At 54.6% G+C, this 115,343-nt stretch carries 92 protein-coding genes, 1 tRNA gene, 4 pseudogenes and 1 riboswitch (1 of these 98 running past the window's edge); of the genes and pseudogenes, 38 read left to right on the plus strand and 59 right to left on the minus strand.

Translation table 11 applies throughout. From position 1 onward, the window contains the following. Nucleotides 1-203: 203 nt before the first annotated feature. Nucleotides 204-503, plus strand: a pseudogene (locus DL239_RS09650) (integrase core domain-containing protein); the annotation flags it as partial. A gap of 336 nt (nucleotides 504-839) precedes the next feature. Here the strand turns inward: DL239_RS09650 and DL239_RS09655 are convergent. The 4 genes from DL239_RS09655 to DL239_RS09670 all read right to left on the minus strand — a co-directional run bounded on the left by DL239_RS09655 (nucleotide 840) and on the right by DL239_RS09670 (nucleotide 8,114). Continuing rightward, nucleotides 840-1,922, minus strand: a complete 1,083-nt coding sequence (locus tag DL239_RS09655; RefSeq protein ID WP_167683807.1) for an extracellular solute-binding protein — start codon at nucleotides 1,920-1,922, stop codon at nucleotides 840-842. Further along, nucleotides 1,913-3,694, minus strand: coding sequence for an ATP-binding protein (locus tag DL239_RS09660; protein WP_167683808.1), 1,782 nt, complete (start codon nucleotides 3,692-3,694; stop codon nucleotides 1,913-1,915). Before DL239_RS09660 ends, DL239_RS09655 begins: the two co-directional genes overlap by 10 nt. A gap of 819 nt (nucleotides 3,695-4,513) precedes the next feature. After that, nucleotides 4,514-5,389 carry an ABC transporter substrate binding protein gene (locus tag DL239_RS09665; protein ID WP_167683809.1) on the minus strand — a complete coding sequence of 292 codons (876 nt, stop codon included), beginning with the start codon at nucleotides 5,387-5,389 and terminating at the stop codon, nucleotides 4,514-4,516. A 127-nt stretch (nucleotides 5,390-5,516) separates the two neighbouring features. Then, a complete protein-coding gene (locus tag DL239_RS09670; protein WP_206188416.1) occupies nucleotides 5,517-8,114 on the minus strand; it encodes an MFS transporter in 2,598 nt (865 codons plus the stop codon). Between the two features lie 161 nt (nucleotides 8,115-8,275). Here DL239_RS09670 and DL239_RS09675 point away from each other — a divergent pair, with 161 nt between their 5' ends. Further along, nucleotides 8,276-8,950 (plus strand): class I SAM-dependent methyltransferase, encoded by a 675-nt coding sequence (locus DL239_RS09675; protein WP_167683811.1) that lies wholly within the window; start codon nucleotides 8,276-8,278, stop codon nucleotides 8,948-8,950. Between the two features lie 43 nt (nucleotides 8,951-8,993). Here the strand turns inward: DL239_RS09675 and DL239_RS09680 are convergent, their stop codons facing one another. The 3 genes from DL239_RS09680 to DL239_RS09690 all read right to left on the minus strand — a co-directional run bounded on the left by DL239_RS09680 (nucleotide 8,994) and on the right by DL239_RS09690 (nucleotide 17,441). Further along, entirely contained in the window at nucleotides 8,994-13,118 is a 4,125-nt protein-coding gene (locus DL239_RS09680) for a hypothetical protein (RefSeq protein WP_167683812.1), read from the minus strand. 801 nt (nucleotides 13,119-13,919) lie between these two features. Beyond that, nucleotides 13,920-16,160 (minus strand): phosphoenolpyruvate--protein phosphotransferase, encoded by a 2,241-nt coding sequence (ptsP, locus tag DL239_RS09685; RefSeq protein ID WP_167683813.1) that lies wholly within the window; start codon nucleotides 16,158-16,160, stop codon nucleotides 13,920-13,922. Nucleotides 16,161-16,202: 42 nt separating this feature from the next. Further along, entirely contained in the window at nucleotides 16,203-17,441 is a 1,239-nt protein-coding gene (locus DL239_RS09690) for an aspartate kinase (protein WP_167683814.1), read from the minus strand. 187 nt (nucleotides 17,442-17,628) lie between these two features. Between DL239_RS09690 and DL239_RS09695 the strand changes: the two genes are divergently transcribed. Next, nucleotides 17,629-17,991, plus strand: coding sequence for a hypothetical protein (locus DL239_RS09695; RefSeq protein ID WP_167683815.1), 363 nt, complete (start codon nucleotides 17,629-17,631; stop codon nucleotides 17,989-17,991). Between the two features lie 46 nt (nucleotides 17,992-18,037). Here DL239_RS09695 and DL239_RS09700 read toward each other — a convergent pair whose 3' ends face one another. The 5 genes from DL239_RS09700 to DL239_RS21800 all read right to left on the minus strand — a co-directional run bounded on the left by DL239_RS09700 (nucleotide 18,038) and on the right by DL239_RS21800 (nucleotide 24,127). Next, nucleotides 18,038-19,483, minus strand: coding sequence for a TrkH family potassium uptake protein (locus DL239_RS09700; RefSeq protein WP_167683816.1), 1,446 nt, complete (start codon nucleotides 19,481-19,483; stop codon nucleotides 18,038-18,040). 301 nt (nucleotides 19,484-19,784) lie between these two features. Further along, the gene (folE2, locus tag DL239_RS09705; RefSeq protein ID WP_167683817.1) at nucleotides 19,785-20,888 is read right to left on the minus strand and encodes a GTP cyclohydrolase FolE2; all 1,104 of its coding nucleotides are present in this window, start codon (nucleotides 20,886-20,888) and stop codon (nucleotides 19,785-19,787) included. A 238-nt stretch (nucleotides 20,889-21,126) separates the two neighbouring features. After that, nucleotides 21,127-22,317 carry an O-succinylhomoserine sulfhydrylase gene (gene metZ, locus DL239_RS09710; RefSeq protein WP_167683818.1) on the minus strand — a complete coding sequence of 397 codons (1,191 nt, stop codon included), beginning with the start codon at nucleotides 22,315-22,317 and terminating at the stop codon, nucleotides 21,127-21,129. A 62-nt stretch (nucleotides 22,318-22,379) separates the two neighbouring features. Further along, a riboswitch (SAM riboswitch) is annotated at nucleotides 22,380-22,459 on the minus strand. A 303-nt stretch (nucleotides 22,460-22,762) separates the two neighbouring features. After that, entirely contained in the window at nucleotides 22,763-23,926 is a 1,164-nt protein-coding gene (locus DL239_RS09715) for a M20 aminoacylase family protein (RefSeq protein ID WP_167683819.1), read from the minus strand. Nucleotides 23,927-23,995: 69 nt separating this feature from the next. Then, nucleotides 23,996-24,127, minus strand: a complete 132-nt coding sequence (locus DL239_RS21800) for a hypothetical protein (RefSeq protein ID WP_255456248.1) — start codon at nucleotides 24,125-24,127, stop codon at nucleotides 23,996-23,998. 71 nt (nucleotides 24,128-24,198) lie between these two features. Here DL239_RS21800 and DL239_RS09720 point away from each other — a divergent pair. Further along, nucleotides 24,199-25,324 (plus strand): annotated as a pseudogene (locus tag DL239_RS09720) (IS3 family transposase). Between the two features lie 128 nt (nucleotides 25,325-25,452). On the opposite strand, the gene DL239_RS09725 reads toward DL239_RS09720, so the two are convergent. Beyond that, nucleotides 25,453-25,962 carry a hypothetical protein gene (locus DL239_RS09725; protein WP_167683820.1) on the minus strand — a complete coding sequence of 170 codons (510 nt, stop codon included), beginning with the start codon at nucleotides 25,960-25,962 and terminating at the stop codon, nucleotides 25,453-25,455. A gap of 327 nt (nucleotides 25,963-26,289) precedes the next feature. Between DL239_RS09725 and DL239_RS09730 the strand changes: the two genes are divergently transcribed. Both DL239_RS09730 and DL239_RS09735 read left to right on the plus strand, forming a co-directional pair. Then, nucleotides 26,290-27,159: a hypothetical protein gene (locus tag DL239_RS09730; protein ID WP_167683821.1), complete on the plus strand. Its 870-nt coding sequence runs from the start codon at nucleotides 26,290-26,292 to the stop codon at nucleotides 27,157-27,159. A 3,029-nt stretch (nucleotides 27,160-30,188) separates the two neighbouring features. Further along, nucleotides 30,189-30,323 (plus strand): annotated as a pseudogene (locus DL239_RS09735) (IS3 family transposase); the annotation flags it as partial. 121 nt (nucleotides 30,324-30,444) lie between these two features. Here DL239_RS09735 and DL239_RS09740 read toward each other — a convergent pair. The 4 genes and pseudogenes from DL239_RS09740 to DL239_RS09755 all read right to left on the minus strand — a co-directional run bounded on the left by DL239_RS09740 (nucleotide 30,445) and on the right by DL239_RS09755 (nucleotide 34,553). Continuing rightward, nucleotides 30,445-31,521, minus strand: coding sequence for a calcium-binding protein (locus tag DL239_RS09740; RefSeq protein WP_167683822.1), 1,077 nt, complete (start codon nucleotides 31,519-31,521; stop codon nucleotides 30,445-30,447). Between the two features lie 144 nt (nucleotides 31,522-31,665). Next, on the minus strand, nucleotides 31,666-33,390 hold the full coding sequence (locus tag DL239_RS09745; protein WP_167683823.1) for a type I secretion protein: 1,725 nt from the start codon (nucleotides 33,388-33,390) through the stop codon (nucleotides 31,666-31,668). Between the two features lie 463 nt (nucleotides 33,391-33,853). Then, nucleotides 33,854-33,940: pseudogene (locus tag DL239_RS09750) on the minus strand (IS5/IS1182 family transposase); the annotation flags it as partial. Between the two features lie 528 nt (nucleotides 33,941-34,468). Continuing rightward, nucleotides 34,469-34,553, minus strand: a tRNA-Leu gene (locus tag DL239_RS09755). Between the two features lie 319 nt (nucleotides 34,554-34,872). On the opposite strand from DL239_RS09755, the gene DL239_RS09760 reads away from it, so the two are divergent. Beyond that, nucleotides 34,873-35,301: a Hint domain-containing protein gene (locus DL239_RS09760; protein WP_240931829.1), complete on the plus strand. Its 429-nt coding sequence runs from the start codon at nucleotides 34,873-34,875 to the stop codon at nucleotides 35,299-35,301. On the opposite strand, the gene DL239_RS09765 is transcribed toward DL239_RS09760, so the two are convergent. After that, on the minus strand, nucleotides 35,298-36,872 hold the full coding sequence (locus DL239_RS09765; protein WP_167683825.1) for an NAD(P)H-hydrate dehydratase: 1,575 nt from the start codon (nucleotides 36,870-36,872) through the stop codon (nucleotides 35,298-35,300). The genes DL239_RS09760 and DL239_RS09765 overlap by 4 nt on opposite strands. A 169-nt stretch (nucleotides 36,873-37,041) precedes the next feature. Here DL239_RS09765 and DL239_RS09770 point away from each other — a divergent pair, with 169 nt between their 5' ends. From DL239_RS09770 to DL239_RS09795, 6 genes are all read left to right on the plus strand, one after another. Next, nucleotides 37,042-37,380 carry a P-II family nitrogen regulator gene (locus tag DL239_RS09770; RefSeq protein WP_167683826.1) on the plus strand — a complete coding sequence of 113 codons (339 nt, stop codon included), beginning with the start codon at nucleotides 37,042-37,044 and terminating at the stop codon, nucleotides 37,378-37,380. A 48-nt stretch (nucleotides 37,381-37,428) separates the two neighbouring features. Further along, complete coding sequence (gene glnA, locus DL239_RS09775) at nucleotides 37,429-38,835, plus strand: type I glutamate--ammonia ligase (RefSeq protein ID WP_167683827.1); 1,407 nt, start codon at nucleotides 37,429-37,431, stop codon at nucleotides 38,833-38,835. 133 nt (nucleotides 38,836-38,968) lie between these two features. After that, nucleotides 38,969-40,711: a tetratricopeptide repeat-containing sulfotransferase family protein gene (locus tag DL239_RS09780; protein WP_167683828.1), complete on the plus strand. Its 1,743-nt coding sequence runs from the start codon at nucleotides 38,969-38,971 to the stop codon at nucleotides 40,709-40,711. Nucleotides 40,712-40,806: 95 nt separating this feature from the next. Then, complete coding sequence (locus DL239_RS09785; protein WP_167683829.1) at nucleotides 40,807-42,057, plus strand: Hsp70 family protein; 1,251 nt, start codon at nucleotides 40,807-40,809, stop codon at nucleotides 42,055-42,057. A gap of 92 nt (nucleotides 42,058-42,149) precedes the next feature. After that, entirely contained in the window at nucleotides 42,150-42,944 is a 795-nt protein-coding gene (locus DL239_RS09790; protein WP_167683830.1) for a lytic murein transglycosylase, read from the plus strand. A 338-nt stretch (nucleotides 42,945-43,282) separates the two neighbouring features. Next, entirely contained in the window at nucleotides 43,283-43,969 is a 687-nt protein-coding gene (locus DL239_RS09795; RefSeq protein WP_167683831.1) for a hypothetical protein, read from the plus strand. 37 nt (nucleotides 43,970-44,006) lie between these two features. On the opposite strand, the gene DL239_RS09800 is transcribed toward DL239_RS09795, so the two are convergent. Together DL239_RS09800 and DL239_RS09805 are read right to left on the minus strand one after the other, a co-directional pair. Continuing rightward, a complete protein-coding gene (locus tag DL239_RS09800) occupies nucleotides 44,007-44,744 on the minus strand; it encodes a heme-dependent oxidative N-demethylase family protein (RefSeq protein ID WP_167683832.1) in 738 nt (245 codons plus the stop codon). 108 nt (nucleotides 44,745-44,852) lie between these two features. After that, the gene (locus DL239_RS09805; protein ID WP_167683833.1) at nucleotides 44,853-45,527 is read right to left on the minus strand and encodes an ureidoglycolate lyase; all 675 of its coding nucleotides are present in this window, start codon (nucleotides 45,525-45,527) and stop codon (nucleotides 44,853-44,855) included. A gap of 136 nt (nucleotides 45,528-45,663) precedes the next feature. Between DL239_RS09805 and DL239_RS09810 the strand changes: the two genes are divergently transcribed. The 3 genes from DL239_RS09810 to DL239_RS09820 all read left to right on the plus strand — a co-directional run bounded on the left by DL239_RS09810 (nucleotide 45,664) and on the right by DL239_RS09820 (nucleotide 49,565). Next, nucleotides 45,664-46,524 carry a LysR substrate-binding domain-containing protein gene (locus tag DL239_RS09810; RefSeq protein ID WP_167683834.1) on the plus strand — a complete coding sequence of 287 codons (861 nt, stop codon included), beginning with the start codon at nucleotides 45,664-45,666 and terminating at the stop codon, nucleotides 46,522-46,524. Between the two features lie 256 nt (nucleotides 46,525-46,780). Further along, the gene (gene dddP / locus DL239_RS09815; RefSeq protein ID WP_167683835.1) at nucleotides 46,781-48,124 is read left to right on the plus strand and encodes a dimethylsulfonioproprionate lyase DddP; all 1,344 of its coding nucleotides are present in this window, start codon (nucleotides 46,781-46,783) and stop codon (nucleotides 48,122-48,124) included. A 211-nt stretch (nucleotides 48,125-48,335) separates the two neighbouring features. Next, nucleotides 48,336-49,565: a bifunctional alpha/beta hydrolase/OsmC family protein gene (locus tag DL239_RS09820; RefSeq protein WP_167683836.1), complete on the plus strand. Its 1,230-nt coding sequence runs from the start codon at nucleotides 48,336-48,338 to the stop codon at nucleotides 49,563-49,565. A 531-nt stretch (nucleotides 49,566-50,096) separates the two neighbouring features. Here the strand turns inward: DL239_RS09820 and DL239_RS09825 are convergent. Further along, nucleotides 50,097-50,663, minus strand: coding sequence for a hypothetical protein (locus DL239_RS09825; RefSeq protein WP_167683837.1), 567 nt, complete (start codon nucleotides 50,661-50,663; stop codon nucleotides 50,097-50,099). Nucleotides 50,664-50,895: 232 nt separating this feature from the next. Here DL239_RS09825 and DL239_RS09830 point away from each other — a divergent pair, with 232 nt between their 5' ends. The 6 genes from DL239_RS09830 to DL239_RS09855 all read left to right on the plus strand — a co-directional run bounded on the left by DL239_RS09830 (nucleotide 50,896) and on the right by DL239_RS09855 (nucleotide 56,013). Next, nucleotides 50,896-51,444 (plus strand): pyridoxamine 5'-phosphate oxidase family protein, encoded by a 549-nt coding sequence (locus DL239_RS09830; RefSeq protein WP_167683838.1) that lies wholly within the window; start codon nucleotides 50,896-50,898, stop codon nucleotides 51,442-51,444. Between the two features lie 128 nt (nucleotides 51,445-51,572). Next, on the plus strand, nucleotides 51,573-52,877 hold the full coding sequence (purB, locus tag DL239_RS09835; RefSeq protein ID WP_167683839.1) for an adenylosuccinate lyase: 1,305 nt from the start codon (nucleotides 51,573-51,575) through the stop codon (nucleotides 52,875-52,877). A gap of 156 nt (nucleotides 52,878-53,033) precedes the next feature. Next, nucleotides 53,034-53,189: a chitin-binding domain-containing protein gene (locus DL239_RS09840; RefSeq protein WP_167683840.1), complete on the plus strand. Its 156-nt coding sequence runs from the start codon at nucleotides 53,034-53,036 to the stop codon at nucleotides 53,187-53,189. Between the two features lie 107 nt (nucleotides 53,190-53,296). Further along, nucleotides 53,297-53,827: a tetratricopeptide repeat protein gene (locus DL239_RS09845; protein WP_167683841.1), complete on the plus strand. Its 531-nt coding sequence runs from the start codon at nucleotides 53,297-53,299 to the stop codon at nucleotides 53,825-53,827. A gap of 78 nt (nucleotides 53,828-53,905) precedes the next feature. Further along, complete coding sequence (locus DL239_RS09850) at nucleotides 53,906-55,015, plus strand: flagellar motor switch protein FliG (RefSeq protein ID WP_167683842.1); 1,110 nt, start codon at nucleotides 53,906-53,908, stop codon at nucleotides 55,013-55,015. A gap of 113 nt (nucleotides 55,016-55,128) precedes the next feature. Beyond that, nucleotides 55,129-56,013 carry a lysophospholipid acyltransferase family protein gene (locus tag DL239_RS09855; protein WP_167683843.1) on the plus strand — a complete coding sequence of 295 codons (885 nt, stop codon included), beginning with the start codon at nucleotides 55,129-55,131 and terminating at the stop codon, nucleotides 56,011-56,013. Nucleotides 56,014-56,083: 70 nt separating this feature from the next. Here DL239_RS09855 and DL239_RS09860 read toward each other — a convergent pair whose 3' ends face one another. Then, nucleotides 56,084-56,785, minus strand: coding sequence for a DUF1223 domain-containing protein (locus DL239_RS09860; protein ID WP_167683844.1), 702 nt, complete (start codon nucleotides 56,783-56,785; stop codon nucleotides 56,084-56,086). 409 nt (nucleotides 56,786-57,194) lie between these two features. On the opposite strand from DL239_RS09860, the gene DL239_RS09865 reads away from it, so the two are divergent. Then, entirely contained in the window at nucleotides 57,195-58,694 is a 1,500-nt protein-coding gene (locus tag DL239_RS09865; protein WP_167683845.1) for a BCCT family transporter, read from the plus strand. 151 nt (nucleotides 58,695-58,845) lie between these two features. On the opposite strand, the gene DL239_RS09870 is transcribed toward DL239_RS09865, so the two are convergent. From DL239_RS09870 to yajC, 11 genes are all read right to left on the minus strand, one after another. After that, nucleotides 58,846-59,220 (minus strand): PilZ domain-containing protein, encoded by a 375-nt coding sequence (locus DL239_RS09870; RefSeq protein WP_167683846.1) that lies wholly within the window; start codon nucleotides 59,218-59,220, stop codon nucleotides 58,846-58,848. A gap of 221 nt (nucleotides 59,221-59,441) precedes the next feature. Next, complete coding sequence (locus DL239_RS09875) at nucleotides 59,442-59,981, minus strand: DsbE family thiol:disulfide interchange protein (protein ID WP_167683847.1); 540 nt, start codon at nucleotides 59,979-59,981, stop codon at nucleotides 59,442-59,444. After that, nucleotides 59,974-60,132: a heme exporter protein CcmD gene (gene ccmD, locus DL239_RS09880; protein ID WP_206188417.1), complete on the minus strand. Its 159-nt coding sequence runs from the start codon at nucleotides 60,130-60,132 to the stop codon at nucleotides 59,974-59,976. Before ccmD ends, DL239_RS09875 begins: the two co-directional genes overlap by 8 nt. Then, nucleotides 60,129-60,881 carry a heme ABC transporter permease CcmC gene (gene ccmC / locus DL239_RS09885; RefSeq protein WP_167683848.1) on the minus strand — a complete coding sequence of 251 codons (753 nt, stop codon included), beginning with the start codon at nucleotides 60,879-60,881 and terminating at the stop codon, nucleotides 60,129-60,131. Before ccmC ends, ccmD begins: the two co-directional genes overlap by 4 nt. A 47-nt stretch (nucleotides 60,882-60,928) precedes the next feature. Next, entirely contained in the window at nucleotides 60,929-61,585 is a 657-nt protein-coding gene (gene ccmB / locus DL239_RS09890) for a heme exporter protein CcmB (protein ID WP_167683849.1), read from the minus strand. Then, the gene (gene ccmA, locus DL239_RS09895; protein ID WP_167683850.1) at nucleotides 61,582-62,196 is read right to left on the minus strand and encodes a heme ABC exporter ATP-binding protein CcmA; all 615 of its coding nucleotides are present in this window, start codon (nucleotides 62,194-62,196) and stop codon (nucleotides 61,582-61,584) included. Before ccmA ends, ccmB begins: the two co-directional genes overlap by 4 nt. Nucleotides 62,197-62,264: 68 nt before the next feature. Then, the gene (locus DL239_RS09900; protein WP_167683851.1) at nucleotides 62,265-62,621 is read right to left on the minus strand and encodes an Mth938-like domain-containing protein; all 357 of its coding nucleotides are present in this window, start codon (nucleotides 62,619-62,621) and stop codon (nucleotides 62,265-62,267) included. Between the two features lie 12 nt (nucleotides 62,622-62,633). Further along, the gene (locus DL239_RS09905) at nucleotides 62,634-63,386 is read right to left on the minus strand and encodes a sulfite exporter TauE/SafE family protein (RefSeq protein ID WP_167683852.1); all 753 of its coding nucleotides are present in this window, start codon (nucleotides 63,384-63,386) and stop codon (nucleotides 62,634-62,636) included. Continuing rightward, nucleotides 63,379-64,347 carry a protein translocase subunit SecF gene (secF, locus tag DL239_RS09910; protein ID WP_167683853.1) on the minus strand — a complete coding sequence of 323 codons (969 nt, stop codon included), beginning with the start codon at nucleotides 64,345-64,347 and terminating at the stop codon, nucleotides 63,379-63,381. Before secF ends, DL239_RS09905 begins: the two co-directional genes overlap by 8 nt. Before the next feature lies 1 nt (nucleotide 64,348). Continuing rightward, nucleotides 64,349-66,010: a protein translocase subunit SecD gene (secD, locus tag DL239_RS09915; RefSeq protein WP_167683854.1), complete on the minus strand. Its 1,662-nt coding sequence runs from the start codon at nucleotides 66,008-66,010 to the stop codon at nucleotides 64,349-64,351. Nucleotides 66,011-66,043: 33 nt separating this feature from the next. Further along, nucleotides 66,044-66,328 (minus strand): preprotein translocase subunit YajC, encoded by a 285-nt coding sequence (yajC, locus tag DL239_RS09920; RefSeq protein WP_167683855.1) that lies wholly within the window; start codon nucleotides 66,326-66,328, stop codon nucleotides 66,044-66,046. Nucleotides 66,329-66,518: 190 nt separating this feature from the next. On the opposite strand from yajC, the gene DL239_RS09925 reads away from it, so the two are divergent. Together DL239_RS09925 and serS are read left to right on the plus strand one after the other, a co-directional pair. Beyond that, nucleotides 66,519-68,162, plus strand: a complete 1,644-nt coding sequence (locus DL239_RS09925) for a mechanosensitive ion channel family protein (RefSeq protein WP_167683856.1) — start codon at nucleotides 66,519-66,521, stop codon at nucleotides 68,160-68,162. 309 nt (nucleotides 68,163-68,471) lie between these two features. Continuing rightward, a complete protein-coding gene (serS, locus tag DL239_RS09930; RefSeq protein ID WP_167683857.1) occupies nucleotides 68,472-69,764 on the plus strand; it encodes a serine--tRNA ligase in 1,293 nt (430 codons plus the stop codon). A gap of 82 nt (nucleotides 69,765-69,846) precedes the next feature. Here the strand turns inward: serS and DL239_RS09935 are convergent, their stop codons facing one another. From DL239_RS09935 to DL239_RS09950, 4 genes are all read right to left on the minus strand, one after another. Next, nucleotides 69,847-70,800 (minus strand): fatty acid desaturase, encoded by a 954-nt coding sequence (locus DL239_RS09935; protein ID WP_167683858.1) that lies wholly within the window; start codon nucleotides 70,798-70,800, stop codon nucleotides 69,847-69,849. Nucleotides 70,801-71,007: 207 nt separating this feature from the next. Beyond that, on the minus strand, nucleotides 71,008-72,474 hold the full coding sequence (gene der, locus DL239_RS09940) for a ribosome biogenesis GTPase Der (protein ID WP_167683859.1): 1,467 nt from the start codon (nucleotides 72,472-72,474) through the stop codon (nucleotides 71,008-71,010). A gap of 48 nt (nucleotides 72,475-72,522) precedes the next feature. Continuing rightward, nucleotides 72,523-73,839, minus strand: a complete 1,317-nt coding sequence (locus DL239_RS09945) for a PQQ-like beta-propeller repeat protein (RefSeq protein ID WP_167683860.1) — start codon at nucleotides 73,837-73,839, stop codon at nucleotides 72,523-72,525. Between the two features lie 55 nt (nucleotides 73,840-73,894). After that, the gene (locus tag DL239_RS09950; RefSeq protein WP_167683861.1) at nucleotides 73,895-74,566 is read right to left on the minus strand and encodes a hypothetical protein; all 672 of its coding nucleotides are present in this window, start codon (nucleotides 74,564-74,566) and stop codon (nucleotides 73,895-73,897) included. Between the two features lie 284 nt (nucleotides 74,567-74,850). Between DL239_RS09950 and DL239_RS09955 the strand changes: the two genes are divergently transcribed. Continuing rightward, nucleotides 74,851-76,098 carry an efflux RND transporter periplasmic adaptor subunit gene (locus DL239_RS09955; RefSeq protein WP_167683995.1) on the plus strand — a complete coding sequence of 416 codons (1,248 nt, stop codon included), beginning with the start codon at nucleotides 74,851-74,853 and terminating at the stop codon, nucleotides 76,096-76,098. Next, nucleotides 76,095-79,889: an efflux RND transporter permease subunit gene (locus DL239_RS09960; RefSeq protein ID WP_167683862.1), complete on the plus strand. Its 3,795-nt coding sequence runs from the start codon at nucleotides 76,095-76,097 to the stop codon at nucleotides 79,887-79,889. The genes DL239_RS09955 and DL239_RS09960 overlap by 4 nt, the downstream gene beginning before the upstream one ends. Nucleotides 79,890-79,968: 79 nt before the next feature. On the opposite strand, the gene DL239_RS09965 is transcribed toward DL239_RS09960, so the two are convergent. From DL239_RS09965 to DL239_RS09990, 6 genes are all read right to left on the minus strand, one after another. Next, the gene (locus tag DL239_RS09965) at nucleotides 79,969-81,537 is read right to left on the minus strand and encodes a phospholipase D family protein (RefSeq protein ID WP_167683863.1); all 1,569 of its coding nucleotides are present in this window, start codon (nucleotides 81,535-81,537) and stop codon (nucleotides 79,969-79,971) included. A gap of 143 nt (nucleotides 81,538-81,680) precedes the next feature. Continuing rightward, nucleotides 81,681-83,489: an ABCB family ABC transporter ATP-binding protein/permease gene (locus DL239_RS09970; protein WP_167683864.1), complete on the minus strand. Its 1,809-nt coding sequence runs from the start codon at nucleotides 83,487-83,489 to the stop codon at nucleotides 81,681-81,683. A 109-nt stretch (nucleotides 83,490-83,598) separates the two neighbouring features. Next, on the minus strand, nucleotides 83,599-85,581 hold the full coding sequence (locus tag DL239_RS21665) for a LysM peptidoglycan-binding domain-containing protein (RefSeq protein ID WP_240931830.1): 1,983 nt from the start codon (nucleotides 85,579-85,581) through the stop codon (nucleotides 83,599-83,601). Nucleotides 85,582-85,922: 341 nt separating this feature from the next. Further along, nucleotides 85,923-86,417: a pantetheine-phosphate adenylyltransferase gene (coaD, locus tag DL239_RS09980; RefSeq protein ID WP_167683865.1), complete on the minus strand. Its 495-nt coding sequence runs from the start codon at nucleotides 86,415-86,417 to the stop codon at nucleotides 85,923-85,925. 118 nt (nucleotides 86,418-86,535) lie between these two features. Next, nucleotides 86,536-86,970 carry a CBS domain-containing protein gene (locus tag DL239_RS09985; protein WP_167683866.1) on the minus strand — a complete coding sequence of 145 codons (435 nt, stop codon included), beginning with the start codon at nucleotides 86,968-86,970 and terminating at the stop codon, nucleotides 86,536-86,538. A gap of 60 nt (nucleotides 86,971-87,030) precedes the next feature. Continuing rightward, nucleotides 87,031-87,927, minus strand: a complete 897-nt coding sequence (locus DL239_RS09990) for a LysR family transcriptional regulator (protein WP_167683999.1) — start codon at nucleotides 87,925-87,927, stop codon at nucleotides 87,031-87,033. 134 nt (nucleotides 87,928-88,061) lie between these two features. On the opposite strand from DL239_RS09990, the gene DL239_RS09995 reads away from it, so the two are divergent. After that, nucleotides 88,062-89,561, plus strand: a complete 1,500-nt coding sequence (locus DL239_RS09995; RefSeq protein ID WP_167683867.1) for a CoA-acylating methylmalonate-semialdehyde dehydrogenase — start codon at nucleotides 88,062-88,064, stop codon at nucleotides 89,559-89,561. A 63-nt stretch (nucleotides 89,562-89,624) separates the two neighbouring features. Here DL239_RS09995 and DL239_RS10000 read toward each other — a convergent pair whose 3' ends face one another. Continuing rightward, nucleotides 89,625-90,224: a L,D-transpeptidase gene (locus DL239_RS10000; RefSeq protein WP_167683868.1), complete on the minus strand. Its 600-nt coding sequence runs from the start codon at nucleotides 90,222-90,224 to the stop codon at nucleotides 89,625-89,627. 250 nt (nucleotides 90,225-90,474) lie between these two features. On the opposite strand from DL239_RS10000, the gene DL239_RS10005 reads away from it, so the two are divergent. Beyond that, nucleotides 90,475-91,173 carry a glutathione S-transferase N-terminal domain-containing protein gene (locus tag DL239_RS10005; protein WP_167683869.1) on the plus strand — a complete coding sequence of 233 codons (699 nt, stop codon included), beginning with the start codon at nucleotides 90,475-90,477 and terminating at the stop codon, nucleotides 91,171-91,173. A 170-nt stretch (nucleotides 91,174-91,343) separates the two neighbouring features. Here DL239_RS10005 and DL239_RS10010 read toward each other — a convergent pair whose 3' ends face one another. The 4 genes from DL239_RS10010 to DL239_RS10025 all read right to left on the minus strand — a co-directional run bounded on the left by DL239_RS10010 (nucleotide 91,344) and on the right by DL239_RS10025 (nucleotide 94,798). Further along, nucleotides 91,344-91,961, minus strand: a complete 618-nt coding sequence (locus tag DL239_RS10010) for an inner membrane-spanning protein YciB (protein WP_167683870.1) — start codon at nucleotides 91,959-91,961, stop codon at nucleotides 91,344-91,346. Nucleotides 91,962-92,010: 49 nt separating this feature from the next. After that, nucleotides 92,011-92,913, minus strand: a complete 903-nt coding sequence (locus DL239_RS10015; RefSeq protein WP_167683871.1) for an EamA family transporter — start codon at nucleotides 92,911-92,913, stop codon at nucleotides 92,011-92,013. 83 nt (nucleotides 92,914-92,996) lie between these two features. Then, a complete protein-coding gene (gene ftsY, locus DL239_RS10020) occupies nucleotides 92,997-94,073 on the minus strand; it encodes a signal recognition particle-docking protein FtsY (protein ID WP_167683872.1) in 1,077 nt (358 codons plus the stop codon). 74 nt (nucleotides 94,074-94,147) lie between these two features. Continuing rightward, the gene (locus tag DL239_RS10025; RefSeq protein ID WP_167683873.1) at nucleotides 94,148-94,798 is read right to left on the minus strand and encodes a lysoplasmalogenase; all 651 of its coding nucleotides are present in this window, start codon (nucleotides 94,796-94,798) and stop codon (nucleotides 94,148-94,150) included. A 134-nt stretch (nucleotides 94,799-94,932) separates the two neighbouring features. Here DL239_RS10025 and DL239_RS10030 point away from each other — a divergent pair, with 134 nt between their 5' ends. Next, nucleotides 94,933-95,337 carry a hypothetical protein gene (locus DL239_RS10030; protein ID WP_167683874.1) on the plus strand — a complete coding sequence of 135 codons (405 nt, stop codon included), beginning with the start codon at nucleotides 94,933-94,935 and terminating at the stop codon, nucleotides 95,335-95,337. Nucleotides 95,338-95,392: 55 nt separating this feature from the next. On the opposite strand, the gene xseA is transcribed toward DL239_RS10030, so the two are convergent. Beyond that, nucleotides 95,393-96,826 carry an exodeoxyribonuclease VII large subunit gene (xseA, locus tag DL239_RS10035; RefSeq protein WP_167683875.1) on the minus strand — a complete coding sequence of 478 codons (1,434 nt, stop codon included), beginning with the start codon at nucleotides 96,824-96,826 and terminating at the stop codon, nucleotides 95,393-95,395. Between the two features lie 97 nt (nucleotides 96,827-96,923). On the opposite strand from xseA, the gene purD reads away from it, so the two are divergent. Then, nucleotides 96,924-98,189, plus strand: a complete 1,266-nt coding sequence (gene purD, locus DL239_RS10040; protein WP_167683876.1) for a phosphoribosylamine--glycine ligase — start codon at nucleotides 96,924-96,926, stop codon at nucleotides 98,187-98,189. Between the two features lie 89 nt (nucleotides 98,190-98,278). Here the strand turns inward: purD and DL239_RS10045 are convergent, their stop codons facing one another. The 3 genes from DL239_RS10045 to DL239_RS10055 form a co-directional block, all read right to left on the minus strand. Further along, nucleotides 98,279-99,151, minus strand: coding sequence for an endonuclease/exonuclease/phosphatase family protein (locus DL239_RS10045; RefSeq protein ID WP_167683877.1), 873 nt, complete (start codon nucleotides 99,149-99,151; stop codon nucleotides 98,279-98,281). A 374-nt stretch (nucleotides 99,152-99,525) separates the two neighbouring features. Beyond that, complete coding sequence (locus DL239_RS10050) at nucleotides 99,526-100,323, minus strand: VCBS repeat-containing protein (RefSeq protein ID WP_167683878.1); 798 nt, start codon at nucleotides 100,321-100,323, stop codon at nucleotides 99,526-99,528. Then, on the minus strand, nucleotides 100,323-100,646 hold the full coding sequence (locus tag DL239_RS10055) for a 2Fe-2S iron-sulfur cluster-binding protein (protein ID WP_167683879.1): 324 nt from the start codon (nucleotides 100,644-100,646) through the stop codon (nucleotides 100,323-100,325). The genes DL239_RS10050 and DL239_RS10055 overlap by 1 nt, the downstream gene beginning before the upstream one ends. Nucleotides 100,647-100,833: 187 nt before the next feature. Here DL239_RS10055 and DL239_RS10060 point away from each other — a divergent pair, with 187 nt between their 5' ends. The 3 genes from DL239_RS10060 (at nucleotide 100,834) to DL239_RS10070 (ending at nucleotide 102,536) form a co-directional block, all read left to right on the plus strand. After that, nucleotides 100,834-101,238, plus strand: coding sequence for an OB-fold nucleic acid binding domain-containing protein (locus DL239_RS10060; protein WP_167684001.1), 405 nt, complete (start codon nucleotides 100,834-100,836; stop codon nucleotides 101,236-101,238). Nucleotides 101,239-101,283: 45 nt separating this feature from the next. After that, entirely contained in the window at nucleotides 101,284-101,796 is a 513-nt protein-coding gene (locus DL239_RS10065) for a peptidoglycan-binding domain-containing protein (RefSeq protein WP_167683880.1), read from the plus strand. 71 nt (nucleotides 101,797-101,867) lie between these two features. Next, nucleotides 101,868-102,536 carry a Crp/Fnr family transcriptional regulator gene (locus DL239_RS10070; RefSeq protein ID WP_167683881.1) on the plus strand — a complete coding sequence of 223 codons (669 nt, stop codon included), beginning with the start codon at nucleotides 101,868-101,870 and terminating at the stop codon, nucleotides 102,534-102,536. A 277-nt stretch (nucleotides 102,537-102,813) separates the two neighbouring features. Here the strand turns inward: DL239_RS10070 and DL239_RS10075 are convergent, their stop codons facing one another. The 6 genes from DL239_RS10075 to rpiA all read right to left on the minus strand — a co-directional run bounded on the left by DL239_RS10075 (nucleotide 102,814) and on the right by rpiA (nucleotide 109,588). After that, nucleotides 102,814-104,349: a Do family serine endopeptidase gene (locus DL239_RS10075; RefSeq protein ID WP_167683882.1), complete on the minus strand. Its 1,536-nt coding sequence runs from the start codon at nucleotides 104,347-104,349 to the stop codon at nucleotides 102,814-102,816. Nucleotides 104,350-104,558: 209 nt separating this feature from the next. Beyond that, the gene (locus DL239_RS10080; RefSeq protein WP_167683883.1) at nucleotides 104,559-104,753 is read right to left on the minus strand and encodes a DUF2065 domain-containing protein; all 195 of its coding nucleotides are present in this window, start codon (nucleotides 104,751-104,753) and stop codon (nucleotides 104,559-104,561) included. After that, the gene (hflC, locus tag DL239_RS10085) at nucleotides 104,753-105,631 is read right to left on the minus strand and encodes a protease modulator HflC (protein WP_167683884.1); all 879 of its coding nucleotides are present in this window, start codon (nucleotides 105,629-105,631) and stop codon (nucleotides 104,753-104,755) included. Before hflC ends, DL239_RS10080 begins: the two co-directional genes overlap by 1 nt. Continuing rightward, on the minus strand, nucleotides 105,631-106,785 hold the full coding sequence (gene hflK / locus DL239_RS10090; RefSeq protein WP_167683885.1) for an FtsH protease activity modulator HflK: 1,155 nt from the start codon (nucleotides 106,783-106,785) through the stop codon (nucleotides 105,631-105,633). Before hflK ends, hflC begins: the two co-directional genes overlap by 1 nt. A 68-nt stretch (nucleotides 106,786-106,853) precedes the next feature. Continuing rightward, entirely contained in the window at nucleotides 106,854-108,212 is a 1,359-nt protein-coding gene (gene gor / locus DL239_RS10095; RefSeq protein ID WP_167683886.1) for a glutathione-disulfide reductase, read from the minus strand. 587 nt (nucleotides 108,213-108,799) lie between these two features. After that, entirely contained in the window at nucleotides 108,800-109,588 is a 789-nt protein-coding gene (rpiA, locus tag DL239_RS10100) for a ribose-5-phosphate isomerase RpiA (protein WP_167683887.1), read from the minus strand. 311 nt (nucleotides 109,589-109,899) lie between these two features. Between rpiA and DL239_RS10105 the strand changes: the two genes are divergently transcribed. From DL239_RS10105 to DL239_RS10115, 3 genes are all read left to right on the plus strand, one after another. Next, on the plus strand, nucleotides 109,900-110,607 hold the full coding sequence (locus tag DL239_RS10105) for a glutathione S-transferase family protein (RefSeq protein ID WP_167683888.1): 708 nt from the start codon (nucleotides 109,900-109,902) through the stop codon (nucleotides 110,605-110,607). Beyond that, complete coding sequence (locus DL239_RS10110) at nucleotides 110,607-111,980, plus strand: L-serine ammonia-lyase (RefSeq protein ID WP_167683889.1); 1,374 nt, start codon at nucleotides 110,607-110,609, stop codon at nucleotides 111,978-111,980. The genes DL239_RS10105 and DL239_RS10110 overlap by 1 nt, the downstream gene beginning before the upstream one ends. Before the next feature lie 61 nt (nucleotides 111,981-112,041). Continuing rightward, a complete protein-coding gene (locus tag DL239_RS10115; protein ID WP_167683890.1) occupies nucleotides 112,042-112,974 on the plus strand; it encodes a DMT family transporter in 933 nt (310 codons plus the stop codon). Here the strand turns inward: DL239_RS10115 and DL239_RS10120 are convergent. Next, a complete protein-coding gene (locus tag DL239_RS10120) occupies nucleotides 112,940-113,602 on the minus strand; it encodes a thiamine diphosphokinase (protein ID WP_167683891.1) in 663 nt (220 codons plus the stop codon). The two genes, DL239_RS10115 and DL239_RS10120, sit on opposite strands and share 35 nt — an antisense overlap. A 147-nt stretch (nucleotides 113,603-113,749) precedes the next feature. Here DL239_RS10120 and DL239_RS10125 point away from each other — a divergent pair, with 147 nt between their 5' ends. Continuing rightward, nucleotides 113,750-115,343 carry the 5' portion of a chemotaxis protein CheA gene (locus DL239_RS10125; protein WP_167683892.1) on the plus strand. 728 nt of this gene lie beyond the right edge of the window, so 1,594 of the gene's 2,322 nt are visible here — the first part of the coding sequence; it begins with the start codon at nucleotides 113,750-113,752; its stop codon lies beyond the right edge, outside the window.

Here is a 115,343-nt window from a genome sequence, read left to right on the forward strand (position 1 = left end):
AATCCAGGCCAAAGCCGCAGCGTGAAACAGAGGCGGGAACACATTGTCCCGTTATACGGACACGCGAAAACTTCGAGTTTTTCAACAACATTAGCCCTTTTACGACATTCGTGTTAGGTGCAGAATCCGAGATGACGTGTAGCACCCACCATTCGCTGCGCGTCGCACCAACGACTGCTAAGCGGTGCGATTTCAAGAACATTGTGTCTACGTACATTCGGTCGGGCAATGGCCCTGAGTTCATAACGGAGGCCTTCAGGGATTGGATCAAAGCCGTCGGGGCCAAGACAACTTACATCGAGCTAGGATCCCCTTGGGAGAACGGGTACTGCGAGAGCTTTAACGGACGAATACGGGACGAGCTGCTGATCGGTGAAATCTTCTTCTCGCTCCGTGAAGCTCAGATCATCATCGAAAGCTGAAGGAAACACTACAACACTGGCGGCGTCCATCAAATAACAGTCCAATCTCAACCTAGACCGTTACGACAGCCCCCCAAATGACAAAAGAGGTGAAAGGGAGTGGTTTGAAAGTTGGACATTGCTGCCTAGAGCGCTCCTCTCGGAAGATCGCATTGCACGCTACATTTGGGCAACGGATGTGCCAGAATGACGTCATTGTGCCGATGAGTGGCAAAGGCATTTATTATGCTAATGCCGACGTCGAGACCTTTTCAAAACCATCAAGGCCGAATTGATTTGGCGGAGGTCAGAAAAACACGACGGTAGGCTAAGATGGCGGTTTTCAAACACCTCAATGGGTTCTACAATCAGCGCCGTCGATGCTCAGTCTTGAGCGAGGAAGCCCTAAGTTGACCTCTTGGGCATTAATACTCTCCCCTAAAGACCGACCTGAAGCCTTCTCCAACGCCGGTCGAGTTGTCGTTTCTCCTGGCCGTTGCGCGGTTTAACGAAATAGAGAGGGACGGGAATATCTTGAGGTAGCGCCAAAGCCGGAAGGTCAAAATTTGGGTCGTCGATTTCAGCACGAGAGGATGATACACTGTTGTTGGCGAATGTGCTTAGTGTTGCCAATGCCATCATGTCGGGCCGCAGAATGTAGTCCATGAGCAGGTTCGACTGTTCTACATTCGCTGCATCACTGGGAATGACAAAAACGTCGGCCCACAGATTTGTTCCTTCTTGGGGAAGAATGAATTGATACTGTTCGCTTCCCTCTTCCAATAATGGCGCAAGGGCATCTGTGCTCCATGCAACGGCTAGGCAGATCTCCCCACCAAGCAAGTCATCATATTGATCGTTATCAAATGAGCGGACGTACGGCGCTATGGCAGAAACAACCTCAAAAGCGGCGTCAAGATCCTGATCGGACTGTGTATGCGGATCAAGACCAAGGTAGACGAGTGCCGCTGCAATAACTTCTTCCACTGAGTCAACAATAGTGATGCCACAGGCGGCCAACCTTTCCGCATTTTCCGGGTCAAATACCAATGACCAACTGTCAAGAGAGGCACCTGGAAGGCGTTCCGATACAGCTTCGACATCAAACACAACACCAGTTGTGCCCCAAAGGTAGGGCAAAACATGTCCTTCCGCACTCGGCATGGACTGGAGAAAAAGTTCCTGCAGTTCTGAATTCACACCGGTAGAATTCGGAATGGCATCCACCTCGATCTCCTGGATGGCTCCGGATTCAACCAAGCGTCCTACACTCTCCATAGGAACGACCGCTAGGTCGTAGCCTGTACCACGAGCAATCAAGCGCGCCTCAGCTTCATCTGACTCTCCATATGTGTCCATCGAGAATTGGGTCCCGACGTCTTCCGTGAAGCCGTCGATAGCCTCTTGAGCGATGTACCCGCTCCAATTATAAAACGAGACATGCTCAGTTTCCGCTGAAGCCGGAGCGAACAGTACCGCTCCAGTTAATAGAGCTAAGGCAGTTGTTGTCGTCAGGCGCATTGCGTGTTCGGCTCCTTGTGTTTACTGCTTTCGTCGGGCCAATGGCGTATCAGTTCCTCGGTTAAATCCGACTTTCTGATGGGTTTTGCGAGATAGCCGTCCATACCAGCGGCCAAACCTGCGTCCCGATGCTCATTCATTGCATTGGCAGACAACCCGATGATTGGAATCGGTTCCTTGTTCAGTTCTCGCTCTTTCGCCCGGATTGCGCGGGTTGCATTCAGCCCGTCCATTTCCGGCATTCGAACATCCATTAAGATCAGGTCAGGTAACCACGATTCTTCCAGTTCGATTGCCTCGACACCATTAGAAGCGGTTTTGACCTCGCATTCCATGCGCTCCAACATCTTGCTAACAACTAACCGATTGACGCGATTGTCATCCGCAACAAGGATTTTCTTGTTGAACGTCAGTGCTTGTTTGGCAGGGTTGGCCATCACAGTTACCCTCGGCGCATCTTCTACAGGAAATTCAACGACAAATTCCGATCCTTTGCCTAACTCACTTTCCATTGAAATCGTACCGTTCATGGCATCGATAAGTTTTTTTACGATGGCCAACCCCAACCCGGTCCCTCCAAACCGTGAAGTTGTGGACGCATCGGCCTGTGCAAATTGTTCAAATATCAGACTTTGGGATTCTGGTGCTACACCTATACCACTGTCCCTGAAAACAATGCTAAGTATTCGCGTGCCCTCATTCTCTGACACTCGTTCTTCTACCTCGATTTCGACGGCCCCGGCCTCAGTGAATTTGATGGCATTGCTGGCAAGATTGAGAACGATCTGCCGGACGGCCTTGCCATATCCCACCACATGCCAATTGGCTGTTTCAGGACGTGCAGACAGGTGCAGGTCAATTTTCTTGTTCTGAACTTGAGCTGAAAACAAGTCGACAACCTCTTGGCAAAGGGAAAGTACGTCGAAGACCTCGGTCTCCATTTCAAACTTGCCAGACTCGATTTTCGACAAATCCAATACATCATTGATGACACGTAAAAGAGAATTCCCGCTCACAAGCATCATGTGGACCATATGAATTTGTTCGTCGTCCAGATCAGTACCTTGTAACAACTCAGCCAACCCCAGAACTCCATTCAGTGGCGTTCGTATTTCGTGGCTCATCGTTGCGAGAAAATTGGATTTGGCCTCGGAAGCAGCCTCAGCACTTCGACGGCTAGCTTCAATTTCGGACTGCGCGCTGATAATAAAGCGCTCCATTGGTAAATGTACAAAACGTGCGGCGACAAGAACTCCAAGAGCTCCAATGGCGACGGCTATCAGTGCAAAGGCCAATTGTGCTTCCGTGGCGGCGCGGCCGGTCCGAACTTCGGCGTATTTGATCTGCATGATAACCGGAATCAACTGCCGCGATAAATCAGAAGCAAGTGCAGCTGCTTTTGAGATTTCTGAATTGGTTGTTTCAGCATTTGCGATCACGTTGGCAAAAAACAGAATTTCACCAAGCTCGGCCAATGGGTCTAACGAAGGTTGGTTCATTATTTCCTGCGCATCTGCAGAATAGGCAAATCTCGTATGAGCATTTCTAACCTGCTCAAGAGCGGAATTTGCGCTTATGGCGCTTCGACGAATTCGGCCAACAGCTATCAACGCTTTTTGCTTGGATGGATCGTTTTTTAGTTCGTCAAATGCCAAAGAAAGCTCAGCGAGAGAGACCAAAATCAAATCGAGAGATTGTGTATTTTCAGCGCGTCGAGCGACACCGTCGCGCCCGGAAAGGGTAATGAGGAAGGCGCCGATAGCAGCAGACAACAAGATAGCCAACGCAATGCCACTGCGTAGGCGTAAATAACTTTTGGTGATGCGCTGCCTTGGCATTAGTTACACGAAACCTCATATTTCCTAAGGTGGTTTCGCAGCATCTGATTTCGATTAGATTAATCTAAAGCGCTGCCCATGTGATCATTCACAACCACATATTTAACTAGAAGGCGCAGTCCCAAGCTGTGTAACATTGCCTCGATACCGAGACTTAAACGTGGCTAGCACCAACGGAAGTGACCAATCGCCTTTGGAAAACTATTCCTGTACGCCCAGTCATTTCCTGGGAACAAGTGATTGGTTCCAGCACTTTAAGTGCATTGCATTTCGCTTATTGGTGCCAACTGCTTACAATGAGCAGAGGTGATTTTTCTCCTTCGAGAATGCATGCTTCTATCAGATGTGCAACTGACTGACATCAGCACTTATGGGTCAAAATGAGCAACAGCAACTGTAATACCGAGCAGATGTTTCAAAACATTCTCAATTTAGTGCGGATTGCGCGTTTCCTTGATCGTGCGTTACCCTGATCTAGCAAAGCCAGATCAGCGGACCGTTTGTTTCTCATATGCGTGAGGCATCACGCCAACACTGTTCGCGGTGCTAACACTCCGACCAGCTATGAACGAGCAGGCTCCACGCAGTGCCTCAGAGGCGCCATAAGTCAGTCAATCAGCTACGAGAATAACCTGAGAGACCACTGCCACGAGTTCAGTTTGTGTACTCACCTCCAGTTTTTTTCAATACAGATTGAATCTAGAATGCCTTCAGGCTGAGCACAGATCGGCGTTGCACCATTTATCTGGACGCCTATTGTCGCCCCTCAGTGACCTCAAAGAGCTGCATCATATCAAGGGGGGGATAGAGCGACAGCTTTTTCGCCACGCTTCCATTTAGAACGAACGCAAACTCTTCCATCGCAAGTACAGGGTAACTCCCTGCTTGCGCATCGGAATTCAATATACGCATCGCTTGTTGGGCTGCAAGTTTGCCGACATCGTAATCCCTCGCCGCGATTGACAAATAGGCTTGGCTTTCGTGGACCAGCTTTTCATATGGGGAAAGTACAGGCAAACCGTGCGAAAGAGCCGTTTCGGTGAAGGTATCAGCGTGTGTCTCCAGAAAGGTGGAGGATCCCAGATAGATAAACTGCACGCCAGCCGCCTTCATTTGGGCGATCCCCGTGGCCATGTGTTGAAGCTTGGCGGGGTCGCCTCCGCGCACAGGCACTGCGGTTAGATGAAACCCCTCCTGCTTCGACAAGGCGTTGATTTCCTCGAATTTTCTTAGTGAGTTGTCTGCCTCAGGTTCATAGATCAACCCCAAGTGGTTGAAGTCTGGCATCACCCGTCGAAGACCATTGATGTTGACTGCTTCCGGCACCCGATTGCGGGTACCGGTTATTTGAGTCCGGCCTGTTTCAGTATAGCTGTCCACAATATCTGAGGCCACGGGATCAGAGACCACGGTAAAGACCACGGGCATGTCTCCCATGCGTGATCCTTCGTTAAACTCAGCTTTTGTACCAACCATCTGGCGCGTGACACGCGTGCCCCAAGTGACTAAAAGGTCCAGCTTTGCGTCTTTGACGAGATCAGGCATCCGGGCCAGAACGTTTTCGTCCCGGGCAGCGTCAAACTGGAGAAATTCGATCCCTGGATCCATGGCCCTCAGTTGATCCGCCACGCCGCGGCATACATCTTCGCAGCCGGCCCAAAGCACCATCCCTACCCTGTTTGATGTATCTGCCGCAACTTGTGCGACCAACGAAGCAAACAGAATGAATCCAAGCAACCCATTGCGATATTTCATCTTATTCCTTCCGTGACGTGGCAACCCGATCCGCAGGCCGTGTTGCTATGGTAACCACAACAAAGCCCGCTGCCGCAAAGCAGGCGTAAATCCCGATCATGGACGTTGTTCGCTCAAACCCAAAAGATGCGGCAAATGCGCCGGCGCTCACCATTGCAGCAGCTGCACCGGCGCGTTCAAGAACACGCACCATTCCAAGAACATTGGTAAGCCCCAGATGAGAAAGGCTGGTTTGGGATAAATGCACCACGATAGCCGTGATAGGCCCCGCCGACAATCCCAGCGCTGCTCCTGACACTACAGCAACAAAGAGCAGACCTTCAAAGGACGGCGCAGCACCGATGTGCCAGATTACAGCCCCCGCTGCCAAAGTGCCAAGCCCGGCGCAAGCCTGTGGAGCAGTACTGACAAACTTGATATGGCCTGCCGCCTGCCCTGCCAGCGTCAGCGCAAGGAAAAACAGCATCATGACCTGAGCAATCATTCTGATTGAGGCCCCGGCATCATCCATCAAAAGCGCCAAGAGATACGAAATAAACACGTGATCAATGATCGCCTGAGGCGCGATAACCCCCAGAGCAAACAACACGAAACGCCAATCTCCAAAACACTTTAGAAACCCAAGGCTGAGGCGCTGATCCTCGTCAACGCTCCCGAACACTTCGCCCAATGGTGCCATTTGCATCCAGATCAGGACGGCCGCAATCGTTGCAAGCCCGGCACAGAACGCAAAGACCGCTGGCTCTCCTATTCTGTCGGCAAGGATACCACCAATCGCGGTGCCCGCAAAAACACCTGAGAATAGTACGGCACGAAAGATCGCCATTGACCGCACGCGTTCTTTCGAAGGCAAAAGATCCAGCAAGTAGTCCTGACAGGCCAGCATCGCCAAGACAAACAAGGCACCGTTTAAACTCTGCCACAGGGTCGCCACTAGGATGCTTGGCGCGCTCAACAGGCCGATCTTGGCAACTGCGGTCAACAGAGCGGCAGTAATGAACAGTTGGCGATAGCCGATCTTTTGACCCAGCGGGCGCGCCAAGGGGGCGCAGATTAGGGCGCTTATTAGGTACCCTGCAAAAGGCAGGCTGATTGCCAGCTCCGAAGGCACAAAGGCAAGATCGTTTGGAAGATCCTGCATAAACAAAACAAAGAAAGACAGGGGCGCCTCGTCAGCCACCGCAAACAAAAACAAGCCCAAACGAACATCCGCCAGCGAAGCCAGACGCAAGCGATGCACACTTGCTGCTCCATTAGGAGCAGATGCAAGAATGGCTGTATTCAGGCGTTGGGCGCGAAGACGGAGCTCAGCTGGCCATTTGGGTGAAAAAACCAAATTCCTACGCCCGTCCAAAACTGACCGCGCCACTACAGCCAAACCGGAAATCGGACCGATCAGGGATTTCGACAACAGGATCGTCGCAATTTCCACAGCCAGCAAAGCTGTGAACACAACGATCACTGACAAGTCGAGAAAAAGTGCCCTAAATTGCCGCGTCAACATCCGGGGATCGGAGCTGACCGAAACGACCCCTGTGTCATAGGGAGAGAACTGAACTACTTCCCTGTAGGTCCGTCCAGTCGGCGACCCGACAGAGGTCTCAATGCCTGACAATGAAATGCTGATAGATCGAACTTCAGGGAACCGTGCTTGCATGTCCTGCAGGGCAGCTTTCAAACCAACCAGTTGATCAGCCGGGATCCCTGCCTCAATTGCTGTCTTCACATTTTCGGTCAACGTGTGCGCTACCAATGCAGCGCGCCTGTCGAGTTCTGGCACAAGGCTCTTGCTTAGAACAGCGTGTGAAACCCATGCCAACCCCACTAAGGTTACTAACGTTAAGGACGCAAAGACGGCTGAAGTCCTGCGGTTCAAGTGTCGATTGAAGTCGCTATTGTGGAGCGCCTGCAACTGGACCGGCAATGAGTTGGTGACATTTAGGTCGGCCGAAGCCCCGACAAGCGCTTCCTCAGCCCCGCTGATATCAGCCTCAGCCGCTAACAGAGTTTCACTCTCGCTCGGCCGAAGTAGAGCTTTGAACGCCAACCACGACAAGAAACCACCGAGAATACAGGCCAACGCTGAAAATTTCAGCATGGTCCAACGGAAATTCCAGCTCAGCTTGGTTAACTCAGTCAACGGATAACTAGCATAGATCGCGCCGACGACTTGCCCCGAGGTCGTATAAATCGAGTGTCCTGCGATCAGATGAGACTCGGTCTGAGTAGACCAATCAGGGTACTCGCTTCGCCTGAGTGCCTTCAAGACACTCTCGGAGACAGCGTTTTGCGACGAGGTAACAGCCTGCTCAACAATAATCCCGGAAGGGTTGAACAGAACCACATTGTAAATCGAAGGATCAATTTGTATCGCCCGAGCCAAGACTTCGGCGCGATTTCGCAACATGCTGACCGGCAAACCAAGAGATATGACCGTCTCAAAAGGACGTGACGCACCTTTTACCGAGATTGCCAGTCGATCGCGTATCAATTGCGAATGCGTTTTGCTCTGCTGAAGCGAAGCTACAGAAGAAAACACCAAAGTTGCCAGCCCAAGATATAGGCAAGCCAGTATTGTAAGCCATCGGTGAATTTTCATCCGTTAAGCAAACACCCCCTGTAACAGACCTTTGCAGCAAGGAGCCACGCAAGCAAGCGTTGTATTAGCTACATGGCGTCGCTTACACTGAACTGGAAACCCGGCGGTTGCAGCCTTGAGCGTCGCGGTTAAAGTAGGTCAAAATTACTGGGGGCGAATGGTTGAGCAACACAGACATTTCCAAACTGGCTCTGCAAACTCAGTCAGTTTACCAGCGCAACGCTCGTCGGTTTGCAAGTAAACGACCAAAGACACTGGTTGAGCAGCTTTGGCTTGATCGTTTTATAAAACTGGTGCCCAAACATGGGAGTATTTTGGATTTGGGCTGCGGGGCTGGCGACCCCATTGGCTCGTATTTTATCAAGCAAGGGCATCGTGTTGTTGGGCTGGATGCATCATCAAACATGATAGAAATGGCGCGTGAAATTAACCCACACGGTGATTGGAGACATGGAGACATGCGCCACCTCGACCTTCCCGAGCGGTTTCACGGCATCATCGGTTGGAACAGCTTTTTCCACTTAACGCGTGACGAACAACGAAAAGCACTCCCGGAAATTGCCCGTCACCTTCACCCAGAAGGCGCACTGCTGCTAACGGTCGGCCCAAATGAAGGAGAAGTGACGGGATGTGTTGGTGATGACCCTATTTATCATGCCAGCCTATCGCCAAACGAGTACGGTGATATTCTCGCAAGCCATGGCATCAGAATACGGCAATTCGTACCCGAAGACCCCGATTGTTATGGAATGACTATTCTGCTCGCCCAAAAGGCTGTTTTTCTTGAAGCTGAAAACAGCCGAGTAGAAATTTCAGATAGCCCACATTTGAAGTGAAGGGGATTATCCCCCGAGCGACCAAAACAGTTTGAAACATGGTCTACTCTGACGCAGTATCTTTAGCCTTTTTCAACGCATCTTTTCCTGCTTTTACTAATTCAGCTTCCAGCTTCTTATTAAACTCAACCCATTTGAGATCTGCTGCCCGAGCTTTTTTTAACGACTTTGGGACTTCTGCCCCGAACTTCGTGTAAATCTCAGATACGTAACCTTCGAGAGTGTCAAAATACCGAATTTCATCTACCCACTTCCCAACACCATCGGCTGGCGGGAACTTACCGGCCACCGCAAATAACCTAACCTCTGGATCATAACTGTACATGATACGAGCTGGCCCAGCTTCTGTGGTAAAGCTAGCAATGCCCACTTTGGTTCGGTTCGCCACGATGGCATCAGTGCGCACAATTTCAAGATCATCCCAACTTGGCGCTCTGGAAGCGATGTCAGATACCCCCTTTGCAGTTTCCTTTGGATGACTGTGAAAGGGAAGCTCCCAATTCTCTGTTTCCCAGTTGTTATTCTTATGAATTTTGTGATCCGCACCAAACGTATCGACCAGATCCTGTGCCTGTTTACTGGGCCATGGAACACTCCCTTCCCCCCCCTGAACAAGGACATAGGTATCCGCCTTGAAATTATAATACAGCCCAATCTCTTTCGTGGGCGTATTTTCACATGCCGCGTAGTAATACCGGAGAACCTCGGCGGGATCTTCCGACGGCAACATGGCCATGGTGCCTTCCGGTGAGTTGAGAGGTAAGATGTCAGCGGCACGTTTTTGGTATTCACTTGCTTTCAGCAGGTCGAGCTTCAGATCAGAGGTGGATTTCGGATCAAGGGATTTCGGCGATGCAGGTGCATCCTGCGTCTTTGACCCATCCACCTTCGACCCGGTCTTTGTCGCCGCACCAACGGCTTCGTCAGCTTCCCGGCGCGCAGCTTCCAGCAGTGTATCGAGAAGTTTAGCAGTCTTGCGATCCACGCCTTTGTCAACAATCCCAGAAACCCAGCGCTCAAGTTGGATCAAGGCTTCTAGCTTGTCTATTGACTTATTGAATGTCGTGGTTGCGTCTATCAATTCATCTGCCCAGGCCGGTGGTACAGCTTCGCCGACGGCGGCTTTCCCAACCTCAGTTGCCTTATCGCCTTTTATGAGCGCTTTGGCCAGTTTTCCGATTGCTGCCACATCCAGTCCCAAACCGACAATCGTAAGAACAATTCCCAAAACGCTGGGTTCGTCGACAATCGCACCGGCGCTGTGTGCTTTCGACTCCAGCACGTAATCATTGACTTGAATATCCAGTTCAACAAATCCAGCGGTCACTGAAACACCCGCAGCGATCATAGCCACCGCGCCGGTGCCACCAGACAGAATTCCGGCAGCAAGGCCAACTAAGAGCAAAGCGATGCCAATGCCATCTTCATCCTCTTCGCTAATACGCTGGCTGATCACACCTTCAAAAAGCGGGTCCTCGGCGACACCGCTTTCTAGTTTCGTAAGCTCTTGTATGCCATCGAATTTCCAAACCAATGACGAGTTTTTCTTCATTGATTTCTGGGTGCTCTCTATGTGTTCAATTTTGGTCTTAACAACACTTTGCATAAGGTACTTTCGGTGCTCCTTCGGAGCATCATGGAATTTTTCCAGATCAAAACTGGGGTCTTTGGTGATCGGGAAAAGTCGGCCCAGCTTTTCCGTGGCCTTGGCCATTGTCTTTTCGTACTCTATTGTCTTTTTTAAGTGTTCTTCGTAGCTGGAACTGGCAGTGTATGCTTCTGCGGCGATGTCCTTTTTCAGGAGAATTTCAAGGGCTCTCTCCCTTTCGTCGAACCATTGATCGACGGCTGCATATATCTCGTCTGAGGCAGCTGGATCTTGGTATTTCTTCTGGAGGTCCCGCAACTTATGCAATGAGCGGTCGAACATATCGTTAGCGACATGAACAGCTTCTTCTTCGAACGAGTCTTCGTAGGCTTTAACTTTTTTGTCATAGGCCGCAATGTCGCCATACCCAGCCGCAGCAATCTTGGCTTCCAAGGCCTGACGCTGCTGGAACGCATCAACGATCTCAGCGTTCAAGGTATTATCAAGAAACTGATCAAGAAGGTTTCGGTCATCCGGATTCCTCTGAAGCTCGTGTAGTCGGGCTATGACCTCAGCCTGGCGTTTGAGTTGGGCTGCTGTAAGCCTCGCTTCTGCCGCCTCTAACTTGGACAGATCAGCAAACAACTCTTGGGTGCCTGTAATACCTTCCTTGGTTTCCTCGCGGGTGCGGACGGCATCCTCGTGAGCTGCCATTTCAGAGTTGAACTTATTCAGCGCATCACGGAACTCGCGTGCGCCTGTCCGCCCAGCCGAGCGAGCTATGAATGCTGCTCGGTCCTCAGACGACATCAATTCCAAAATTTCCGCGGCCTTCAAAGCCATGTCGTAATCTTCAGGGCGCAATTGAAATTTGCTGTCCTCGTCAAACATGAACTTTTTGGTTTCCTCGGACAGTTCCGAAACCCGCTGGCCTTTTTCGACGATATCAGCGCGAAGGTTTAACCAAAGATCGATCCAGTTTTTATGCTGTGGATTTTTCGGGTCTAGGTCTCCCAGGAACCCGGTTTTTTCCCTGAACAGCTTGTCCGTCAGTTGGTTAATCATTTTCTTTTGTTGATGGCGCATTTTACGGAACTGATCACTTGCCTCTCCCAGCGCCTGGCCGTCGCGGCTTGTGAGTGAATAATCCGTCAACGTGTACCAGAAGTATTTGTTTGCAAGTTCCTTTTCTGTAGTCCCCACAAACTTACTTTGAGGGGTCCAGAACCCAGACTTTATTTTGCTGACTGCTTGGCCTTCGGTGTCCACTTCGTCGTCATAGTCGATGACAATCGCGACCAGTTTTTGGTGGGCGGACATGGGCTTACTGAACTCTATTTTCCGTCTGAACGTGACACCCTTGTTGTCGGTTTCGCCTGGAATGTTGCGGAAAGCACCAGCATCTTTCTCATCGTCCCAATCGCTTTCGGGTACAAATTCACCCGTCACGACAGATAACTTCCCTTTGGAAGGAACAGAGCTTGAATCGCCTATCCCAAGAAACCCACCGTCATTCAGAGTTTTCTTCGTCAGAACGATAATTTTCTTGGCCTGTACCAAGTCCCCCTTTTCAACTGCAGACCAGAACCCGGCTTCCAAGCCGCTAAGCTTCTTCCCCCTCTTTTTGGGGTCAGCCGATTGCGCCAGGGCTATGTCAGGCCTCAATTTCTCAAATTCTTCAACGGTAGAATTATCGGGCAAGGAAGGGACGTCCACCGCCGCCTCGGCTTCCGTATCGCTGTCCTCGATCAGATCGCCACTCCCATTTAAGACAACGACCCTGCACGGGACGCCCTTATCGGCAAAGTAAGTTCGGGCAATGCGCGCGATCGAGCGTACTGGCGGTTCTTCACAGCGCATCAGAACTTTCTTTCCCTCAACGGCCATGACTCCCCATGCACCACGAGCACTCGCGCCCTTGGATTTTGCCCGTTTGATAAGAATGGACGTCGATTTGCGCAGGTGTGCTTCTAGAACGTGGGCTTCCCTGCCAATCATAAACGCGAAATTCAGGGGCCTTTTACGTGCACGCACGAAGAGAGCGACCAGATCATCCCCACTAAGGCTAATATCTTCATCCGCACTATCCACACCGCCCACTTGAGTACCGGATACCATTTTGGTTTCGGGGTCAGGCTCGCCATTTCCAGGCTCCGTATCGGGTTTTGGCAATGGAGAGGTATTAGCCACATTTGTTTGAGCAGCAGTATCCTTGACCAAGGGAGTCTCCGGCTTGATACTTTTTTGCTGATCCTCATCCTTCGCCATTACAAGGTCGACAGAAAGGCGATGGCCATTATCAGCAAAATGTTGTTTCGCTGCCTTAGCCAACGCACTTGGGGGGCTGTCCTCGCAGGTAAAGACTGCATTGGTACTGTTCACTGACATTGTGCCCCAAACGCCTCTGGTGCCGTTGCATTTTTTCTTGGCCTCTTTACGCAAGACATCCGTTTTAGTGCGACGGTCGGCGCTCAATGCAACACCATCTTTGCCAGTAAATAGCGCGAAATTCAGCGCATTTTTTTTTGCGTCCGAGAAAATCTTCGCTAGTACTTTTTTTTCATCATCTTTGGGGGCCATTGTAATTTCCTTTTGCCCGTCATTCCGCAGGTAGGGTACTAAATGGCAATGTCACGCATCTGGTCGCTTTTATTCCAACCTAGATCCTTCAATGTCGAAGGTGTTGGGCCCTCTGCGCTCTGAGGTGCCTCTAGATTTGTAAACGCATTGCTTGATAACTTTTATAGCAAAGGAAAATGCAAATCTTAGGGCAAATTCGTTACCCGTATGAGTTCAAGATTGAGGCTGTGGCTCGGTACACTTCCTGCGCAAAATCAGATTAAGACTCGTAAACGGCAAAGTGAAGCGTAGAACAGGCAGCCAGGCCTATCGTGGACGGAACTTGCCACCGCCATAAGGCATGATATTAACCGTTTACTAACCAATTCAAAGGGATACAGCACAAACCGAAACTACCACCACACTTCTTTCGATCACCAAGTGTGTGAACATCAACCTCTGAACAAGACGATTAACCACTTGTTTACAATTAATTATGGCTTGTATCTAATGTGCACATCCCTTGAATAACTGCAAGCCTGCCTCATTTTGGCGCTTAGCAATGACTATCACCACCAAAAACGCTTCAAGCAAGTTCAAATGTCAAATATCTCCGGATTTCGTGCAATTACTGAAAAAGATCAACAAAACCGCGATATCACTCCCGATGCTTCACCATCATGACAGATAATCACAATTTTAACCTGCAGATTTTCGCGCTTCCAACCCGAAAAAAGCGAGGACAATGAAAATTTCTACAGGATTTACCAGCCAAATCCCTGTGTGAAATTTCCGTCTTGGCTTAGCTCGGTCTCCAGCAGATCAAAGATCGCGAAGGTAGTCCATCACCGCAGGACGAACAGACTGCTCACCCCGATGGCGGGCATCTGCGATAATTTTACGCAAAGCGTCCAAGTCTACACGAAGCAACAGTGACTTTACCGGCCCGATTGAGGCTGGGCGCATAGACAGAGTGCGAATTCCAATAGCAGCCAGACAAACCGCTTCTATCGGACGGCCCGCATCTTCACCACAAAAGCTGAGCGGGGTGTTAGTGGATTCGCAGCGTTCAACAATGCGCTCTATCAGGCTGAGAAAGCTGACATTCAGCGTATCATACCGTTTACGCACTCGCTCATTTTCGCGGTCGGCTGCAAAAAAGAACTGCTTTAGATCGTTGCCGCCGATTGACAGAAAACCGACTTCTTCAAAAAACTTTTGCGGTGCAAAAGCCAGAGACGGCGTTTCCAACATCGCCCCTACGTCCAGCACTTCGGGCAGAGGGTGGCCCAAGCGGCGCTCCCGCTCCAATGTCTTCTCCACTTCGGCGCGCGCTGCACGATATTCTTCGAACTGTGCGACAAAGGGGAACATTATGGTCAATGGGCGGCCATCAGCGGCGCGCATCAGCGCCTGTAGCTGCATCCTCATAACGCCGGGCTTATCCAAGCCCACTCGGATCGCACGCCAGCCCAGAGCCGGGTTTGGCTCATCTGTGGGCTTCATATAGGGCAGCACCTTATCCGAACCGATGTCCAAAGTTCGGAACACAACCCGCTTGCCATGACCTGCGTCCAAAACCCGCTTGTACAGCACTGCCAATTCCGTGCGTTTGGGCATTTTGTTGCGCACTAGGAATTGTAGTTCAGTCCTAAACAATCCTACACCTTCGGCGCCCGAACTCTCTAATGACGGCAGATCTGCCATCAACCCAGCGTTCATCATCAGGTTGACCGTTTTACCATCTTTAGTCACCGCTGGTCGGTCGCGAATAGAGGAATAACGTTCCTGCGCTTTTGCCTGCATCGCCATTTTGTCGCGGAATGCCGTTGTTACCATATCCTCGGGGCGCAGGTGCACCACACCTTGCTCGCCGTCGACCATTATGTGATCGCCATTCAGAGCCTCGGTGGTGATGCGCTTGGCGTTTACGACCAATGGAATGGCCAAAGCACGGGCTACAATCGCCGCGTGACTACCAACCGACCCTTCTTCTAAAACAACTCCGCGCAAGCTACGCCCGTACTCCAGCAGATCGCCGGGGCCAATGTTCCGGGCGATCAAAATCGGGTCAACCGGTAGATCAGCGCTAGATGTTGCCCCCTGCCCCGTTAGAATTCGCAGCAGACGGTTTGACAGATCATCCAGATCGCTCAACCGTTCACGCAAATAGGAATCCTGCACCTGGCTCATGCGGGCACGTGCCTGAGATTGCTCTTTCTCAACAGCTGCTTCGGCGCTCAGCCCGCGCGATATGTCCTCTTCCATACGCCGCATCCATCCCTTGGAGTTGGCAAACATGCGGTAGGCCTCAAGCACCTGCATCTGTTCCTTGTCGCCATCCAGCGACACTTCCAGCATCTTATCGACGCCCACCCGCAGTTCGTCTACTGCCTCGATTAGACGCTCCATTTCACGATGTGGATCATCGGCAATTGGATTGGTAATGACCACGCGCGGCTCGTGCAGCCAAACGTGCCCTTCGGCGGATCCTTCCTGTGCCGAGGTGCCACGCAAGAGAACAGATTGCTGGTGCAGAGGCGACAGTGCCGCACCTTCGCCCACAAAAGCCCCAAGCTCGGTCATCTCAGCGATGACCATGGCCACCACTTCTAGGCCATACACCTCATCTGCACTGAACATGCGTTCTTCACGCGACTGAACCACCAGAACGCCCAGTTTTTCGCCAAGCCGCTGGACTGGTACACCTAGAAACGAAGAAAACCGCTCCTCACCTGTTTCCGGCATATACCGGAATCCCTTGGCTCCGGGTGCATCTGGCGTGTTCACGACCTTGCCATACTTTGCCACTCGACCAACCAGACCTTCCCCCATACGCATACGCGTTTGGTGAACGGATTCGGTATTCAAACCCTCGGTCGCACAGAGCTCCAGTGTCTCGTCATCGCGGAACAGATAGACTGAACACACCTCTGTGCCCATGCTATCGGCAATCAGATGGGTGATTTTGTCCAGGCGGGCCTGGCCAGCTTCATCGCCGGCCATTGCCTCGCGCAGCCGCACTAACAGCTTGCGGCTTTCAGATTCAGTGCTGTCCGCCATAGGCCCTGTTCACGAATACGGGTGTCAGGTTGCCTTGTTGATTCAGGCAACCTTGTCCAGATCAAAGGCATCATGCAGTGCTTGGACCGCAAGTTCCATGTATTTCCGGTCAACCAACACGGAAATTTTGATCTCGGATGTGGTGATCACCTTGATATTGATGCCTTCGTCGGACAGCACCTTGAACATCTTGGCCGCTACACCTGACTGCGAACGCATACCAATGCCTACAACGGATACCTTGGCGACGTCTTTGTCGGCTACCAGTTCGGCATAGTTCAGCTCACCTGCACCTTTGGTGGCGAGCAGTGCTTGTTCGGCGCGGGCCACCTGATCGGTTGGGCAGCTAAAGGTCATGTCAGTGCGGCCATCTTCCGAGATGTTCTGCACAATCATGTCAACGTTCACACCGCCCTCGGACAGTGAATTAAAGATGATGGCCGCAATGCCAGGACGGTCAGCGACCGACAACAGGGTCAGCTTGGCTTCGTCGCGGGAATAGGCCACACCGGCCACTGCATTGGATTCCATGATTTCCTCCTCGGCACAGACCAGCGTGCCGGCCTCATCAGATTGTTCTTCAAAGCTGCTTAGAACACGTAGTTTAACCTTATACCGCATCGCCAGCTCGACAGATCGGGTTTGCAGGACCTTGGCGCCCAAGGACGCCAGTTCCAACATCTCTTCGAATGAGATTTTGTCCAGTTTGCGGGCCTTTTCGCAGATACGGGGGTCTGTCGTATAGATGCCGTCTACATCAGTGTAGATATCACACCGCTCAGCATCAAAAGCAGCAGCAAAAGCCACCGCGGTTGTATCCGACCCACCACGGCCCAGCGTGGTGATACGGCCCTCGGGGCTCACCCCTTGGAAACCCGCAACCACCGCGACCTTCATGCCTTCGCCGAATTTCTGATTGATATTGTCAGTACCGATCTCTTCGATACGGGCCTGGCTATGGGCGCTGGTGGTCTGAAGCGGCACCTGCCATCCCTGCCAGCTGCGTGCCGGAACATCCATTTCCTGCAACGTCAGCGCCATCAGGCCAGCAGTAACCGCCTCGCCCGATGACACAACAGCGTCATACTCGCGGGCGTCAAACAGTGGCGAAGTCTCTTCGACCCAACCGACCATTTCATTGGTCTTACCGGACATCGCCGAAACGATGACAATGACGTCATAGCCTTTGGCGACTTCGACACCAACACGTTTGGCTGCTCGCTTGATGCGATCCAGGTTGGCGACCGAGGTGCCGCCGAATTTCATAACAAGTACCGGCATGGGGGTGCTCTCCGTGCGCTGGCGTATTTCGATCTCCCGCGTCTTAAGCGAGCGTTGATGCAAGAGCAAGAGCAGCTGCGTCACACCTGCCAATCGGCCTGAAAAAACAATGCTGAATTCGACGGGTTTACAGCCCGAGAACCCGGTGCGAAACTCAGCTTAAATAATATCTTTGAAAGGATTTTTCATGCGGTTTGTAGCCTTGTTCGCCTGTGCGGCGTTGCTGCCTCTGTCGGGGTATGCACAAAGTGCCAATATAGCCGGCACAGATGGAACACGGTCCGTAGGACACATTGATTGCGCAGTCAAAGACGGTCAGTTGAATTCTAGCTGCCCTGTCGAGATCCTGCCCAAAGAGGACGGTTCAGTCACTCTGCGGGTGATGCTTCCTGGTGGGCAAGTGCGGTACCTATATGCAACCGACGGCAAAGTCACATCAACAGACAGCACCGGCTCGATGGCGTCAAAGACCCTTGCCAATTCCACTGTCGTACACATCACGCCTGCAGAACGTTTTGAGATCCCCAATAGCCTGCTAGTCGGCAAGTAACAGCGTAGGGTGCGTGCACATGCGCGCACCACAATCACCGCCGCTCTTAGGCCCTCCAAAAACGGATGGTGAAGAGCACGTAGACAGCCATCAACTCCAGTCGACCGATCAACATTGCTGAAATCAAAATCCATTTTGCCGCGTCGTTCAGGCTCGCGAAGTTTCCAGCGGGTCCGATAATACTGCCCAGCCCCGGCCCAATGTTGGCAACGGCAGTGGCTGCGCCTGACACAGATGTGGTGAAGTCCAAACCTGTCAGGGCCAGCCCCCAAGCCACAATACCAATCGTGACAATGAAGAAAACGAAGAATGATATAACCGAGCTTAGAACATCCGGACCAACAGCCCGCCCTGCATACCGCGGCGTGAACACACCATTTGGCGAGCGAATGCGCTGAATTTGGGCTTTGATCGAGGCAAACAGCAATTGGTACCGGAAGATCTTGATCGAACAGGCGGTCGATCCAGCACAGCCGCCAATTAACCCAGTAAAGAACAGCACGGTGACCGGAAACCCTCCCCATGTCATGTAGTCAACACTGGCATACCCAGTGCCCGTCAATAGCGAGACCGTGTTAAACAAGGTATCGCGAAACCCGACGTCTGACTGGCTGATGTGGGTCAAATTCCAAACGGTTAGCGCGAGAACCAGTAAAAAAGCAGTCGCAAAAAAGGCGCGGATCTGACTGTCTCGCAACAGCGGCTGTGTATGACCTGCGGTCAGCTGCACAAAGCGCACAAATGGCAAGGCGGCCAGTAACATGAACACCACGGCGACATATTTGGTCTGGCCGGAAAAGGCTCCGAAAGAAGAATCGTAGTTGGCAAAACCGCCAGTTGCCACAGTGGTCATCGCGTGCACCACTGCATCAAATGCGTTCATCCCGGTCACAACGTAGGCCAGTGCACATATACTTGTCAGGGATATATAAATCACCGAAATCCTTGACGAAATTTCAGTCGCACGGGGTAGGATTTTTCCAAAAGTGTCAAAGCCTTCCGAACGGAAGATCTGCATCCCTCCGACTCGCAGTTCCGGCAGAAAAACCATGGCGACAACAATGATACCGATGCCCCCCAGCCACTGTAGGATACCGCGCCACAAGAGGATGCCGCGTGGCAAACTGTCCAGCCCACCAACAACTGTCGATCCGGTGGTAGTCAGGCCGGACATCGCCTCAAAAAATGCATCGACGAACCGCAACTCGGTCGCGCCCAATACAAAGGGCAACGCTCCAAACAACGGTAGAGCCAGCCAAACCCCAGTGGTCAGCAAAAAGGTTTGCTGAATGGTCAGCCCTTCGCGCACCCCGTTGGCACAGCTCAGCGATATTAGACCGCCAGCCAATACCGTAAACACCGCGCTTTCCAAGAAAACTGGCCACTGTCCCTGCCCGTCGATCAGGTCGATTAGCAAAGGAAACAGCATGGTTGCGCCCAAAATGGCGACCAGCAGGCCGATGACATATCCAACAGGGCGAAGATCCAACATGACCCGCAGGCTTGGCGTGCAGAGTGTCAACTGTCAAGCCAAAGGGGGTAAACATAAGTGATGTGATAGCAGACTGGTGCGAGTAGACACATCTAGAAACAGGGTGGTACTCCCGTCCCAGCGCCGATCACCGGCCAAGGCCGATCCCCTTGCTGGGTTGGGCGTAGCGCCGCGCCTTGCGCGGCGCTACGCCCAACGGAAACCGGGCCTCTGGCAGGAGACCGGTGACGGGCGGGAGCCGTTGATTTCAAGTGTTTATTTGGAGCTCTGGCGTTCCGACCTATGATCAGATGACCTGCGCCTATCCCCGGTGGATTAGAGTCGAGAACAACTGTGGATCAAGGCTTCTGGCCACAAAAGTGTCCCCGCAGGTCAACACACTTACGGCGTCGTGGCTGTGCAGACTTTCCTGATGGCTGGCCAGTACTCGGAAGTCGCCAATGCGCTGATCATTCTGCAGTGCTTCGCAGAACAGCCGTGCAGCATCCTCAACAAAAATTGGGTTAGCGGCGTTGAGCTCGGCAAAAGCCTGTTCATCCTCACGTTTAACCATCACCTGCGTTTCGGTAGGCACGGCTTTGCGGCAGTGATCAATCAGGTCCTCAAACCACAGGCAATCAGCCCCCTGCTTGACCTGCACGGAAATGCGCGCCACCGAGCGTTGCGAATGTGGAGTTGCCAACTGTCCTCGCGTTGAGCGGGCGTGCTCGCTCAACTCTAGCGAACAGGGACAGGTTGACGAATAAACATAATCCAGATGGATGATCTCTTCTCGGATCCCATCATGATCAACCAGTTCCAATGCAATATCGTAATACTGATACCCTGACAGGCCCGAACGCAGGCTTTCTACCCTTGCCGGGAAAGAAAACCGCATCTGAATGCGGGCATCCGGGCTGTCCAGATCGCTAAGATAGTTATCAACAGCCGCCGCCATCACCTCAAAACTAAAGGTCCGCTCGGCATGCTTATAAAAGGATCGCATAATCCGGGACATATTGATGCCCTTTTTCTCGCCCTCCAGACTTACAGTTCCTGTGATCGACGTTTCTAAGGTCAAATCGCCACCATCGCGGGTGTGGAAGCGAATAGGCAATCGAAAGTTGGAAATACCAACATGTTGGATGTTCTGACGCGCACCACGGATCAGGCTAGACGGTCCATTTTGCAAATCAGGCAGGGTTGCCCGATAGGCCTCGTCGGATTTAAAATTCTCAGGGTAGTGACGAGACAAGTCTGGATAATTACGGATCTCGCCATCAGGCAACAATCGCGCCACTGCTGGGTCCAATTGAGCAATTTCGGTCGCACTTGCACCTGCAGCCCAGTTTCGCAACAGTTCAAGCGCCGCTGCGGCCTCTTCACGGTCTGCTGTTGAATTCGTTTCACCCGAGTGGATATTCATCAGCACATATTCCTTCGTGGTCTTAGGTGCAGGTGCGCAACAGAGTGTTGTGTACCCCTTTATCGAGGTAAACACAAAAGGGATGCACCAATTGCGGCGAAATCGGCATCAATTCTGCCGCAAATAGTGCTGCAGGAGCTGAAAGGGGGCTGTCTGCCCCCTCTTGTCCTGCTGGACAATTCACCCCCGAGGATATTTTTGGCCAGATGAAGGTTGGACCATTTTGGCCCTTTTTGCTTCAGCCTTGTGCAGCTTCCAATGCCTGTTTCAGGTCGGCGATCAGGTCATCCGAATCTTCTAGTCCTACTGAGAACCGAACCAATCCCGGGGAAATACCAAGTTCGGCCTTCAGTTCCTCCGGCAGGCGCTGGTGAGTGGTGGTGGCCGGATGGGTGGCGATGGATTTGGCATCGCCTAAGTTATTAGAGATCACTGGAATAGTCAGCGCATTCAAAAACTTGAACGCAGCCTCTTTGCCGCCCTTCAGGTCCAGCGACAGCACAGTACCACCCTTGCCGCCCAGCTGGCGTTGCACCAGGGCGTTTTGCGCATGACCTGGCAGTCCAGGATAGATGGTGCGTTCCAGCGCGGCGTGACCGTTCAGCGCAGAGGCAATTTTCAGTGCTGTTTCCGCCTGCGCATTCACTCGCAGTGATATGGTCTCTAGCCCCTTCAACATCACCCAGGCGTTAAACGGGCTCAGCGAGCCGCCAGTGTGTTTCATGTAGGTTTCAAGCGGGCCGCGGATGAATTCTTTGGTGCCCAGTACCACACCGCCCAACGCACGCCCCTGCCCATCGATGTGTTTGGTCGCTGAATAGACCACCACATCGGCGCCTTGCGCGATCGCGTTCGAGAAAACAGGGGTTGAGAACACATTGTCCACCACAACAGTCGCACCCACACCATGGGCAATCTCGGCCACTGCTGCGACGTCGATCACCTCGAGCGTTGGATTGGACATGGATTCAAAGAACACCGCCTTGGTGTTGGGGCGCACGGCCGCACGCCACTGGTCCAGGTCGGTTCCATCAACAAACGTGACGTCCACACCAAAACCGCCCAGCACGGTTTCAAGGATATGCAAGCACGACCCAAACAGCGCCTTTGCCGAGACCACATGGTCGCCCGCCTTGAGCATCGAGGTCAGCGCACCGTTGACAGCCGCCATGCCGGATGCAGTAGCAAAGGCATCTTCAGCACCTTCCAGCGCCGCAATACGCTCTTCGAACATGGCCACGGTTGGGTTGCCATAACGGGCATAGATGAACTCGTCTGGGCCGGTTTCGATAAACCGGGCCTCGGCCTGTTCGGCGCTGTCATAGACAAAGCCCTGCGTAAGGAAAATCGCCTCGCTGACTTCGTTGTACTGGCTACGGCGGGTACCGCCATGCACCATCTTGGTGGCCTTGTTCCAAGTGTCACTCATCACATGTCCTCCTGCGCCCATCGCGCAATAAAAAAACCCCAATTCGGCCAAGCGAAAAGGGGCTCCTTCACATCCTGACCTCTTTAGCGGGAGTGTTTTACGTGGCCCGCAATCCGGTAACAAATCGCGCACGGTCAGAAATAGTTCCTGACGATATTCTATTTGGAAACGACGCGAAGTATGCGCATTTTCCAAAGGTATTCCAGAGCATCTATTTAGCCCCGCAACTGCCCGGCAATTTCAGGCAGATCTCTGCAAATTGCAAGAGGCCGCCCGAAAAAGAAAAGTGATCCACGCCAGTGACTTGGGAGGATTAGGGGGCAACGCTTACCAAATATTATTGTCGAAACGCCGGGATTTTGCCTATCTGAGTCGTAGCTGACCTGCGATATTGTGGTGAAAGCTACCTGATCCGTCTAGTTCCGTATTGGTGTCTTTCGCGCCATTACATTACTCCACGCGATTGCATTAGGTTCACCCAAAACGACATACCTGTCAGAAGAACGTCGTCGTTAAAGTCAAAGGCAGGGTGGTGAAGTTCCGGGCCTAGGCCCTGATCCATGAAGATCATCGCGCCGGGACGCTCTTGAAGCATAAAGGCAAAATCCTCTCCGCCCATGCTGGAGGGGAAGTTCCGATTGACGTTGGCTTCGCCGACCATGCCAGCGGCAACATCAGCCGCAATCGTCGCCTGCGCGGCATGGTTGCTCATCACTGGGTAGTCCCGTTGATACGCGATCTCAGCTACAGCCCCGTGTGCGGCAGCTGTACCCGATACAATCCGGGTCAATTGTACCTCTGCTGCCTCCCGGACTTTAGAACAAAGAGAGCGCACAGTCCCGGTCAGAACGGCCTTTTGCGGTATGACATTTGTGGCCTGACCAGCGTTGAATGTTGTCACAGAGACCACGAGCGCCTCTTTGGGGTCGACGCCTCGCGATGTAATTGTCTGCAACGACTGAACAATACTTGACGCGGTGACTATCGGGTCGATCGAGGCCTGCGGTTTGGCTGCATGTGCGCCCTTGCCGGATACTTGGATTTCAAATGTATCCACCGAGGCCAGAACAGGGCCAGGTCTGATCGCAAAAGCCCCAGAATGTTGGTGTGGAAATGTGTGCAACCCGTAGACTTCTTGTATGTCGAAACGGTCCATCAACCCGCCCTCTACCATCTCTCGGCCGCCACCGCCGCCCTCTTCGGCTGGTTGAAAGATGACAACTGCGGTTCCTGCAAAATCGCGTGTCTCCGACAGGTATTTGGCGGCGCCTAACAGCATTGATGTATGGCCGTCGTGGCCACAAGCATGCATCAATGCTGTTAGGCGGGTGGACGCGTAACTCAATCCGGTTTCTTCGGGAATTGGTAACGCGTCCATATCGGCCCGCAGGCCAATTGTGCGTCCCGGCGCTGCACCCTTGATTACGCCGACAACACCGGTCCGACCGATACCGGTTACAACCTCATCGACGCCAAAATCACGCAGTTTTTGCGCAACTAATGCAGCGGTTTCGTGAACGTCGAACAACAGCTCTGGGTTTGCATGTATCTGGCGCCGAAGCGCTGTGAACTCATCCTTGTACCTCAAAAGGTTTTTGTTGATCGGCATGGGTCACCTGCTTGAGGGAGGAGCGGAAAGAGGGCCAAGACTGGCCCTCTCTCTTAACTGTTTATGTTCTTAGTCTGGGAAATGCAGTCGGCTATCCGCATCCCAGGTAAAGCCAGCGTCGGCCAGGATTTTACGTGCTTTGTCTAGGTCATAGGCCGGAACTTCCAGCTCTGGATTACTCCAATACGCGTTGGTCGGCACAATCGATGATGGCTTGAGCCTCCCCCAATGAAATGTTCCCCCCCTATAATTAGGAAAGCGGAGGACCGTAGATGGCCATTAAGGGACTTAAACCAGAAGAGATTGTCGGAAGTTACGGCAGGTTGAAGTGTTGATGGGGCAAGGTATGCCCCGGATGTCTGCGGTCAGATAGATCAGCGTGACTGAACAAACCTATTATCGCTGGAAGAAGAAGTACGGCGGAATGGGCATGGAACACCTCAAGGAACTGAAGTGGCTTCAGAAAGAAAACGAGCTACTTCGGCAAGCCGTTTCTGACCTGACATTGGACAAACTGATCTTGAAGGAAGCCGCAACGGGAAACTTCTGGCCCCTTTGCATTGCCGTGCCTGCATTGATCATGTGCGTAATCAGATGAGTGTTTCTGAGCGTTGTGAGTGCCGCGTCCTGGGCCAACACCGATTCACACGACGCCGATTGCCACTGGGACGTGCTGGCGAAGAACCTTTGGTCGAGGAAATCATCGAGCTGACGCGCCAGTTTGGTCGATATGGTTACCGTCGAGTTGCTGCCTTACTGAGGGACGTAGGCTGGCAGGTGATTGACAAGCGTGTTGAACGCCTATGGCGGCGCGAGGGGCTGAAGGTTCCAATGAAGCAACCCAAGAAGGGAAGGCTCAGGATGAACGACGGATCATGTGTCCGGCTGCGCCCCTAGCATCGTCATAATGTCTGGTCGTACGACTTCGTGCATCACCGAACCGATGATGGCAGGGCGTTCAGGGCATTGAACATCTTGGACGAACACAGCCGGAAATGTCTGGCGATCCGCGTGAAGCGAAAGCTGAACTCGACCGAGGTCATCGACGCACTGACGGACCTGTTCATTCTTCGCGGTGTGCCTGCATACATTCGATCAGACAACGGCCCCGAGTTTATTGCGGAAGCGGTTAGAAACTGGATCAAAGCCGTTGGGGCCAAGATGGCCTATATTGAGCCTGGATCGCCCTGGGAAAACCGATGCTGCGAGAGCTTCAACGGGCGAATGCGAGACAAATTGCTGAACGGTAAAATCTTCTACTCGCTTCGTGAAGCCCAAATCATCATCGAAAGCTGGAGGAACCACTACAACACCAAACGACCACATAGTGCTCGGGGAGACCATCCACCTGCGCCAGAGGCCATCGTCCCGATGGACCAAAGGCCGACAATGCACTAACTTTCAAAGTTGACCTCTTAAGTGGGGCTAATCAGCTCAAACGTTTGGTTTTTGGCTACAACAGCAATGTGCCAATTTCCTAGCGGCCAACCCCGTGGGGCAATAGCCAAACGCCTCCATTGCCACGTTTACCAGTCTTGTTCCGTATAGGAAAAACTCTTGGACATGCGGGCCGACACAGCATTGTAAACCGATTTCTGGTCCTGGTCGTATTCGATTACAAATTCCTGGATCAAAAGTTGATCCTTTGAAAATACGTACTTTTCATAATAGATCTTGTTCCCACGATACCCGGACAGGACGAACCAACCATCCCCTTTCGGCTTGTATGTCACTCTTGCGTTGCGTTTCTGTGCCAATTGATCGGCACGAAAACTATCCAGATCATCGAACATATTCAGCGATCTACTGACAACCAACATGGCCGCCCCATCGGCGCTACGAAAACCCCTGCTGATTTTACTGTCAGCCTCAGGCATAGGTGTCAGCAATCCAGCTGGGAATTCTATCTGCCACCCGGCCATGCTATTCTTATACACCTGCCAATTCTGATCGGCTTCAGGATATGCAACTGTCGCACCACACAGAACCAGGGCAAGCGCTCCCGAAAGCAACTTAGTGTTTACAAAGCGTATCATATTTTCCCTATTTCGTCCTGCCGACTGCCCTCTGCGAGAGCCTCACCGAGTTTTCCGCACCGCGTGGCTAGGCTTAGGTCGCCCCCAAATCTTCATGTGCGCCCTTGGAGAGGTATATAAATAAGCAAACTTCGCAACAGTAGTATATACTAAACTGCAATTGAGAAACGATCCTACAATATTAGAGATCGCAATAACCCCCGACGCTTCTGTCGCGCTCTTGCGCCAATCACACTGCCGAGGCTTGCCACAATTCAAACGCATTCCTATCCTAAACCTTAACGCGATCTATATAAGGATCAATTGAATAACACGAAGGGACCTGGGATGAGACTTATCAATGTGCTGACTGTTGCCTCTATTGCTGTAATGGGGCCAACCTTGGCGATAACCACCGATGCGACAGGATCTCAAAGCTCTGGTGCGGCTTGGGCTGCCGGTAAAGGCAATGGGAATAGCGGCGGCAACGGTGGCGGTAACAGTGGCGGCGGTAACAACGGCGGCGGGAATAGCGGCGGTGGCGGCGGCAAGTCGAGCGAACGCGGCAATAGTCAGGCCAATGGTAATGGTAATGCCCTGGCCAAGGCTTCCGGACGCGCACCCAATGGCAACCTTCGATCCGAACTCAAAAGTCTAAATTCGCTAAAGCGCAACATCAATGGATTGATGAACAGCTCCGATCCAAAGATGGCCGCGTTCCGCGACTTCATCTCTGCCAGCGCGGATCTGGAACTGGCAAAAGAAGCACTGGCAGACATGCAAGATGCATATAACAAGACGTCAGCTGACTTTCTGAAAATGACCTCGGACATGGAAATCTCTGATGATCCATCTACAGCACAGGGCGAGCTTAGTAGCATGATGACAGAGCTGCTGGCCAACGAGCCAGCGGCCGATGATCCAGCCTATGATCAATGGGAAGCAGACGTTGCTGCTGTGACTGACGCGCAATCCGTGATGACGCAGCTGAATGAAGATTGGGCAACGCTGCAGGACGCGCAACGCGAAGTGGACGGAGCATCCGCCGGAGCGAACGAAACTGCCATGATGGACGCAATTGTTGCCGCAATTAATTCGACTGGTGCCGGCCCCGTAACCGAAGCTGATGTTACTCCAGAAATGACTGAATGGGTGGCCAAGCAGCTAGGCGTAGGTGACAGCCGCGGAGCCATTGACGCCTACATGGCAAGCCTTTGAGATAAGCGCCCTGGAGATTACTCTGTTGCAATAGGATTTCTTGATGTCAACTGTCTCAGTTTAAGAACAGCATAGCTATTAGAAAGATCAATGAGCCGAGCTCTGAGCTCGGCTCATTATTGTTTTGCGCCAATGTTTCCCTTGCCCTTATCCAATGCAGCGCTCGAGGTTGTTGCCAGGGCTGAAGAATGGCATCGCTGCTTCTGCATATTCCCTAGGGGCGGGCCGGTGGGATCTCAGATGTAGTGGTTGCCAATATGCTTTGTAGGATAGTCCGGGGCAGCACCTCACATGGGATGCGGACTTGCTTCAGGACACGGGTCCAAGACACAGATGCTGCGTATTTTGATATAGCTGAAACCGCTCTTGCCACCGTATTAGCAGCAAAGTGGAGCGGTCTTATGCGCATTCTAATTTTTCGACCGCCGCCGAATTCTGCTGCAGTCGCGGGCGGACATTGTGACAGGTATAGAGGCCAAGGTAGTTTGGTTGCGCGGTCAAGTTGTTTAGAAACCAGTGATGCGGCAACTACCCTTGCTTTGCAGCGTTGGCGACACGACGAAGTTAGGTGAACGAAACTTGGACCAAGTGTCTTCGTAACCTTCTTAGAAGACGCAGAGCTTGAGCCCTCGACTAGCACAAGTATTGAGCTACAAGATATTTCGGGCAAAGAACTTCACGTCATTGGCAACAAAGGCGACAGCGTACAACCTTAGGGAGTATCTGATGGAATCGCGGTGGGCGACTTAATCTTACCATTGGATTAAGCATGAACCGTCAGGCCTTGGTTTCCTTAACCACAAGGTACCGAAAGGTCAGGCGGAGTATACTTTAGATAATTTGGCTCCCAAAAGGGAGAGCAGTGCGCCTTTTAGACCGGTGGGCGAGAAGGGAAACTATACCTACGCTAGACCTACATGCTGCCGGGTGTGAAACAACTCGTAGCTAACCATGACTGCAAAAACAGAACCGTTTTTGGGATATGTTTAGTGTAACACGATTGCTGCTAGTCCAAGATCCGAAAAGACATCGATCTTGCACAGGGATTAGCTAAGTAGAAATTGTTTCACCTTTGGCAAAACACATGTTTTAGCCGGTGATCTCTGCGAACAGTGGCGAAAACAAAAAAACAAGAAGGTAAGTCTGCCACATTCGTTGATGGAGCTGCTGCGGCTGCCGTAGCCAGTTTTCTTTGGAACACCCATGAGGGGCATCCGTTCCATAAGTCAATAGACCAGTGAATGGAGCAAACAAAAAAGGGAAAAGTCACGTGACTACATTTATGTTTTCGACCCTAGAAAAAAAAATCGGCATTTGCGCAGATGCAACAGGAAACTCTCTTCCTGAAAGCATGGGTCCTTGGCACTCTTACGACCTAAAAAAGGCAAGATTCAAATCGTCTCGAACACAAGAACATCCTAAGGGAACAGGGGATTGCGATATCCTAGAGGAAATACTGGACTCGATAGACAACCAGTTATTCTCCGAACTCGTCAATTTTTTGGACAAACAAGACGGCATCGAAATTCTTAAGTACCCTCAAATACCCTAAGGTTGCATTTGGATTCCACAACACTTTAAACCGGTCGCAGTTAGTTAATGCTAGCCTCTAGATACCAAAAGCGCCGCCGTGTTAAAAGGGCTGCGCCTTTAGTTTGTAGGTTGTTGACCAAGCGCAGAGCTATTCCCGCAGTCTATGCTGTTGTTTTTCAGCTTCGCACTCGCCAGACTGCGCAAAACTACCCTTACCAGATTCAGACCGCCAATCCCAACTGGCACCCATTGGTGTGAACTGCCAATCCCATCGTCGACCGATGCATCACGAGCGCTCCGGCCGCGCGATTGCCGCTTCTGCGCTACTCATCAGAGCAGAGTGAAACGCCTCGCAGTGTAAGCCTCAATACCTAGACCATGTCTGGTCTCTGCCTTGGTCGCAGCCAATCCAATGACAATGGCAGAAAGATGCCAAGTGCGCTAAAAAACACGGGCTGCAGTACCTTCTTCCACTCGTCTAGTAGCTGGGAGGATCATCACTCCAGTTCATCCATTGGCGCGGTGTCATATCGAGGATTGGACATAGGGTGCCGATTGTCATTGCTCGCAATTTGGAGGCTTGAAACTGCTTGGCCTCCCCTTGGAATCTTACCGTCTCAATCATCATGAGTGGGTTCTCATGTGCTCAGTCGAAATACTCCGTGCAGTCGATCTCTAGCGCTTCAAGAGTCTCTGAGTTGTTTTTTTAACAGCTAAACTTCTTGCCTCCCAAAACTTTTTACCGGGCAGGAAGCGTCTCGCTTCATCCCGTTTGCAGAATTCAAACATTATTCGATCAAGTGTCCCTCTATGACCAGCGTGGGCACAGTTCCTCCCCTATCTCTTTAGTATAGGAGGTTGCTCTTTCATTCTTACGCTTGTTTGCCATGTATAAGTGTCTCCACAGGTCTAGTTAAACGGCACTTTGGTGGTTGTTTTAACTATATTATGCGGGTCCTTAGACGGGAACAGAGGTCCAAGAAGTGCCGTTTGAAACATTGTTATGCACAGATCGGTTTTCGATACACAAAGAGAATACTTAACCGTTCAGAACCATGGTGGTTGCTACATTGGTTAAAACGGCCTCACGTCAATCTATTCAGGATATAGAGCTTTTACTGTAACGCTTAAAAAACAGGCAAATCGCATTATGGTCATAGCTCATAGTGATTTAGCTAATCCCGAGGCCAACTATCCTCAGCTTTATCCACAGTTTTTGTGGGTACCTTATAGGTTGACCTAGTGAATAGAAAGTGGTGGCAGTCAGCCAACGATTCGCCCACTCCGTTCGTCTAGATTTCACTTAAACAGCAGACAATTTTGTTAACTCAAAAGGATAGGTGCCCGGAGCACCTTGCAGCCGATATAGCTGGCTTGGCTTGTATTGTAAGAGAACCTTCCTGAACACTTTGTCTGACGTCAGCGCTTAGGGAGCCAAATAGCCGCATTTGATAAAAGAGAGTTCTTGGCTCGTCGCAACCACTGAGGAGTGGGTGTTGAGAAAGACAACAGGAACACGCAAAAGCCTTGGCGAGAAGATCGTCAAAGATATCAAACGGGCAACCCGCAAACACTATTCATCTGAAGGGAAGATCAGGATCGCCCTGGATGGCTTGCGCGTCGAAGACAATGGGACCTTGTCCGCTATTGGTCCGAGGACAATGGTGGAATGCTGAACTCGCCGCTTAGAGAAAGAGCCGGTCAAACCCAGAACAGGAGGTCGGCCAAGGGCGGCTAGCAAGGCTTATTGATCTACGATTCGACCGTCGGGTAGTACATAAAGACAATATCTGCTCCATCGAAGGCACTATCCCCTTGTAAGATAAAGGTTAGACTTTCTAGGTTACTGTGGTTGGAAAACGCAACATTGAGTTCCCCATCGCTTGGAACGGAGAGAATATTTTCTCCATCGTACTGAATTTGAAGCACAGTGCCGTCTTCAAACAATTCAAACAGCTCATTTTGAATCGGAATCGATGACCCACCCTCACTTTGTTCACTCGGAAGGAAAGAGATTATCCTGTCACATCCAACTTCAAAATCCTGAACTGAATTGTGATATCCGAAGAGGAATATTTCATCTGAACCGGTTCCCGAGTTAACAATGTCACCGCTCGACGCGACGATTACATCATTGCCCGCTCCACCCGAAACTGTGTCTATACTGGAATCAGTGTAGTCTTCAAATCGACTGGTCGCCGAGGGGGGCACCCAGTCGCTGTTGCAAGCATAAATTGTATCGTTTCCATCCCCGCCATCAAGATGCGCAGCACCACTATCAGACACTAAGAGATCGTCCCCTGCACCAGCTTGCAATACCCCCCCATCGTTTAGTGCAATAAATACCCCATCTCCATCTCCCCCCAAGACAACAGATCCTCCGCTAGAGATCACGGCAAACTGCTCACCCTCAGGGTGATCTTCTCCTCCAATCACAGTATCGCCTTCACCAGAGTAAACTATAGCATGTGACCATTCGGATACATCGACATTCTCAGCAAGTCCCGTGTCGGCAACATAAACTGCTCGATCTGTGTCAATGGACATATCTGTGAGTTGATCTGGTGACAAAGATTGGAAGTTCTCAGTGTCCCAATGAGCTGCATCTAGGTCCGAAAAAACGATATCAGGACGGATCGTTTCAGATCCACCATCCACAGCGTTTTCCTGTTCTTCTTCGTCGCCTTCACCAATTATTTTGGCTATTGAACCCGGCTCATTGTTGCCTTCTTCATCAACTAGATCCTCGGTAGTTTCACCGTCCTCGAACAAGCCACCAATTGCAAAGGAGGCAAACAATGCCACTCCCATAAACATTAAAATTCCCATAGCATTACCTCCGACTATACAAGGAAACGGTCTTTTGGGAGAAAACTGCGTGCGCTCGGTCCTGGGAACTAGAAAACCGAGCCAATATGAAAGCGTTTGAAAAAGGCGGAATTAAGCCATCCAAGACCGTAAAATCAGTCATACTCAACCCAATCCAAACAGGGCTAACAAAGGCAACAAAGCGACGAGAATCCCGGAGAAACCCGAGCCATCATCGCCGCCTTCATCGGATACTTCAACTTGGTCATATTTTTGGGCGTCGTCGTCGTTTGGCGGGTCAGTTTCTGGAATTACTGGTTCGTCGACTGGTTCTGAGCTGTCACCGCCAATGTTGGACCAATAGTTTTCCATATCATCGCTCCAAGTCGGGGAATTGATCACGACTTGCATAATTTCATGGGCATCGAGATCGACTTTGACAATTCCATTAACAAAGATCTCCTGCTGAACTTCTCTAGCCGAGGGTTCCTCGATAAAGGCGTCCGACGTGATACCTCCCGGGTCATCGCCCGGTTGAACTCCGAGGTATGTTACGTAGGCTGAATCGTCTTCACTCAGCAGGTTGCTCAGGTCGACCGTAGTGTTGGTCACTTCGTCAGAGGTGGAAGCCAAATACATGACGTATTTCTCGGGGCTAGCGAAGGCATGCACATCAATGTTCGAGACTGAAATTTCGGTTTCTCCTCCATCCGACCCGATAAGATCTAGTGGCCTTGTTCCAGTTAGCTCCTCTTCCATGAGGCGAAACATCTCACCTGGGGCGGAAAGCTTTTCAAACTCAAATCCACGGCTAAGCGCATTACTTGTATTTTGAGACAGGGGCCAGACGTGGGCTGCGTCGACGCCATGGTCTGAGAATGCCTCTATGATATTCAGCATTTCATGGGCCTGCTTTAGCCCATAATCGCTACTGCCTAACGCTCCGACACCTGATTTAAGATTCCACTCTGTTATATAGGTCTCTAAATCAGGGAATTTCTCAAGCCAGGAATTATCTATCTGTTTTAGGAAGAAGTCTCGAGTACCCGGGACTTCTGGCTCACGTGAGTATACGTGAGCTGCGACCGCATCTAAGCCACCGATCTCTTCCGGTGTGTCGAACTCCCTCGTTATCATTTCATCGTTAATGGAAGTCCAATTTAGAGCGCCAGAACTAAACTTGAAGTCTCCCTCTGGGTCCAAACCATAATCAGCTTGAAGAGCCTCCAAGATTTCATCTGGATCGGAAGTGTAGGAATACTGGTCGTCCAGTTGAGAATGTGAAAAATTCGTCCCCGATTGAACGACAAGATCAATGTCATCGGAGGGAAAGTCTGCATTAGATACTGAATCCAATGCCGCGTCCAATATCTCCACCATCCTGCTTGAGACACGTCCGTATTCCACGGATGACATCTCACCCGATCCCCAATACTCATTACCAATTTCGAATGCGTCAATTTTGGCGTTTCCGTAAACACCGGATGCAACGTCTATTGCAAATTGGGAGAGAGCTTGTTCATCAATTTCCACGAAACGGTTGTCATTTATGTCTGTTTCTTCAGACAAAAATGACCTTGTGGGCAGCACAACAGTTACTGTGAGACCTTCTTGTTCTGCAAACGCCAGAAATTCGGAAATTGGAACAATCTCGACAAATTTTTCGGCTTCGTAGTCGAAGGCAATACTTCGATCCGGATCAGTAATATCAAACAACCGTTCTGTGATTGAGCCTCCGGGGTATCTAATATTTTCGGTACCCAAGGCCGCCGAGACTTCGTCGTATGTTCCTTCGTCGCCTAGTCGGTCACGAGTGAACAGAAAGTTCCCTCCAAACAAGTTTTGTGAAATCGGGTTTCCGATCTCTGAGCCGATTTCTAGCGCAACCATTTTCAAACCTCACATTTTGCAAGGCGGACTGTTGGACTGCGACTGATAACAAAACGGAAACAATAAAATTGTACACGTCTTACTTTCGCCCAATTTTGAGCGTTGCCGCCTCAAAAAAACACACAATTATTGATCCAAGAGAGTTTTATGACGCATTTGAAAACAATATTGTTTCGCCATTACTTCAGAATGCAGTTCAAGAAATAAATCCAGCGGTCGTGCTACTCTTCCCCTTATTTTCAATACCTTGGAAAGGTTCTTCGCACCTCAGCTGCCTACTAGTATTGCCTATAGGATCATTTCGTGTTCTCGCCGCCAGAAGGCGGAATTTATCCAAATTCAATTTTAGACAATTCATTTAAAAATTTTAGGCATTTAAGCGGACAAGAGAAAATGTAACGTCCACTTTATATCACTTGAGGTGAATGATACCGATTCATCAACCCGCTTCTAGGTTCAGGATTCATAACCGAAATATGACGGTTGCAAAGAGGGCGATTGCAGCCAACAGAACTTTCGGGCAACGGTCGTAACGAGTTGATACACGTCGCTCATGACCTTGCCTCGATGACCTAAAAAGACAAGCTACACTGAAAGGAAGGTCTCTTATCCGAAGATTGTGGAAGCTTTAAACCCAGAACACCGACAGTCAGCCAACCAATCCTACACCAAAGCGTCAAGCGTCCTAACGTGTCTCAGATGATTGACCCCAGCACCGCCTAAGACATCGTCCACATTGATCAGTTCCACCCCAGCTGAATCGGAGCACATCTCATTTAAACTCACAGCGAAACCGTGGAACATTGGTAGGCCACAAGCAAATTCTAAGCCCCTCAATTGGGCAATGGCTAGATCACTTATCTTTGTCGAAACGCCTAGCTTAGGTCCGTACATCTCTCGCAGTTAGAATGGGACTAGGACTCGTATTAACCAAGTGCCTTTCTTCCCTCTAGTGATCAGGAATTTTGTGTCGTTTGCATCAGTCGTCTTACTTGTATCAGCAGACGTCATATTTGCACCTACAAAGGCTACAGATTACACTATAAGTTACACTATAAGCACTTGAAACAACTGAAAATGGTGCGGGTGAAGGGACTCGAACCCCCACGCCTCGCGGCGCCAGAACCTAAATCTGGTGCGTCTACCAATTCCGCCACACCCGCACGTTACGCTTTGGCTATTCACCTTGCGTGAGGGGCTGATAGCAAAGCTTTCTCCGGGATGCGAGAGGAAATCGGCACTTCTTGCAAAAACAATTATGGCAGGACGGCAACAATTTCTCGTCTATTCATACATTGTTTACCTCTGGCAACAAAAGGCCGCGACAACTGCATGGTTTTGCCACAATTTGGCGGAAAAAAATACTGAGGCAGACAGAGCGAGAACGCCATGACAACGCAGAGCAAAAAGCCTGTGCGGAGCACGATTCCGCCTATACAACAAGGCCACCACTCACCGGAGGCGACACCTTCGGCGGGTTTATTGCGCGACACCATTGTGCTGACGCGCAAGGGTGAAATGGCGGTTCAGGACATCCAAGTCGGCGACCATGTCATCACACGCGGCGCCGGTATGGTTCAGGTTCAGAACATTTCCCGACAAAGGCTCCTTCGACGGGCGATCTCCATTGCGGCCGGATCACTGGGCGACACCCGCCCCGAAAGCGACATTATCTTACCGGCCGACCAACAGGTTTTCGTCCGCGACTGGCGTGCGCAGGCTCTATTTGGTCAGGACCAAGCACTGGTACCGGCGGCGTCACTGGTCGACGGCGAATTCATCATCGACCAAGGACTGCAGGTGCTGGAATTGTATTCTTTGCAATTGGAACAGACACATGTGATCTATGCCGGAGGACTGGAAGTCGCCGGCGCCCTTCATGCCAACATGCGCCTAAGGCCAGCAGCCTAAAGCCCTAGTTCACGAAACACCGTCGGCAGTTGCTCTGCCAGATCCTCGGCTATCAGGCCTGGGCCAAATTTTCGGGCACATTCCACATGCAACCACGCCCCGGTTTCAGCTGCCTGCATCGGCGCAAATCCACGCGCCAATAACCCCGCGATAAAGCCTGCCAGTACGTCTCCCGACCCAGCAGTTGCCAGCCAAGGGGCTGCACGGTCGTATAGAGCAGAGTTAATCGAACAGCGCCCATCCGGGTTGGCGATGACAGTATCCGCCCCCTTGAACAACACTACACATCCCGCACGTTCTGCTGCTTCGCGGGTGGCGTCAACTTTGGAATAGGCTGGGCCAGTGGTCGCAGGGGCGTCCAGCTTCTCGGCCAAGTCCGGGAACAGCCGCGCAAATTCGCCCCCATGCGGGGTGAGCACACAGTCTTTATGCAGTGCGTCGAACAGAGCCTCAGGCTTGGTTCTGAACCGGCTCAGCGCGTCAGCGTCCAGTACGGTGGGTCGCTCCGCCTTGAGAGCCGTAAAAACCATGGCCTGCGTGTCCGCGCGGATCCCTAGCCCCGGCCCCAGACAAATGGCGTTGAACCGGGAATCTTCGAGCAGCTCCGTCAGCCCCAGCGCGCCGTCGATCTGCCGCAGCATCACGGCGGTCAGGTTACAGGCATTTTCCAACATGGCCGAGCGAGGAGATCCCAGTGTGACCAGCCCTGCCCCTATGCGCAACGCCCCCCGTGCTGCCAACCGCGCCGCTCCGGTATTGCCGTGGCTACCAGAGAGAACCAGCGCGTGACCGTGGCCGTATTTGTGGTTCACTCCACGCTTCCCGCGTATGATTGGCGACGCAAGTTTCACGACTCCCTTTCCCTTGGGGCCAATATTGTTGCGCCTTGGAAGCCCAATGCCCTTAACAATAACCTTACCGCAACTTGCCTCCCCTTCAGAAAGGTAGTGGCCAATTTTCGGACTATGGAAAGCCACCGTTAGCTGTGCCTCAAACACGAGATTTGGCAGCGGTGCGGGAAGACGTTCTTTGCTCCCGTCACGCAGCGCGAACCCACTATCGGAACACATTCCCGAAGGCGTATCTACCGCGACCAACCGCGGCAGGCCCGCATCAGCATCAAAAGTCTCCCAAAGCTCATTGTGGAGATCTCCAAGTGGACGGCTCAACCCTGTTCCAAACACTGCATCTATATAAATGGACGCGGTCCATCCTATTGGACGCTGAAAGTCCTCGATGGGGCGCACGTCCCCCAATGTTTTCCACCGCTCGCAGTTCGCCTTAGCATCCTGTGGCAGCTTGTCGGCGTCCCCGTACAAGAACACGCTCACATCCCAGCCGCGCTCTTTCAGCAACCGCGCTACCACAAAACCATCACCACCGTTGTTCCCGGGTCCGCATAAAACGACGGCCCTGCGATCCCCATCGGCTAGCTCTGGCCATTCCTCAAAAATCGCCTCAACAACCCCTTGCCCGGCCCGCTCCATCAGCTCCAGTCCGGTCACTTCACCAGACTCGATTGCGGCCTGTTCAATGGCGCGCATCTGGGCGGCGGTTAGCAGTTCAGTCATCTTCAAGCCTCATCGATTCAATTTCGCACATAAATTAGGCACGGCGCTTTCAAATTAAGCAAGGCACTGCCGAGCAATTGCTGATTTCCCGCCTTCGCCACGGTATACATTGCTGTTCCTAATAAGAAGTGTTCTGACCGTCCTCGACAAGCTGTGAGGAGCCCGAGACATGAAAAAGATCGAAGCCATCATCAAACCGTTCAAACTGGACGAGGTGAAGGAAGCGTTGCAAGACGTCGGTGTTCAGGGGCTCTCGGTCATCGAGGTCAAAGGATTTGGCCGCCAGAAAGGCCACACAGAACTATATCGCGGCGCCGAATACGTGGTGGATTTCCTACCCAAGGTGAAAGTCGAGATTGTACTGGACGACGATCAGGTCGACGCTGCAATCGAAGCCATCGTTGACGCAGCCAAGACGGACAAGATCGGCGACGGCAAGATATTTGTCTCGTCCATCGAACAAGCTATTCGCATTCGGACCGGCGAGACCGGCTCGGACGCGCTGTAAATTACAGCATTCAATACACTGACTATCCATATCAGAAGGACCCAGGGGATGAGCGTAGACGCAGTTCTCAAGACACTCAAAGACGATGATATCGCTTATGTTGATATCCGTTTCACCGACGTTCGCGGCAAATTGCAGCACGTCACAGTTGACGTGGATCTGGTTGACCAAGACTTCCTCGAAGAAGGCTTTATGTTCGACGGCTCGTCGATCGAAGGCTGGAAGTCGATCGAAAACTCCGACATGAAACTGATCCCAGACACAACAAGTGCCTATGTTGATCCGTTTTACGCCGAGAAAACACTGTGCATTCACTGTTCGGTTGTGGAGCCTGATACAGGCGAAGCCTATCAGCGTGACCCACGCGGCACCGCTCAAAAGGCCGAAGCTTACCTGAAATCCTCGGGCATCGGCGACGTTGCTTACATGGGTCCAGAAGCTGAATTCTTCCTGTTTGACGACGTTCGCTTCTCGAACTCGATCAACAAAGTGTCCTACGAAGTTGACGCATCCGATGCGTCCTGGAACACAGACACCGAGTATGAAATGGGCAACATGGGTCACCGCCCTGGCGTTAAGGGTGGCTACTTCCCAGTCAACCCAATCGACGAAGCCCAGGACCTGCGTTCGGAAATGCTGTCGACCATGAAGCGTCTGGGCATGAAAGTGGACAAGCACCACCACGAGGTTGCGTCCTGTCAGCACGAACTGGGCCTGATCTTTGACAGCCTGACCAAACAGGCCGACGAGCTGCAGAAGTACAAGTACGTGATCCACAACGTGGCACATGCTTATGGCAAGTCCGCTACCTTTATGCCCAAGCCGATCTATGGCGACAACGGCACCGGCATGCACGTGAACATGTCGATCTGGAAAGACGGCAAGCCACTGTTCGCTGGCGACAAATACGCTGATCTGTCGGACGAAGCCCTGTACTTCATCGGTGGTATCCTGAAGCACGCCAAGACACTGAACGCTTTCACAAACCCAGCGACAAACAGCTACAAGCGTTTAATCCCAGGTTTCGAAGCCCCAGTTCTGCGCGCCTATTCGGCTCGTAACCGTTCGGGTTGTGTTCGTATCCCATGGACTGAATCGCCAAAGGCCAAGCGCGTCGAAGCTCGTTTCCCTGATCCGGCTGCCAACCCATACCTGTGCTTTGCTGCACTGCTGATGGCTGGCCTAGACGGCATCAAGAACAAAATCAACCCTGGCGAAGCCATGGACAAAAACCTGTACGACCTGCCAGCAGAAGAGTTGGAAGGGATCCCAACAGTATGTGGTTCCCTGCGTGAAGCTTTGGACAGCCTGGCTGCTGACCACGACTTCCTGCTGCAGGGCGACGTGTTCACCAAAGACCAAATCGACGGCTACATTGCTCTTAAGATGGGTGAAGTCGAACTGTTCGAGCACACACCGCACCCAGTTGAGTTTGGCATGTACTACAGCTGCTAAGCTACCCAATAGAGATCTTGTAAGGGCGTCCTTCGGGGCGCCCTTCTTGTGATCTGAAGCAGAATTCGTCTCGAGGCACGGCCCAGAGATTTCCCAACTTGCATTTTTCCATCGCATGGCTCAGGGATGACGCATGACCTTATTTACAGATTTGCAGTCGACACTAAACTTAGCCCAGCAAGGACGGTACAAAGCCGCCCTCAAATCCGCGCGCGCCGGAATGCGAAGGCACAAGAAACACCCTGCTTTTCCAAACATTGCAGCTGTATGCCTGTGCTCGATGGACAAAAAGCGTGAGGCAGTTCCCCTGTATCAAAAAGCCCTGTCTCTGGATCCCAACTTCCACGATGCGCGACGCAATCTTGGCATGGCACTCGTTTCACTCCACCAAAATGAGAACGCTATAAAAGTACTCTCTAAGGCAATTCGAAATAACCCCCGAGATGGCCAGGCATGGCGCCATATAGCCCTCGCTAGGCGCAATCTCGGAGATGATAGAAATGCTCTGGCGGCCGCAGAGAAAGCACTTGAGATAGAACCCGAGAACGAAGACACTCTAAAGCTCCATGCTGATGCTTTGGAAAAAATAGGCCACATATCCGCCGCCTTAGAGGCGTGTCGTAGCGCTCTCAAGATCGCACCCTCCAACATCAACTTGTTGGAACTAACTGCTAGCCTTCTGTCATACCAATGCATAACTGACGAAGCTCTGTCCCTACGTCAGAAAGCTGCAACTTTGGCACCACAAGACATTGAGACCTTGGCTCCCCTAGCAACTCAGCTTTTGACCATGGGACAACAGGCAGAAGCCCGTTCCCTTTGCTTAGGCCTCTTGAAACTATCTCCCGTCAGTTACAGTACAATGGAAGAATTGTCTCTATTCCAAACCAAGGAACAGAATGTCGAACTTCGGAACACGGCGCTCAAGGCATTGGACAACTCATCTCTCCAAGCTTCAAACCGAGCATATCTCTACTTTACATTGGCCCACATCGACCGCCAGGCTGGTGATGTTTCGTCCGCAGAGAATTACTATGTGCGTGCTAACCGTGAAGTAGCAAAAAAAACTCCCTATGACGCTGCTAGGGAAACGAATGTACATAAGAATATCATTTCACGCTATTCGGGACCGGATTTGGTTGGGAACCAAGATCCCCCTGACCCTAGGCCAATTTACGTTGTTGGTCTCCCCCGTTCGGGAACGACGCTAACCGAAACCACTCTAGGGGCGCACCCAAATGTGGCTCCATTGGGTGAGCGCAGGCTATCGAAAATACTGCTATCAACTTTCCAAGATGACCTTCCATTTGGCGCGGACGAGCAGAAGAAACTTGCCGAGTTACAGCAAGAGAATTTACCGCCCTTGCCTTCCGATACCTTCGCCTACGTTGACAAAATGCCCGAAAACCATCGCTATATCGGTCCTCTTAAATCAGCATTTGGAAATGCCCGCTTCATCAATCTACGCCGCGACCCACGCGATGTAGCCTTGTCTCAGTGGCACAGTCATTTCACTTCTGGGTCTATTACCTATTCATACGACCTAAAAGCGATAGCCCACAAATTTAATCTGTACGCGGAAATCATGGCACATTGGCACAAAGTTATGCCGGGAGAAATTCTCGATATGCCATATGAAGACCTTGTCAGCGACATCGATACCTCCACCAAGAAAATAGCCGAACACTGTGGGCTCGACTGGACACCATCAATGGCCCAGCCTCACAAACATGCGGGTCAGGTTCGAACCATGAGCCTTCACCAAGTCCGCCAACCGGTACACAAAAAATCGGTCAATAAATGGATCCAGCATGAGGAAATGCTCGCTCCTTTTGTTGCCGAATTGGACCCAGGACTCTGGCCTGAAATCCGCTAAATAGGTGTTTTTCTAAACGGATGCTCATCTGGGTATTTTGGTTTTCCAATTGGCGTGATAACGACCCCGGCTCAGCCCAAAGATAGGAGCCCGTGATGAGCGCCCCAAATACCCTTGGCATTGATTTTGGAACCTCAAATTCCGCCGCCGGAATTTCGGTAAATGGACAGCCCTGGCTGGTTGAACTGGAACCCGGAGAGAAGACCCTGCCAACAGCTGTGTTTTTTGAAGAACTGCCGCGGCGGATGCGGATTGGTGGTAGCGCAACACAGGCCCTAATTTCGGGTGAGGAAGGCCGGTTTATGCGTGCCCTCAAAAGCTTGCTGGGAACCCCCCTCTTGCGCGAGGAACGGCGGCTTAACGGCGAACGTATTGATTTCATCGAAATCATCGCCCGGTTTCTGCGTGAAATAAAAACGCGGGCCGAGGCCGCAACCTATCAGGAATTCACCCATGCCCTGTCTGGCCGCCCAGTGCGGTTTCACAGCAAAGACGACGCTAGAAACGCCCAGGCCGAAATTGATCTGCGTGATTGCTACCTCGCGGCGGGGTTTCGGGATGTTCAGTTCATGTATGAGCCTGAAGCCGCCGCGCGAGCGACTGCTCCAGATAACGGACTTGGGCTGATTGTTGACATTGGCGGCGGTACATCTGATTTCTCGGTGTTTCGCCAGCAGGACACCGGAGAGACTGAAATTCTGGCCAGCTATGGGTTGCGCATAGGTGGCACTGATTTTGATCGCCGCCTGAGCATTGATCATGTGATGCCTCTATTAGGTCGTGGCAGTTCAATCCGGAATGCCTTTGGTCCAGGGACTCTGCCAGCCCCCGCCAAGATATTCAACGATCTGGCCACCTGGCAGATGATCCCGTTCCTTTACGCTGCGGATACCCGCCGTAAAGCAAGTGATTTAGCCAGCAATGCCGCCGAGCCAGAAAAACTGGCGCGGCTGGTCGCAGTGCTGGAGGACGAGCTGGGCCACGACATCGCCTTTGCGGTTGAGAAAGGGAAAATCCAAAGCAATCAACCCGACCACCCTGCCCCGCGCATTGACCTAAAGGAGCTGGAACGCGGCCTAATTGTGCCATTGGCAGGGGAAATGGTAAAAAGTTCTCTGGAAACTCAGGTGGATGAAATCGCCGCAGGCGCGGCTGAAACGCTGGTGCTGGCTGGGGTGCGGGCTGAACAGATCGACCGAATTGTTCTGGTTGGTGGCTCATCCCTGATGAAAGTGATCGAGCAAAAGATGCGTCAACTGTGCCCTGACGCCCAAATCCACAAAGACAATGCAATGACCGCCGTTGCTGATGGTCTGGCAATTTCAGCCACAACAGCGTTCGCCTAACCCTAACGGAGAGAACCTGCACATAATTCCCATGGTTTTTCAGGTCCACGGCACTACGCTAAACTAGGTCCATTTTAGAGAAAGCCAGTTTTATGCGTTTACCTCTGTTGTCGTCCCTGTTCTGCCTCTGCCTTGCAGGCCCAGCTCTTGCTGCCCCATGCGGCAATACATCCGCTGGGTTCGCAGCATGGAAGACTGATTTCGCCCGCCAAGCCAGACAGGCGGGTGTAAAAAAGCCAGGACTCCATGCACTACAGACGGCCCAATACGCCAGCCGGACGATATCGGCCGACCGTAACCAAAAGAGTTTCCGCTACACGCTGGAAAAATTCATGGAAATTCGCGGCTCAAATACAATCATAGCACAGGGGCGCAAACGCAAAGCGCGCAACAGCGAATTCTATGCCTCACTGGAAAAGAAGTACGGGGTGCCCGCCGGAGTGTTAATCGCCATTCACGGAATGGAAACTGCCTTTGGCCACTTTATGGGCGACAGCCAGATTGTCCCCGCCATTACCACATTGGCCTATGACTGCCGACGGTCTGACTTCTTTTTGCCCCATGCCATCGGCGCATTAAAACTGGTGGATCAAGGGGCCATAACCCCGGCCACCCGAGGCGCAAAACATGGCGAATTAGGCCATACCCAGTTTCTGCCGGGCAATGCGCTGCAATACGGTGTCGATTGGGGCGGTGACGGACGGGTTGATTTCTACGACATGGCTGACGCATTGGCCTCGACCGCGAATTATCTACGTAAGAAGGGCTGGAAAAAGGGCAAAGGTTATCAGCCCGGCGAGCCGAACTACGCGGTGCTGAAACAGTGGAACGCTGCCACTGTATACCAACAGTCACTGGCCATTATGGGAGCTGCCATTGATAGGTAAGGCACTGAGTTTCTGCCCGAATTTCACCGACTAATTCCAAGCAAGGTTTGGGCTGGGCGCAGCCATTATGCGCCCGTCCGAAAACAATCCGTGCCGCAGGCTCTGATTGTAACACCTTTGGCAGCAATGTGGCCGGAACCCGCCACGGTTCAGCCGCATTATTTTCAAAAAAGCCACAACCGGAGACACAACCAACTGAAAACAAACTAACTTTCTAATCTGCGGAGAGTTCGTCAATTAGAAACAGTTTCTTAGCAATTCCGCGGATCTCGCCTAACTTTGCACGTTTTCGGCTTCTATTGTTCCCTTAGAAGCAACCTGAGCGGAGGATCCTGACGGTGGCCCAGAAAACTCAATTTTACGGTGGGTTAGTCTATTACGGAATACCCAGCAGTGCACTTGCCAAGTGTAGCTGCATCATTGCCGATACGCTGGAAGAATACGGCCATTCGGTAGATCAGTTTAGTGCTCGTGCAAATGATGTTATTGCGCTTGCCTGTGACCAATATCGCTTGGTGCTTAGGATGGGCGACCAGCCAGAGGCATCAGACAACAACACAGCCAAACTGGGTCTTCAGCGTGTGGAAATTTCCATGCATCCGAATTTCCCCACTCATTGCGACACGGAACTCAGCGAGATGCTGATGGCTATTATCCTGTATCGATTGGTTCCTGTACTGGCTGCAGAACATATTGAATGGATGGCCCCTAGCGCAACGCTGACACGGGCGCAGTTTCTGAGCGTTTTTGCCAATGTAAAATCAATGCAGCCACTACCGCAGCCCTGCGCCCGTGATCGGTTTGCCCCGATCGACGAGACAGCAGCTGAGTTGGAGCTTCACTGCGCTCAATTGCAGGCCACGCCCCATCAATCCCCGGCTCCGATGACCAGACCACCAGCGTCGTATCAACGGTTTACAGCTTGGGCTGGTGGCCTGATGCGCAACAGCGAGCCTCGCCTTGTCAGCGTTGCATCCCCGTTGGCAATTTGCGCGGCGCTGGCCAAGAGTTCCGGCGCTCTTTGACAGAGGCCGGACCCAGCCTACGACGGTGCAGGGTGGCCTACCCCCACTGCGCCAGCACATCTCTTTTTGCCAGCACGTAGGTATGAATGCAAAAGACCACTGCCCGGGTCTCGGGCAGTCTAAGGATCATCTGCTTCTCGCTTCGCATGTATTCAGCGGCAGCATCGTGCACCTCGTTGCGCGCTTCGTAATGACTGCGCGGTTGATGCAGCGCCGGATCCTGATACCACAGCCCGTTGTACCGCCACAAAGGTCGGCCCGGCTGCACCCCATCGAATAATCGCTGAACACGCTTTGCAATGCCTGTGTCATAACTGGGAACCGGCGTATGGATGCCTGTTAGGGGCGCCATAAACTTCTCGGACAGTTTCCAGCTGGCCGGAAAGCACAGCACCGCGCCGGTCATGACATGCTCGTCCCCCCGTTTTTCCAGAATGCAAAAATCCTGTTGGGTAATGCGCCCCAGTGTTCCCAGCGGGTCCTCCCAATCAATCGTGACTGACTGGCCACCACCGGGCTGAACCTCTTGATCCTCAGGCGAATATCGCTGCGCCAAAACCATGCGTAGCAACTCTTGCGCCGCAGGCATCGCCTCTGGATCCAGCATCAACACATCATCGCGCCGGTCATCCAACAACTGCCGCCGCACCGCGATCTGTGCTGTGCTAGCCTCATCCGGACGCAGCCAGTCCTGCGGGGGCAGCGGTTGAATGCCCGGCAGTTTCTGTGCCTGCAGCGGGTTAAAGGGAATTTGTTTTTGTAAGATGACGTCCATCAAGCTGGCTTAGCATCTCCGCCAACCAATGCCAGCCCCGTTTGTTCCTTGCCACGTCAACCACAATTGCCCCTTCAGTCAGTTGAAGCCGACTTCAATAATACCGCCTTAGCCCTCTTGCATCTTTTTCAAATCCAACGGCACTGACAACAGCACGCCAAATTCCTTTGGAAAGTCTGCGCTAACCCGGGCGTGGACTGCCCCCTGCTTGTCAAAGAACCGCGCTTTCGGCACCAGCGGAACGATGGCTTCGTGCCAAATACCCGCATCGATGCAGATCCCAAAACTACCGTCACAATAGAACGCCACCCAGTCTTCTGGCTTCATATCATCGTCGGTTTTCGCCAGCGCTGCTATAAAGGGCTGATTGTCCATCGGGTAGAACAACTGACCGCCGTCCGGATGGTGGTTGGCGTGCCAAATCAACAATTTAGAGCGATCAGGCTCCTCAGCGTCCCAGCGCGCATCTTCCGGATTTACGCTCCAACCCAAGATGTATTTATCCTGAACCGCCAAATTTTGCCCCAGTAGAACCTCACCTTCCCACCAGAAGTCAAAATCCCCCTGAAGATACCCACCTTCGTCACCAGTTCCCGGATCAACAGGACGCCAGCCATTGTGTGGCCATTTTGTAATCGGCACCTGATGGGTCGTGTGGTCCGAGACAATCGTACCATACCCAGCAAAGCTCTCTGGTGTCGCCCGTACCAGGGGAACCTCAAAATGAGGCAGCCCAGCGGCCACATCGGGGTTCATGTAATCGAAACGTTCATCATCACTCATCGCGCACATCCTAGAGATTGAGATCAGCGGCACGTGTTCAGTTTATCAGATTCGGCCACTGCCAACACAATGCTGCTTGCGCGACACCTAAATCAAATTAATAAATGGCTATAATTATCGCATCCGGATTTATCAAATGGCCACTTTTGCACAGCTAAAAGCGTTTCACGCGCTGGCCCTAGAGCGCAACTTTCACCGCGCAGCCGAACGATTGGGACTGACCCAGCCAGCCGTGTCCATCCAAGTGAAAAAGTTGGAACAAGACAGTGGGCGCAGCCTGCTCTTGCGCAGTGGCCATAAAGTAACGTTGACAGACGAGGGGCGCAGTCTGTTCGAACTCACCACTCGTATATTTGAGGCCGAAGCCCAAGCGCGACAGATGCTGGACAGCCGGGACAAGGGTGTGCCCCGCACTATTCATCTGGGCGCAGACGGACCACATGTCGCACTTGATTTGATTGCCAAGATGCAAAAGCAGGAACCTAGCGTTCGCTTCCGGGTTTCTCTGGCCAACGCCGAAACCACTTGGCAAAACCTGTTGTCGATGCAGGTTGACGCCGCTGTTATAGCCAATTCAAAAGCCGATCAACGGGTGTTCTCTCAAACAATTGCGTCTCAAAGTCTGTTGGCTCTTGTCCCGGTCGACCACAGTCTGAGCGCAAAAAAAACATTGAATTTCAAAGATCTATCAAGCTGCAACCTGATCTTTCGAGAACTTGGATCAAACACCCAACGGATCGTCGATGATGCCTTTGCCGGCCTTGATCTGATCCCGAAAGTTGCAATGGTAATGGGCAGTCGCGAAGGAGTACGCGAGGCGGTGGCGCGCGGGCTTGGAATCGGTTTTGGCTTTAACCGCGAGCTTGGCTGCGATCCACGGTTTGTAGGCGTACCCATTCCGGATTTCGAACGCAGTAACAAGGATAAGTTGCTTTGCCTTAAGAAGCAGCGATCGACGCCTTTGGTGAAAGCACTGTTCGCCGCTGCCTGTACTTAATGCCAACACATAGAATAACCCAACACTCGGCAAGTGCTCAGGCGTTTCTGTGCCAGCAGCGGGTTAAAGGGAATTTGTTTTTGTAAGATCTCATCCATGCAGCTGGCTTAGCACCTGTAACACCGCAAGTCGGCCCTGACCTTGGGTTGCAAGCATCACGGTTTAAAAACGACCATCAATTTAGTCGCATTCAGTGCGGCGAATCTTTGCGTCCAGATCCAGATTAGACACACCTGTACAGCGAGGGAAGCCCACGATGAACGAGCACTACCGGGACAACCGCAAAATTGACCCCAGTCGCGGGGCTACTTTGGGTGATGGCAGCCCTAACGACAATAACCGGATCGAGATTGGTCCAACCCAGCTTGCACTGGCCGAATGGGAAACCGCCGGATTGCAACTGCCGAACCTGGCCCGAATGCGAAACTTTCGCTGGCAACGGCTGACACAGGCCATCGTCGAACGCGGATATGGTGGGTTGTTGATGTTCGACCCGCTGAACATCCGCTACGCCACCGACAGCACCAATATGCAGTTGTGGAACTCTCACAATCCCTTTCGCGCCGTACTGCTCTGTGCGGATGGATATATGGTGATCTGGGATTATAAAAACTCGCCTTTCCTGTCGACATTCAACCCTCTTGTTCGTGAACATCGCTCCGGCGCTGATCTGTTCTACTTTGACCGAGGCGACAAAGTGGACGTTGCAGCAGATGCCTTTGCCAACGACGTCCGCGTATTGATGCAAGAGCACTCTGGCAGCAACAAACTGCTGGCCGTTGACAAGATCATGCTGCACGGGCTGCGCAGTCTCGAGGCGCAAGGGTTTACCATCATGGAGGGAGAAGAGGTCACCGAAAAAACCCGTACCATCAAGGGCAAGGACGAGATCCTTGCGATGCGATGTGCCAATCATGCCTGCGAAACTGCTGTGGCTGAAATGGAACGATACGCGCGGGCTAATGTCGGCGACGGCAAAACCTCGGAGGATGATATTTGGGCGGTCCTACACGCAGAAAACATTCGTCGCGGCGGAGAGTGGATTGAAACCCGATTACTGTCGTCAGGCCAACGCACGAACCCCTGGTTTCAAGAATGCGGACCACGGATCACTCAGAACAACGAGATCATTTCATTTGATACAGACCTGATCGGCTCTTATGGCATCTGCATCGACATCTCGCGCAGCTGGTGGGTCGGCGACCAAAGGCCACGCGCTGATATGATCTATGCCATGCGCCACGCCCACGATCACATCATGACGAACATGGAAATGCTGAAACCCGGGGTGATGATCCCTGAACTGACGGCCGGATGCCATCGGCTGGACGACAAGTTTCAGGCCCAGAAATACGGTTGCCTGATGCACGGAGTCGGCCTGTGTGATGAATGGCCGCTGGTCGCTTATCCAGATCAGGCCGTAGCTGGCGCCTATGACTACCCGCTGGAACCCGGAATGGTGCTGTGCGTTGAGGCCTGTGTTGGCGAGGTCGGCGGTGACTTCTCAATCAAGCTAGAGGACCAGGTGCTGATCACTGAGGATGGATATGAAAATCTGACGACCTACCCCTTTGATCCCGCGCTCATGGGTAAGGTCTGATCGCAGCGTCGTGGTTTCTCTGGGAACGTGACCTGTGGTGACACATCTGCCCGTTGGGCAGTCCCAAGGCGTACCTCGACACTGCATGGCCTGAATTGCCTGACCTCTTAGCTGCTACAATATCACCTTCGCGTGACGCTCTTGTAGCATGCCTTGTCGACAGCCCTTTACGTGCTCACTCTAGGCAGACCCCAAAGCAAAGGCCGCGCCCATGCCCACTGAACACATCACCTTCCCCGGTCACGCCGGTACCGAATTGGCCGCAAGGCTGGACCTTCCAGATGGCCCCGTGCTGGCAACTGCCTTGTTTGCCCATTGTTTCACCTGTTCCAAAGATATCCCCGCCGCGCGACGCATCGCTGCACGCTTGGCCGCAATGGGGATCGCAGTTTTGAGGTTCGACTTTACCGGGCTTGGGCATTCAAAGGGTGAGTTTGCCAATACTTCATTTTCGTCAAACGTCGCCGACCTGATCGCTGCCGCCCAGTATCTGGCAGGGCGCGGCATGGCCCCCGATTTACTGATCGGCCACTCACTGGGTGGGGCGGCCGTTTTGCGCGCGCGGGCCGGCATTCCCTCGATCAAAGGGGTTGTCACCCTAGGTGCCCCATTTAAACCGGCCCATGTGGCGCATAACTTTGAAGGCGCCCTGGCTGAGATTAAAGAAAAGGGTGCCGCCGAAGTCTGTTTGGGTGGTCGACCCTTTACGATATCGCAGGCCTTTGTCGACGACATCCGCGCTGAAACACTGACAGGTGCTATTGCTGAGTTGAACGCGGCTCTGCTGGTACTGCATGCGCCCCACGACTCGATTGTCGGAATAGAAAACGCAGCGCAGATTTTCATGGCCGCAAAACACCCCAAAAGCTTTGTGACATTGGATGATGCCGATCACCTGATCACTCGGGCCAAAGATGCCGAATATGCCGCCGAGATGATCGCAGCATGGGCAGGTCGCTATATCAACCTCTCCCCACCTGCCCCACCGCCAGGTGCGCCCGAAGGTGTGCTCCGGGTGAGTGAAGTCAGCCCCGATGGATTCCTTCAGGATATTCAGTCCGGCCCGGACCATCACACCCGCGCAGACGAACCGCTGGCCTATGGAGGTACGAACCTAGGCATGTCGCCATATGGATTTCTGTCAGCAGGGCTAGGCGCCTGTACCTCGATGACCATTCGAATGTACGCCCGCCGTAAAGGATGGCCCTTACAGGGAGTCAGTGTCGAGATCAGCCATGACAAAGTGCACGCTCAGGACGCCACAACCGGCAACCCTTCGCGCATTGATCAGTTTACACGTGTTGTCCATTTGCAGGGCGACCTTAGCTCAGAACAGAGGGCCCGCCTGTTAGAGATTGCTGACAAATGCCCCGTGCACCGCACACTTGAACATGGCGCCAAAGTGGTCACCCGGCTGCAAAAACCTTCACTGCCGACCTAAGCACCTTCTTAGGCTGATCGTTTTACTGGCATCCCAATGAGCTCCCGCCCCCACGCGGTGCATCTGCTTGCGCAGATCCCCCTTGTGGCCTTGGGCGTAGCGCCGCGCATGCGCGGCGCTACGCCCAACGGAAGGTGTGCCTCCGACAGAAGCTCACCGACGGGCGGGAGCCTTTGTGTCTCTACCTACGTGCGGGCATCGGTCTTGCCACCGGTGGTCGATGAATCGGCGGTCGCGCCACAGGTGGTCGTGCAATGGGCGGACGCGTGACCGGCGGACGATGGATAGGAGGCTCTATCGGATGCTCTGGTCTTGGGGGGCGTTCAATCGGGTGTTCTGGTTTTGGCGGTCGTGGAGGCCGCGGCGGTCTTGGGTACCCGTTGTAATAGTCGTTCCACAACAGACTGTCGTAGTAAATCCCGCCGTGATAGGTCGCATTGGGGTCACACCCTGACAGGCCAGCAACAGCAGCCCCCAGCAGACCGGCCAGTAAAAACTTCCTTGATTTCAATAACATCTCATCAATTCCTTTTACTTAACCGCCCGGAACGACTCAAAAACTGAGTTCACATCAGACACCAGATCCGGGTTCACCCCGGCCTCCATCACCACAACCGAGATCGCCACGCGATCACGCGGCAAATCAACGACGACGGCCGTGAAATTGACCGACTTTCCATCCCGACTACCACTGCCAGTTAGGCGCGCTGCAGGTCGTCCCCCTACGTGGATTTGTTTGCGTTCCTGCACCTCTGCATTTTTAACCAGGAATGGACCAACCCCCCGCAAATACTCGAGCGACTGCTCGTAGGTGGACACCCCATGCGGCGAGATGAACCCCATCCAGATCCCTTTCTCCGACACCGGAGTAAGACCGATGACACGATTGACCAGACGCGCTTCATCTGACCCGGGCGGTGTAACAGAGCGTGCCCCCCCTGCCCGCGCGGTCCAGAAATCAGGGACCGACAGGTGGAACAATGCACGCCCTTCGTCTTTGTAAGTAACTGGCATATCCGCCAATGTCAGGCTTGGTGAAATGGTAGCCAGAGCAGCCAAGCAGCCTGCTGTAAATATTTTGCGGAGTAATCTCGGCATTCCCGCATCTCCTTAAAATCTAAAGCCACAGAGTAACACCGCTGCGGCAAATACAACTAACAAGAGTTAAGAGCAGTTCAGGCGTAAAGGAAAGAACCACTTCCCCAAACAGGCCTGAGAAACCCGCGTTGTCCGAAATTCATATGTCTCCCCCTAACTCGCTGACCATTCAAACTTCACCATTGTTAAAATGTTCCCCATATGTTCACATCGCATAAACAAGGAGGGAAACATGCCGACTGGAAAAAAACTAAATAGGTCACTGAAGGCATTCATAGAAAAACAGCCGTTATTCTTTGTTGCGACAGCTGATCAAACAGGACGGGTTAACCTGTCTCCCAAGGGGATGGATACCCTGCGGGTTGAAGGCGACAATCGAGTAACTTGGCTCAACCTCAGTGGCAGCGGCAATGAAACGGCTGCCCATGTGAGTGCAACGGGCCGGATGACTCTGATGTTCTGCGCCTTTGAGGGCGACGCGCTGATCCTGCGGCTATACGGGCAGGCCAAGGTTTTTCACCCCCGCGATCCCGAATGGGGTGACTTGGCTGCAGGATTTCCAGACATAGCTGGCAGTCGCCAAATATTTGAGCTGTCCATTGACCTTATTCAAACGTCCTGCGGCACCGGTGTGCCGTATATGGATTTCCAGAAATCCCGGGCAGAAGATGAACTTGTCCCGTTCTATGAGGAGATGGGGACTGAGGGCGTAAAGGCGTATTGGCGCCGGAAGAACATGACCACCGTTGACGGAGCACCAACAGGGATTTTTGACGACTAATTGTGCACAGTCTGCTAGACGGGGCGCTTTTTCAGACAATATGCCCCACCCTGCCCTGCCCACCTTGTTGTTTTGGCCCACCTGATCTAATAGGCGCGCATCCCGTCCTATTATAAAGGTCCTGGCCTATGATCCCTCGCTACTCCCGCCCCGACATGGTTGCCATCTGGTCTCCGGAAAGCAAATTCCGCATCTGGTACGAGATCGAGGCACATGCCTGCGAAGCCATGGCCAATATCGGTGTCATCCCACGCGAAAACGCTGACGCCGTTTGGAAAGCCAAGGACGTAGAATTCGACGTGGCTCGCATCGACGAGATCGAAGCCGTCACCAAGCACGACGTCATCGCCTTTCTGACCCATCTGGCTGAACATGTCGGTTCCGAGGAAGCACGCTTTGTCCATCAGGGCATGACCTCATCCGATGTTCTGGACACCTGCCTGAACGTGCAGCTGGTCCGCTCGGCTGACATCCTGATCAAGGACATGGACGGGTTGCTGGCAGCCCTGAAAAAGCGTGCCATCGAGCACAAAGACACCGTTCGTGTCGGGCGCAGCCACGGCATCCACGCCGAGCCCACCACCATGGGTCTGACCTTTGCCCGTTTCTATGCCGAAATGGATCGTAACCTGGCCCGTCTGAAGCTGGCCCGCGAAGAAATCGCCACCGGTGCAATTTCCGGTGCTGTCGGTACATTTGCCAACATCGACCCGGCCATCGAAGAGCACGTTTGCGAGCAGCTGGGTCTGAGCCCAGAGCCGATTTCCACGCAGGTGATTCCCCGTGACCGCCACGCAATGTTCTTTGCCACTTTGGGTGTGATTGCATCATCCATCGAAAACGTCGCGACCGAAATCCGCCACATGCAGCGGACCGAAGTGTTGGAAGGTGCTGAATTCTTCTCGATGGGCCAAAAAGGCTCGTCCGCGATGCCACACAAAAAGAACCCGGTTCTGACCGAAAACCTGACTGGCCTGGCCCGTCTTGTACGCTCCGCTGTAGTTCCGGCACTGGAAAACGTCGCCCTGTGGCACGAGCGTGACATCTCGCACTCGTCTGTTGAGCGCGCGATTGGCCCAGATGCCTGTGTGACACTGGACTTTGCTCTGGCCCGTCTGACCGGTGTGATCGACAAGATGCTAGTCTACCCGCAGAACATGCTGGACAACATGAACAAATTCCCCGGTCTGGTGATGTCACAACGCGTGCTTCTGGCCCTGACACAGGCCGGTGTGTCGCGCGAAGACGCCTATTCCATGGTCCAGCGCAACGCGCTGAAGGTCTGGGAAGAGCGACTCGACTTCCGCGACCTGCTGCTAGCAGACGCCGAGGTTGTTACTGCGTTGGGTGAAGACGGTGTCAACGAAAAGTTCGACATGGGATACCACACCAAACACGTCGACACGATTTTCGAGCGAGTGTTTGGCGAGTAAACCCTAAAAGGTTTTGTTGAAATTAGTACGCCCCGCCATTTGGTGGGGCGTACGTTTTTGTGGCACACAAAACCCTAGTGCAGAGCTGCGATCGTGTTTTGAAATTGTCTGAATTCTGAGCTATACTTGTGGCGTTACCAGTGTGGAGTTTCTGTCATGAGTGCAAAAATCACCGTCGCCGCAATTGTCGTATTCCTTTCCGCTACAGCGGCCATCGCTTGTTCCAAGCAGCATCAGCAAACACAGTCTTGCGGGGTTGGAACGGTCTGGGATGCCAAGACGCAGTCTTGTACCAAACAGATTTCTAGTTAAGCTCCATTCACCTAGACGTGACGGGCGGTTTAATCATTGTGACTCCGAAACCTAGGCGATTTTGGGTACTATATCTGTGCAGTGTTCTAATGGTCAGGAAGTCTTTGATGCGTTCAGTTCTAATTTTGCTCATGTGCCTGCCGGGCTATTCCTTTGCTGCCAGCGGTGGCGACAAGGCGGCGCCCAAGCCTACGCAAACGACCAAATCCTGCTGGGGAGTCAGGGTCTGGGATGAAAAGAAAAAACGCTGCGTGCGGCCAAAGGAATCGTCGCTGGATGCCGAGGGTCTATACGGCGCGGTGCGTGAATTGGCTTATGCCGGTCGATATCAGGACGCTCAGGGTGTCTTGCTTGCAATGCCAGATCAACAGGATGATCGGGTACTGACCTATTGGGGCTTTACCCACCGCAAACTAGGCAACATGACTTTGGCAAACGCGTTCTACAGTCAGGCCATCGCGCAAAATCCAAACAATATTTTGGCTCGCTCCTACATGGGGCAAGGTCTTGTTGAAGACGGCAAACCCGCACAGGCCCTAGCCCAATGGAAAGAAATCCGCGCACGTGGTGGTATTGGCACCTGGGCTGAAACGTCACTGCGTACAGCAATGGAAACAGGTGAAAGTTTCGCCTACTGACTTCAGCATTTCTTTACTGCTCATGTCGTAACTTGCTTCTGAACCGAAGAAGAATCTTTCAGGTAAAGGGGCGCAAGAATGCAGCACGACTTGGCTTTGGCGTTACCGCCGACATCTAACATGGACTCCATGGGCGGTTTTGACGCCATGTCTCCCGCAGCATCGATGAACACTCTGAATAGCAAAGCCAAGGCCGCTATTGTTGTGCGTCTTTTGTTGAACGAAGGGGCCGACCTTCCGATTGAAGAACTGTCTGACGAAATGCAGGCCTCTCTGACCCAGCAAATGGGCCGTATGGGACTTGTGGACCGTGACACGCTTCACTCTGTAGCCAATGAATTTGCTGAAATGCTGGAAAATGTCGGCTTGGCCTTTCCCAATGGGTTGGCCGGTGCATTGACCGCAATGGAAGGCAAAATTAGCCGCCAGACTGAACGCCGCCTGCGTAAAGAGGCCGGCGTGCGCCAATTTGGCAACCCGTGGGAGCGGCTACGCGCCCTGCCCGCCGAAGACCTTGCAGAACTGGCAGAGGCAGAAAGCACCGAAGTTGCAGCCGTCATGCTGTCAAAACTGGACACCGCCAAGGCTGCAGAAATGCTAAGCCACATGCCGGGCCCAGTGGCCCGCCGCATCACTTATGCAGTTCGTTACACAGGTTCCGTAACTCCGGAAACCGTTGACCGCATTGGCCTGTCCCTTGCTGCCCAGATTGAGGCCCGCCCAGAAATTGCATTTGACGAGAGCCCGGGTGAACGTATTGGTGCAATCCTGACGCAGTCGGTTGCTGCCAAGCGCGAAGAAGTGCTGACCGCGCTGGACGAGGAAGATCAAGAATTTGCCACTGACGTGCGCAAGTCGATCTTCACCTTTGCCATCATCCATCAGAGGGTGAACATGATCGACGTGCCACGCATCATCCGCGTAGTTCCGCAGCCCGATCTGGTAACAGCCTTTGCTTTTGCCTTTGCCAACGGTGGAGACGAAAAGGAAAGCGCCGAATTCATGCTCTCCAATATGTCGGGCCGTATGGCCAACAATATTCGCGACGAGATCGGGGAAAAGGGCAAGGTCAAAACATCTGTCGGCGAAGCCGCAATGGGTGCCGTCGTCAATGTGATGCGCGAACTGGTTCAAACCGGCGAAATGCAGCTGCGCATGCAGGAAGAGGATGACGAAGACGAGGGCTAATCCTTATTTCCTAAGCCCCTCATGACCTGCGCAGGTTGCTTGTGCCTGCCGGGCGGGGGGCTTATGGTCCGGCTGCAAGCATTGCCATTAATCCTACAGGTTTTCATCCAGCCATGCCCATTGATCCTTCTGGACTGTCGCGCATGTCCCGCGCCAAATACCTGACAAGCAACTTGTTTCTCCGCAGTGTCATACTCGGGCTTGGCTTGATCCCATACCGCTGGCGGGTTCCAGTTATGGGGCGTTTGGTTAGCACCCTTGCCCCTCTGGCCGGATTCGACAAACGCATCCGCAAGAATTTGGCAATGACGCGCCCGGATCTGACCGAGGAAGACGTCGCCAAGCTGTGCCGCCAGGTGAACAACAATGCCGGGCGCACACTCATCGAGCTGTATGCCGGCCAGCCTTTCGTTGAACGCGCCCTTGCAGCGCCCATTTCAGGCCCGGGACTAGCCGCGTTAGAGGCAGCGCGCGCCGAGGGTCGCCCCGTCATTCTTGTGACTGGCCACTTTGGAAACTACGATGCAGCGCGCTCAAACTTGATCGGGCGCGGTCATAAAATGGGCGCGTTGTATCGGCGCATGGCCAATCCCTATTTCAACGATCACTATGTGCGGTCTATCGAACAGATCGGAAAACCGATGTTTGAACAGGGGCGACGCGGCATGATGGAAATGGTGCGGCATCTGAAAGGTGGCGGCATCATCGCCATCGTCGCTGATCTGCATTCAAATGGCGGAGAAAAAATCGATTTCTTTGGCAAACCAGCTAAAACATCCATTGTCCCGGCCGAGCTGGCGCTGAAATACAACGCGGCCTTAATTCCGGTCTATGCCATCCGTCAGGATAACGGTCTGGACTTTGAAATCACCATGCACGAAGAAATTCCGCACAGCGACCCGGTGACCATGACAAGCGCTATCTGCGATGATTTAGAGGTATTGGTGCGCCAGCACATGGGGCAATGGTTCTGGATTCACCGTCGCTGGAAGATCTAAACCGGTCAACCAAGGAACAGGGCAGAGATTGAATGGGCCGCCCTTCATCTCCGTTTCTGCTAGCCTTCGTTCAATCAACCCGCGCAGCTGCAAGGATCGCCCCGAAATGATCCTGCTGGACAAGGACCGCGATCGGCTGCGTTCCCGAAACTGGCACATCAATAACCGTCTCGGCCTGCCCATCCCAGGGTCCCACCTGTTGCCAGTCTTCCACCACATGAGCGTAGTTAAATTGACGCCCAGCCAACTCACCTCTTGTGATGTTGACTGTTTTTACACGGGCAAACTGAACGACTTGCACCATTAGATCTTCTTGGGCCAGGTCCGCCAAGGGCAACAAAGTCAGAGACAGAACTGCCCCTTTACGAACAGCGTTGATCTGAACTTTCGGTTTCTCTCTCTGATGTTTGGCAATTGCATCTGACAGCTCCATCGCGTCAGCGCCCACCACATCGTCTTGCCCCATGATAACCATTTGTGGCGTGTAAATCATGCTTCGCCCGGCGGCATGCGCATAGCCCTTTTGCCGCACAGTATGGGCCGGATCGGCAAACTGGTCTTTCCAGCCGATGTAATCCCAATACTCTACGTGTAACGCTAGCGGCAACACGTCATCCCGATCCGCAAGACGATGCAACAACGCATCCGCCGGCGGGCAAGACGAACATCCCTGCGAAGTAAACAATTCAACCACAACCGGCCCGGACTGCGCAGTTGCCGTCACGGGCAACCCAATCCAAAGTGCCGTTAAAATGGTTTTCCAAGCGTTCATTACAGGTCTTTCTACATGCTCTGCGAAACTGGTTTATCTGCCAGACGAGGGCAAGGCCAATCAATCATTCTTGAGACTGATGTGAGCGGTTAGTTCACATTTAGTGCGCAACCTCATACATAACTGCATCCCTAGCATTCCAACTATTGAATGCATGGCCAACATGTCACAATTGCCACCAGCGAATTCTCTGCTCATCACGTTGCTGGGCGGCCTAGCCGGACGACGTCTACTAACGGAATTCGCTTGAACATGCCCCCGTCGGGGTGCATGTTTTTATGTGAGTAAATGACTTTAACACCATTGTTCTACCCAATTTTACAAGCGACATTTCTAAAGCGCGATTACTTCTCACACCTGACCGATATTAATCCAAGGGCATTCACGCCCGGACCTACCGGAGATGTCAATGCCCCGTCCCAGCGCCCTACTGATCTGCTCACTTACGGTGCTTTCATTCGTGGGTCTCTGGGGGATCTACGACATTCAGGGCTTGGTCTCTTGGGCCAGCTTGTTTGTGCATCAGACATTTCACAGCCGCGGTTGGTTTGTGATGCTAGCTGCCAGCGGCATGTTGATTACCTGCCTGGTTCTGGCTTTTTCCCACTATGGTGAAATCCGTCTTGGCCGAGACGACGACAGGCCTGAATTCTCCACCACGGCTTGGATCTCGATGTTATTCTCCGCAGGCATGGGGGTTGGCCTGCTGTTTTGGGCCGTTGCCGAGCCACTGACACACTATGGGTTCATTGCCCAGAAAAGCCCAACCCACGTCGCCGCGCAGCAGGCCATGCTGGCGACAAACTTTCACTGGGGGTTACATGCTTGGGCGATCTACGGCTCCACGGCGTTGACTGTTGCATACTTCAGTTTCCGAAGAGGCACCGGCATGCTGGTCAGCGCCCCACTGACGTCACTATTTCCGGGTGAACCCTGGGCACGGCGGACCGGCTGGGTGGCCGATCTCATGGCAATCATCGCCATTTCAATTGGCGTTGGCGGCTCAATGGCCATGGGCGTTTTTCAGGTGGCCGATGGGGTTTCAATTCTAACCGGCATTGAGGGCAGCTCATTGTTGGCCTGGGGCGTTCTCGCAGCGATGGTAGCGATCTACACGCCAGCTCTGATGATTGACCTTGGTTCCGGCATGGCCCACCTGTCAAAAGCGGCTATGCTGATTGCACTTTTGCTGCTTGGCTACATAATCATCGCCGGCCCAACTGAATACCTGTTGAACACGGTAGTACAGAGCCTTGGCGATTATGCTGCCCATGTCATCCCGCGTGGGTTCCAGACCTTCACCTTCTATGGCGATGAGGTGCACCAGTGGTTTGGCAACTGGACTCTTACCTATATGGTTTGGTGGATCGCTTGGGGGCCATTTGTCGGCGTTTTCATCGCTCGGATATCCAAGGGACGGACCATTCGCGAGTTTGTAATTGGCGTGTTGTTCATACCAACACTGTTCTCAATTTTCTGGTTTGGCGCCTTTGGCGGCATTGGCCTGTATGAGACGCTAAATGGCGAAGGTGAATTACTGGCGATGACAGATACCAACGTCGAACGTTTGACTTATGGGGTACTCGAACGGTTGCCGTTTCCATGGTGGACCCGCACAGCAACAGTTCTGGCGGCTTTCCTGTTCATCGTCACCAGTGTGGTTAGCGCGTCTTTTGTGCTTGGGTCTTTTTCCACAGGCGGCAACCCAACCCCGCCTCCTCAGGTCAGGTTGCTTTGGGGTGGATTATTGGCACTCCTCAGCCTCGCCATGATCCTGTCCGGTTCCGTAGACTCGGTAAAGATCCTGATTTCTCTCGGAGCCCTGCCCTTTGTTTTCATATCAGTGCTATTGGTGGTTTGCCTGATCCGAGCGCTACGACAGGAAGGACGGCCCAATGCTGACGGGTGATCTTCTCGATACAATTATGAACCTGACCACTTTCGCCTTTATCGGCGCAATGATCTGGATTCTCGTCCGGTAACACGCACGGGGATGGCGCAAGTTTGGCGGTCAAAGTAGCCCAGAGCGGTATTCGCTTCGCTGAAGTATTTGTGCCAGCCTAGCTGCGAACTGTAGAAGAAATCGTAGCCGGTGAAACGGTTGCGGCACTCAAACCGTTTATGACTTTCTCCAATACATCGGAGTGCAGCAAAGTGGTGAAGTCAACTGCCAGCTGACCGTTCTTATGACGGATGACACGGCAGTTAGCGCTTTCACCTATAAAATTGATCTGCACCCGATCACCGCGTTCAAACCCTTCGTCGATGTTCAACTTGGCGCCTGAACGGCTAATGTTGGAGATCATTGCCGGATGAACCACATCCTGTGAAATCACCGTACAGGGAACCAAACACGAATAGCGCTTAGTACGGCGCTTACCAATCTGGCTGAACCAGCCAAACACGCCCACCGCGATTCCACCCAACAGACACATCTGTTGCTAACAGTCGAGCGGCACTAATCTGCGCAAACGTCTTTGTCATTGAAACACCTTAGCGGGCCAACAACTACTTAGCGTGCACCAAGCTTGAGAAATATCGACTGATGTTCAACGATAATTTTGCGGTTTCACGGTTTGCAAAGAACTCGAAATAGAAGCTAAGAAAATCATTGCGCATCTCAACTGACAACCGCTTCAAAATTCAAACAGGCATTCTAGTTCTTTGCGGCCCGCTCCAACGCCGGACGCAGGGTCTTCTCGATCACCCGTTCGGTCAGCGGGCCGGCATGGCGCATGATGATCTTGCCGTCCCCATCAATCACATAGGTCTCTGGCACGCCGTAGACACCCCAATCCAACGCCATACGTCCTTTTTCATCGCGCCCAAGAGCTGTGTATGGATCGCCCAGCTCGTCCAGGAACGACGCCGCGTTGGCCTGCTGGTCTTTGTAGTTGATGCCATAAATGGGCAGGCCTTCGTCCTGCAACGCCTGCAGGTTAGGGTGTTCAATACGGCAAGGTGCGCACCAGCTGGCCCAATAGTTCACGACCTTGACGGTTCCATCCCGCAGCGTCGCATCATCGAAGCCCACCTTGCCGGGGAACTCTGTCAAAACCACCGGCGGCGAAGGCTGCCCCTCGCGGGCAGACGGCAGACTGTTGGGATCTTCACGCATCATCCCCACCAGTGCCAGGCCAATAAACCCGGCAAACACAACCACTGGCAGGGCCATCATCGGAGATACTTTAGCCATTGCCATTCATCCGTTCTTCCATCTTTTTCATTTCCGCACGTACGCGGCGGCCACGCACCACACTGACCACAACCAGCAGCACCAGCAGGACAATTGACGCTCCATAAGCTGACAGTACTGTTTCCGCGTGTTTTCCAAGATCCGGTATCATGCCATTACCCTTTCACGTGCCAGCAGCGCTTTGATCCGGCGCGAGCGGATTTCGGTACCTGTGCGGTAGAAAAGCAAAGCAAGAAACAACAGCACAAACCCAACGATGCAAAGCATCAGCGGGTAAAAGTAGATATTGTTGACCTTCTCTTCTGTGTCAGTCCCGGTCACCGCCGCAGTGCGCATGATAGATGCCCCCTGATGCAGCCCCTGGTTCCAGAAGTTCACCGCATACCGGCTTAGCAACGCAAAGACGCTGCCCACGAGACACAGAAACGAGGTTAGGTCAGCCGCAGTGTCAGCGTCTTCGATTGCCTCCCACAGGGCCATGTAGCCAAGGTAGAACAGGAACAAGATCAGAAACGAGGTTAGCCGTGGATCCCAAACCCACCATGTGCCCCAGGTTGGCTGCCCCCAGATGGCCCCGGTCACCAATGCGATCAGTGTCATCACCATACCAACAGGCGCAGCAGCACGGGCGGCTAGCGCACTGACGTGGTGACGCCGGATCAACCACACAAGCGAGGTCGCCAGCATCATCACCCATATGTTGATCGCCAACATGGCCGACGGCACATGCAGGTAGATGATTTTGACTGTGGCGCCCTGACGGACTTCGTCACCAGTAAAGAAGAAACCCCAGATCAATCCGACCACGATGCAAATCGCCGAAGCAACCCACAGGGCTGGAATCACCCGCTCAGTAGTGGTGATGAATTTCTTTGGATTGGCGTATTCCCAGATCGACATAGTGGGTACCTAGCTATTCCCTAGTGGGTTCTCAAATCACGAATGCCTCAGCGCAGGTTAATGCGCAAGACGGCGGCACTGGCAAAAGGCAGCAACGCGATGGACGCGGCTGATATTCCTGCCAGCATTAACAACGGGGTCTGAACCTCCATGCTGATGGCGCCCCGTCGGGCAACCTCGGCACCAAAGATCAGCGTGGGCATATACAGCGGCATCACGAGCAGAGACATCAACAGCCCTCCGCGTTTCAGGCCAACAGTCAGGGCCGCGCCAAAGGTTCCGATAACGGACAAGGCGGGTGTGCCCAACAACAGCGAGACCAAGACCCACTTGAACCCCGGAACTGGCAGGTTCAACAAGACGCCTAACACCGGCGCAGCCAGCACCAGCGGCAAGCCAGTGGTGATCCAGTGCGCCAGCGCCTTGATCGAAACGGTAGCCTCTAACGGCAGCGGGGCGGTTGCCAGCAGATCCAGCGACCCGTCCTCCCAGTCCAGCGCCAGCAAACGATCCAGTGACAGCAGGCAGGCCAACAAGGCACCCAGCCACAAAACACCCGGCGCGATAGACCCCAGCAAAGCCGCCTGTGGCCCCACCGACAGGGGCACCATCACCGTAACGATCAGAAAGAACGCCAACCCCAGCCCAAAGCCACCACCGGCGCGCATGGCCAGCCGCAAGTCCCGCATCAGCAATGCAATCACAGGAAACCTCCGTCGAAGTCGTCGATCGCCGGCAGTTTCGCCTTATAGGGACCGACTTCCAGCACTTCGCTGTCCAGTCCCAGATCAATGTGGGTGGCAATCAGGGCCGAGCCTCCCTGCCCCAGATGTGCGCGCACCGCGTCGGCAAACATCGCCACAGATTTCACATCCAAACTGACAGTTGGTTCATCCAGCACCCAGATCGGGCGTCCGGTGACCAGCATCCGCGACAGCCCCAACCGCCGCTTTTGCCCGGCCGACAGCTCTCCAGCGGGGCGGTCACGCAAGATCTCCAGATCAAAGGCGGCAATCGCTGCATCAATCCCCTCGGCACCAAACACTTTGGCCCAGAACGTCAGGTTTTCGGCTACGGTCAAGGTCGGCTTGATACCATCCGAATGCCCGGCATAGGCAATGGTTTCATCGCCGCCTTCAACCACGCCTGAAACAGGTGGTTGCAACCCGGCAATGGTACGCAACAGGGTGGTTTTACCGATCCCATTGGGACCACGCAAAATCAACGCCTGCCCAGGCTCAAGCGAAAAGCTCAATCCCTCCAGCACCGCAACGCCACCACGGGCGATACACAGATCCGAAATCGTCAGACTCATCTAAACCGCTATTCCCTTTTGCCTGTAGCGACATAAAGCGCAAAGTATTGCCGGGTCTTTGCGGCAGATCAAGTTACAGGCAAGGCGGCCATAGCAATGCGACGCCCCTCGGATAGCAGGATATTATAGGTCCGGCAGGCAGCAGGTGAATTCATCACTTCATAGCCAATTTCGGCCTCTTCCAGGGCCTCTTTCAGCTCGGAAGGTACATAGGCAATCTCAGCCCCGGTGCCGATGAACAGCACATCGATGTCTTCCGCCAATGCAAGTAGCGGCGCAGTATCCGCATACCCATCCCATACGCTCGTGCCCTTGGGGCCGGTCAAAACTGCCCCGTGGTACAGCTCACCGCCAACGCGGAAAAAGCCGGGGCCATAGCTATCGACAGGAGTGCCGTCCGTAAAGGTAACTTCGTTTAGGCGCATCACAGGCTCCTGTTAGTCAAAAAGTGGCAGCCCCGAGACCACCGCAAGCGCAATAACCGAATAGGCCGACACGCGATAGAAACGCTCTAGCTTGGGATCAAACAGAGACTGGCCAATCAGGGTGGTCACCAGATACGGCAGCGACAACAACAGCGCAATAGCGAGCGGCACAAGGGTTACCTGACCACTGACAAACAATCCTGTCGTGATGATGATGTCAGTTGCTGCCAGGAACAGAATGGTATTGGCGCGAACCGCCTGTGCACTTCGGGCATTGGCCAGATAAAAGATGATGACTACCGGACCCGTCAGGCCGGTCAGCCCCCCGATGGTTCCGCCTGCGCCACCAATGGCGAAACGCCCCGGCCAGCCCAGGCGTCCATGCCAGCGCCAGCCTGTTACCACCGCCAGCAAAGTCAGCGAGACAACAACAGTTACGATCCAGCGAATGGTCATAGCGTCTAGCTGGCTCAGCAGCCACAGCCCAAGGGGCACCGTCACCATCGCCGACAGCGATAGGGCTGCCACTTCGCCCCTATCCGCTATTTTCCAGGCACCGGGGACCAAGGCAATGGTGCTGAAAATACCTGTTGTGGCGATGACCAAAATAACCTCGGCTGGGGGCAGAAACATCCCCGCCACGGGCACAAAGATCATCGCGGTGCCAAAACCAGTGAAGCCGCGGACAATGCCCGCGGCTGCAATTGTTAAAACCATCCATATCAGCCCCGGAGTTTCCAGGGCTGCATACAGAACATCAAGCATCGATATTGGCGAACTGGTTGCCTGTGGTGTTGGTTGGCTTGGACCAGTCGCGCTTTACGCCCAGGTACAGCAGAATGGTCGATGCAACAAAGACCGACGAGTAAGTCCCGACAATCACACCCCAGATCATGGCAAAAACAAAGCCACGGATCACATCGCCGCCCAGAACATAGAGCGAGATCAGCGCCAGCAAGGTGGTAACAGAGGTCATCACGGTACGTGACAGGGTTTCGTTGATCGACAGGTTCAGAACCTCGGCCAGTGTCTTTTTCTTGTACTTGCGCAGGTTCTCGCGAACCCGGTCAAACACAACCACAGTATCGTTCAACGAGTAGCCAACGATGGTCAGCAGCGCCGCGATAATCGCCAGATCAAACTTGATCTGCAGTTCCGAAAACACACCAATGGTCAGCACCACGTCGTGTACCAGTGCGGCAACGGCGCCTAGCGCAAACTGCCATTCAAACCGCAGCCAGATGTAGATCAGAACAGCCGCAATCGCCAGAACCACCGCTAGAACAGCCGTTTGTACCAACTCACCCGAAACCTTGGGGCCTACGGATTCGACGGACACAAATTTGATGCCCGGCGCAACCGTATCGAGTGTTGTCTTAATGGTTTCGATCACTTCACCAGAAATGGCCTCACCATCAGCCTGCGCCTGAATACGGATCATCGCAACGTGCTGATCTTCTTCAAAGGTTGGGTCAAACACCTCGGTGATCGAGACATCGCCCAGCTCAAGCGTGTCGATGGCGCCGCGATAGGCACCGACATCCACGGCTTGGGTGCTTTCGGTCCGGATAGTTGTACCACCCCGGAAGTCGATACCAAAGTTCAGCCCCTGATACAGGAAGGAGGCAAGGCCAACCACCATCATCAAGGCTGAAATCCCCAGCCACAGCTTCCACTTGCCAAAGAAATCAAACGAGGTTTCTGCGGGAACTAACTTAAGTCTCATCTTACACCTCGATCGTTTTTGGACGGCGGCGTTCAAACCACATGATAATCATCACACGGGTCACAAAGATCGCTGTGAACACTGAAGTCATAATGCCCAGTCCCAAAGTAATGGCAAAGCCACGCACCGGGCCGGAGCCCATGGCGAACAGGATTACAGCAGTGATGAATGTGGTCACGTTGGCATCCAGAATCGCGCTCAGCGCCTTGGAGTAGCCTTCCTCGATAGAGCGCGCCGGACCACGGCCCGCCTTTAGCTCTTCGCGGATACGTTCAAACACCAGCACGTTGGCATCCACCGCCATACCAACGGTCAACACGATACCAGCAATACCCGGCAGCGTCAGCGTGCCACCGATCAGGCTCAGCATGCCAAAGATCAGCGCAATGTTTAGGATCAGCGCGACATTAGCAAAGACACCAAACAACCCATAGCTCAGCATCATGAAGACCAGAACCGCAACGAAGGCAACGATCGTAGCGATCTTACCCGCATCGATGCTGTCTTGTCCCAACTCTGGGCCGATGGTCCGCTCTTCCAGAAACTCCAGCCCGGCAGGCAATGCACCTGCACGCAGCAGAACAGCCAAGTTGGTGCTTTCCTCGATGGTAAAGTTACCAGTGATAATGCCCGAACCACCCGGAATATGCGATTGGATCACAGGCGCCGAAACCACCTCGTCATCCAGAACGATAGCAAACGGAGAACCGATGTTTTCGGCTGTGTAGTCACCAAAACGACGTGCACCGGAGGTGTTGAAACGGAAGTTCACCGCCGGGCGACCGTTCTGGTCAAACGCTGGCTGCGCATCAACCAGATCTTCACCAGTAACAACAGGCGCGCTTTCAATAGTGAAATAAACACCTGGTTCATCCAGCGACGGAACAACCTTGTTGCCCACACCGGGGTTGGCATCCGCATCTGATCCACGGCTTACGACAGGGCTGAACGTCAGCTGAGCAGTGGTGCCAATGATCTTTTTCAATTCGGACGCGGAACCAATACCCGGCACCTGAATCAGAATACGATCAACGCCTTGGCGCTGAATGGTTGGCTCTCGTGTGCCAACCTCATCGATCCGACGACGCACAATTTCTAGCGACTGACGAACCGTACGATCATCCGAGGCCAGCCGTTCAGCGCCAGACAGTTGAATTGTCAGGATGTCGCCATCCGCTGACGCTTCGATGTCCATTGAACCCGCACCGGTCAGGCTGGTGACTGGGGTGGCAAGGCCACGCACCAATTCCAGCGCCCGGCTCATGCCTTCGGGCTTGGAAATTTTCAGAAGAATCTGATCATCCGGGCCCGGCTGACGGCGAAATGTTCCCAATGTGCTACGTTCGGGGCGCAATACGTCACGCACCTCTGGCCACATGGCATCCATGCGCGCAGCATAAACATCACCGACCTTTACCTCGGCCAGCAAATGCGCACCACCGCGCAGGTCCAGCCCAAGGTTCACCAGCGACGATGGCATCCAGGATGGCCACTGGTTTACAATTTCCAGCCGCTCGGGTGTTTCACCCTTTGCGACAATTTCGATGGCCGCATCGTTGGCCTGTTCGACACGCGTATAGAACGCATTTGGCAGGGCAAGCAGCAGGCCGGTCACACAGACCAGCCAAATCAGCACCCTCTTCCAGAGATCAATTTGCAGCATTGCCCTGCCTTTATTGTTATTTACGTCAGTGGCTTAAGCCGCAGGCTCGGTCTTGTTCAGAACCTGAGCGATGGTCGCTTTAATTACACGAACCTTGACGCCTTCAGCGATTTCAACTTCGATTTCGCCATCTTCCTTGACCTTGGCAACCTTGCCGATCAAACCGCCCTGCGTGATCACCTGATCACCACGACGCAGCGCATCAACCATCGATTTGTGCTCTTTCATCTTCTTCTGCTGTGGGCGGATCAACAGCATGTACATGATAGCAAAGATCAGAATAAGTGGCAGAAACTGGCCAAGTGCGCCTGCGTCCATTGGGGTATTCCTTTTGTTAAGGTCACGCCATAATCAGCGTAAAATTCGCTGGCGAACCTATGCGCTGAATACCAGCTTTGCAAGGTGACGCAGGCCTCCAAACCGCTGTAAAATAACCTGCCCCTATGTTCCGCTTGGGCTAGCCAAGTTTGATTTGGCGAATATAGTCGTTCTCAAGGGGATTTTATCAATGATGTCATTAGTTATACGCGTGCTTTCCTATTTCGGATTATGCCTTGCTCTGCTTACTCCACCCATTGCGCAGGCTCAGGCCAAGGCACCAGAAAACCAGCACACCGAAGAAACGGCCCCTGCGGATGACGGCGTTTTCCGCGCACCAGTCATCGTTGATGGGGTTGAACTGTTCTTGGTCCGTGGTTCAACCGCACTCCCCGGAACCGAGCGAGCAGAGATGGTTGCAAGCCGTATCGTTGCGGTCGCAGTATCCAACACATCGAAAACTGTTGATGTTACCTTCAACTCCGTCGAACTCGGCGAAGAGATTTTGGCAGATGGTGAAATGATCACCATCGTAACTGCTGAAGATGCGGATTTGGAACGGCTCAGTCCGGCGGTTTTGACCAAACTGCAAGGGGACGCCATTCGTCACGCAATCATTGCCTATCGCTCGGCAAGAACCAAGGAAGCCCGCGTGCATTCCATTGTTGTGGTTGCAGCGTGGACGTTAACCTTCATTGCACTTACAACCCTGATTTTTTGGCTTCGGCGTCGCCTCAAAACCCTAATCAACACTTTGGTTCAACGGCATTTTGCCTCGGTCGAAAGCGCCACCAATTCCCATGTCCAGGCAGATGCTATCGCCGCGCTGATCCGCTTCGGGGTCAATTTCGTACTGTTTTCGATCCTGTTCTTGGGCGTCTATTACTACCTGTCGCTCATCCTGCTTTCCTTTGCTGAAACGAGATATGTGGCGCAACTGCTGCTAACCTATGTCACCAAGCCAGTCCTGAATATCTTGGTTGGGTTCTTCCTCTACATCCCCAACTTGATCACCCTGGCCATCATCGCCTTTCTCACCTCCTACATCATCAAAGGCCTGCGGGTGTTCTTTGATGCTGTTGAGGCGGGAACTTTTGTGATTGGTGATTTTGAACGACACTGGGTCAATCCTACCTTCAACATCGTGCGTGGTGTGTTGATCCTGATCGCCATCGTCTTTGCCTTTCCCTATATGCCTGGATCAGACTCGGCTGCGTTTCAGGGGTTAACCCTACTGGTCGGCGCAATGCTTTCGCTGGGTGCCAATTCCGTAGTTAGCAATCTGCTGTCCGGCCTATTCGTCATCTATCGCCGCTCCACCAGCATCGGCGACCGCATCAAAATAGGCGAGCACACCGGCGATGTCGTGCAGATCAAACTGATGGAAACCCACCTGAAATCGATCAAGAACGAACTGATCTCGATCCCCAACGCACAGCTGTTGAACTCAGAAGTGATCAACTACTCCAAGAAAATCGACGGCAACGGCCTGCTGCTGCACACCACCGTCGGCATCGGGTATGAGGAAACCCCCGCCAAGATCGAGGCAATGCTAATTGAGGCCGCCCGCCGCACCAAAGACCTCAAGACCCGCCCAGCCCCATTCGTGCTCTGGGCCGGGCTGGCGGATTACGCGATCAACTACCAAATCAACGCCTACACCACCCGAGGCGCATCAATCCCGCGCATCAAGTCTGACTTGCACAAGCACATCGTCGCGGTATTCAACGAGAACAAAGTCCAGATCATGACCCCCAGCTACATCGCCGACACCGAAGAGCCAAAGATTGCCGAGAATGAGTGGGATGGGGAACTTGCTGGAGATAATGGCTAAGGTCATCATTCTCTGAACTTTCGCCCGGCGAAACGCCGGGCAGCGCCCGACCGCCCCCATGGGCGGGCGCTTCGCTTCCGCCCGCGGTCAGGCACTGCCCCAATGTCGCGCGAAATAGCAAAAGGTCTATTACGCCCAGTTCGCAACACTCGCCGCGCGCCCAGCTCACCCCATCTTAACGCCCCAGCTTTAGGTTCTGTGCCAAATTCCCTCACCCGATGCGTGAACCCTTCAGCTCCCCTTCCCCTTTGCCCCTTGCTGCGGCATATGATGAACCAGTGATTCAAAACCGTCCAAGGAGACGACCCAATGCATGACATCCGCGCGATCCGTGAAAACCCTGCCGATTTCGACGCCGCTCTGGCGCGGCGTGGGGATGCGGGCATGTCATCCGAGATCCTCGCTCTGGACGCCGCCCGCCGGGGTAAGATCCAGGCGGCTGAAACCGCTCAGGCCGAGCAGAAGAAAGCGTCTAAGGAAGTGGGCGCGGCCAAGGGTCGTGGCGATGACGCCGAATTTGAACGCCTGCGCGCGCTGGTGTCCGAAAAGAAAACCGAAATTGCGACCATGCAAAACGAGGCCAAAGAGCTGGACGCTCAGTTGACCGACATGCTGGCCCGCATCCCCAACTTGCCTGCCGCCGATGTGCCCGAAGGCGCGGACGAGGACGACAATGTCGAGGTCAGCCGCTGGGGTACCCCGGTTGATCTGCCTATTGCCGCGAAAGAGCACTTTGACATCACCGGCGTCACCGCCTCGATGGATTTTGGTACAGCCGCCAAAACATCGGGCAGCCGTTTTGTGATGCTCAAGGGCGCTGTGGCCCGTGTGCACCGCGCGCTCGGCCAGTTCATGATCGACACCCATGTGGACAAGAACGGCCTGACCGAGATCAACACACCCGTATTGGTGCGCGACGAGGCGATGTATGGCACAGATAAATTGCCCAAGTTCGCCGAAGACAGCTATCAGACCACCAATGGCTGGTGGCTGATTTCGACCTCGGAAATTCCTCTGACCTATTCGGTGGGTGAGGAAACTCTGGACGAAAGCGCCCTGCCCATCCGCATGACCGCGCATTCATTGTGTTTCCGGTCCGAGGCTGGTTCTGCCGGGCGCGACACATCCGGCATGCTGCGCCAGCACCAGTTCGAAAAGGTCGAAATGGTTTCGGTCACCCATCCGGACAAGTCGGATGACGAGCAAAAGCGCATGCTGCGCTGTGCCGAGGATATTCTGGAGCAGTTGGGCATCCCTTACCGTACCGTGATCCTGTGCACCGGCGACATGGGCTTTGGCGCCCGCCGCACCTATGACATCGAGGCTTGGCTCCCCGGTCAGAACGCCTACCGCGAGATCTCGTCTGTCTCGACCACAGGCGAGTTTCAGGCCCGCCGCATGAATGGCCGCTTCAAACCAACCGAGGGTGGCAAGCCCGAGTTTGTGCACACATTGAACGGATCTGGTCTTGCTGTTGGCCGCTGCCTGATTGCGGTGCTAGAGAATGGCCAGCAGGAAGATGGCTCGGTCAAACTGCCCGAGGTTCTGGCGCCATATCTAGGTGGCAAGCTGACACTGACCGCTGACGGCGTGTTGGCCTAAGAAAAACAGCCCGGCGATGCGCCGGGCAGACTAAACGCCTGGCCATCCATCTGGCAGGTCAGGCGTTATTGTAACCCATGGGTTACTTTGGAAACGGCACCAGCCGGTTCCGCTCTTCATCCCACAGCTTTAACCCCAAGGCCCGAACCGCCTCGGGGAATTTGATCCGCCGTGGCGCGACCTCGGGTGGTAGGCTGTGGTGGCATTCACGCAGCCGATACGACGGAATGCGCGCGTTTAGGTGATGCACATCATGCAGGGTGATCCCGGCCACCATCATGTCAAAGAACCAGCCAAAATCGAGACAGGACGACCCCTGAATAGCCGCCACATGCGGATCCAGATCAGGGCGGCGATCCCAATAGGTGTCCTCAAAATTATGTTGCAGATAGACCAGAAACACACCGATCATACCTCCCAGAAATGAGAACCCCAGCCAGATCCATAACCCTGTCATACCACCCAGCGCATATAGAATCCCAAGGAACACAAGAATCGACAAATTGTGCAACAACACGCCCGTGACACCAAACCGCGTCGTGTTCTTGGGCCAGCGATACCGGATGAAATAGGTGAATGCCGACCCTACCGGCACCAGCACAAACGGATTGCGATACAACCGATACATAAGCCGCTGCCAGAAACCTGCCTGCTGCCATTCAGCCAGAGTCATAGTGTTGATCTCACCCGTTTCGCGGTGCTCTAGGTTGCCAATATTAGCATGATGCAAGTTATGATTTTGCTTCATCACCTCAAACGGGGCAAAGGTGAAAGGCGACAAAACGTGCCCGGCCAGCTCATTCTGTGCACGGGTTTCAAATAGGGAATGGTGCCCAGTGTCATGCTGTAAAACGTACAACCTCACCGCCGAGAAGGCATGCACCACCCCGGCAGGCAGCATCAGATACCATTGATCTGCAAAGTGAATAGCCAGCCAGAGCGACAGAAAGTACACCGCAAAAGTTCCAAAATAGCTCAACGAAGCAAGCCGGTTATCCTTGTCGCAAAATTGGCGCGTATGTTCTCTTAGATCCATATAAAGGCCCATAAATGTGTTCTGTAACGCCCTGATGAAAAACCAAGGCATGGATAATTCAGTAAAAACCTAACGCCCTCTCGCACTAGAACAAGAGGTCAAACTGCTGAAATAGCAGTGTTGGGATTAAGCGTAGCGCAATACTTGAAAACAGAAAAGGCGGCCCATTTGGACCGCCTCAATTCTTGTAAGCTCAGATAGGCTGCACTAGCCCCGCTGAGGACCCTTTAGGTGTTTGCGCAGCTTGCTTGGCGGCGCTTTCTTGCGGCCCTTAAAGGGGTTCTTGTCATTCTGCGACCGCAGGGTCAGTCGAATGGGCGTGCCCGGCATGTCAAAACCTACGCGCAATCCGTTGACCAGATAGCGCTTATAGCTTTCCGGCATTTTGTCCGGGTGTGAACACATCACGACAAACCCTGGCGGGCGTGTTTTGGCCTGTGTCATATAGCGCAGCTTGATGCGTTTGCCCTGCGGCGCGGGCGGTGGGTGCTGTTCCAGCATGCCAACCAGCCAGCGGTTTAGGGCTGCGGTTGGGATTCGGCGATTCCAGACATCATGCGCCCGCATGATGGCCTCTTGCAGGCGATCCAACCCACGACCAGTTTTGGCCGAGACTGTAATCAACGGTGCGCCCTTTAGCTGGGGCAGCAACCGGGCAAAGGATTCTTTCAGCTCACGCAGCTTTTCCTGCTTGTTGTCCTCGATGTCCCACTTGTTGACAGCGACAATAACAGCCCGCCCCTCGCGTTCGGCCAAGTCAGCAATTCGCAGGTCTTGCTGTTCAAACGGAATGTCAGCATCCAGCAGAACAACAACCACCTCGGCGAACTTAACCGCGCGCAGACCATCCGAGACCGAAAGCTTCTCCAGCTTCTCCTGCACCTTGGCTTTCTTTCGCATACCAGCGGTATCAAAGATCCGCATCGGCACGCCGCCCCATTCGATCCGCAAGGAAATCGCATCGCGGGTGATCCCTGCCTCGGGACCAGTCAGCAGGCGCTCTTCACCCAGGATCTTGTTGATCAGGGTTGATTTACCAGCGTTGGGGCGCCCCACCACGGCAACCTGAAGCGGCTTGGCGTTGGTGGGCATCGGGACTGAATAGTCCTCTTCGTCGTCGCTGTCCTCGTCCAGATCAACGTCAACCTCGGGGGTGTCATCGACCGCATCTTTTTCGAACTGATCAGCCAGCGGCATGATCTGAGAATAGAGATCATTCAGACCTTCACCATGTTCGGCAGACAGGCGGATCGGCTCACCCAGCCCCAGCGCATAGGCTTCGATCACACCCGCATCAGCGGCGGCACCTTCGCCCTTGTTGGCAGCCAAAATGACGTGGGCAGATTTCTTACGCAGAATTTCAGCGAACATTTCGTCGGTTGGTGTCACGCCAACCCGTGCATCGATCATGAACAAGCAAATGTCTGCCATTTCAACCGCACGTTCTGTCAGGCGACGCATCCGGCCCTGCAGTGAGTCATCGGTCGCATCTTCCAGACCCGCAGAATCAACCACGGTAAAGCGAAGGTCGCCCAGCTTGGCCTCGCCTTCGCGCAGATCACGAGTCACGCCAGGCTGGTCATCGACCAAGGCCAGCTTTTTACCGACAAGACGGTTGAACAGGGTGGATTTGCCCACGTTCGGGCGGCCCACAATGGCGAGGGTGAAGGACATCAGATACACTTTCAGCGATTCAGATGCGCCCCATAGCGCATTCTGGCGTCAACGGAAAGCGTGCAATTCGCCTTTTGTCGATACCACGTACAAGGTTTTGCCTACGACGATGGGTGCTGTGGTTGCGCCACCGGGCACTTCGACCGTGCGTACTAGGCTGCCATTTTCGGGATTGAACAGACGCAATAGACCATCATTTGAGGCCACAACAACATTGCCACCCGCCAGCACCGGGCCATAGTGAGCCACAATCGCGCTGCGCTTTCCGGGCTTGTCTTTTAGGTAGCTGGGTAGCTTTACAGCCCAGATCACTTCGCCGGTGTTCGCATCCAGACGCAAAAGACGACCCAGATCGCTGACTTGGAACAAGCTGCCACCAACAGGCCATACCGGTCCTGTTGCGCCCTCACGCGCAGTCCAGATACGGCTGCCGTCTTCAAGGTCAAACGCCACCGTGCGTCCCGAATGGTTGCCGACATATGCGCGACGACCGACGACAACAGGTCCACCTGTGACATCACCAATACGGGCAGTGCTGTGTCCAACACGCTTGCCTGCAACAGAGGCGCTCCAGCGACGCAAGCCGCCGTTACGGAATGTCGCAGACAAATCGCCTGAACCAAAGGCAAAGATTGCCAAGTCAGACGTCAGGGCCGGCGCAGGGCCACCCAGTACGTTGGATGGGCTGGGTGTTGCTGCAATCTGCCAAGCGATCCGGCCATCCTTGGTGTTAATGGCCCATCCGGTGTCATCTCCGGCAACCAGATATACCAGCCCGTTGCCAACACTTGGTTGACCCGAACCTGTCGCTTCCAGCTTTTGACGCCAGATTTGTTTGCCGCTGGTTGCGTTCAACGCCGTCAACACGCCGTAGCCGGACGAGACGTATACAACACCCTCATGAAACGCGAGACCACCGCCCGTTGCACCACCGTCAGCCGAAGGCACTACATCAGTCGTCCACAGAACCTGCCCCGAGGGTGAGATCGCAGAAACCTGAACGCCGCTATCCAGCGTATAGATGCGGCCGTCGCCAACAACCGGTGTGGCCGTGATACGGTTGCGGCGTTCATCGCCTTTCCCAATCGAGGCTGACCAAATCCGCTGTGGCGCGGCACTTAGCGCCGGATGCGCTGTGCGATAGGCCTCAATCCCGTGGCTTTGCTGCCAGGCAGAATTGGCGCTTTGCTGTGGCAATGAAATCGCACGTGACTCGTTTACCAACCTGACGGAAGAACCCTCGCGAAGATGCTCGCGCTCGCCCTGTAGAATGACCTCGGGCTCTTTGCAGGCGGCCAAGGTCAGCAGCAAAGCGCCGCCAAGCAGGGTCAACCCTGCTCTAGAGGTATTAGTTGCTGACATCATGCCCTGCCCCGTCTTCCAATTCGTATACCCGCGTCATTTACTGCGCGGTGTTTCGTTACCCTTGCGTGGTAGCCGTTAAATCCAGAGATCCACCCAGGGCTACAATCACTTGGCGTGCACGATCTTGCAAGTCTGCACTGACTTCGGCGTCCTCGATGATGCCCCGCAAACGTGCAATAGCAGCTTCGCTATTGCCTTCAGCTATTTCGATCAGCGCCAGTTGCTCTTGTGCCAACAGTCGAAGCGGCGCACCAGGTTTCGCCAATGCTTCGTATTGGATCCGACGGTCCTGAGCCGACAGGCTTTCTTGCTGCAGACCCAGTGATTTGAATGCTGCAATGTCGCGATAGATTGGCGCTAGATCGCCATTGGTCGAAATTTCAGCCAGCAGTTTCACCGCGGCATCACCCTGATCAGAATTCGCAAGCGCACCCGCTTGCAACATCTTCAGAATGACATCACCGCCCGGTGTCTCGGCACTGATTGTTGCCAGGGCTTCGGCGCGCATGTCGGTCTCATTTTCCGCCAGCGCTGCAATCACCTCGTCGCCCAGCTTCTCGGCTGCTGCCGAAACTTTGGCCCGGTCATATTCACGATATGCAGCCCCGCCAACAATCGTGATTACGACAGCAGCGCCAATCCAGCCATATCGTTTCATCATCAGGAACAATCGGTCGCGGCGTACCTCTTCGGTTACCTCGTCGATAAAACTATCAGTATCGCTCATCAATTCGTCCCTGGTAGGCCCGGATTACGCCGGGGAATTCTCTCTCAATTCCCTCTCTTACCGTGCCTGAGAGAGCAAGCCAAGAGGGGCGTTTACCGGCCCGCTTGCTGAGGGTAGTCAAGAAATGCAATAATTTGTGTACTGAACTAATCGGTTTAGTCTGGACAATGTAGATTTCGTTCCTATGTCTATGCAGCCAACTGACCCCCTGTGGGATTTATTTACCCCATTGCGGGATAATCTAAGGGTCCATCCGGACCGACATTACTTGAAAAGGGCCTATGATGCGCTTGATTCCATTGCTGACCGCCATCGTGGTGACAGCCAGTCTTTATATGCTGGTGATTGAACGCGACGCGCTAATGGCGTTTGCACGCGGTGAAAACCCGCAAGAGTCGATCGAAATTTCAGATGACGCTGCGGAAATTTCTTCCGAGGCCATTGCGGAGGTTGCCGAGAACCGGATCGGTGTTGTTGCCCTTCGCAGCGAATCTCGTGCAATCGACAGTGCAGTCATCCTGCGAGGTCAGACACAGGCCGCCCGTCAGGTTGCGGTGCGCGCCGAAACATCCGCAACAGTCATCTCTGAGCCACTGCGCAAGGGTGCCCAGGTTAAAATGGGTGACCTGCTCTGCAGACTTGATACCGGGACCCGTCAAGCCGCAATGCTAGAGGCACAGGCCCGCCTGTCCGAAGCCCGCTCTCGCGTCCCCGAGGCCGAGGCTCGCTTGGACGAGGCTCGCGCCCGGTTGAAAGAAGCACAAATCAACAACAATGCCTCGCAGAAACTGTCCGAAGGCGGCTATGTCTCCGACACACGCCTTGCCGCGACGCAAGCATCCGAGCGTGCAGCAATCGCAGGTATCGCGGCGGCGGAAACCGGATTGCAGACTACCAGCGCTGGCATCGAATCCGCTGTGGCCGCCGTTGCAGCCGCCCAGAAAGAGATCGACCGGCTTACTATTACAGCCCCGTTTGACGGATTACTGGAAAGCGACTCGGCGGAATTGGGCAGTCTGATGCAGCCTGGCAGCCTCTGCGCCACTGTTATTCAACTCGACACCATCAAAGTTGTTGGTTTTGTTCCAGAAACTGAGGTCAACCGGATCCAGGTTGGCGCAATGGCCGGGGCTGAACTGGCCGCTGGTCAGCGTGTTCAGGGACAGGTTACCTTCCTGAGTCGTTCGGCTGATCCAACCACCCGCACTTTTGAGGTACAGATCACCGTTGATAACGCTGACCTGTCGATCCGTGATGGTCAAACCGCCGATATCGCCATCTCAGCCCCAGGTGAACGTGCGCACAAGCTGCCGCAATCCTCGCTTACACTGAACAATGAGGGTCAGCTGGGTGTTCGGGTGGTCAACGACGCTCAAATCGTCGCCTTCTACCCAGTCAAACTGGTGCGCGACGAGGCCGATGGCGTCTGGGTGTCGGGACTGCCCGAGCAAGCTGATGTCATTGTTGTCGGTCAGGACTTTGTCGTTGCCGGTGTCCCGGTCAAGCCGACATACCGTGAGGCTGCGCAATGATCGGACTAGTCAACTGGGCCGCCGAACGGGCCCGAATGGTCATAGCATTTATTATCATCTCCATTCTGGTGGGGGGCTTCGCCTATTCCAGCCTTCCTAAAGAGGGCGAGCCGGACATCGAAATTCCTGCCTTGTTCATTTCGGTCCCCTTCCCCGGCATTTCTGCCGTCGACGCCGAAAGCCTACTGGTCAAGGTGATGGAAACCGAATTGGCCGACCTTGACGGGTTGGACAAGATGAGCTCCACCGCAGCCGAAGGTTATGCCGGTGTCGCACTCGAATTTGATTTCGGCTGGGACAAAACCGCTGTCATCGCTGATGTGCGTGATGCGATGAACTCGGCTGCTGCTGATTTTCCCGATGGGGCCGAATCCTACACCATCAACGAAATCAACTTCTCTGAGTTCCCGATTGTCATCGTCAACCTGACAGGCGATGTGCCCGAACGGACCATGGCGCGCATTGCCAAGGATCTGCAGGACGATTTCGAATCGATTGATTCGGTACTGGAAGCCGGGATTGCCGGTAACCGCGACGAAATGGTCGAGGTTCTGATCGATCCATTGCGGCTAGAGGCGTATAACGTCACGGCGCTGGAACTGATCAATGTGGTGCGCAACAACAACCAGCTAATCGCGGCCGGCGAAGTTGAGACCGATCAGGGTACGTTTTCTGTTACCATCCCATCGTCGTTTCACGACGTCAGCGACATCTACACCCTGCCCGTCAAGATCAACGGCGACCGTGTGGTGACGCTGGGAGAGCTGGCTGAGATCAATTTCACCTTTGAAGACCGCAAAGGCACAGCCCGTTTTGATGGCGACAACACCGTTGCGCTGCAGGTGGTGAAACGCAAAGGGTTCAACCTGATCGACACTGTGGATCAGGTAAAGGCCACCCTTGCCGAGGCACAGGAAAACTGGCCCGAAGAACTGCAAGCCGCTGTTACTGTGGGCACCTCAAACGACCAAAGCCGTGTTGTTGGCTCTATGGTTCGCCAGCTGGAAGGCTCGGTTCTGACGGCTGTTGCACTGGTGATGATCGTGATCCTTGCCTCACTTGGTAGCCGCGCCGCGTTTCTGGTGGGCTTTGCCATTCCGACCTCGTTCCTGCTGTGCTTTGCCTTCCTTGCCCTGATGGGGATCACCATTTCAAACATGGTGATGTTTGGTCTGATCCTGGCCGTGGGGATGCTAGTGGACGGCGCGATTGTGGTGGTGGAATACGCTGACAAGCGCATCAAACAGGGCATCGGCCCAATGCACGCATATGTCGAGGCGGCACAGCGTATGTTCTGGCCTGTTGTTTCCTCAACTGCCACGACTCTTTGTGCTTTCCTGCCTATGCTGTTCTGGCCCGGCGTTCCGGGTGAGTTCATGAGCATGCTGCCGATCACACTGATCTTCGTTCTGTCAGCCTCTCTGCTGGTGGCCCTGATCTATCTGCCGGTCGTCGGTGGTGTATCGGGCCGGATGAGCCGGGTGTTTGAACACCTGTCAGACGGCTTGCGTGCTGTTTTGCCATGGTGGATCCGTGTTCCACTGGTGCCATTGCCAATGTACGGTATGTTTGTCGGCGCCATGCAGATGCTGAACCCGGATTACATCCTGCCCGAAGGCAGCACAGGTGTTGCACCGCTGCTGGCAGGCGCCCTGTTGTTGATCCTGTCCGCCTTTGCCGCCTCGGTGGTTTTGGGTGCCGCTGGGATTCAACGCCGTGAAAAAGCTATTGAGCCCGGGTATCACCACACGGGTTTCGGCTATTTCATCAAATTCATCGTCGGCAACCCTGTAATGCCAATCGTGACGGTTGGCGCGGTTGGGTTTGCCATTATGACCGTGTTCGGTGCCTTTAGCGAAAACAACAACGGTGTTGAGTTCTTTGTCGATACCGAGCCAGAGCAGGCCACTGTTTATGTGCGTGCTCGCGGCAATACTTCACTGGCTGAAAACGACTTGTTGGTTAAAGAAGTTGAAGAGGTCATTTCAGCCCACCCCGCCGTGATCAACGTCTTTGCCTTCGCTGGCGAAGGTGGTCTGGACACAGGTGGTCCCGGTGGCGGTCAGTCACCAGCGGACACGGTTGGCCAGGTTCAGTTCGAAATCATCGCCTGGGAAGATCGTCCAACGCAGTCTGAAGCCTGGTTCTTTGGCCTGCTGAACCGTCGCGTTACAGCCACCGACTTTGACGGCAAAACCGTGATCGCAGAGCTTGAAGCAGAGCTGGCAAAATTGCCTGGTTTCATTGCCGAGATGGCGGTACTGGAACAGGGGCCCGGTTCGGGAAAACCGATCCATCTACGTATCAAAGGTGATGGATGGGACGACCTGACAACAGCAACACTGGCGGCGCGGGCTCACTTTGAAGAAACCCCCGGCCTGATCCTGATCGAAGACAGCCTGCCCCTGCCCGGCATTGACTGGCAGATCAACGTAGACGTTGAAGAAGCTGGCCGATTTGGCGCGGATGTGGCAACCGTCGGTGCGATGGTTCAACTGGTAACCCGTGGTATCCTGCTGGACACCATGCGGGTCGACAGTTCGGATGAAGAGATCGAAATCCGGGTACGCCTGCCAGAGCAGGACCGGGTGCTGTCAACGCTCGACAACCTCAAACTGCGGACTGCAGACGGGTTGGTGCCTTTGTCAAACTTCATCACACGCCAGCCGGTTCCCAAACTGGCCGAAATCAGCCGCGTGGAACAGCAACGGTATTTTGATGTCAAAGCTGACGTCGCACCGGGCCTGCAAAAGCTGATTGGGGCTGATCCCGAAACGGGCGAAGACATGCGCTTGGGCTTGTTTGTTGCGGTAGCTGAAGGCGCCACTGCCAACGGCGACGTGTTTGATGGTCCGGGTGGCATCCAGCTAGAGCTGGTTCAGCTGACTGGCGCGACTTCGAATGAACAGTTGCATCAGGCGATCGAGGATGGCGCACGGTTCGCACCAGTGAATGCAAATGAGCGGATCGAGGTGCTGACCGAATGGCTCGACACCAATCCCCTGCCCTCGGCTGTTACCCACGAATGGACCGGTGACCAAGAGGAACAGGCTGAATCCGGTGCCTTCCTGATGAACGCCTTTGCCGGTGCGCTGGGACTGATGTTCGTGATCCTGCTGGCGCAGTTCAACTCGTTCTACAACTCGATCTTGGTGCTGCTGGCGGTGGTCTTGTCCACCACTGGTGTGCTGATCGGTATGATGGTGATGGGGCAGTCGTTCTCGATCATCATGACGGGTACGGGCATCGTGGCGCTGGCCGGGATTGTGGTGAACAACAACATTGTGTTGATCGACACCTATCAGGAATTCAGCCAGCGTATGCCCCGGATCGAGGCGATCATTCGCACTGCCGAGGCTCGGATTCGTCCGGTGCTGCTGACCACGATTACCACAATGGCCGGTCTGGCCCCGATGATGTTTGGCCTCAGCCTTGATTTCATCGAAGGTGGTTATTCCATCAACAGCCCGACCTCGCTGTGGTGGAAACAGCTGGCAACGGCTGTGGTCTTTGGTTTGGGTATTGCGACGATCCTGACGCTGGTTGTGACGCCATCGATGTTGGCAATCCGCATCTGGCTGGGCACCTACCTGTCCTGGATGGGCCGTCTGCTGGCGCGACTGACTGGTGGTCGCTCTAGCCGAATCGCCCAAGACATGCGTCTGGCCCGTAAGGCACGTAAAATGCCGACAACGGAAATTCAGTGGGGGTCAGTTTCCGAAGCCCCACCTGAGCCCAAGGTCGAAGAAACGGAAAAGCCTAGCGGCCCAACGCTTCAAGCCGCTGAATAAGCATAACACAAATCGGCCCCTGACATTGAAACGTCAGGGGCCGATTTGCATGTGACTGCCGATGTAACGCCGCATACCGTCAAAGCAGCCAGGACACTGGCAACCACCCCACCATCTGCACCAAGAAACGCGTAAGGACAGTCGACCCCGGTTCTATCTCCAATACCCTCTGCTCTCCCGACGGCAACGTCTCTTGCCATTCCGTACCGCCATCTGCTCGACGGCGAACTTGATAAGCGCGTTCTTTTAGCTGTCCGGCATACCCCGGCACAACCGAGCGGGCCAGTTTCGCCCCCTTGATCAGGTAGCCCATTTCCGTATTCAAATGCGCCGAGCGTGGGTCGAAGTTAAACGACCCGATAAACAGGTCGCGCTCGTCTATGATAAACGCCTTGGCGTGCAGGCTGACCTTGGACGACCCGATCAGGCCAAACTGGTCCCGCAATTCCAGATCCTCGGCTTGGTCATTCGATGACTTCAACTCAAACAGTTTCACCCCGGCATCCAGCAGGTCATCGCGGTATTGCAGATAGCCCCCATGCACCGGCAGTACGTCAGTGGCCTCTTGCGCGTTGGTCAGTACCCTGACCCGTATGCCTTGCTTTGCCCAGCCTGACATCATCGCAGTCAGGCGGTCACCGGGAACAAAGTAGGCGGATACCAGATCAACGCTTTGCTCGGGACGGCCCAGAATTTGCCCCAACCGATTGATCATCAGCTTACTGGGATCAACCCGGCCCTGCCCCTTGGCCGGATGATCGCTGACCATCTGCAAATCCGCCCACTCAAACCCCTGCGCACCGTCCTGCAATTGCTTCATCAGGTCTGACGCCAACACCGATGCCGCAAACTGCCGGGCCCCAAGACTGTCCTCTACCTCGTCAACCGATGCCGCAAGCACACTGCCACTTTCATCTCCGGCTGCGGGCAGGATCAGATCAGCGGGAACCGACGAGGGGCTGGCCCAGTACAGGTCAAAATCCTGTGCTGCATCTTCTGCCGCTGGGCCTAGCGCAACCAGATCCAGATCAAAGTAATTTACACCTGCACTGTGGGCGAAATAGATATCCCCGACATTGCGCCCGCCAACTACTGTGGCCACGCCGTCAACCGTGAAAGACTTATTGTGCATCCGCCGGTTCACCCGTGCAAAATCCAGCGCGTAAGAGGCCACCCGCGGACTGCGCAGCACAAATGGATTGAACAGGCGGATTTCGACTTTAGGGTGAAGGTTCAACTCTGCTAGTTCGGGGTCCAGATCAGGGGTGCCATTATCATCCAGCAGTAGCCGGACCCGGACACCGCGATCAGCCGCCCGGCGTATGGCTTCTAGCAGCATCAGCCCAGTGGCGTCCTTTTGCCAGATATAATAGCGCACATCGATACTGTCTTGGGCTGCCTCGGCCAGCAGTATCCGCGCGGCAAACGCATCATGCCCCTGCGGTAGCAGCGCTACGCCAGACAGGTCCGGGTGCTGCTTAGCAAGCGGCAGAACTTCAGCCCCTAACAGTGTGTCCATGGACGCAGCCAGCGCCGTGCTATCAACCCGCCCCTGCGCAGATGGCACCTTATAGACCCACTGAAACCCAAGACTAAGTGAGACGGCGAGAATAGCCGTGATCAAGAGAAAACGTAAGAATTTCAACATCTATGGCACCGGGAGATTGGCTGTTTAGGCCACCCTAGTGCCATGTTGACCAACCGGCAATGCTTTGGCCGCTGCCCAGTTTTGGCCTCTCCTGCAGGCAACCAAAGTCGGGCGTCTCCCGGCATTGCAGCCGGGAAACATTATCAGGCCGCGTCTTGATCCGCCTGCTGGCGTTGCCACAGATGGGCATAGCGCCCCTCGCGGGACAGAAGATCATCGTGGGTGCCGATTTCGCTGATCTCTCCGCGCTCCAGCACCACAATCTGATCCGCTTCGGCGATGGTCGACAGACGGTGCGCAATGGTTATCACCGTACGCCCCTTGCCTGCCCGTGCCAGCGCCTCTTTGATCTCTTGCTCGGTATCACTGTCCAGCGCCGATGTCGCCTCGTCCAGCAGCAGGATCGGAGGATCCTTGAGCAATGTGCGGGCGATACCAACGCGCTGCTTTTCACCACCCGACAATTTCAACCCCCGTTCCCCCACAGTGGTCTGATAGCCATCTGGCAGGCTCAGAATAAAGTCATGGATCTGCGCATCCCGCGCCGCTTGCTCGATCTGTTCCTGAGTTGCACCGCTCAGGCCGTAACCGATGTTATAGCCAATTGTGTCATTGAACAGCACCGTATCCTGCGGCACCACACCAATAGCATCATGCAGGCTGGCCTGCGTCACGTCGCGTACGTCCTGACCGTCAACCAACAGCGCCCCACCGGTGACATCGTAAAACCGGAACAGCAACCGACCAATTGTCGATTTGCCCGATCCGGTAGATCCAACGATTGCCACCGTCTGGCCGGCCTCTGCCTGCAGCGAAACTCCCTTTAGGATCTGGCGCTCAGGGTCATAGCCAAAGTGTACATCCCGCAGAGTGATCCGCCCACCGTTTACAGCCAGCGCGCCTGCGCCATCCCGGTCTGACACGTCAGCGGGTTGCTCGAGCAGGTCAAACATCTCACCCATGTCCACCAGGCTCTGGCGGATCTCGCGGTAGACAGTCCCCAAGAAGTTCAACGGCACGGTAATCTGGATCATATAGGCGTTGACCATAACAAAATCACCAACCGTCAAAGTGCCATCCTGCACCCCTATCGCTGCCAGAACCATTACGCCGATCAGACCCAGCGTAATCAGAACACTCTGGCCGAAGTTCAGAAATGCCAGCGAATACGCAGTCTTTAGCGCGGCAGCAGCATAGGCCCGCATAGCGCCATCATAACGCTCTGCCTCTCGCCCTTCAGCCCCGAAATACTTGACGGTTTCATAGTTCAGCAGACTGTCGATCGCCTTTTGGTTGGCGTCGGTGTCCTGTTTGTTCATCTCGCGACGCAGCTTCACCCGCCATTCGGTAACGGCAAAAGTAAACCAGACGTACAGCCCGATGGTCACCGCAACAATCAGCAAATAGCGCACATCGAACAACACCGCCAGGATCACCGCGACCATGGTCAGTTCCAAGATCAGCGGCCCGACTGAGAACAGCATAAACCGCAACAGGAATTCGACACCTTTGACACCGCGTTCAATAATCCGGCTAAGCCCCCCGGTTTTGCGGGTGATGTGATAGCGCATCGACAGGCGGTGAATGTGAGTAAATGTCTCCAGAGCAAGCCGTCGCAACGCGCGTTGGCCAACAGGGGCAAAAACAACGTCGCGCAATTGTTGGAACCCAATGGTCATGATCCGAGCCATACCGTAGGCCACGGTCAGACCAATCGCACCCAGCGCCAGATCAGGCACGCCCTCGCCTGCTAGACTATCGACTGCGCCTTTGTACAGTATCGGCGTATAGACAGCGATTACCTTGGCCAGCACCAGCACGGCCATCGCAAGAACCACCCGGCGCTTTACCCACCCCTGCCCATCGGGCCAAAGATAGGGCACAACATTGCGCAGTGTACGCATGCTTGAGCGGCGTTCATCGCGGGCTGTAACTTCGTCGCTCTGGGTCATGGCTTTTCCTTGCTAGACAACTCGAGATAGGTGCTGTGTCCCGTGCAATCCAGACGCACGCAACAAAAAACGCGCCCCGGAAGGCGCGTTTTTCTGGCTTTTCAAATATTTACTCCGGGATAGAGAAGATCTGCCCCGGATAGATCAGATCCGGATCCCGGATCGCTTCCTGGTTGGCTTCGAACACTCGAACATACAGCAACCCGTCGCCGTACCGCTCACGCGAGATCGCCCAAAGCGTATCCCCCTTTTGCACAGTCACGGCGCGGATTGGCGGTGTGGCCTCGGCTGGACTGTCCTCTGGCGCTGCAGGTGGCTGCAGGACCTCAGGCGATTCCCGCTTGAATGGCGTTTCCAGACGGCTCAGGACTTTGCCCTCGGTGTCCAGTTCATCAAGGCGCAACGTATAAATCCCCGGAGCAATGTCGCTCAGCAGGCCTTTCCAGCTGCCATCTTTGGCAGACTGGATATCGGCCACTGGGCTATTGTCCAGATAAACGCGAACCAGCGTGCCTGGACCGGCGCGACCTGCAAGCTGCACATCGCCCTCGCCGCTATAGCTGATGATATCCAGTGAAACCTTACCCAACAGTTCGGGCGCAACTGGAGTAGCGGGCTGAACAAGTTCAACCCCTTCTGAATCGGACTTTAGAACGGCCATCGCAACAGGCGAAGCCTCTGGTTCCGGCGCGGTCTCTGTCATGGGCTGAGCAACCGGCTGCGGCGCAACAGTCGCAACGTCAACTGCTGCGGTTTCGATCACCTCTTCTGGTTGGTCCTCGACCTCGGCAACCTCAGTGACCTCCTCGACTGGGTCATCGGATACCGGAGCAACCTCTGCAACTTCTTCTACTGCAGCTCCTTCTGTCGCAACTTCTGCGACTTCCTCTGTTACAGTTTCACTCGGAGCCTCAACCTTTGCTTCTTCCACCACTTCTGAGGTGACAGACGCCACGACATCAGCAGACGCTGTTTTTTCCGCAGGCACATCTGTCGTCACATCAGTCTGGGCCACTGCCACGACCTCTGGCTGTTCAGTGTCCTCTGCCACCACATCCACTGCTGCGCTGGGGGCAAGAATAAATGTCGCGTCAGACATTATCATCTGGCCATTAAAGGCGGCTGCCAATGACACAACTCGCGCCTTGGTGCTTGGGTCAATGGATGAGAACGACACGAATTCACCGCCCTTCTCGACCTCAAACCGATCCAGCACATCACCATCCAGCAAGACCGAAATTTCGACGCCCGCTTGCGCCCGTCCGGCGATCAGGCCAGCTCCATCTGCATCAAACCGGACCAGATCCAGTTCTGGCGCCGTCAGTACAAACGACGGTTCTTCAACAACTTCAGAAGGCGCAGCCTCGGGTTCGGCCAGCGCTGCTGTCACGATTTCTTCGGCTTTTTCCTCCGAAACTGACACCTCGGTCGTTTCACTCACTTCTGCCAAAACTTCTGTGTTCTCCGCCGGAGCCTCGGTGCTTGGCGCTGTATTTTCTACTACAGCGGTTTCTTCAGGTTGGGCGGTGTCCACAATAGGCGCGGCGGCGACCTCTACAGTTTCCTCAACCTGTTCTACAGTTTCAGTCGGCGCTGTGGCCGCCTGCGCTGGTGCCTCGTCCACCTGTTCCTCGGCAGCTACCGCAGTTTCCCCGGCACTAACGACAACATCAGTCGGCATGTCGGCCTCTTCGGTGGGTTCCGCCTGCGCAACCTCTTCTTCAACAGCTTCTGGTGCGGCAGTTTCCGCGACGGCCTCTGGTGCAGCAGCCTCCTCGACCACCTCTGGTGCGGCAGTTTGATCTGCTGTTTCGTCAGTCGACGCAGATGCAACAGCCTGGCTCTCGTCAGTGGCCGGTTTTTCACCACCAGTCTGTGCATTTGTATTGGCAGGCTCCGTCATCACCGCGACATCTGGAGCCTCGGATACAGGCGTCACTTGTTCGGATGTCTCCACCGGATCATCAACTGGCGGTTCACTTTGGAACACCCCAAATTGCATCAGCACCACGCCGCCAATCACCACCGCAACAGTTGCGATGCCGCCAATTGCAAGGGCGCCCAGCCCTCCGCTTCCGGCTGTTCCCGCCATTCTATTCCCTTCCATCTGCGGGAAACCCCCTCCCGCTGAGTTGAGCCAATCTATCAACCTGGACATCACGGGTCAAAACACGTCTTGTTTCCCGCCGACATCACCGGTGAGGGATCACCTCGTGCCTGTAAAATCCGCCTGTGTGTATTGCGGATCAAGCTTTTGGGCAATGGCCGCCTGAGTCGCGGCGGCATATGTAAGGAAAGGTAGACCCTAAGAGCACACAAACAGACACGTTGCGGTAGCAAAAAACGCCTGTGCCGCGTGTTACGGCACAGCGATCGATGTTCTGGTAGCCCGGCCTAACAGGCAACAAGCAACGTCCGACAGGTGCCGCAGTGTTACTCGCTTAGCCGCCGTTGCAGGGCTTCATCAACGCTAGGGGTGACAAACTTTGAGACATCGCCACCCAGCCGGGCGATTTCCTTGACCAGCTTACTGGCAATCGCCTGATGCCTTGCCTCGGCCATCAGAAACACGGTTTCGATCGAGCTATCCAACGCCCTGTTCATGCCAACCATCTGATATTCATATTCAAAATCAGCAACAGCCCGCAGGCCCCGAACGATGATCTGGGCACCGACATCACGGGCGCAATCAATCAGCAAATTTTCGAACGGATGCGCAACAATTTCTGTGCCGGTCTGTTCGCTTAGCTTGACACATTCCGCTTCGATCATCGCAACGCGTTCTTCCAGCGAGAACATGGGCCCCTTGTCCCGGTTGATCGCAACACCAATAACCAACTTGTCCACCAGAGCGGTAGCGCGCCGGATGATGTCGACGTGGCCAATGGTAATTGGATCAAACGTACCTGGGTACAGAGCTACGCGCATGGCGGGCCTCCTGCTGAGTCAAATTTGCTGCACACGCAAACACAATTGCGCAGTGCAGCGCAAGAGGGGGAAAATACTGATATCCCACCAAAGGCTTAATGCCTCATACATCTGGGGCTTAATGCCCCATGATCATGCCTTGCAAGGCATCCTTCTCCATCGCGACTTGCGACAACTGCGCTTTGACCACGTCGCCCAGACTGATCAACCCGATCAGTTTGTCGTCTTCGACAACAGGCATGTGACGGAAACGACCGTCCGTCATCTGTTGCAAAATCTGGCCAACATTGTCGTGGCTGGTGCAGGTAATCAGCTTACGGGTCATATACCCACTCACCTCTTTATCCAAGCATCCGCCACCTGATTTACCCAATTCACGCACAATATCGCGCTCGGACAATATACCTTCGGCATGTTCCCCATCGGATGACACAACAACTGTCCCAATCCGTCGATCCGCCAATAATGTTGCGGCTTCGGAAATTTTGGCGTCCGGGGAAATTGTGACCACCCCGGCACTTGCCTTAGATTTCAGAATTAAGTGAACTAGCATGGGCGCTCCCTCTGAAATTTTACTTCGTATTTCTAAGGGTTGCCGCAATATTCGTCCGTGTCAAGTCAACCCTTCAAGACGTGCGACTTCGTCGCGGAGTCCATTGCTTAGAGCTTCCGCAAATCTGTTCAAACGTTCACTGCGCTGATCGCCATGATGTTGCACGAGATAGAAGCTGCGAGTCAGGCTGATCTTGTCCGGCAGCACTTTGCGCAGGGGTCGGTGGAATGGCAGCGTAAAGTCATGCGCCACACATAGAGCGGTGCCCTGTGTCACCAATCGCAGCTGCACAGAAACCGAGTTAGACGCCAATGCCACCCGCTCTAGACCAATCTCGTTCAGATAGTCCAACTCACGATCAAAGATCATATCAGGGATATATCCAACCAATTTGTGCTGCTTTAGATCTTCGACACTGGTGATAGGTGGGACCTCTCTTAAAAAGTGACGCGAGGCCGCAAGATGAAGTTTGTAGTCACAGATCTTTTGCACCTTCAGATGCGCCGCCGTCGGCGCGCTGACGGTAATCGCCATGTCTGCTTCGCGTCGCGACAGATTGATCACACGTGGCAAGGCCACAATCTGAATGTCCAGATCCGGGTTGTCGGCACCGATCTGGGTACAGACTTGCGGCAACAAATAATTGGCACTGCCATCCGGGGCACCGATGCGAATTTGCCCTGCCAGTGTTTCACTAGGCCCGCTTAGCGCCTCTTTTGCCGCCCGCATTGCCTGCTCGGCATCTTCTGCATGGCTCAGCAACCGGTCGCCAGCTGCACTCAACGCGTAGCCTTGGGGAGATTTAACAAACAGGGGCGTTTCCAGCGCGTTTTCAAATCTGGCAACTCTCCGCCCAACGGTTGCTGGGTCCATCTTCAGTATCCGGCCCGCACCTGATAAACTGGCCTCACGCGCCACCGCTAAAAAGACTTTCATATCATCCCATTGCGGGTCCATACTCTTCATTCTGATCGTCTCCGTTCAACTTCTGCTGACTCTTTGCGTTCTTGCAAAACGTATTTGGAATCTTTCCTCTTTTCCGACGTTTTTTGCAAGCCTATGCTCTGATCAAATAAATTGCGGAGGATCCAATGCAAGAGCTGACCCACTATATCAACGGTGAACACGTCAAAGGTACGTCCGGACGATTTGCTGATGTCTTCAACCCGGCTACTGGCGAAGTGCAGGCCAAAGTCCCGCTAGCAACCAAGGAAGAGCTGGAAGCAGCCGTTGCCGTTGCAAAGGCTGCTCAGCCTGCATGGGAAGCGGTAAACCCACAGCGTCGCGCCCGTGTGATGATGAAATATGTATCGCTGCTGAACCGCGATATGGACAAGCTGGCCGAGGCCCTGAGCCGCGAGCACGGTAAAACCATCCCCGACGCCAAAGGCGACGTTCAGCGTGGTCTGGAAGTTGTCGAATACTGCATCGGCGCGCCACAGATGCTGAAAGGTGACTTCACCGACAGCGCTGGCCCCGGCATCGACATGTACTCCATGCGCCAGGCGCTAGGTGTCACTGCAGGTATCACGCCGTTCAATTTCCCGGCGATGATCCCAATGTGGATGTTTGCACCAGCGATCGTTTGCGGCAACGCCTTCATCCTGAAACCCTCCGAGCGCGCACCTTCGGTTCCGCTGATGCTGGCTGAACTGCTGGAAGAAGCAGGCCTGCCAAAAGGCATCATTCAGGTTGTCAACGGCGACAAAGAAGCGGTTGATGCGATCCTGTACAACGACGTTGTTCAGTCGGTTGGCTTTGTTGGCTCGACACCAATCGCTGAATACATCTATGGCACAGGCTGTGCCCAGGGTAAGCGCGTTCAGTGTTTCGGTGGCGCCAAGAACCACATGATCATCATGCCTGACGCTGACCTGGACCAGGCTGCTGACGCGCTGATCGGTGCCGGTTACGGTGCTGCTGGCGAACGCTGCATGGCGATTTCGGTTGCAGTTCCTGTTGGTCAGGAAACTGCTGACAAGCTGATCGAAAAGCTGATCCCACGTGTCGAGAGCCTGAAAGTTGGCCCTTACACTGCCGGTAACGATGTTGACTATGGCCCGGTTGTCACCAGCGCTGCCAAAGACAACATCCTGAGCCTGGTTCAAACCGGTGTGGATCAAGGCGCTGATCTGGTTGTTGATGGTCGCGACTTCTCCCTGCAAGGTTACGAGGACGGATTCTTTGTTGGCCCGCACCTGTTCGACAACGTCACACCCGACATGGATATCTACAAGAAAGAGATCTTTGGCCCGGTTCTGACAACTGTGCGTACAGAAACCTATGAGGAAGCAATCCAGCTGGCGATCACCCACGAGTATGGCAACGGCACCGCGATCTACACACGCGATGGCGACACCGCCCGTGACTTTGCCAACCGGATCAATATCGGCATGGTCGGCATCAACGTGCCAATCCCGGTTCCGCTGGCCTATCACACCTTTGGTGGCTGGAAGAAATCTGCCTTTGGTGACCTGAACCAGCACGGCCCGGATGCGTTCAAATTCTACACACGCACCAAAACCGTGACAGCACGCTGGCCCTCGGGCATCAAAGAAGGCGGCGAGTTCTCTATCCCAGTGATGGAATAAGCTCCGCTTCTAGAATGACTTACGGAATGGCCGCAGAGAAATCTGCGGCCTTTTCTTTTGCGGTTACAGCAGTCGGACCTGGGTTCCCACCTTCACCAGCTCATACAGGTCTTCGACATGCTGGTTGTACAGCCCAATGCACCCCGACGAACTCTGCCGACCAATTTTGCGAGTGTCATGGGTTCCGTGAACCAGATAGGCCGGCCAATCCAGATACATTGCGCGGGTCCCTAATGGATTACCCGGACCACCGTCCATCCGCAGTGGCAAAGTCGGGTCCCGCTCGCGCATTGATGCGGTCGGCGTCCAACTGGGGTTCTTTGCCTTGCGGACCACTTTTGAATAGCCACGTTTGGTCAGCTCTTCGGTCAGTGGTACAGATGACGGGAACAGGCGATAGGTACTTTCATCCCCACTCCAGTAATGGACTGCTCGGCTATTGATATCCGCCAGCAAACAACCAACCCCCAAGGTCTCAAAATGATCCTGCCAGCGCTGCTTGCGAAACGCTGAAATGTTGCGATTGACCGAGACCTCGTTCCCGATGGACTCTTCATCCACAGGAAACGCATCCGTTGACTGCGCCCGTAGAATTGACGGCGTCATCAGCGTCGCGGCAGCACCCATCAGGGCACGGCGGCGGGTCACAGGGGTCTTAGACATTTGGCCTCCGAAGAATTTTGTCTGGCTGTTCTGATCATGCGCCGACCATACCGATGCCGCGCGACATAGACAGTGAACCAGCACACACATCCTCGTGCTTCACAGGTTTGTGTAGTCTCCGTTACCAGCGGCACAGGTTCCCTCCAGTCAACATGCCGTTCACCTGCTATTGACCCTGCTCCACCGCCACGCTCTTATCGCGCAGGCTGAAACACTTCCAACAACAGCCAGTCCTAACAGGAGAGACCTCATGCAGCAGCCAATTCAGCTATATTATTGGCCCACTCCAAACGGTTGGAAGATCTCCATTGCGCTTGAGGAAATGGGCCTGCCGTACGAGCTGAACCTGATTGACATTAACAAGGGGGATCAGTTCGAGCCGGATTTCCTAAAGATTGCCCCCAACAATCGGATGCCGGCCATCACCGATCCAAACGGACCAGACGGCGCACCGATCTCTCTGTTCGAAAGCGGTGCGATTCTTCAGTATCTGGCCCGCAAGATCGGACGCTTTTATGGCGATACAGAACGGGCACGACTGGTGGTCGATCAATGGCTGATGTGGCAAATGGGCGGGGTTGGACCAATGGCCGGTCAGGCGCATCATTTCCTGAAATATGCGCCTAAGATGGATCCACCGCAGGATTTACCCTATGCCAAGGATCGCTACCGGGCCGAGGTGGCGCGACTTTACGGCGTGCTGGATCGTCAATTGGCTGAGAACACCTATGTGGCTGGCGAAGACTACACCATCGTCGATATGGCTATCTGGCCTTGGGCCTCGCTTTGGGAAGGCCAGCAACAGACTCTTGAAGATAAGCCACATTTAGCTCGTTGGCTGGACCTTGTCAGCAGCCGCCCCGGTGTTATCGTCGGGCACGCCCTGGCGCTGGAACTGCGCGGCGGCCAGCAAAGCAAAGCGGCGCAGGATTTGTTGTACAAGCGGTGATTGTTCACCTCTGACGCACGGGCAGTGCCTGACCTTGGAGAGGTGCAAAGCGCCTTCCCGTTTTGCCGAAGGCAAACCTATGGTTTGACGGGGAGGTCAGGCGCGGCCCGGCCTCTCGGCCGGGCGATACAGAAAACCAGTTCGCACTAGGCGACGGTATACCTAGCCTCTTATTCGGCAGCACCCGGTGTTTCTTCGCTCTCTTCGCCATATTTCTGGAACAGGCCACTTTGCGAGATAAAGAACACAAACACCGCAGCGGTCAGGCCAAAGGTCTTGAAATAGACCCATGTGCTTTCATCCTGGGTGCGCCAGATCAGTTCGTTCAGCACCGCCAGCCCCAGAAAGAACCCGCACAGGCGTTTGGTCAGGATCATCCAGCCTTCTTCCTTCATTGGCAGAACTTCCTCCATCACCAATTTCAGGTAGCTCTGGCCGCGCAGCAGACCAAAGCCTAGCACACCGCCAAACAGAACATAAAGCAACGTCGGCTTCATTTTGATGAATTTGGGATCATTGAGCCAGACAGACAGGCCACCCATGACAATGACCAGCACCAGCGTCATAATTTGCATCTTGGACAGATGACCGGTCAGTTTCCATAGGATAGCAGAGGACAGGATCATCAGCGGGATGAAAGCCGCAGTGATAACAATAAATCCCTGATACTCGGTTCCTGCGATCAGGAAACTACTGTCTTTCAGCTTCATATAACCGATAAAGAACAGCACGATGGGGCCCATTTCCAGCACCATCTTCAGCATCGGGTTGATCTTTTCCTTGGCCATTGCCTGTCCTTTTATTTCGTCCTGCGGGGCACACCCTATTGGCGTGGCCTTATCCGCCCATCTCCACTATCACGGCACCCAGCGCGATCAAAGCCATCAAGGCAATGCGACGCGGGCCGACTGTCTCTTTCAGCACCAACCAGCCAATCAGGGCTGCAAACACGGTTGAAGTCTCGCGCAGTACCGCTGCCTCGCCAACCTTGTCCAACCGGGTTGCCAGCATAACGGCACCAAAAGACATAAAGGCCACCAGCCCGCCAAAGAACCCGCGCAGCATTAACGGACCGGCGGCCGGTGGTTCGGCCATTTTGCGGTACCGCATATAGGCATAGATCGGCATGGCGATCCCGTCGATCATGAAGAACCAGGCCAGAAAGGTGAACGGATCCGCCGTGGCACGGATGCCATAGGCGTCATAGGTGGTGTAGAGCGCGACAAACAATCCGGTGATCCCGGCCAGAACCAAGGCGATCACCAGCGTATCACGGTTAGTTTCCAGATAGCGCAGGTTATAGGCGGCCAAGCCAAAGATCCCCATCAACAGCACCATCACCCCGCTCCACTGGATCAGGGTGAATGTCTCACCAAACAGGAAATAGGCGCCAATCACCGTGAACAGCGGCCCGGTGCCCCGCACCACCGGATAAACCACAGTGTAGGATCCCTTGGTATAGGCCAGTGCCTGCAGGGCCTTGTACAGAATATGGATGACCCAAACGGCGGCGAAAATGACCCACATATGCGGCTCTGGCCAGGGCACCACAAACAGGGCAAACGGCGCGGCCATCATACCGTATGAAAAATCAATGGCCCCGCGTGACAACCAGGGATCATGGCGACCCTTTTGCAAGGCCCCGAACACCGCGTGCAGCACAGCTGCCATCAATGCCAGATACAAGGCTGCCCGATGGCCAGCCTCGGTGCCTTCCAAAGAAATCAGCCAATCGCTCAATTTAGAACCTCATGTCAGGTCGACAGCGCCGGGGGTTTGCCACCCCCGGTCCCCCGGAAGGTATTTTTAACAAGAAGAAGAGATCAGGACAGACCCTGCCCGGTTAGAGCAGCGGCAAATTCCTGTGGATCAAAGGGGGCCAGGTCGTCGATCTGTTCGCCGACCCCGATCGCGTGAATTGGCAGGCCGAATTTGTCAGCCAGTGCCACCAGCACACCACCACGGGCTGTGCCATCTAGTTTGGTCATCACCAAGCCGGACACGTCAGAGATTTTCTGGAACACCTCGACCTGGTTCAGCGCGTTCTGACCAGTGGTGGCATCCAGCACCAACAGGGTATTGTGCGGTGCATCTGGATCTACCTTGCGGATCACCCGGACGATCTTGGACAGTTCTTCCATCAGGTCAGCACGGTTCTGCAACCGACCTGCGGTGTCGATCATCAATAGATCTGCACCGTCTTCTTGTGCCTTGGTGATCGCGTCAAACGCCAGTGAGGCCGGGTCGGAGCCTTCGGGGGCGGTCAGAACTGGCACCCCGGCGCGCGTCCCCCAGACCTGCAACTGTTCTACGGCTGCAGCCCGGAATGTGTCGCCAGCGGCAATCACCACCGATTTGCCCGCTGCCTTGAATTGGCTGGCCAGTTTGCCGATGGTGGTGGTTTTGCCGGATCCATTGACGCCAACCACCAGAACCACCTGCGGGCGTTTGGAGTAGATCGGCATCGGCTTGGCGACGTTTTCCATGATGCGGGCGATCTCTGCCGCCAAAAGATCCTTGATCTCGGATGTGGACAGCTTTTTGCCAAAGCGGCCTTCGGCCATGTTGGCTGTAACCCGCAATGCCGTATCCACGCCCATGTCAGATGTGATCAGCAGTTCTTCGAGCTGTTCCAACATGTCGTCGTCCAGCACCCGGCGGGGCTCGTCCGGTTTGCGCCCCAGCAGGCGGCCCACGAGGCCAGGCGAGGCCGGTTCAGGTGCAGCAGGTTGGGCAGGCTGTGTCGCCGGAGTGTCAGGGATATCAGCAACGGGTGCAGGCGCCGGTTTCTCAGCCTGGGGTGCAGGCTCGACCGCCTCTTCGACAATTGCGTCAAGTCCCTGTTCCAGCTTGGATGAGGACTTGAACAGTTTGTCTTTTAGTTTGGAGAAAAACGCCATCATGGTCTCCGCAAAGGGTTTCTCCCTCACTTAATGCGGATTTGCGGCACATGCAAAGGGCTCAGGGTAAGGGCTCAGGCAAAAGTTGTGAAAAACCCGGCTTGTGCGCCCCAATAGGTGACCCAGATGACATAGGGAGTGACGCGACGGGCCGGGTGATCCGGCTTTAGCACAAAGGTTTCAGCGGCCAGAACCATATCTGACAGGATAAACAACAGTGAAGCAGACAATAGCAATAGGAGCATCCCCTGCCCCGGCACTGTCAGCGCCGCCAGCCCCATGCCCAAAATGATCGGGATGTAGCACAGAACGGGGATCTTCAGCGCGCCTGCGCGCGGGGCAAGCAATGCAGCCATCGCCAGCCCGACACAGAGCAATACAATCACCGGGGCCAGATGGGGCATCATCAGCAGTTGCGCCGGATCACTGTCAGATAGCCCCAGGAACAACGCGATATAGCCCAGATGCCCCAGCGCAAATGCGCCGATGCCTGCCATGAAATAGGTGTCGCCGTCACGTGACAGGCAGAAATCCCCCACCGCACAGGCTGCCAGCGCCAGAACCAACAGCAAGGGCGCCCCGCCCCAAGCCGCCGCCAGAGCCAGCAAGGCCACCGAAGCGGTTTTGGTCAGACTGCGCAATGTGCCCTGCGGCCCGGTTGTTTGCCACAGGTAGGTAGCGGCGCAAAGGGCTGCAGACAGGAAGAGAATTTGGTCAAGTGTCATGAGGGGGCCTCCTGGTTTGGCGGTCAGGTTTGCCCAATCCGGAGGGTGTGGTCAAAGGTGACCCCGCGCCAACCTGTTACCTGTGGTAGGCAAGACCCATAGCCTGAAAGCGATGAATCTGGCACAGTCATCCCATGCGCATCTGTTTAATGATTCCCTTGGTTCTATCGCATCTGTTGCCCAGCTCGCTGATGGCTGGGGAGCCGATGAACGGTGAGGCGTTCGATCGCTACACCTTAGGCCGCACGCTGTATTATGGGTTTGATGGAACCACCTATGGGGTTGAGCGGTATCTGCCAAACCGTCGGGTGCTTTGGTCATTTCTGGATGGGCGCTGCGAGGAAGGCCACTGGTACGAAGAGGCTGGCCAGATCTGTTTCATCTATGAACATCGCAGTGACCCGCAATGCTGGAGTTTTTCAGTGGAGCCGCACGGGTTGGTGGCCCGGTTTGAGAACAATCCGGAAGCGACGGAACTGTATGAGGTCGAAGATCTGGCCGAAGAGATGCTGTGCTATGGTCCGGACGTAGGTGTTTGAGGCCCCGGTTGGGATTTGAGTATTTTTAGCAAAAAGAAACCACGGGCGCGCTGATCTAAGCTTCGGCCTTATCCAGATCAACCTTACCATCAGCGAACTCGATGGTCAGAGCGGCGGCATTTTTGGCATCTGTTGAATTGGTGATAAGCTGTTCGCCGCTGCGGACCACTGCGTAGCCACGATCCAGCGTGGCGCGGTAGCTGAGAATTTCTAGCTGTCGGCTGGTACTGTCCAGTTGTTGACCGGTCTTTTCAACTCGTATGGATTGGGCCTGTTGCAATCGCTGGCCGAGGGAATTGAGATTATCCCTTTGCCGGGACACTTCGCGCTTCAACGGAATTGGCGACAGCTTGGCAGCTATTTTCTCCATTTCACCACGGCGGCGGGAAACGTGATTTTCTAGTGTTTTGGGGCGCAGGCCTGCTGATTTCTGGCTAAGCTGAACGCGACGGATCTGCACGCCCCGGATAAGCGCATTTGGCAATTTGTCTGACAGGATATCCAGCTTTTGGCGCGGATCATCCAACAGCCGTTCAGGCTTGGGCATGGCTCGCGACATGTCTTTTAGCCGTTGTTTACGTTGCTGCACTGATTGGCCGACCGCATGGGTCATCCGGGCGCCTTGCTCGCCTGTCCAGCTCAGCAGCTCCAATCTCACTGGTACCGCCAATTCTGCCGCCGCCGTGGGTGTTGGCGCGCGCTGATCAGAGACATAGTCGATCAAGGTGGTGTCGGTTTCGTGCCCGACGGCCGAGATCAGCGGAATTTGCGAGGCCGCGACTGCGCGCGCGACGATTTCTTCGTTAAAGCCCCACAGGTCCTCGACCGAGCCACCTCCACGAGCGACAATGATCAGGTCGGGTCTTGGCAGTGCGCCGCCGGGAGTGAAGGCATTGAACCCATTGATGGCATTGGCGACCTCTGCCGCGCAGTTTTTGCCCTGTACCGCAACGGGCCAGACCAGCACCTTGCGTGGGAAACGGTCTCGCAACCGGTGCAGGATATCGCGGATCACCGCGCCGGATGGCGATGTCACCACGCCAATGAAACGCGGCAGGTAAGGTAGTGGCTGCTTGCGTTCCAGTGCAAACAACCCTTCCGCCTCTAGCTGCTTTTTGCGTTTCTCTAGCAGCGCCATCAACGCGCCCTGCCCCGCAACGGCGACTTCCTCGACGTTCATATTGTATTTCGACTGCGCACCAAAGGCGGTCAGGCGGCCGGTGACAATCACTTCCAGCCCTTCCTCGGGCACCACCGCCAGTTTTGACACCTGACCTTTCCAGGTGGTGCAGGCCAGCACGGAACGGTCATCCTTGACGTCGTAATACAAATGGCCTGATCGGGCGGTGAACACCCGGCCCACCTCGCCGCGCACCCGAATCCGGCCAAAAGTGCCCTCAAGCGTACGCTTTACCTCACCCGACAGCTCGGAAACGGTGAATTCAGGGGTATTCTGACCCGGTGTTGGGTCGTCAAACAGGTCTGACATGGTGCTGAATTCCTGAAGGCTAGGTTATTCTTGTTCTATACGTCCGCGCAGCATAGAACGCGCATCAAGCAAGGCCAAGCAGATCGGAGTCTCCTCGATGAATATCCTTATCCTCGGCAGCGGTGGGCGCGAACATGCGCTGGCCTGGGCGGTGATGCAGAACCCCAAATGCGACAAGCTGATCGTTGCGCCCGGCAATGCAGGCATCGCACAAATCGCCACCTGCGCCGATCTGGACATCAATCATGGCGGCACGGTTGTTACCTTTGCCGAAGAAAACGCCATCGACTTTGTCATCGTCGGCCCCGAGGCCCCGCTGGCCGCTGGCGTTTCAGATCGTCTGCGCGACGCGGGTCTGCTGGTCTTTGGCCCGTCCGAGGCTGCCGCCAAGCTGGAAGCGTCGAAAGCCTTTACCAAGGAAATCTGCGCCGCTGTGGATGCGCCGACCGCAGGCTATGGCCACTTTACCGAGGCCGAGGCCGCCAAGGATTATATCCGCCAGCAAGGCGCGCCGATTGTGGTCAAGGCCGATGGTCTGGCCGCCGGTAAGGGCGTGATCATGGCCTTTGACGAAGCCACCGCGCTGGACGCCATTGATGACATGTTTGGCGGAGCCTTTGGCGAGGCCGGCGCCGAAGTGGTGATCGAAGAATTCATGGAAGGCGAGGAAGCCTCGCTGTTCGTGCTGGTTGACGGCACCAATGTGCTGTCGATGGGATCTGCCCAGGACCACAAGCGCGTTGGTGAAGGTGACACCGGGCTGAACACCGGCGGCATGGGGGCCTATTCCCCTGCCCCGGTGCTCAGCGTCGAGATTGAAGCCAAGGCAATGGCCGAGATTATCAAGCCCACCATGGAAGAGATGGCCCGCCGCGGCACGCCCTATCAGGGCATTCTGTATGCAGGCCTGATGATCAAAGACGGCCAGCCGCGTCTGGTGGAATACAACGTGCGCTTTGGCGATCCGGAATGCCAGGTGCTGATGATGCGCCTGGGTGCGCAAGCGATGGACCTGATGCACGCGGCGGCTGAGGGCCGTTTGGATCAGGCTCAGGTGAACTGGGCCGATGATCACGCCATCACCGTTGTCATGGCCGCCAAGGGCTATCCGGGATCATATGCAAAAGGCACCGAGATCAAAGGCCTGGATGCGTTGACCGTGGATGGCCACAACATGGTCTTTCACGCGGGCACCAAGGCGCAAGACGGCAAGGTGCTGGCCACCGGTGGCCGCGTACTGAATGTCACTGCCCGCGGCGACAACCTGCAAGAGGCCCGCGACCGCGCCTATGCCGCTGCTGACGCCATCGACTGGCCCGGCGGTTTCATGCGCCGCGACATCGGCTGGCGCGCGCTGCAGTAAGCGTCAGCCCAACTACACAGGCACCCGCCCGCAAAGCGGGTGCTACCCGTCTTGCGAAAACCTCTCGCCGATGCCTTGATCGGGTTCTATTACAGCTCTCCTCGGACCCAAACCCCAACATCCGCAAGCACACCTGCATGGCTCGAGCCAAGCATCGGGCGCATCTCCACCGTCCCTCCTCGCGGTGCTAAGGCGAAATCAATCGGCAGAGGAATGCCTCGAAGATGTAATGTGGGACCCATTGGCCCGGCTAATTGCGTTTCCGTCATGGCGGCAATTGATGTCACCCGATGAGACCACGGAACGTTGTTGAAATCCCCTGCAATGACCACCGGCCCCTCCAACTTGGATAAGACATCAAGAGCTGCCTGTTCATTCTCAACACTGCCATATGGCCAAGGCCACGGAATATGCGCCGACACAGCCCAGACCCTCTGACTGCCCAGATCAACAGGGGCTGCCGCAATTGGCCGATTACGTGAACACACAGGCTCCCCTGCAAAGGGATGTTTCGACACCACAGCAATCCCGATCCGGCCTGAAAACTTGCATAGGTGCTGATGAGGAAACCTCGGTTTCAACAGCCCCAGTATCGAATTATTCTTTTCCGAAACCTCTTGCAGCATAACAACATCCACATCTGCGGCTTCGATGTCGGCGACCACAGCCTGAACCTGCGTGTTCGCAAACCATAGGTTCTTGGAATAGACACGCATATCTCCGCCCGGTGCCTGTGGCATAAACGGGATCGCAGTGGTGGACATAGCCAACAGCGCAATTACCGCAAAGACCGTCCGGTGCCAAAGCGCCCTGCCAAGGAAGACCCCGAGCAGGCACAGAATCCCAAGGGCTGGCCTAACAATGGCTATACTGTCCGCAGCGCGGTGCAACGGGCCAAGAAAGCCGACAACCACCAGCACCGCGGCGATCCAAACAAGAGCCAAAAGGAAATTGCGTAACATCAAACGGCCTTCAAAGTTCAACACGTGAACACTGTGAGGAAAGCCAGCCCAACGCAAGTCGGCAGACTCCCCGCGTTGCGCCTACCCCCTAACAGCGTACGCTCTTCTTACCCGCCGGTAATCCTGCTGTGTTTAGTTGAGAGACACGAGGTTTTTGAATGGATCCAAGGAATACAGAACCCAAGTAACCCATGGGTTACCCCACCCGCCAAGTTCTCTCGCCCGGCGGCAGGCCTCTATCGATGCCGCCTTCCGTTGGGCCCAGCGCCGCTACGCGGCGCGAGGACGTTTGCAATCGGTTTTCACAGCGCATCCGGGTAGAGCCGTTCGACCTCAATCACGATACGTCGAGATCTTTAAGGCCGCTCAGATCTTCACCGACATTCCAACGCCCCATCCATACTCGCTTGCCCCTCAAACGCCCCGACCTCCCGGCTGCTGATCTCACCAGCCTCTAGTCTAGACGCCACTATCCGCGACCAGCCACTATCCACCGTCACCACTTCAGGCCCATCGCCACAATCGCGAATACCGGATGTGATGAAATCCTCACCAATGCGATGGTTGGTTAGTCCACCCAGACTGGCGACCTCAACCAACTCTCCATCCCGCAGGGTCCAGATCCGCAATGTCTTGGCCAAATGTGGACGGTCAATATAGGCCACTTCGGGCCAGCCATCGCCATCCAGATCGGCCGAGCCAATCGGTGCCAACCAGCGGTGAGGCCGACCGATGAAGGGCGTTGCGGCATATAGCCCGCGCTCATCATACAGCGCCAGTCGCGCGCCCAGTTGCAGGCTGCTTTCGACCACCATCACCAGCGGCAGGCCATCATCGCCATCGATGAGACGTGGTTCCAGATCTTCGAATACGTGATTGTCAGGCAGGCGGATGATTGTCTTGTAGGCCTGGCTACTTTCGCAGTCCAGACAGGGATCAACGGTCAGCGACAAGGCGCCCCACTCAACACCATCTCCTAGGATAGCGTGATCATATCGGGTGGTTGGTTCGCTGAACCAAGCGTCAACAATCACATCCGATGGTGTGGCCTGCACCGCACCGGCAACACAGATCCCGCCTAGCCCCAGGCACAACATACGCAGGGCGCGGCGAGATAAACCGGGCCAAAGGCGGGGCATCAGACGCCGCGCCATTGAACCCAAGGAAATCATCAGATCTGTTTTTCTGGCATCTGAACAACCAGACCGTCCAAAGCATCGGTCACTTTGATCTGGCAGGTCAGGCGTGACCGCTCTGGGTCGGGCTCATAGGCAAAGTCCAGCATGTCTTCTTCCATGTCGTCCTTGGCCGGGACTTTCTCAACCCATTTCGGGTCCACATAGACGTGGCAAGTGGAACAGGCACAAGCGCCGCCGCAGTCGCCTTCGATGCCCGGGATATTGTTGTCACGGGCGCCTTCCATCACAGTCAGTCCGCTGGCTACGTCCACGACATGCTCTGTGCCGTTGTGCTCGACATAGGTAATCTTCGCCATGTTTCGGTCTTCCCTTTTTCGGTACTTGATTGACTGTGTAGCCAAGCCCCCCTGACAGCGCCAGACCCATTTGCGTCGCAGGGCACGATGGGCTGGACTTTCGATCGCCGCGTTCTATATTTGTTCCACAATTTCAGCATCAACACGCCAAGGTTACATGGCGTCCTGCCCCCTTTGGTTTATCTCTATGCCGCACCTTGCCTCATACCAGCCATCAGCCTGGCCCCGCCCCCCGTCCTGCCTGATTGCATCCCGTCTGGCAGAACCGCCGGAAAACGCCCGTATCACAGTTGCCGGGCTAGTGATTCTGCGACAGCGCCCCGGCACCGCCAAGGGGGTGATCTTTCTGACGCTTGAGGACGAAACCGGCATCATCAACATCATCGTTTGGCGCAAAATATACGAGGCGTTTCGCCGCGCGGTGATCGCCGGGCGCATGCTGCGGGTGACGGGGCGGTTGCAACGGGCACATTCGGTGACCCATGTGATTGCCGAACAGATCGAGGATATCTCGCCGATGCTGGACCTGCTGCTGACCGAACAGGGCCGCGAGGACAAGGACGCCTTTGCGCCGCTACCAGATCTGGGTTAGGCTGCGCCAAACCGCCGGCAGAGCAGCCATCAGAGACTTTCGAGCATGACCCTGACCCGACCCTTTCTACTGGCTGCCCTACTGCTGGGAAGCCTCAGCGCCTGCACTCCGCCGGGTGCCACAACGGAGACCGTCACCCGGGCCGGACAGGATGCACCACCGGGTGCTGCACCAGATAGCTGCTGGGGTAAACAGACCACGCCTGCGATCATTGAAACCGTCACCCATCATGTACTGCTGCAACCCGCCGAGGTTCTGACCGATGGCACTGTGCTCCACCCGGCTGTGTTCAAAACCGAAACCCGGCAGGACATTGTCAGACCACGGCAGGACACCTGGTTCGAAATCCTGTGCGACACGGAACTGACACCCGAGCTCGTCGGCTCGCTACAGCGTGCCCTGGCAGCCCGTGACCTGTATCGTGGGTCGAACAGCGGCGAGATGGACCGGGCCACCCGGGCCGCAGTGCGCCGGTATCAAACGCCCCAGGGGTTGAACAGTAATCTGCTGTCACTGGCTGCAGCCCGCCAAATGGGGCTTGTTGCCATCAAAGACTAATCGTCGACCAGAACGTATAGACACATCACTGACGGCGTTCACATGGCGCGACTTACGAAACGGAGACTCAGATGCCACTTGACCACCTGCCGCACACCGGGTTCCTGTCGGGAATTTCCGCAGGACTGAGAAAGATGCTGGAAAGCCAGGCAACCGAGGTTCGGCTGGATGTCGGTGAAGTGCTGTTTGAACAGGGCGATCCGGGTGATGCGCTGTTTGCCATCACCAGCGGCGCGCTTGAGTTTTCGATCCTGTCCGCGGCGGGGCGCAAACTGTCCCTCGACATCATGCGACCCGGCGCCGTATTTGGTGAAATTGCTCTGTTTGACCCCGGTGACCGTACCGCCACCGCTACCGCGCTGGAACCTAGCCGGGTCCTGCGGCTGCGCAACCGGGATGTGCTGTCACAAATTCTGCGCCACCCCGAGCTGGCCGAAGATCTACTACGGCTGGCTGGCCAGCGCATGCGCTGGATGGGAAATCAGTACAACGAGCAGGTCTTTTTGGCGATGCCGGTCCGACTGGCCCGCAAGTTGCTGCACCTGACTTCGGAAACGGGTGACGGCAAACTGGCGCTCTCGCAGTCGGACCTTGCCGAATTCATCGGCGCCACCCGCGAGGCCGTGTCCAAAACGCTGGCCGCCTGGAAACGCGGCGGCGTGATTGAAATCTCTCGTGGGGGAGTGGTCATTTTGGATCGCGCTGCTCTAAGCGGATTGGCCGAACCCGAATTGATCTAACCGAGTTCCGTTGGAAATGACATTCAGTCGAAAAAACTTTTGGTTTTCTTCGCCTCTTGTGACCTGGGTCACAGATCTCTGCGAGGTTTCGGCGCATGGTGAGATCACGGCGGGGCACGCCTGTTCCATCCCGTTGCCCTGCCTCTCCCTATAAGAGCCATGCGCCCCTCGCACATGGCTCTTTTTCTGTTCACAAGGTCGTTGTTCTTAGCTGTCCAAATACCAAAAAAGGCCGGGCGCAATGCCCGGCCTTTTGAACTTAAACGCTGTGACGCGGTTATTCGCCCAAGTTCAGCGCGACAAACCGTGGCTGCCCGCTGCGACGCACCAACAGCAACAGCGACTTACGCCCCGCCTCTTTGGCCTCGGCGATGCGATCTTCGAAATCGTCAATCACGGTCACCTTCTGTTGACCGGCCTCGGTGATGATATCGCCACCGCGCAGACCTTTCTCCCAGGCTTCTGAGGTTTCGTCGACTGATAGAATAACCACACCTTCGGTGCCTTCAGGAGCATTCAACTCGCCAAGCATTTCCTCGGTCAGCATGCCAATGGTCAGACCCAAAAGTTCCTTCTCGGCGACGTCGGGCGTAGCTTCCTCTTCAACGGCTGGGGCTGCGATGTTACGTTCCGCGTCTTCACGCCGTCCCAGAGTAACCAGCAGTGTTTCTGTGCCCCCCTCGCGGTGCACCACAACACGGACAGCTTTGCCAACCTCGGTTGCGCCAACCTGACGAACCAAAGCACGCGTGTCTTTAACGTCAACACCGTCGAAAGTCAGGATCACGTCACCAGCCAGCAAGCCAGCATCTTTGGATGGGCCATCGGGAACATCAGTGACCAGTGCGCCAGCTGCGCTATCCAGCCCCATGGCCTCGGCCAGATCTGCATCAACGTCCTGAATGCGAACACCCAGCCAGCCGCGACGGGTCTCGCCGTATTCTTTCAGCTGATCGACCACTTTGGTTACGACATTGGATGCCATCGAAAATCCGATGCCAATCGAGCCACCATTGGGCGACAGGATCGCGGTGTTCACACCGACCACATCGCCATCCATGTTGAACAACGGCCCGCCCGAGTTGCCGCGGTTGATCGCTGCATCGGTCTGGATGTAATCGTCGTAAGAACCGCTTAGCTCGCGGTTACGAGCAGAAACGATACCGGCAGATACTGAGAACCCCTGCCCCAGCGGATTGCCCATCGCAACAACCCAGTCGCCAACCAGTGCCGTATCACTGTCACCAAAAGTCACAAAGGACAGCGGGATGTCAGCGTCGACCTTTAGCAGCGCGATATCTGTCTTTTCATCGGTGCCGATCAGTTTGGCGGGCAACAATTCAGTGGGCTGACCATCACCGGGGAAGAATTCAATCTCGATTTCATCCGCATCGGCGATTACGTGGTTGTTGGTAACGATGTAACCGTCTTCGGAAATCACAAAACCCGATCCCAGCGCCGAAGAGCGGCGGGGTCTGCGGGGTTCGCTGCCGTTACCATTGCCATTGCCTTCGCCGTTGCGATCCTGAAACTCGCGAAAGAACTCCTCAAACGGCGATCCCTCGGGCACTATGCCCTGCGGTCCGGTCCGGCCTTCGATAACGGTTGTCGTGGTAATGTTGACCACTGCCGGACTGATCTGTTTGGCAAGAGGCGCAAGGCTTTCGGGACGCGCCTGCGCCACCAGTGCCTGCGCCAGAACCATCACTGTGGTCACCAACGCCAGCCACATCAGCCGGGGGCCAGTGGCCGTTCTGTCTTGGCTGATTGAAATCGCTTTTGCCTGAGGCTGCACGGATCTACTCCTTGTCATTGTTGCCATCCTTCTATGCACCAGAACGGGTGGTCCGATACCTAGTCCTAAAGAGGTATGGGAGACAATGTAGTCACTTCGGCGCTTGTCGCAATAAATGTTGCACACTTTCAATTTGAAGTGAGCAAAGTTACAGCCCTGTTTGCGTTATCCGGTCACGGGATGCGCTGAAATCCGCCCATTGCCTGTTTCCCGCTATGTTCAGGCGTTCACGCACCCAGCAGATGTGCAATCCACAACAGGATCAGGCCAAGGACCATCGCCATGGCGCCCACTTGGCGACGCTCTTGCAGGCCAATCTGCCGCATCATCTGCAGCAGTCGTTCAACAAGCGAAGGGGCCAGCACATAGGCCAGCCCCTCTACTAGAAACACCAGCCCGAGGGCCAGAAAGATCATCGCCATCAGTTGGCGTCAACGCCAGCCGAGGACTTCAGGTAGTTGAAGAACTCGGAATCGGGTGACAGCACCATCGAGGTATTGCCTTCCAGCATCGACGCGCGATAGGCGGCCAATGTCCGATAGAATTCAAAGAACTCGACGTCTTCGCCATAAGCTTCGGCAAAGATCGCGTTGCGTCGGGCATCAGCCTGACCGCGAATGATCTCGGCTTCACGCTCGGCTTCGGAAACCAATTCAACCTGAGTACGGTCGGCCTGGGCGCGAACCCGCTGCGCGGCTTCTTTACCACGGGCGATTTCATCCGCAGCTTCCCGCTCACGTTCAGCCCGCATCCGGGCAAAGGTGGCCTCCAAGTTGGCTGTTGGCAGGTCGGTCCGCTTTAGGCGCACATCGATGACTTCCAGCCCCAAACCGCGCGCCTGAGTAATTGCGCTGTTGCGGATACGAAGCATCAGGGTCGCACGATCCGACGACAGGATGTCGTTTGAGCTAACCGAACCCAGAACTTCACGGGTTTCAGCGCGCAGGATCGAATCGAGCCGGTTTTCAGCTACGGCGATGCCACCAGCACCAACCGCTTGACGGAACTGACGAACGTCTGCGATCCGATAACGGGCAAACGCATCAACCACCAGACGGCGATCATCCAGAGGCGTGATCTCCAGTGGGCCAACTTCGCGGCTTAGGATACGGTCATCATAGGTGACGACCTCTTGGATCAGTGGAATTTTGAACGCCAAGCCTGGTTCTTCTTTAACCGAAACAACCCGACCAAATTGCAGAACCAGCGCTTTTTCACGCTCGTCTACGATGAACACTGCCGACAGTATCGCAACAACTGCAAATACCAGAACAGGCAAAAGGAATGTTGATTTCCGCATTAGTTGCCCTCCGTCCGGCGTAATTCATTCAACGGCAGATAGGGCACGACGCCCTGACCGTTACCACCCGAGGTTTCATCCAGGATGACCTTGTCGACCCGGCTTAGAACTTCTTCCATGGTTTCCAGATACAGGCGCTTGCGTGTCACCTCAGGTGCTTTGGAGTACTCTTCCAAAACAGCTGTGAAACGGCTTGCTTCACCTTCGGCTTCGTTCACCACCTGGGCGCGATAAGCTTCGGCTTCTTCGAGTGTCTGCGCCGACTGACCACGTGCACCCGCCAGAATTTGGTTGGCATAGGCATCAGCCTGTTTTTCCAGCCGGTCACGTTCCTGACCCGCGGATTGCACCGCACGGAAGGCGTCTTTGACGGGCTCAGGTGGGTCAGCCTGGTCAAAGTTGACCCGGACGATGTTTACGCCACTGTCATAGCTATCAAGTGTCGACTGGATCAGCTCATTTAGCCGGTCCGAGATGATACCCCGGTCGCGGTTGAGGATCGGAGCCAATTCCGACTGCGCGATGATCTCACGCATGGCCGATTCAGACACCGCCTGAATGGTCTGCTTAGGATCACGCAGATTGAACAGGAAATTGGCCGGATCATTGATGTTCCAGACAACCTGAAAATCAATGTCGATGATGTTTTCATCACCGGTCAGCATCAGCCCGGCATCATTGCCGCGCGCGCCTGCACCAATTGTCTCGGTTTGTTCGACCTTGACCGGAATGACTTCGGCAGTGACCAGTGGCCATGGCGCAAAGTTCAGACCGGGTTCACCAGTGGCCGAGTATTCGCCAAGGAACAGCTCAACAGACTGCTCTTCTGGCTTTACGGTGTAAAAGCTGGCCATGCCCCACAGAACCGCACCGGCAAGAACTGCCAGCCCAACGGTACCTTTGGTAAACATTGGCCCAGCGCCGCCACCCTGACCGCTGCGATTGCCGCCGCCCTGACCACCGCCGCCACGTCCGCCCATCAGCACACGCAGTTGTTCCTGGCCTTTTTTCATCAGCTCGTCGATCTCGGGGATCTGTGGGCTGTCATCATCGGGGCGCTTACCGCCACCGTTGTTGTCGCCACCGTTACCCTTGTTGCCTCCGCCACCGGAAGAGCCTCCGCCCCCCCAGGGGCCACCGCTATTGCCCGACATATGTTCCTATCCCTTACTTACCGCCAAACGCGGCATTTGTGCTAAACTGAGACCTTGGCCGCAAAAATTCAAGCGCTGCGCACAGGTGTTTTCAGTGTTACCAATTCTTCGGACATGGTCGGGTGTACCGCCACTGTCCGATCGAAATCTTCTTTGGTCGCGCCCATCTTGACCGCGATGCCTGCCAACTGGATCATTTCACCCGCGCCCGGTGCCACGATGTGACAGCCCAGAACCTTGCGGCTGGCCTTGCTGACCACCAGTTTCATCAAAACACGTTGCGCGCGGCCTGCAAAGGCCTGTTGCATCGGTTTGAAGCTGGTTGCGTAAACCTCGATCTCTTCAAGCTCCCGCGCCTCTTCCTCGCTTAGGCCCACAGTGCCCATTTCAGGCTGGGTGAAGATCGCAGTTGGAATCAACTCGTGATCAACCTTGGTCGGGTTGGCCTTGAACACGGTTTCAACAAAGGCCATGCCCTCACGGATCGCAACTGGGGTCAGGTTGACCCGGTCTGTCACGTCGCCAATGGCATAGACCGACGGCACGCCGGTCTGGCTGTAGTCATTGACCACAATCTCGCCCTTGCTGCCGCGCTCAATGCCCAGCTCTTCGAGACCTAGGTTATCGGCGTTTGGTGCGCGACCGGTGGCATACATTACCTTGTCGAACAGCTGCTCGTTGCCATGGGTGTCGATCACAAGGATCTTGTCGCCCTCTTGGCGCATCTCGACCACGTTGGTGTTGGTCTGCAGATCAACACCAGCCTCGATCATGCCCTCGGCCACTACGTTACGGGCCTCTTCATCGAACCCGCGCAGGATTTGCGGGCCACGATAGAACTGAGTGGTTTTCACGCCCAAGCCATTCATGATGCCCGCAAACTCAGAGGCGATATAACCACCACCCACGATCAGCAGGGTTTCAGGCATTTTGTCCAACAGGAACATATCGTTCGAGGTCACGGCCAGCTCGGAGCCGGGGAAGTCCGGCACAATCGGGCGACCACCAGTGGCGATCAGGATGTGTTTGGCGGTCTTACGGGTGCCATCCGACAGCTCAACCGTATGGGTGTCGACCAGCTTGGCACGGGCATCAAAGCTTTCGACGCCGTTGTTTTTCAGGATGTTGCGATAAATGCCTTCGAGCCGGTCCAGCTCGGCGTGCAATTTGCCTTTGAAGGTCGGCCAATCGAACGCACCGGGCTGGATATCCCAGCCATAGGCCTGCGCATCTTCGACCATGCCGGAATACTCGCTGGCAAAGACCATCAGCTTTTTGGGCACACAGCCGCGGATCACACAAGTGCCACCGTAGCGGTCTTCCTCGGCCAGCGCCACCTTGGCGCCGTTATCGCCTGCAGCAACACGTGCTGCCCGAACACCGCCGGACCCACCGCCGATAACAAAAAGATCGTAGTCAAAGCTCATTCGCGTCGCCTTCCTTATATCTCGCGCGATCTATCCCACAGGAAAGGCGCAATTACCAGACTCGCAAGTGGGGACGAACTGCATGGTTTCAACCGTGTGGTGTAGGGGATGTCGCAAAGACGTGAAGAGACCGTGAAGAGAGCAAGCTTAACGAACTCCCCCGCAGGACTGACACGCTGTTGCTAGCTGAGCTTCAACCCAATTTCCGCGTCCAATTGTTAAGGTTGAGTTCATCTGCCTCTCACAACTCTGATGAATTGATATATTATGTAGAGCGGCCCTAAGAATACCGCCGCAGTCAAAAAACGACCGCTTAAACCCAAATCCCAACCAAGGGATGGCAAGAAGTATAAAACAACAGCCAGAATGTAACCTTTCAGGTTAATCTTCAGCTGCTCCTTCGCGGAAAGTTTCCGGTACGAAAACACTAGCCACCCTCCTACTATTGGTTTCTGAAGCACCAACTTAGCTGCGTTTCCCGACATTGCCTTACAAAACTATTTCGCACCTCCTGAAACAAAAGTACCGTTGTCATGCAATGAGTTGTGCAAGAATTATCCTTGTCGCACCGAAACTGGGAATTGCCGTCAATCCGCCAGATCCGTAAACAGATTGTCAGTCTCAACAAAATCCAGCCGGTCGTGTTCAACCGTACCCTCATTGATGTCGCGCACCTCGACCTTGCCGTCACCATAGCCGATCACCACGGTGTCACAGATGTCGATGAATAGCCCATTTTCCACCACGCCCGGCATTTGGTTCATCACCAGTGCCAACTGGCGGCAGTTGCCGATGCGTTGCAGGTGAAGGTCCAGAATGTGGTTGCCCTCATCTGTGATAAAGGGACGGTCCCCGTTCATGCGCAGGGTGGCCGAACGGCCCAGAACATCCATCGAAATCAGGGTTTCCTCGATCAGCGCATGGGTGGTCTGCCAGCCAAATGGGATAACCTCGACCGGGAGGGGGAAATGGCCCAGGGTTTCGACCTCTTTACCCACATCAGAAATCACCACCATCTGATCAGATGCCGTCGCCACGATCTTTTCCTGCAACAGCGCACCGCCGCCACCTTTGATCAGGTTCAGGTCACCGTCGAATTCGTCGGCCCCGTCAATGGTCAGATCCAGCCACTTGGCCTCATCCAGCGAGATCACATCAATGCCAACTTCACGCGCCAGTTCGGCAGTGCGGGTTGAGGTTGGAATACCCTTGAACTTTAGCCCTTCGTCACGGACCATTTCGCCCAGACAGCGTACCAGCCAGGCAGCGGTTGACCCGGTTCCCAGCCCAACGCGCATTCCATCTTCGACAAAATCGGCGGCGCGCTTTGCGGCAACAAATTTGGCCTTATCAATGGGGGACAGTTCTCCGGTCATAACAGTGACTCCGTAGGGATGTTTGATCGGTTTATATGCAAACTGAGGCTAGGTTGCGAGGAACAATTCACCCCATCCGTGTTCCTGGTTTTGGCAGGATTGCGATGACGTGTGTATTAGAAAAGGAATACTGCCGCCGAAACCTTCTCCTTTTCACAAATACTCTTTCTCACCCCTTGGATTGCACCGCCACCTATCGTGGTCGTGACAGCTGCCGACAGATCCGCTAGACACGCCCAAATTTCGTGTTTCCGATGGGAAACGACGCATTTGAACATTGGACAGACCAGGCAGTGATTTAGGACTACGCCATGACATCGCGCTATCGCCTTCACTATGCCCCTGACAATGCCTCGCTGATTATTCGGCTGGCACTAGAGGAGTTGGGCCAAGCCTATGAGACCGTGCTTGTGGACCGACAGGCGCAGGTCCAGCGTAGTGCGGCTTACCAGGCGCTTAATCCGAATGGTTTGATCCCGGTGCTGGAAACTCCAGACGGGCCAATTTTTGAAACTGCGGCTATTCTGCTGTGGCTGGCCGACCGCCATGGGGCCTTGGCTCCAGCAGTCGACAGCAACCAGCGGGCCGGGTTCTTGAAGTGGTTGTTCTTCATCTCAAACACCCTGCATGCCGACCTGCGCATTCTGTTCTACCCAGAGCGATACATCGGAACGGACCTGGCCCAACAAAACGAGTTGCGTCGTGTGCAACGCGAACGTCTGCATACCCATCTGAGCATCATTGATGCCGCCGCCGAAGAGAAGTCGCCTTGGCTCTGCGCGGACGCGCCATCGGTTTTAGACCTCTACCTTGCTTGCCTGCTGCGCTGGATAGCGCTTTACCCGGAAGGCAGTGACCGCAGTTGGATGGTGCTTGCCCAATACCCAAACCTGCATGCTATGTGCGCCAAGCTTGAGCTGCGCGCCTCTGTCTCAGCCGCCTGCAACGCCGAAGGCCTTGGCGCGACGCCATTCACCAGCCCGTCTCCTGCCCAACCTCCCGAAGGGACCCCAACATAATGTTCCTCTCTGTTTTTGACATGTTCAAGGTCGGCATCGGCCCGAGTTCATCCCACACAATGGGACCCATGGTGGCGGCGGCCCGCTTTCTGGATGAAATGCGCGCGTCACCGTTTGAATTCCATGGGGTAAAGGCCTCATTGCATGGGTCGCTTGCTTTTACCGGTGTTGGCCATGCTACAGACCGTGCCACCATCCTTGGGCTCGCCGGATTTCAGCCCGAGACCTATGACGACGTCAAAGCCGAAGAGGCCCTGACAGCGATCAACGCCGAGAAGGTCGTTCGACCCGAGGGGTTGGGAGACCTGCGGTTTGATCCTAAAACGGACATGATCTTTGACTACGATCTGGTTCTGGAAGGTCATGCCAATGGCATGATCCTGATGGCGACCGATGCGCAGGGCGATGTAATCCTAAAGCAGGTCTATTATTCGGTTGGTGGCGGATTTGTCCTGACCGAACAGGAACTGGCAGACGGCAAGGACACTGACGATGGTGCCCCGGTCCCCTTTCCTTTCCACTCAGCCGCTGAGATGCTGAAGATGGCGAACTCCAGCGGCAAGAGCATTGCCGGGATGAAGCGGGCGAACGAGATATCTCGCGGCTGTGAGCAAAGTCTGGCTAGGGGCACAGCGCGGCTTTGGCAGGTTATGAATGACTGCATTGAGCGCGGATTGGAGCGCGATGGCATCCTGCCCGGAGGCCTGAACGTCCGTCGCCGCGCCAAGGGTATTCACGATTCGTTGATCGCGGAACGTGGCATGAACCAACCTGCCCCGCATACAATCAACGACTGGATGATCGTCTATGCCATGGCGGTGAACGAGGAAAACGCCGCAGGTGGACAAGTGGTCACCGCCCCCACCAATGGCGCTGCCGGGGTTCTACCGGCAACGTTCCGTTATTATCTGGATCACGTGCCCGGTGCCGCACCCAGCCATGTCGAGGATTTTCTGCTGACGGCCGCCGCAATTGGCGGGCTGGTGAAATACAACGCATCCATCTCTGGTGCCGAGGCAGGCTGTCAGGCAGAGGTCGGATCAGCCGCAGCAATGGCCGCAGCCGCGCTGTGCGCCGTTATGGGAGGCACCCCGGAACAAGTTGAAAATGCAGCGGAAATTGCACTGGAACACCATCTAGGCATGACCTGCGATCCGGTCAAAGGTCTGGTGCAGGTTCCCTGTATTGAACGCAACGGACTGGGCGCGATTAAAGCCGTGTCAGCGGCCTCTTTGGCGCTACGTGGTGACGGGCAGCACTTTGTGCCGCTGGATTCGGTGATCGAAACCATGCGCCAGACCGGGCAGGACATGCATGAGAGATACAAGGAAACCTCGCTTGGCGGGTTGGCGGTCAACATCCCTAACTGTTGAAATGTTGACGCGGATAGCAACCTTTACTTGCAATCGTGTCATTCTGAGCTAGCGTTTAGGAATGACACAAGATCATCCCACACTTGGTATCCTGCTAATGCTGGGATTTTGCATTGTTGCTCCGATGGGTGACGCAGTGGCCAAACTGTTGGGCGGGACTATCCCGTTGGGCGAGCTGCTGTTTGTGCGATTTGCGGTACAAGTCATACTGCTGGCCCCCTTGGTTTGGGTCACTCGCCGTCATTGGCGCATGCGGGGCCGTGTGTTGCAACTGACAATTCTGCGTACCCTGCTTCATATTGGCGGTATCGGCGCCATGTTCACCGCACTGAAATACCTGCCGCTGGCTGACGCCGTTGCAATCGCGTTTGTGATGCCGTTTCTGATGCTGCTACTTGGCAAATATGTGCTTGGCGAAAAAATCGGCATGCGTCGCATAGGTGCCTGCGTTGTTGGCTTTGGCGGGACCCTAATGGTGATCCAGCCCAGCTTTGTCGTGATCGGTTGGCCGGCCCTGTGGCCCCTGTTGATGGCGGTGATCTTTGCCTTCTTTATGTTGGTGACACGGCAAATCGCCAAACAAACCGATCCAATAGGTCTGCAAGCCGTTTCTGGTGTGATGGCCTGTGTGATCCTGACACCTTTGCTACTGATCGGAACCGCGATGGATGTCGCGCCGCTGACCCTGCTCGTCCCAACTGGGCATGATTGGGGGTTGCTGGTGGCCATTGGCGTTTTGGGCACCGTGACACATCTGCTGATGACCTGGAGCCTGCGATATGCGCCGGCCTCTACGCTGGCCTCGATGCAGTATCTGGAGATCCCCATCGCCACACTGTTTGGCTGGCTGATCTTCGACCAGCTCCCCAACACCCTAGCCTCGGTTGGCATTGCCGTAACGATTGCTGCCGGGCTTTATGTCATATTACGCGAACAAATCACCGCCAAACAGCTATGCGCTACCAGCGCCGCGCCTGAGAAATCAGTGGTATAAGGTGTGGCAAGTGGTGTCGCGGTATAATCCCAAGCAGACCAGGCCCATCCAGTGTGAGTGACACCCGGCCTGTGGCCATGTTGGACGTCCCGATTTGGCCCATCGGTGACATCTGCAACCCGTTTATGGGCCACTTTAACCCCGTCGAACACCCGGTGACCTCCCCCATAGGAAACAGGGATACGATGTCACCGGCGCGGGTCGGAAGGTTAATCCGGGGCGGGATATGAAAAACAACTTCATTTTCGCCTAGCACGATACAGGGACTAGCCAAACTTTGAACCAAAGTATTGAATGAAGCCAGTTGATGGTCCACCCTTTCACCTAGAAAGCCAACGGCCAGCACAACCGGAGCTTTTATCTGCCGCAGCGCTTTGTGGAAGTCTGTACTGTCCTGCTCGGCAATTTCGAAAATCTTTTCGGGCGCCAATTGGTTGCGCACTACATTCGATATAGAATCTAGGTCACCGATCACGGCCTGAGGCTCAAACCCGGCAGCAACAGCCCGGTCAGCACCACTATCAGCGGCAACCAGAAAGGGAGCCAAGGATAATGCAAATTCAAGGTCCTGCGGCCCTATTGTACCGCCGCCAACCAGTGTTACTGACTTGCCCTGCTCAACAATCAACGCATTTCCCTCGATATTCCTGCAATTTTAGAAACAAGCCACAATCTGGTCACAAAATCATACGATCAATTGCATGGATTCGGACAGAATTTGACGCTCTGCGCCTATTATGTAAACGGCAATAGCTTTGGCGAGGACAAGATTCCTATGGTACAAAATAACAAAGTTTTAACTGTTTCTTACGGAACTTTCTCTTGCACGCTGGAAGGGTTCGAAGATTCGTTCGACACCATGAAGGCGATCGCTGAGTATTTCCGTGATCTGGCGTCAGATGACCGATACTTTGGCGCCGAACCGCCTCAGCCAGATGCCGAGATGTTGACGCGTATTGCCCAGCGTGAGGTTGACCGTCAGGTCGAGGCCCGCACCAGCGATGGCGCAGTTCACCTGCGCGCTGCGGAACCTGCCCCAATGGCAACACCTGATGCGGCAGAAGTTAGTGCTCCGGATGCTGCAGCTGCGGACCCCGTTAAGATTGCCGAAGCGGTCAAGCCGGAACTCGTGGATGTACCACCACAGACTCAGGCTGAAAGCGCCCTTGCCGAAGCACCAGCGGAGCCCGCCCCTGTCGTTATTGAAACAAGTGCTGAAACACCTGAGCTTACTGAACAGCCCAAGGATGATGGTGTAGACTTGGCCGCGATTGCCGCGGCCGTTGCCGAACCCAAAGCGGTTGAGCTGCCGCCTGTTGAACACCTTGTCGCCACCGACATGGAAGACAGCCAAGGCAATGCAGAAGATGACAGTGATCCTGCCGCAGATAGCATTGCAGCGAAGCTTCAGCGCATTCGAGCAGTTGTTTCCCAAGCCCCCCGTCAGGAAGAGTTCTCAGAAGATGAGCACGCTGAACTGTTCGTCACTGAATCCGCAGTAGATATTGCTGCTGCCATGCGCTCCAACGATGAGGCAGAGCTGGCCGAGGAAGAAGACAATCAGGACCAGGCTGAAATCGCTGAAGCCCTAGAGCGCATTGATCAACGTCAGGCTAGTTCAGATGTGGAGCAACCTGAGGCAGAGGTCGAAGCAGAAGAGGTTGCCGAGGAAGAGCCCAAGGTAGAAGCCGCCGCTGAGGTTGAGCCCGAGATCGTCGCAGAGGTCGAAACTGAAGCTGACGTTGTAGCTGAGGTCGAAGTTGAAGCCGTAGCCGAAGTCGAAACTGAAGTAGAGCCCGAAGTTGAGGTCGCCGCCGAAGCCGAGACTGAAGAAGAACCCGAAGTTGAGGCCAACGCCGAAGCCGAGACTGAAGAAGAATCCAAAATTGAGGCCGTCGCCGAAGCCGAAGAAGAGGCTGAAGTCGAAGCAGAGGTCGAGGTTGCTGCTGAGGCGGAGACCGTCGCCGCGGCTGACAGTGATGACACCAGCCTTTTCGAAGATCTGGCAGCTATATCTAGCGCGGCAGAGTCTGACGACTCAAACGACGACAGCAACATATTGGCCGAAGTGGCCAAACAAACCGAGGTTGCGGAACCTGAAGTCGAAGAGCCCGTAGTCATAAGACCAAGACGCGCCCGGATCGTGCGGGTAAAACGGGCCGATCTTGAGCGGGCTGTCGAATCCGGTGCGCTGGAAGAGGTGGAAGAGGAAAAAGCCGAGCCGGTTCTTAACTCTTCGCTATCCGACGCGGACGAGGCCGAATTGCTACGCGAGCTTGCCGCTGTCGAGGCTGAATTGCTGGCGACAGACGAGGCAGCGGCCGCTGAGCAAGCAGCTGCAGAAGATGAGGCCGAGGAAGAGATCGTAG

The sequence above is a fragment of the Parasedimentitalea denitrificans genome (assembly GCF_011813015.1).
GTDB lineage: Bacteria > Pseudomonadota > Alphaproteobacteria > Rhodobacterales > Rhodobacteraceae > Parasedimentitalea > Parasedimentitalea denitrificans.

What these genes read in the sequence shown, in the direction of transcription:
- ccmD (WP_206188417.1), bottom strand. Translation starts at nt 60,132, where the DNA reads ATGATACCGGATCTTGGAAAACACGCGGAAACAGTACTGTCAGCTTAT.
- DL239_RS10105 (WP_167683888.1), top strand. Translation starts at nt 109,900, where the DNA reads ATGACATCGCGCTATCGCCTTCACTATGCCCCTGACAATGCCTCGCTG.
- DL239_RS10000 (WP_167683868.1), bottom strand. Translation starts at nt 90,224, where the DNA reads ATGTCTAAGACCCCTGTGACCCGCCGCCGTGCCCTGATGGGTGCTGCC.
- dddP (WP_167683835.1), top strand. Translation starts at nt 46,781, where the DNA reads ATGAACGAGCACTACCGGGACAACCGCAAAATTGACCCCAGTCGCGGG.
- DL239_RS09805 (WP_167683833.1), bottom strand. Translation starts at nt 45,527, where the DNA reads ATGAGTGATGATGAACGTTTCGATTACATGAACCCCGATGTGGCCGCT.
- rpiA (WP_167683887.1), bottom strand. Translation starts at nt 109,588, where the DNA reads ATGACCGGAGAACTGTCCCCCATTGATAAGGCCAAATTTGTTGCCGCA.
- DL239_RS10050 (WP_167683878.1), bottom strand. Translation starts at nt 100,323, where the DNA reads ATGATTTCCTTGGGTTCAATGGCGCGGCGTCTGATGCCCCGCCTTTGG.
- ccmA (WP_167683850.1), bottom strand. Translation starts at nt 62,196, where the DNA reads ATGAGTCTGACGATTTCGGATCTGTGTATCGCCCGTGGTGGCGTTGCG.
- folE2 (WP_167683817.1), bottom strand. Translation starts at nt 20,888, where the DNA reads ATGAATATCCACTCGGGTGAAACGAATTCAACAGCAGACCGTGAAGAG.
- DL239_RS10065 (WP_167683880.1), top strand. Translation starts at nt 101,284, where the DNA reads ATGACCCTGACCCGACCCTTTCTACTGGCTGCCCTACTGCTGGGAAGC.
- DL239_RS09830 (WP_167683838.1), top strand. Translation starts at nt 50,896, where the DNA reads ATGCCGACTGGAAAAAAACTAAATAGGTCACTGAAGGCATTCATAGAA.
- DL239_RS09995 (WP_167683867.1), top strand. Translation starts at nt 88,062, where the DNA reads ATGCAAGAGCTGACCCACTATATCAACGGTGAACACGTCAAAGGTACG.
- DL239_RS09740 (WP_167683822.1), bottom strand. Translation starts at nt 31,521, where the DNA reads ATGGGAATTTTAATGTTTATGGGAGTGGCATTGTTTGCCTCCTTTGCA.
- DL239_RS09950 (WP_167683861.1), bottom strand. Translation starts at nt 74,566, where the DNA reads ATGAGCGATACTGATAGTTTTATCGACGAGGTAACCGAAGAGGTACGC.
- DL239_RS10030 (WP_167683874.1), top strand. Translation starts at nt 94,933, where the DNA reads ATGCGCATCTGTTTAATGATTCCCTTGGTTCTATCGCATCTGTTGCCC.
- DL239_RS09765 (WP_167683825.1), bottom strand. Translation starts at nt 36,872, where the DNA reads ATGACTGAACTGCTAACCGCCGCCCAGATGCGCGCCATTGAACAGGCC.
- DL239_RS09900 (WP_167683851.1), bottom strand. Translation starts at nt 62,621, where the DNA reads ATGCGCCTAAACGAAGTTACCTTTACGGACGGCACTCCTGTCGATAGC.
- purB (WP_167683839.1), top strand. Translation starts at nt 51,573, where the DNA reads ATGATCCCTCGCTACTCCCGCCCCGACATGGTTGCCATCTGGTCTCCG.
- DL239_RS09960 (WP_167683862.1), top strand. Translation starts at nt 76,095, where the DNA reads ATGATCGGACTAGTCAACTGGGCCGCCGAACGGGCCCGAATGGTCATA.
- DL239_RS10075 (WP_167683882.1), bottom strand. Translation starts at nt 104,349, where the DNA reads ATGACAAGGAGTAGATCCGTGCAGCCTCAGGCAAAAGCGATTTCAATC.
- der (WP_167683859.1), bottom strand. Translation starts at nt 72,474, where the DNA reads ATGTCCTTCACCCTCGCCATTGTGGGCCGCCCGAACGTGGGCAAATCC.
- DL239_RS10070 (WP_167683881.1), top strand. Translation starts at nt 101,868, where the DNA reads ATGCCACTTGACCACCTGCCGCACACCGGGTTCCTGTCGGGAATTTCC.
- serS (WP_167683857.1), top strand. Translation starts at nt 68,472, where the DNA reads ATGCATGACATCCGCGCGATCCGTGAAAACCCTGCCGATTTCGACGCC.
- DL239_RS09780 (WP_167683828.1), top strand. Translation starts at nt 38,969, where the DNA reads ATGACCTTATTTACAGATTTGCAGTCGACACTAAACTTAGCCCAGCAA.
- xseA (WP_167683875.1), bottom strand. Translation starts at nt 96,826, where the DNA reads ATGTCAGACCTGTTTGACGACCCAACACCGGGTCAGAATACCCCTGAA.
- DL239_RS09725 (WP_167683820.1), bottom strand. Translation starts at nt 25,962, where the DNA reads ATGATACGCTTTGTAAACACTAAGTTGCTTTCGGGAGCGCTTGCCCTG.
- DL239_RS09860 (WP_167683844.1), bottom strand. Translation starts at nt 56,785, where the DNA reads ATGAACGCTTGGAAAACCATTTTAACGGCACTTTGGATTGGGTTGCCC.
- DL239_RS09790 (WP_167683830.1), top strand. Translation starts at nt 42,150, where the DNA reads ATGCGTTTACCTCTGTTGTCGTCCCTGTTCTGCCTCTGCCTTGCAGGC.
- DL239_RS09990 (WP_167683999.1), bottom strand. Translation starts at nt 87,927, where the DNA reads ATGGACCCGCAATGGGATGATATGAAAGTCTTTTTAGCGGTGGCGCGT.
- DL239_RS21665 (WP_240931830.1), bottom strand. Translation starts at nt 85,581, where the DNA reads ATGGCGGGAACAGCCGGAAGCGGAGGGCTGGGCGCCCTTGCAATTGGC.
- DL239_RS09970 (WP_167683864.1), bottom strand. Translation starts at nt 83,489, where the DNA reads ATGACCCAGAGCGACGAAGTTACAGCCCGCGATGAACGCCGCTCAAGC.
- yajC (WP_167683855.1), bottom strand. Translation starts at nt 66,328, where the DNA reads ATGGACGCAGGCGCACTTGGCCAGTTTCTGCCACTTATTCTGATCTTT.
- DL239_RS09825 (WP_167683837.1), bottom strand. Translation starts at nt 50,663, where the DNA reads ATGCCGAGATTACTCCGCAAAATATTTACAGCAGGCTGCTTGGCTGCT.
- DL239_RS09985 (WP_167683866.1), bottom strand. Translation starts at nt 86,970, where the DNA reads ATGCTAGTTCACTTAATTCTGAAATCTAAGGCAAGTGCCGGGGTGGTC.
- DL239_RS10060 (WP_167684001.1), top strand. Translation starts at nt 100,834, where the DNA reads ATGCCGCACCTTGCCTCATACCAGCCATCAGCCTGGCCCCGCCCCCCG.
- ftsY (WP_167683872.1), bottom strand. Translation starts at nt 94,073, where the DNA reads ATGGCGTTTTTCTCCAAACTAAAAGACAAACTGTTCAAGTCCTCATCC.
- secF (WP_167683853.1), bottom strand. Translation starts at nt 64,347, where the DNA reads ATGAGACTTAAGTTAGTTCCCGCAGAAACCTCGTTTGATTTCTTTGGC.
- DL239_RS09935 (WP_167683858.1), bottom strand. Translation starts at nt 70,800, where the DNA reads ATGGATCTAAGAGAACATACGCGCCAATTTTGCGACAAGGATAACCGG.
- DL239_RS09690 (WP_167683814.1), bottom strand. Translation starts at nt 17,441, where the DNA reads ATGCCGGTACTTGTTATGAAATTCGGCGGCACCTCGGTCGCCAACCTG.
- DL239_RS09865 (WP_167683845.1), top strand. Translation starts at nt 57,195, where the DNA reads ATGCCCCGTCCCAGCGCCCTACTGATCTGCTCACTTACGGTGCTTTCA.
- gor (WP_167683886.1), bottom strand. Translation starts at nt 108,212, where the DNA reads ATGAGCTTTGACTACGATCTTTTTGTTATCGGCGGTGGGTCCGGCGGT.
- DL239_RS09850 (WP_167683842.1), top strand. Translation starts at nt 53,906, where the DNA reads ATGCAGCACGACTTGGCTTTGGCGTTACCGCCGACATCTAACATGGAC.
- hflK (WP_167683885.1), bottom strand. Translation starts at nt 106,785, where the DNA reads ATGTCGGGCAATAGCGGTGGCCCCTGGGGGGGCGGAGGCTCTTCCGGT.
- DL239_RS10045 (WP_167683877.1), bottom strand. Translation starts at nt 99,151, where the DNA reads ATGTTACGCAATTTCCTTTTGGCTCTTGTTTGGATCGCCGCGGTGCTG.
- DL239_RS09945 (WP_167683860.1), bottom strand. Translation starts at nt 73,839, where the DNA reads ATGATGTCAGCAACTAATACCTCTAGAGCAGGGTTGACCCTGCTTGGC.
- glnA (WP_167683827.1), top strand. Translation starts at nt 37,429, where the DNA reads ATGAGCGTAGACGCAGTTCTCAAGACACTCAAAGACGATGATATCGCT.
- DL239_RS09905 (WP_167683852.1), bottom strand. Translation starts at nt 63,386, where the DNA reads ATGCTTGATGTTCTGTATGCAGCCCTGGAAACTCCGGGGCTGATATGG.
- DL239_RS10110 (WP_167683889.1), top strand. Translation starts at nt 110,607, where the DNA reads ATGTTCCTCTCTGTTTTTGACATGTTCAAGGTCGGCATCGGCCCGAGT.
- DL239_RS09745 (WP_167683823.1), bottom strand. Translation starts at nt 33,390, where the DNA reads ATGGTTGCGCTAGAAATCGGCTCAGAGATCGGAAACCCGATTTCACAA.
- coaD (WP_167683865.1), bottom strand. Translation starts at nt 86,417, where the DNA reads ATGCGCGTAGCTCTGTACCCAGGTACGTTTGATCCAATTACCATTGGC.
- DL239_RS10010 (WP_167683870.1), bottom strand. Translation starts at nt 91,961, where the DNA reads ATGGCCAAGGAAAAGATCAACCCGATGCTGAAGATGGTGCTGGAAATG.
- ptsP (WP_167683813.1), bottom strand. Translation starts at nt 16,160, where the DNA reads ATGGCGGACAGCACTGAATCTGAAAGCCGCAAGCTGTTAGTGCGGCTG.
- DL239_RS09800 (WP_167683832.1), bottom strand. Translation starts at nt 44,744, where the DNA reads ATGGACGTCATCTTACAAAAACAAATTCCCTTTAACCCGCTGCAGGCA.
- DL239_RS09730 (WP_167683821.1), top strand. Translation starts at nt 26,290, where the DNA reads ATGAGACTTATCAATGTGCTGACTGTTGCCTCTATTGCTGTAATGGGG.
- DL239_RS10005 (WP_167683869.1), top strand. Translation starts at nt 90,475, where the DNA reads ATGCAGCAGCCAATTCAGCTATATTATTGGCCCACTCCAAACGGTTGG.
- DL239_RS10025 (WP_167683873.1), bottom strand. Translation starts at nt 94,798, where the DNA reads ATGACACTTGACCAAATTCTCTTCCTGTCTGCAGCCCTTTGCGCCGCT.
- DL239_RS10055 (WP_167683879.1), bottom strand. Translation starts at nt 100,646, where the DNA reads ATGGCGAAGATTACCTATGTCGAGCACAACGGCACAGAGCATGTCGTG.
- hflC (WP_167683884.1), bottom strand. Translation starts at nt 105,631, where the DNA reads ATGCGGAAATCAACATTCCTTTTGCCTGTTCTGGTATTTGCAGTTGTT.
- DL239_RS10115 (WP_167683890.1), top strand. Translation starts at nt 112,042, where the DNA reads ATGACACAAGATCATCCCACACTTGGTATCCTGCTAATGCTGGGATTT.
- DL239_RS09670 (WP_206188416.1), bottom strand. Translation starts at nt 8,114, where the DNA reads ATGAAAATTCACCGATGGCTTACAATACTGGCTTGCCTATATCTTGGG.
- DL239_RS09695 (WP_167683815.1), top strand. Translation starts at nt 17,629, where the DNA reads ATGCGGTTTGTAGCCTTGTTCGCCTGTGCGGCGTTGCTGCCTCTGTCG.
- DL239_RS09925 (WP_167683856.1), top strand. Translation starts at nt 66,519, where the DNA reads ATGATGTCATTAGTTATACGCGTGCTTTCCTATTTCGGATTATGCCTT.
- DL239_RS09715 (WP_167683819.1), bottom strand. Translation starts at nt 23,926, where the DNA reads ATGCCGATCAACAAAAACCTTTTGAGGTACAAGGATGAGTTCACAGCG.
- metZ (WP_167683818.1), bottom strand. Translation starts at nt 22,317, where the DNA reads ATGAGTGACACTTGGAACAAGGCCACCAAGATGGTGCATGGCGGTACC.
- DL239_RS09955 (WP_167683995.1), top strand. Translation starts at nt 74,851, where the DNA reads ATGCGCTTGATTCCATTGCTGACCGCCATCGTGGTGACAGCCAGTCTT.
- DL239_RS09785 (WP_167683829.1), top strand. Translation starts at nt 40,807, where the DNA reads ATGAGCGCCCCAAATACCCTTGGCATTGATTTTGGAACCTCAAATTCC.
- ccmC (WP_167683848.1), bottom strand. Translation starts at nt 60,881, where the DNA reads ATGTCGATCTGGGAATACGCCAATCCAAAGAAATTCATCACCACTACT.
- secD (WP_167683854.1), bottom strand. Translation starts at nt 66,010, where the DNA reads ATGCTGCAAATTGATCTCTGGAAGAGGGTGCTGATTTGGCTGGTCTGT.
- purD (WP_167683876.1), top strand. Translation starts at nt 96,924, where the DNA reads ATGAATATCCTTATCCTCGGCAGCGGTGGGCGCGAACATGCGCTGGCC.
- DL239_RS09820 (WP_167683836.1), top strand. Translation starts at nt 48,336, where the DNA reads ATGCCCACTGAACACATCACCTTCCCCGGTCACGCCGGTACCGAATTG.
- DL239_RS09810 (WP_167683834.1), top strand. Translation starts at nt 45,664, where the DNA reads ATGGCCACTTTTGCACAGCTAAAAGCGTTTCACGCGCTGGCCCTAGAG.
- DL239_RS09840 (WP_167683840.1), top strand. Translation starts at nt 53,034, where the DNA reads ATGAGTGCAAAAATCACCGTCGCCGCAATTGTCGTATTCCTTTCCGCT.
- DL239_RS09680 (WP_167683812.1), bottom strand. Translation starts at nt 13,118, where the DNA reads ATGGCCCCCAAAGATGATGAAAAAAAAGTACTAGCGAAGATTTTCTCG.
- DL239_RS09855 (WP_167683843.1), top strand. Translation starts at nt 55,129, where the DNA reads ATGCCCATTGATCCTTCTGGACTGTCGCGCATGTCCCGCGCCAAATAC.
- DL239_RS09845 (WP_167683841.1), top strand. Translation starts at nt 53,297, where the DNA reads ATGCGTTCAGTTCTAATTTTGCTCATGTGCCTGCCGGGCTATTCCTTT.
- DL239_RS09655 (WP_167683807.1), bottom strand. Translation starts at nt 1,922, where the DNA reads ATGCGCCTGACGACAACAACTGCCTTAGCTCTATTAACTGGAGCGGTA.
- DL239_RS10080 (WP_167683883.1), bottom strand. Translation starts at nt 104,753, where the DNA reads ATGGCGATGATCTTTCTGGCCCTCGGGCTGGTGTTTCTAGTAGAGGGG.
- DL239_RS09770 (WP_167683826.1), top strand. Translation starts at nt 37,042, where the DNA reads ATGAAAAAGATCGAAGCCATCATCAAACCGTTCAAACTGGACGAGGTG.
- DL239_RS09870 (WP_167683846.1), bottom strand. Translation starts at nt 59,220, where the DNA reads ATGTGTCTGTTGGGTGGAATCGCGGTGGGCGTGTTTGGCTGGTTCAGC.
- DL239_RS09700 (WP_167683816.1), bottom strand. Translation starts at nt 19,483, where the DNA reads ATGTTGGATCTTCGCCCTGTTGGATATGTCATCGGCCTGCTGGTCGCC.
- DL239_RS09875 (WP_167683847.1), bottom strand. Translation starts at nt 59,981, where the DNA reads ATGGCTAAAGTATCTCCGATGATGGCCCTGCCAGTGGTTGTGTTTGCC.
- DL239_RS09965 (WP_167683863.1), bottom strand. Translation starts at nt 81,537, where the DNA reads ATGTTGAAATTCTTACGTTTTCTCTTGATCACGGCTATTCTCGCCGTC.